This window comes from Streptomyces sp. TLI_55 (assembly GCF_900206255.1).
In the GTDB taxonomy this organism is placed as follows: Bacteria; Actinomycetota; Actinomycetes; order Streptomycetales; family Streptomycetaceae; genus Streptomyces; species Streptomyces aquilus.
Genome location: NZ_OAOJ01000001.1, coordinates 5,815,554 through 5,927,453, shown reverse-complemented (window position 1 = coordinate 5,927,453; position 111,900 = coordinate 5,815,554). Strand labels below are relative to the sequence as shown.

General features: G+C 70.5%; 107 protein-coding genes and 1 pseudogene (2 of these 108 running past the window's edge). 49 read left to right on the top strand and 59 right to left on the bottom strand.

The window, feature by feature from the left end; genetic code table 11:
• The 7 genes from CRP56_RS27440 to CRP56_RS27410 form a co-directional block, all read right to left on the bottom strand.
• A protein-coding gene (locus CRP56_RS27440; protein WP_097268360.1) for a hypothetical protein crosses the window boundary here: on the bottom strand, positions 1–83 show its 5' end (the start). 1,090 nt of this gene lie to the left of the window's left edge; the window shows 83 of its 1,173 coding nt (coding positions 1–83); the start codon lies at positions 81–83; its stop codon lies off the left edge, out of view.
• The gene (locus CRP56_RS27435) at positions 80–877 is read right to left on the bottom strand and encodes a PP2C family serine/threonine-protein phosphatase (RefSeq protein WP_097268358.1); all 798 of its coding nucleotides are present in this window, start codon (positions 875–877) and stop codon (positions 80–82) included. Before CRP56_RS27435 ends, CRP56_RS27440 begins: the two co-directional genes overlap by 4 nt.
• Before the next feature lie 3 nt (positions 878–880).
• Entirely contained in the window at positions 881–1,642 is a 762-nt protein-coding gene (locus CRP56_RS27430) for a vWA domain-containing protein (RefSeq protein WP_097268355.1), read from the bottom strand.
• Between the two features lie 32 nt (positions 1,643–1,674).
• The gene (locus CRP56_RS27425) at positions 1,675–2,583 is read right to left on the bottom strand and encodes a hypothetical protein (RefSeq protein ID WP_143664946.1); all 909 of its coding nucleotides are present in this window, start codon (positions 2,581–2,583) and stop codon (positions 1,675–1,677) included.
• Positions 2,584–2,674: 91 nt separating this feature from the next.
• Positions 2,675–3,031, bottom strand: coding sequence for a hypothetical protein (locus CRP56_RS27420; RefSeq protein WP_257041089.1), 357 nt, complete (start codon positions 3,029–3,031; stop codon positions 2,675–2,677).
• Positions 3,032–3,116: 85 nt separating this feature from the next.
• Positions 3,117–4,073 (bottom strand): serine/threonine-protein kinase, encoded by a 957-nt coding sequence (locus CRP56_RS27415; protein WP_257041088.1) that lies wholly within the window; start codon positions 4,071–4,073, stop codon positions 3,117–3,119.
• Between the two features lie 283 nt (positions 4,074–4,356).
• Positions 4,357–6,180, bottom strand: coding sequence for a phosphoenolpyruvate carboxykinase (GTP) (locus tag CRP56_RS27410; protein ID WP_097268346.1), 1,824 nt, complete (start codon positions 6,178–6,180; stop codon positions 4,357–4,359).
• Between the two features lie 339 nt (positions 6,181–6,519).
• Here CRP56_RS27410 and trhA point away from each other — a divergent pair, with 339 nt between their 5' ends.
• From trhA to CRP56_RS27390, 4 genes are all read left to right on the top strand, one after another.
• Positions 6,520–7,233 carry a PAQR family membrane homeostasis protein TrhA gene (trhA, locus tag CRP56_RS27405; protein ID WP_097268343.1) on the top strand — a complete coding sequence of 238 codons (714 nt, stop codon included), beginning with the start codon at positions 6,520–6,522 and terminating at the stop codon, positions 7,231–7,233.
• Positions 7,234–7,369: 136 nt separating this feature from the next.
• Complete coding sequence (locus CRP56_RS27400; protein ID WP_097268341.1) at positions 7,370–8,908, top strand: DHA2 family efflux MFS transporter permease subunit; 1,539 nt, start codon at positions 7,370–7,372, stop codon at positions 8,906–8,908.
• A gap of 11 nt (positions 8,909–8,919) precedes the next feature.
• Positions 8,920–9,549, top strand: coding sequence for a TetR/AcrR family transcriptional regulator (locus tag CRP56_RS27395; protein ID WP_097274517.1), 630 nt, complete (start codon positions 8,920–8,922; stop codon positions 9,547–9,549).
• Between the two features lie 33 nt (positions 9,550–9,582).
• Positions 9,583–10,308: a Mut7-C RNAse domain-containing protein gene (locus CRP56_RS27390; RefSeq protein ID WP_097268339.1), complete on the top strand. Its 726-nt coding sequence runs from the start codon at positions 9,583–9,585 to the stop codon at positions 10,306–10,308.
• Positions 10,309–10,330: 22 nt separating this feature from the next.
• On the opposite strand, the gene CRP56_RS27385 is transcribed toward CRP56_RS27390, so the two are convergent.
• The 5 genes from CRP56_RS27385 to CRP56_RS27365 form a co-directional block, all read right to left on the bottom strand.
• On the bottom strand, positions 10,331–12,730 hold the full coding sequence (locus tag CRP56_RS27385) for a galactose oxidase-like domain-containing protein (protein ID WP_097268336.1): 2,400 nt from the start codon (positions 12,728–12,730) through the stop codon (positions 10,331–10,333).
• On the bottom strand, positions 12,727–13,899 hold the full coding sequence (locus CRP56_RS27380) for a glycosyltransferase (RefSeq protein WP_097268334.1): 1,173 nt from the start codon (positions 13,897–13,899) through the stop codon (positions 12,727–12,729). The genes CRP56_RS27385 and CRP56_RS27380 overlap by 4 nt, the downstream gene beginning before the upstream one ends.
• The gene (locus tag CRP56_RS27375) at positions 13,896–15,506 is read right to left on the bottom strand and encodes an ArnT family glycosyltransferase (protein WP_097268332.1); all 1,611 of its coding nucleotides are present in this window, start codon (positions 15,504–15,506) and stop codon (positions 13,896–13,898) included. The genes CRP56_RS27380 and CRP56_RS27375 overlap by 4 nt, the downstream gene beginning before the upstream one ends.
• A complete protein-coding gene (locus CRP56_RS27370) occupies positions 15,503–16,771 on the bottom strand; it encodes a glycosyltransferase (protein ID WP_097268330.1) in 1,269 nt (422 codons plus the stop codon). The genes CRP56_RS27375 and CRP56_RS27370 overlap by 4 nt, the downstream gene beginning before the upstream one ends.
• Positions 16,772–16,912: 141 nt before the next feature.
• Positions 16,913–18,946, bottom strand: coding sequence for a thioredoxin domain-containing protein (locus CRP56_RS27365; RefSeq protein WP_097268328.1), 2,034 nt, complete (start codon positions 18,944–18,946; stop codon positions 16,913–16,915).
• Between the two features lie 161 nt (positions 18,947–19,107).
• Between CRP56_RS27365 and CRP56_RS27360 the strand changes: the two genes are divergently transcribed.
• Positions 19,108–22,311 (top strand): tetratricopeptide repeat protein, encoded by a 3,204-nt coding sequence (locus tag CRP56_RS27360; RefSeq protein ID WP_097268326.1) that lies wholly within the window; start codon positions 19,108–19,110, stop codon positions 22,309–22,311.
• Positions 22,312–22,345: 34 nt separating this feature from the next.
• On the opposite strand, the gene CRP56_RS27355 is transcribed toward CRP56_RS27360, so the two are convergent.
• Both CRP56_RS27355 and mca read right to left on the bottom strand, forming a co-directional pair.
• Positions 22,346–22,600, bottom strand: coding sequence for a hypothetical protein (locus CRP56_RS27355; RefSeq protein WP_179851125.1), 255 nt, complete (start codon positions 22,598–22,600; stop codon positions 22,346–22,348).
• Positions 22,593–23,474, bottom strand: coding sequence for a mycothiol conjugate amidase Mca (mca, locus tag CRP56_RS27350; protein WP_097268321.1), 882 nt, complete (start codon positions 23,472–23,474; stop codon positions 22,593–22,595). Before mca ends, CRP56_RS27355 begins: the two co-directional genes overlap by 8 nt.
• 140 nt (positions 23,475–23,614) lie before the next feature.
• Here mca and CRP56_RS27345 point away from each other — a divergent pair, with 140 nt between their 5' ends.
• Both CRP56_RS27345 and greA read left to right on the top strand, forming a co-directional pair.
• Positions 23,615–24,013, top strand: coding sequence for a DUF4307 domain-containing protein (locus tag CRP56_RS27345; protein ID WP_097268319.1), 399 nt, complete (start codon positions 23,615–23,617; stop codon positions 24,011–24,013).
• A 168-nt stretch (positions 24,014–24,181) separates the two neighbouring features.
• On the top strand, positions 24,182–24,682 hold the full coding sequence (gene greA, locus CRP56_RS27340; protein ID WP_097268317.1) for a transcription elongation factor GreA: 501 nt from the start codon (positions 24,182–24,184) through the stop codon (positions 24,680–24,682).
• A gap of 59 nt (positions 24,683–24,741) precedes the next feature.
• Here greA and CRP56_RS27335 read toward each other — a convergent pair whose 3' ends face one another.
• The 3 genes from CRP56_RS27335 to ilvA all read right to left on the bottom strand — a co-directional run bounded on the left by CRP56_RS27335 (position 24,742) and on the right by ilvA (position 27,994).
• Positions 24,742–25,605, bottom strand: a complete 864-nt coding sequence (locus tag CRP56_RS27335; RefSeq protein WP_097268315.1) for an ABC transporter permease — start codon at positions 25,603–25,605, stop codon at positions 24,742–24,744.
• Complete coding sequence (locus CRP56_RS27330; RefSeq protein WP_097268313.1) at positions 25,602–26,579, bottom strand: ATP-binding cassette domain-containing protein; 978 nt, start codon at positions 26,577–26,579, stop codon at positions 25,602–25,604. The genes CRP56_RS27335 and CRP56_RS27330 overlap by 4 nt, the downstream gene beginning before the upstream one ends.
• A 176-nt stretch (positions 26,580–26,755) precedes the next feature.
• The gene (ilvA, locus tag CRP56_RS27325; RefSeq protein WP_097268311.1) at positions 26,756–27,994 is read right to left on the bottom strand and encodes a threonine ammonia-lyase; all 1,239 of its coding nucleotides are present in this window, start codon (positions 27,992–27,994) and stop codon (positions 26,756–26,758) included.
• A gap of 163 nt (positions 27,995–28,157) precedes the next feature.
• Here ilvA and CRP56_RS27320 point away from each other — a divergent pair, with 163 nt between their 5' ends.
• The 3 genes from CRP56_RS27320 (at position 28,158) to CRP56_RS27310 (ending at position 29,678) form a co-directional block, all read left to right on the top strand.
• Complete coding sequence (locus CRP56_RS27320; protein ID WP_179143498.1) at positions 28,158–28,664, top strand: MarR family winged helix-turn-helix transcriptional regulator; 507 nt, start codon at positions 28,158–28,160, stop codon at positions 28,662–28,664.
• A 185-nt stretch (positions 28,665–28,849) separates the two neighbouring features.
• Positions 28,850–29,353: a sigma factor-like helix-turn-helix DNA-binding protein gene (locus CRP56_RS27315; protein ID WP_097274515.1), complete on the top strand. Its 504-nt coding sequence runs from the start codon at positions 28,850–28,852 to the stop codon at positions 29,351–29,353.
• Positions 29,354–29,429: 76 nt separating this feature from the next.
• Positions 29,430–29,678 carry a hypothetical protein gene (locus tag CRP56_RS27310; protein WP_097268309.1) on the top strand — a complete coding sequence of 83 codons (249 nt, stop codon included), beginning with the start codon at positions 29,430–29,432 and terminating at the stop codon, positions 29,676–29,678.
• Positions 29,679–29,688: 10 nt separating this feature from the next.
• Here the strand turns inward: CRP56_RS27310 and CRP56_RS27305 are convergent, their stop codons facing one another.
• Positions 29,689–30,846 carry a cystathionine gamma-synthase gene (locus CRP56_RS27305; protein ID WP_097268307.1) on the bottom strand — a complete coding sequence of 386 codons (1,158 nt, stop codon included), beginning with the start codon at positions 30,844–30,846 and terminating at the stop codon, positions 29,689–29,691.
• A gap of 121 nt (positions 30,847–30,967) precedes the next feature.
• Between CRP56_RS27305 and CRP56_RS27300 the strand changes: the two genes are divergently transcribed.
• The 5 genes from CRP56_RS27300 (at position 30,968) to CRP56_RS27280 (ending at position 35,421) form a co-directional block, all read left to right on the top strand.
• Complete coding sequence (locus CRP56_RS27300) at positions 30,968–32,086, top strand: hypothetical protein (RefSeq protein ID WP_097268305.1); 1,119 nt, start codon at positions 30,968–30,970, stop codon at positions 32,084–32,086.
• Positions 32,087–32,181: 95 nt separating this feature from the next.
• Positions 32,182–32,844, top strand: coding sequence for a peptide-methionine (S)-S-oxide reductase MsrA (gene msrA, locus CRP56_RS27295; protein ID WP_097268303.1), 663 nt, complete (start codon positions 32,182–32,184; stop codon positions 32,842–32,844).
• A gap of 24 nt (positions 32,845–32,868) precedes the next feature.
• On the top strand, positions 32,869–34,074 hold the full coding sequence (locus CRP56_RS27290; RefSeq protein ID WP_257041085.1) for a Shedu anti-phage system protein SduA domain-containing protein: 1,206 nt from the start codon (positions 32,869–32,871) through the stop codon (positions 34,072–34,074).
• A gap of 49 nt (positions 34,075–34,123) precedes the next feature.
• Positions 34,124–34,723 (top strand): hypothetical protein, encoded by a 600-nt coding sequence (locus tag CRP56_RS27285; RefSeq protein ID WP_257041084.1) that lies wholly within the window; start codon positions 34,124–34,126, stop codon positions 34,721–34,723.
• Between the two features lie 74 nt (positions 34,724–34,797).
• Positions 34,798–35,421 carry a DUF4291 domain-containing protein gene (locus tag CRP56_RS27280; RefSeq protein ID WP_097268299.1) on the top strand — a complete coding sequence of 208 codons (624 nt, stop codon included), beginning with the start codon at positions 34,798–34,800 and terminating at the stop codon, positions 35,419–35,421.
• Here CRP56_RS27280 and CRP56_RS27275 read toward each other — a convergent pair.
• From CRP56_RS27275 to CRP56_RS27255, 5 genes are all read right to left on the bottom strand, one after another.
• On the bottom strand, positions 35,383–36,642 hold the full coding sequence (locus CRP56_RS27275; RefSeq protein ID WP_257041083.1) for an MFS transporter: 1,260 nt from the start codon (positions 36,640–36,642) through the stop codon (positions 35,383–35,385). The two genes, CRP56_RS27280 and CRP56_RS27275, sit on opposite strands and share 39 nt — an antisense overlap.
• Complete coding sequence (locus CRP56_RS27270) at positions 36,639–37,376, bottom strand: GntR family transcriptional regulator (RefSeq protein ID WP_097268295.1); 738 nt, start codon at positions 37,374–37,376, stop codon at positions 36,639–36,641. The genes CRP56_RS27275 and CRP56_RS27270 overlap by 4 nt, the downstream gene beginning before the upstream one ends.
• A gap of 93 nt (positions 37,377–37,469) precedes the next feature.
• On the bottom strand, positions 37,470–38,234 hold the full coding sequence (locus CRP56_RS27265; RefSeq protein ID WP_097268293.1) for an SDR family oxidoreductase: 765 nt from the start codon (positions 38,232–38,234) through the stop codon (positions 37,470–37,472).
• Positions 38,235–38,370: 136 nt separating this feature from the next.
• Positions 38,371–38,754: a VOC family protein gene (locus tag CRP56_RS27260; RefSeq protein ID WP_097268290.1), complete on the bottom strand. Its 384-nt coding sequence runs from the start codon at positions 38,752–38,754 to the stop codon at positions 38,371–38,373.
• Between the two features lie 102 nt (positions 38,755–38,856).
• Complete coding sequence (locus CRP56_RS27255) at positions 38,857–39,900, bottom strand: NAD(P)-dependent alcohol dehydrogenase (protein ID WP_097274511.1); 1,044 nt, start codon at positions 39,898–39,900, stop codon at positions 38,857–38,859.
• A 171-nt stretch (positions 39,901–40,071) separates the two neighbouring features.
• Here CRP56_RS27255 and CRP56_RS27250 point away from each other — a divergent pair, with 171 nt between their 5' ends.
• On the top strand, positions 40,072–41,001 hold the full coding sequence (locus CRP56_RS27250) for a helix-turn-helix domain-containing protein (protein WP_097268288.1): 930 nt from the start codon (positions 40,072–40,074) through the stop codon (positions 40,999–41,001).
• A gap of 16 nt (positions 41,002–41,017) precedes the next feature.
• Here CRP56_RS27250 and CRP56_RS27245 read toward each other — a convergent pair whose 3' ends face one another.
• Positions 41,018–41,788, bottom strand: coding sequence for a group II truncated hemoglobin (locus tag CRP56_RS27245; protein ID WP_097268285.1), 771 nt, complete (start codon positions 41,786–41,788; stop codon positions 41,018–41,020).
• Between the two features lie 149 nt (positions 41,789–41,937).
• Between CRP56_RS27245 and CRP56_RS27240 the strand changes: the two genes are divergently transcribed.
• The 3 genes from CRP56_RS27240 (at position 41,938) to CRP56_RS27230 (ending at position 47,675) form a co-directional block, all read left to right on the top strand.
• Entirely contained in the window at positions 41,938–43,392 is a 1,455-nt protein-coding gene (locus tag CRP56_RS27240; protein ID WP_097268283.1) for an ABC transporter permease, read from the top strand.
• 105 nt (positions 43,393–43,497) lie between these two features.
• Complete coding sequence (locus tag CRP56_RS27235; protein ID WP_097268281.1) at positions 43,498–44,181, top strand: ABC transporter ATP-binding protein; 684 nt, start codon at positions 43,498–43,500, stop codon at positions 44,179–44,181.
• A 239-nt stretch (positions 44,182–44,420) separates the two neighbouring features.
• Positions 44,421–47,675, top strand: coding sequence for a S8 family peptidase (locus CRP56_RS27230; protein ID WP_097274509.1), 3,255 nt, complete (start codon positions 44,421–44,423; stop codon positions 47,673–47,675).
• A 353-nt stretch (positions 47,676–48,028) separates the two neighbouring features.
• Here the strand turns inward: CRP56_RS27230 and CRP56_RS27225 are convergent, their stop codons facing one another.
• Together CRP56_RS27225 and CRP56_RS27220 are read right to left on the bottom strand one after the other, a co-directional pair.
• Complete coding sequence (locus CRP56_RS27225) at positions 48,029–49,297, bottom strand: L,D-transpeptidase (protein WP_097268278.1); 1,269 nt, start codon at positions 49,295–49,297, stop codon at positions 48,029–48,031.
• A 318-nt stretch (positions 49,298–49,615) separates the two neighbouring features.
• Positions 49,616–49,960 carry a hypothetical protein gene (locus CRP56_RS27220; RefSeq protein ID WP_097268275.1) on the bottom strand — a complete coding sequence of 115 codons (345 nt, stop codon included), beginning with the start codon at positions 49,958–49,960 and terminating at the stop codon, positions 49,616–49,618.
• A 110-nt stretch (positions 49,961–50,070) separates the two neighbouring features.
• Here CRP56_RS27220 and CRP56_RS27215 point away from each other — a divergent pair, with 110 nt between their 5' ends.
• Together CRP56_RS27215 and CRP56_RS27210 are read left to right on the top strand one after the other, a co-directional pair.
• Positions 50,071–50,361, top strand: a complete 291-nt coding sequence (locus CRP56_RS27215; RefSeq protein WP_097268273.1) for a hypothetical protein — start codon at positions 50,071–50,073, stop codon at positions 50,359–50,361.
• A gap of 84 nt (positions 50,362–50,445) precedes the next feature.
• Positions 50,446–51,192 (top strand): hypothetical protein, encoded by a 747-nt coding sequence (locus CRP56_RS27210; RefSeq protein ID WP_306459454.1) that lies wholly within the window; start codon positions 50,446–50,448, stop codon positions 51,190–51,192.
• A 104-nt stretch (positions 51,193–51,296) separates the two neighbouring features.
• Here the strand turns inward: CRP56_RS27210 and hutH are convergent, their stop codons facing one another.
• The 3 genes from hutH to CRP56_RS27195 form a co-directional block, all read right to left on the bottom strand.
• Positions 51,297–52,835 (bottom strand): histidine ammonia-lyase, encoded by a 1,539-nt coding sequence (hutH, locus tag CRP56_RS27205; protein ID WP_097268268.1) that lies wholly within the window; start codon positions 52,833–52,835, stop codon positions 51,297–51,299.
• Between the two features lie 79 nt (positions 52,836–52,914).
• Entirely contained in the window at positions 52,915–54,069 is a 1,155-nt protein-coding gene (locus CRP56_RS27200) for a GGDEF domain-containing protein (protein ID WP_097268266.1), read from the bottom strand.
• A gap of 134 nt (positions 54,070–54,203) precedes the next feature.
• Complete coding sequence (locus CRP56_RS27195) at positions 54,204–54,998, bottom strand: enoyl-CoA hydratase/isomerase family protein (protein ID WP_097268264.1); 795 nt, start codon at positions 54,996–54,998, stop codon at positions 54,204–54,206.
• 229 nt (positions 54,999–55,227) lie between these two features.
• Here CRP56_RS27195 and CRP56_RS27190 point away from each other — a divergent pair, with 229 nt between their 5' ends.
• Positions 55,228–55,851 (top strand): hypothetical protein, encoded by a 624-nt coding sequence (locus CRP56_RS27190; RefSeq protein WP_257041077.1) that lies wholly within the window; start codon positions 55,228–55,230, stop codon positions 55,849–55,851.
• 79 nt (positions 55,852–55,930) lie between these two features.
• On the opposite strand, the gene CRP56_RS27185 is transcribed toward CRP56_RS27190, so the two are convergent.
• On the bottom strand, positions 55,931–57,046 hold the full coding sequence (locus CRP56_RS27185) for an adenylate/guanylate cyclase domain-containing protein (RefSeq protein WP_097268262.1): 1,116 nt from the start codon (positions 57,044–57,046) through the stop codon (positions 55,931–55,933).
• A 176-nt stretch (positions 57,047–57,222) separates the two neighbouring features.
• Positions 57,223–58,083: a biotin--[acetyl-CoA-carboxylase] ligase gene (locus CRP56_RS27180; protein WP_097268260.1), complete on the bottom strand. Its 861-nt coding sequence runs from the start codon at positions 58,081–58,083 to the stop codon at positions 57,223–57,225.
• A 110-nt stretch (positions 58,084–58,193) separates the two neighbouring features.
• On the opposite strand from CRP56_RS27180, the gene CRP56_RS27175 reads away from it, so the two are divergent.
• Together CRP56_RS27175 and CRP56_RS27170 are read left to right on the top strand one after the other, a co-directional pair.
• Positions 58,194–59,789, top strand: a complete 1,596-nt coding sequence (locus CRP56_RS27175) for an acyl-CoA carboxylase subunit beta (RefSeq protein ID WP_097268258.1) — start codon at positions 58,194–58,196, stop codon at positions 59,787–59,789.
• A gap of 8 nt (positions 59,790–59,797) precedes the next feature.
• Entirely contained in the window at positions 59,798–60,007 is a 210-nt protein-coding gene (locus tag CRP56_RS27170) for an acyl-CoA carboxylase subunit epsilon (RefSeq protein WP_097268256.1), read from the top strand.
• 51 nt (positions 60,008–60,058) lie between these two features.
• Here CRP56_RS27170 and CRP56_RS27165 read toward each other — a convergent pair whose 3' ends face one another.
• On the bottom strand, positions 60,059–61,141 hold the full coding sequence (locus CRP56_RS27165) for an SGNH/GDSL hydrolase family protein (protein WP_097268253.1): 1,083 nt from the start codon (positions 61,139–61,141) through the stop codon (positions 60,059–60,061).
• Positions 61,142–61,272: 131 nt separating this feature from the next.
• Here CRP56_RS27165 and mmpB point away from each other — a divergent pair, with 131 nt between their 5' ends.
• Both mmpB and CRP56_RS27155 read left to right on the top strand, forming a co-directional pair.
• A complete protein-coding gene (gene mmpB / locus CRP56_RS48500; protein ID WP_097268251.1) occupies positions 61,273–61,401 on the top strand; it encodes a morphogenic membrane protein MmpB in 129 nt (42 codons plus the stop codon).
• Between the two features lie 22 nt (positions 61,402–61,423).
• Positions 61,424–62,044: a Maf family protein gene (locus tag CRP56_RS27155; RefSeq protein ID WP_097268249.1), complete on the top strand. Its 621-nt coding sequence runs from the start codon at positions 61,424–61,426 to the stop codon at positions 62,042–62,044.
• On the opposite strand, the gene CRP56_RS27150 is transcribed toward CRP56_RS27155, so the two are convergent.
• Entirely contained in the window at positions 62,013–62,516 is a 504-nt protein-coding gene (locus CRP56_RS27150) for a hypothetical protein (protein ID WP_097268247.1), read from the bottom strand. The two genes, CRP56_RS27155 and CRP56_RS27150, sit on opposite strands and share 32 nt — an antisense overlap.
• A gap of 363 nt (positions 62,517–62,879) precedes the next feature.
• On the opposite strand from CRP56_RS27150, the gene CRP56_RS27145 reads away from it, so the two are divergent.
• Positions 62,880–64,652 carry an acetyl/propionyl/methylcrotonyl-CoA carboxylase subunit alpha gene (locus CRP56_RS27145; RefSeq protein WP_097268245.1) on the top strand — a complete coding sequence of 591 codons (1,773 nt, stop codon included), beginning with the start codon at positions 62,880–62,882 and terminating at the stop codon, positions 64,650–64,652.
• 86 nt (positions 64,653–64,738) lie between these two features.
• On the opposite strand, the gene CRP56_RS27140 is transcribed toward CRP56_RS27145, so the two are convergent.
• Positions 64,739–65,437 (bottom strand): hypothetical protein, encoded by a 699-nt coding sequence (locus CRP56_RS27140; RefSeq protein ID WP_097268243.1) that lies wholly within the window; start codon positions 65,435–65,437, stop codon positions 64,739–64,741.
• Between the two features lie 104 nt (positions 65,438–65,541).
• Positions 65,542–66,531, bottom strand: coding sequence for a helix-turn-helix transcriptional regulator (locus CRP56_RS27135; protein WP_097268241.1), 990 nt, complete (start codon positions 66,529–66,531; stop codon positions 65,542–65,544).
• Positions 66,532–66,781: 250 nt separating this feature from the next.
• Between CRP56_RS27135 and CRP56_RS27130 the strand changes: the two genes are divergently transcribed.
• A complete protein-coding gene (locus CRP56_RS27130; RefSeq protein ID WP_097274505.1) occupies positions 66,782–67,330 on the top strand; it encodes a TetR/AcrR family transcriptional regulator in 549 nt (182 codons plus the stop codon).
• Positions 67,331–67,411: 81 nt separating this feature from the next.
• Here CRP56_RS27130 and CRP56_RS27125 read toward each other — a convergent pair whose 3' ends face one another.
• Both CRP56_RS27125 and CRP56_RS27120 read right to left on the bottom strand, forming a co-directional pair.
• Positions 67,412–68,353 carry a DeoR/GlpR family DNA-binding transcription regulator gene (locus CRP56_RS27125; RefSeq protein WP_373559768.1) on the bottom strand — a complete coding sequence of 314 codons (942 nt, stop codon included), beginning with the start codon at positions 68,351–68,353 and terminating at the stop codon, positions 67,412–67,414.
• Between the two features lie 202 nt (positions 68,354–68,555).
• Entirely contained in the window at positions 68,556–70,004 is a 1,449-nt protein-coding gene (locus CRP56_RS27120) for an NAD(P)H-quinone dehydrogenase (protein ID WP_097268237.1), read from the bottom strand.
• 96 nt (positions 70,005–70,100) lie between these two features.
• Between CRP56_RS27120 and CRP56_RS27115 the strand changes: the two genes are divergently transcribed.
• From CRP56_RS27115 to CRP56_RS27100, 4 genes are all read left to right on the top strand, one after another.
• Positions 70,101–70,538: a gamma-glutamylcyclotransferase gene (locus CRP56_RS27115; RefSeq protein WP_097268235.1), complete on the top strand. Its 438-nt coding sequence runs from the start codon at positions 70,101–70,103 to the stop codon at positions 70,536–70,538.
• A gap of 112 nt (positions 70,539–70,650) precedes the next feature.
• Positions 70,651–71,475 (top strand): purine-nucleoside phosphorylase, encoded by an 825-nt coding sequence (locus tag CRP56_RS27110; RefSeq protein ID WP_059192697.1) that lies wholly within the window; start codon positions 70,651–70,653, stop codon positions 71,473–71,475.
• A gap of 108 nt (positions 71,476–71,583) precedes the next feature.
• Entirely contained in the window at positions 71,584–73,218 is a 1,635-nt protein-coding gene (locus CRP56_RS27105) for a phospho-sugar mutase (protein WP_097274503.1), read from the top strand.
• Positions 73,219–73,352: 134 nt separating this feature from the next.
• A complete protein-coding gene (locus tag CRP56_RS27100) occupies positions 73,353–74,522 on the top strand; it encodes a hypothetical protein (protein WP_179851124.1) in 1,170 nt (389 codons plus the stop codon).
• 9 nt (positions 74,523–74,531) lie between these two features.
• On the opposite strand, the gene CRP56_RS27095 is transcribed toward CRP56_RS27100, so the two are convergent.
• Together CRP56_RS27095 and CRP56_RS27090 are read right to left on the bottom strand one after the other, a co-directional pair.
• Positions 74,532–76,154: a hypothetical protein gene (locus CRP56_RS27095; RefSeq protein WP_097268230.1), complete on the bottom strand. Its 1,623-nt coding sequence runs from the start codon at positions 76,152–76,154 to the stop codon at positions 74,532–74,534.
• A 67-nt stretch (positions 76,155–76,221) separates the two neighbouring features.
• Positions 76,222–76,872: a PH domain-containing protein gene (locus CRP56_RS27090; RefSeq protein WP_097268228.1), complete on the bottom strand. Its 651-nt coding sequence runs from the start codon at positions 76,870–76,872 to the stop codon at positions 76,222–76,224.
• 106 nt (positions 76,873–76,978) lie between these two features.
• Here CRP56_RS27090 and deoC point away from each other — a divergent pair, with 106 nt between their 5' ends.
• The 3 genes from deoC to CRP56_RS27075 are packed head-to-tail and all read left to right on the top strand — an operon-like array spanning position 76,979 to position 80,263.
• Entirely contained in the window at positions 76,979–77,944 is a 966-nt protein-coding gene (gene deoC / locus CRP56_RS27085) for a deoxyribose-phosphate aldolase (protein WP_373559687.1), read from the top strand.
• A 5-nt stretch (positions 77,945–77,949) separates the two neighbouring features.
• The gene (locus tag CRP56_RS27080; protein ID WP_059192702.1) at positions 77,950–79,386 is read left to right on the top strand and encodes an aldehyde dehydrogenase family protein; all 1,437 of its coding nucleotides are present in this window, start codon (positions 77,950–77,952) and stop codon (positions 79,384–79,386) included.
• The gene (locus CRP56_RS27075) at positions 79,379–80,263 is read left to right on the top strand and encodes an aldehyde dehydrogenase family protein (RefSeq protein WP_097268224.1); all 885 of its coding nucleotides are present in this window, start codon (positions 79,379–79,381) and stop codon (positions 80,261–80,263) included. The genes CRP56_RS27080 and CRP56_RS27075 overlap by 8 nt, the downstream gene beginning before the upstream one ends.
• 79 nt (positions 80,264–80,342) lie before the next feature.
• On the opposite strand, the gene CRP56_RS27070 is transcribed toward CRP56_RS27075, so the two are convergent.
• Entirely contained in the window at positions 80,343–80,753 is a 411-nt protein-coding gene (locus CRP56_RS27070) for a hypothetical protein (protein WP_097268222.1), read from the bottom strand.
• A 60-nt stretch (positions 80,754–80,813) separates the two neighbouring features.
• On the opposite strand from CRP56_RS27070, the gene CRP56_RS27065 reads away from it, so the two are divergent.
• Together CRP56_RS27065 and CRP56_RS27060 are read left to right on the top strand one after the other, a co-directional pair.
• Entirely contained in the window at positions 80,814–81,521 is a 708-nt protein-coding gene (locus CRP56_RS27065; protein ID WP_097268220.1) for a uridine kinase family protein, read from the top strand.
• Positions 81,522–81,552: 31 nt separating this feature from the next.
• The gene (locus CRP56_RS27060) at positions 81,553–81,885 is read left to right on the top strand and encodes a DUF6281 family protein (protein ID WP_097268218.1); all 333 of its coding nucleotides are present in this window, start codon (positions 81,553–81,555) and stop codon (positions 81,883–81,885) included.
• 179 nt (positions 81,886–82,064) lie between these two features.
• On the opposite strand, the gene CRP56_RS27055 is transcribed toward CRP56_RS27060, so the two are convergent.
• Entirely contained in the window at positions 82,065–82,808 is a 744-nt protein-coding gene (locus tag CRP56_RS27055) for a SigE family RNA polymerase sigma factor (protein WP_059192707.1), read from the bottom strand.
• A 244-nt stretch (positions 82,809–83,052) separates the two neighbouring features.
• Here CRP56_RS27055 and afsQ1 point away from each other — a divergent pair, with 244 nt between their 5' ends.
• From afsQ1 to CRP56_RS27030, 5 genes are all read left to right on the top strand, one after another.
• On the top strand, positions 83,053–83,730 hold the full coding sequence (afsQ1, locus tag CRP56_RS27050) for a two-component system response regulator AfsQ1 (protein WP_013001223.1): 678 nt from the start codon (positions 83,053–83,055) through the stop codon (positions 83,728–83,730).
• Positions 83,727–85,277, top strand: a complete 1,551-nt coding sequence (locus CRP56_RS27045) for a sensor histidine kinase (RefSeq protein ID WP_097268216.1) — start codon at positions 83,727–83,729, stop codon at positions 85,275–85,277. The genes afsQ1 and CRP56_RS27045 overlap by 4 nt, the downstream gene beginning before the upstream one ends.
• Positions 85,274–85,876 carry a hypothetical protein gene (locus CRP56_RS27040; RefSeq protein WP_097268214.1) on the top strand — a complete coding sequence of 201 codons (603 nt, stop codon included), beginning with the start codon at positions 85,274–85,276 and terminating at the stop codon, positions 85,874–85,876. The genes CRP56_RS27045 and CRP56_RS27040 overlap by 4 nt, the downstream gene beginning before the upstream one ends.
• Before the next feature lie 103 nt (positions 85,877–85,979).
• A complete protein-coding gene (locus CRP56_RS27035; protein WP_097268212.1) occupies positions 85,980–86,519 on the top strand; it encodes a VanZ family protein in 540 nt (179 codons plus the stop codon).
• Positions 86,520–86,620: 101 nt separating this feature from the next.
• Positions 86,621–86,830: a PspC domain-containing protein gene (locus tag CRP56_RS27030; protein ID WP_059193179.1), complete on the top strand. Its 210-nt coding sequence runs from the start codon at positions 86,621–86,623 to the stop codon at positions 86,828–86,830.
• 76 nt (positions 86,831–86,906) lie between these two features.
• Here CRP56_RS27030 and CRP56_RS27025 read toward each other — a convergent pair whose 3' ends face one another.
• Positions 86,907–87,266, bottom strand: a complete 360-nt coding sequence (locus tag CRP56_RS27025) for an ATP-binding protein (RefSeq protein ID WP_097268210.1) — start codon at positions 87,264–87,266, stop codon at positions 86,907–86,909.
• A 141-nt stretch (positions 87,267–87,407) separates the two neighbouring features.
• Complete coding sequence (locus CRP56_RS27020) at positions 87,408–88,571, bottom strand: adenosine deaminase (RefSeq protein WP_097268207.1); 1,164 nt, start codon at positions 88,569–88,571, stop codon at positions 87,408–87,410.
• A gap of 113 nt (positions 88,572–88,684) precedes the next feature.
• Between CRP56_RS27020 and CRP56_RS27015 the strand changes: the two genes are divergently transcribed.
• On the top strand, positions 88,685–89,446 hold the full coding sequence (locus CRP56_RS27015; RefSeq protein WP_097268205.1) for an alpha/beta hydrolase: 762 nt from the start codon (positions 88,685–88,687) through the stop codon (positions 89,444–89,446).
• 69 nt (positions 89,447–89,515) lie between these two features.
• Here the strand turns inward: CRP56_RS27015 and CRP56_RS27010 are convergent, their stop codons facing one another.
• Positions 89,516–90,475 carry a LysR family transcriptional regulator gene (locus tag CRP56_RS27010; RefSeq protein WP_097268201.1) on the bottom strand — a complete coding sequence of 320 codons (960 nt, stop codon included), beginning with the start codon at positions 90,473–90,475 and terminating at the stop codon, positions 89,516–89,518.
• 63 nt (positions 90,476–90,538) lie between these two features.
• Here CRP56_RS27010 and CRP56_RS27005 point away from each other — a divergent pair, with 63 nt between their 5' ends.
• Both CRP56_RS27005 and CRP56_RS27000 read left to right on the top strand, forming a co-directional pair.
• The gene (locus tag CRP56_RS27005) at positions 90,539–91,807 is read left to right on the top strand and encodes an MFS transporter (RefSeq protein WP_097268199.1); all 1,269 of its coding nucleotides are present in this window, start codon (positions 90,539–90,541) and stop codon (positions 91,805–91,807) included.
• A 296-nt stretch (positions 91,808–92,103) separates the two neighbouring features.
• The gene (locus tag CRP56_RS27000; protein ID WP_097268197.1) at positions 92,104–93,126 is read left to right on the top strand and encodes a sigma-70 family RNA polymerase sigma factor; all 1,023 of its coding nucleotides are present in this window, start codon (positions 92,104–92,106) and stop codon (positions 93,124–93,126) included.
• A gap of 30 nt (positions 93,127–93,156) precedes the next feature.
• Here CRP56_RS27000 and CRP56_RS48495 read toward each other — a convergent pair.
• Positions 93,157–93,354 (bottom strand): annotated as a pseudogene (locus CRP56_RS48495) (STAS domain-containing protein); the annotation flags it as partial.
• Between the two features lie 200 nt (positions 93,355–93,554).
• On the opposite strand from CRP56_RS48495, the gene CRP56_RS26990 reads away from it, so the two are divergent.
• Positions 93,555–94,475 (top strand): AEC family transporter, encoded by a 921-nt coding sequence (locus tag CRP56_RS26990; RefSeq protein WP_097268193.1) that lies wholly within the window; start codon positions 93,555–93,557, stop codon positions 94,473–94,475.
• A gap of 1 nt (position 94,476) precedes the next feature.
• Here the strand turns inward: CRP56_RS26990 and CRP56_RS26985 are convergent, their stop codons facing one another.
• The 9 genes from CRP56_RS26985 to CRP56_RS26945 form a co-directional block, all read right to left on the bottom strand.
• Positions 94,477–94,713, bottom strand: a complete 237-nt coding sequence (locus tag CRP56_RS26985; RefSeq protein WP_143664945.1) for a hypothetical protein — start codon at positions 94,711–94,713, stop codon at positions 94,477–94,479.
• Between the two features lie 74 nt (positions 94,714–94,787).
• Positions 94,788–96,071 (bottom strand): thymidine phosphorylase, encoded by a 1,284-nt coding sequence (locus CRP56_RS26980; protein WP_097268188.1) that lies wholly within the window; start codon positions 96,069–96,071, stop codon positions 94,788–94,790.
• Positions 96,072–96,146: 75 nt separating this feature from the next.
• Positions 96,147–96,539: a cytidine deaminase gene (locus CRP56_RS26975; RefSeq protein ID WP_097268186.1), complete on the bottom strand. Its 393-nt coding sequence runs from the start codon at positions 96,537–96,539 to the stop codon at positions 96,147–96,149.
• Positions 96,536–97,798: an ABC transporter permease gene (locus CRP56_RS26970; RefSeq protein WP_097268184.1), complete on the bottom strand. Its 1,263-nt coding sequence runs from the start codon at positions 97,796–97,798 to the stop codon at positions 96,536–96,538. The genes CRP56_RS26975 and CRP56_RS26970 overlap by 4 nt, the downstream gene beginning before the upstream one ends.
• A complete protein-coding gene (locus tag CRP56_RS26965; protein WP_097268182.1) occupies positions 97,798–98,919 on the bottom strand; it encodes an ABC transporter permease in 1,122 nt (373 codons plus the stop codon). The genes CRP56_RS26970 and CRP56_RS26965 overlap by 1 nt, the downstream gene beginning before the upstream one ends.
• Positions 98,916–100,586, bottom strand: coding sequence for an ABC transporter ATP-binding protein (locus tag CRP56_RS26960; RefSeq protein WP_097268180.1), 1,671 nt, complete (start codon positions 100,584–100,586; stop codon positions 98,916–98,918). Before CRP56_RS26960 ends, CRP56_RS26965 begins: the two co-directional genes overlap by 4 nt.
• Before the next feature lie 214 nt (positions 100,587–100,800).
• Positions 100,801–101,847 carry a BMP family lipoprotein gene (locus tag CRP56_RS26955; RefSeq protein WP_097268178.1) on the bottom strand — a complete coding sequence of 349 codons (1,047 nt, stop codon included), beginning with the start codon at positions 101,845–101,847 and terminating at the stop codon, positions 100,801–100,803.
• A 222-nt stretch (positions 101,848–102,069) separates the two neighbouring features.
• A complete protein-coding gene (locus CRP56_RS26950; protein WP_257041986.1) occupies positions 102,070–103,110 on the bottom strand; it encodes a BMP family lipoprotein in 1,041 nt (346 codons plus the stop codon).
• Positions 103,111–103,398: 288 nt separating this feature from the next.
• Positions 103,399–104,619, bottom strand: coding sequence for an amidohydrolase (locus tag CRP56_RS26945; protein WP_097268176.1), 1,221 nt, complete (start codon positions 104,617–104,619; stop codon positions 103,399–103,401).
• Between the two features lie 443 nt (positions 104,620–105,062).
• Between CRP56_RS26945 and CRP56_RS26940 the strand changes: the two genes are divergently transcribed.
• Positions 105,063–105,377 carry a hypothetical protein gene (locus tag CRP56_RS26940; RefSeq protein ID WP_097268173.1) on the top strand — a complete coding sequence of 105 codons (315 nt, stop codon included), beginning with the start codon at positions 105,063–105,065 and terminating at the stop codon, positions 105,375–105,377.
• On the opposite strand, the gene CRP56_RS26935 is transcribed toward CRP56_RS26940, so the two are convergent.
• On the bottom strand, positions 105,346–105,666 hold the full coding sequence (locus CRP56_RS26935) for a hypothetical protein (RefSeq protein WP_097268171.1): 321 nt from the start codon (positions 105,664–105,666) through the stop codon (positions 105,346–105,348). The genes CRP56_RS26940 and CRP56_RS26935 overlap by 32 nt on opposite strands.
• A 90-nt stretch (positions 105,667–105,756) precedes the next feature.
• On the opposite strand from CRP56_RS26935, the gene CRP56_RS26930 reads away from it, so the two are divergent.
• Entirely contained in the window at positions 105,757–106,416 is a 660-nt protein-coding gene (locus CRP56_RS26930; protein WP_097268169.1) for a class I SAM-dependent methyltransferase, read from the top strand.
• 10 nt (positions 106,417–106,426) lie between these two features.
• Here CRP56_RS26930 and CRP56_RS26925 read toward each other — a convergent pair whose 3' ends face one another.
• The 4 genes from CRP56_RS26925 to CRP56_RS26910 are packed head-to-tail and all read right to left on the bottom strand — an operon-like array spanning position 106,427 to position 111,121.
• Positions 106,427–107,509 (bottom strand): hypothetical protein, encoded by a 1,083-nt coding sequence (locus CRP56_RS26925; protein ID WP_097268167.1) that lies wholly within the window; start codon positions 107,507–107,509, stop codon positions 106,427–106,429.
• Positions 107,510–107,564: 55 nt separating this feature from the next.
• A complete protein-coding gene (locus CRP56_RS26920) occupies positions 107,565–108,506 on the bottom strand; it encodes an N-acetylneuraminate synthase family protein (RefSeq protein WP_097268165.1) in 942 nt (313 codons plus the stop codon).
• Positions 108,507–108,521: 15 nt separating this feature from the next.
• A complete protein-coding gene (locus tag CRP56_RS26915) occupies positions 108,522–109,742 on the bottom strand; it encodes an N-acylneuraminate cytidylyltransferase (RefSeq protein WP_097268163.1) in 1,221 nt (406 codons plus the stop codon).
• Positions 109,743–109,792: 50 nt separating this feature from the next.
• On the bottom strand, positions 109,793–111,121 hold the full coding sequence (locus CRP56_RS26910) for a DUF6716 putative glycosyltransferase (RefSeq protein WP_097274499.1): 1,329 nt from the start codon (positions 111,119–111,121) through the stop codon (positions 109,793–109,795).
• Positions 111,122–111,319: 198 nt separating this feature from the next.
• Here CRP56_RS26910 and CRP56_RS26905 point away from each other — a divergent pair, with 198 nt between their 5' ends.
• On the top strand, positions 111,320–111,900 hold the 5' portion of the coding sequence (locus CRP56_RS26905) for a glycosyltransferase family 2 protein (protein ID WP_097268161.1). The gene runs 406 nt beyond the window's last position; the window shows 581 of its 987 coding nt (coding positions 1–581); it begins with the start codon at positions 111,320–111,322; the stop codon falls past the right edge of the window.

Below are 111,900 nucleotides of genomic sequence, written 5' to 3'. Positions count from 1 at the left end.
ACGGCCGCCTGGCCGCCGCCCTTGAGGGGGGCCTCGGCGAGCACGACCGGTTTCCCGTCCAGGTGGACGACGCGGCCGCTCATCGCCGCGTCCTGCGCACGGCCCGCAGCAGGGTCTTGTCGTCGGCGTTGAGCGCGGTCAGCCGGTCCGACCTGAGGAGGGCGGCCAGGTTGTCGTGGGCGGCGTCGGAGACCGGTCCGGGTGTGTCGAGGGAGCGGAAGACGGCGTCGACGAAGGAGGCGTTCGGGGTGGTCGTGCCGCCGCCGGTGCGGGAGAGCGCGGCCTGGGCGAGACCGTCGGTGGACAGCAGGACGCCGTCGACGCCCGGGTCGGCGACACAGTCGGTGTGCACCCAGCGGGCGGCGTCCGGGGAGGTGAGGAAGACGGTCTCGTTGCTGTACTCGCCGGCCGCCGCGGGCTGCGGGAGCAGATGGAACTGCCGTTCACCGTCCTCGCTGCCGGCCCGCAGGACGACGAAGCCGTCGCCGACGCTGAGGTGACCGAGCCAGTCCGGGGCCAGCACGACCACGGTGAGGGTGGTCGCGAAGTCCGCGGCCGACGCGCCCGTGGTCTCCAGGAACACCTTGGTGACCTCGCGGAAGGCGTCCACGAGCAGCGCGTGCACGGCCTCGCCGGGCGGGCTCGTGGCCTGCGCGGCGGCCCGTCGTACGAAGTGCTCGGCGGCCAGCTCCACGGCGAGCCGCGAGCCCTCGTCGGAGCGCGGCCGGCTGCCGGCGCCGTCCGCGACGGCGAGCACGGCGACCGGGCCCGCGTCGGTGTGCGCGCAGGCGTCCTGGCAGGGGAGCCCGTCCCGGCGGTGCCGGTAGCCCTCGACGCTCATGCCGTGGATGCGCCAGCCGGCCCGGTCCGCGGCCATCGCCTAGCTCTCCCAGGCCGGGCGCTGGGTCTTGAACTGGCTGAAGATCTTCTCGAAGACCTCGTCGCCCGCGCCCTTCTGCTCGGCATTGGCACTCGCGGACATCATCTGGAGGAGCTCGCGGAACGGGAAGCCCTGGATGGTGGCGTTGAACTTCGGGGCGAACGCCCGCAGGACCTGCTCGCCGAAGTCGGTGATGCCGCCGACGCCGATCGCGTACAGCCGGAAGCGGCGGGCGTTCTGCTCCTCGGCGAGGACGGGGACCAGCCGGTGCCAGGAGTCGGTGCGGTGGCCGGTGGCGTCGGTGGGGATGCCGTCGGTGACCAGGCAGATCTGCGGGCGGTAGTACTGGAGGCCGGAGGCGCGCAGCTCGGCCTTGCGGGCGGCGACGATGTGCATCGACAGCTCCAGCGCCTCCGTCATGAGCGTCACGCCGGCCGCGGTGAGCTGCGGCGGCCGGAACATGTGCGCGGGCACGAACGGGCTCACCGGCGCCCCGGGCACGAGCGGCTGCGGCCCCCGCCAGGCGGCGACGCCCTGCCCGCCGAAGGTGACGACCGCGACCTCGACGCTGTAGCTGAGCGAGACGTCGTCGTGCAGCTCCCGGGTCCACTCCACGAGGGCGTTGTTGAGCGTCTGGATCGGCGGCCCCGCCATGGAGCTGGAGGTGTCGAGACACAGCACGAGGGGCAGCCGCTGGGCGTTGTTCTCGAACTCGATGTCGGCGTACTCCGCCGGCAGGGTGGGCGGATATTCGCTGGACATGGGCTTCTCCTGGTGGCGCGGCGGTACCTGGGTCAACGGGCGTGGGCGTGCCGCCCGGCGGCGGGCGGAAAGGCGTACAGGACGCCGGGGTCCGGACCGTCGGCGACATCGACCCGGGAGCCGGGCGGGGGCGCCGTCTGCGCGGGCTCGGCCCACACCGCCCGGTACAGGACGCGGTCGAGCTCGACGTATCCCTGCGGGTGCAGGTCGGTGCGGACCACGGCGGGGTGGGTGGGGCCGGTGCGGGTCACGGACCGGGCGCGGGTGGTGCGGAGGGCGCGGGTGGGTTCGTCGGGCGTACGGGCGGCGGGTGCGGGTCCGGCCGCGACGGCGGGGGTGGCGCGGGTGCGGCGCACCAGGAGGAAGAGGGCGGCGAGGAGGAGGGCGAGGACGGCGGCGGTGCCGGGGACGAGCCACTTCGCGAAGCCGTTGCCGTCAGGGTCGGCGGAGGAGCTGGTGAAGTATGTCTTGGTGGCCTGGCTCGCCTGGGTCAACGTGGTGCCGGAGACCTGGCCGTGCCCGTCCAGGAGTCCGCACAGCGTCCGCCGGTCCGCCGTGCAGACGGCGTCGAGTTCGCCGAGGGTGTCCCGCGACAACTGGTCGATCCGGGCGTCCGGTTCGACGAACCGGTGTTGCTCGTCGGCGAGCAGGAGCAGCACGGTGCCGCCCTCACCGGTGGAGACTCCGCCCGGCACCTCGACCACCAGCTTGTCGCTGTGCTTCCTGAGGGTCTCGATGATCTGCTTGCGCGCCTGTTCGGTGCCGTCGAACGGCACCGCGCCGTCGATGGTGAGCGTGACGGTCCTGCCGCCCGCCTTGCGGGTCCAGCATTCCAGCCGCTGGGAGAAGTCGCCCCCGCACCGGGCCGCCGCCGCGGGCACCGCCGGCAGCAGGGCGAACACCATTCCGAGAAGAACGACGACACGCAGCACTCGCCCCATGGGCACCCCCGTGACCCGATCCGGTCCTCGCTCATATTGGAGCCAACCGACCCGTTCCCGAAAGGGTTTTACTATTTCCCTCGGTTCCCTTCTACAACTGGAACACCTGATGACAACGGGTGAACATCTGCCGCGCCCGTTCCACCCAATCGCTGGCCAAAGCATCGAAGTCCGCTTGGGCGATACGGCAGGTCAGCGGCAGATCGCACACCCCCGCGAGACAGGGACGGGGACCCCGGACATCCCACACGGACAACATGGGATTCAGTTGTTCGGTGTTCCACGCGTTCGACGCCGCCGCCGCGACGGCCAGTTGATCGTGGCGCAGGAAATTCCCGTCGGTGACAAAGGCGACCAGCAGCCGTTTGGTGGTCATGAATCTGACCGTCAGCAGGCGGCCCGTTTCCTCCATATCGCATTGCAGGGACACGGAATCGGTGTCCGTCACGATGTGCAGATTCCGGCCCGCCGCCCAGTTCCGCACCAACTGCCGCCAGTACGTACCGATCTCATGGGCCGGCCCCGTCGAGTGCTCAGGCGGTACCACGGCCCACCGCCCCGGCGACCATCGCGTCGGTGAGCCCGGCGTCCAGCAGGGCCTGGGCGTGCAGCATCAGACAGGACGGCACCGAGACACTCGTGCCGGACGCACGGCGGGCGTCCAACTCGCTCACCCGGACCTCGATGGTCCGCCGCACCTTCGGAGGCGGCCAGGACGGTGACTGCGGGGCCTCGTCGAGGAGTTCGGCCAGCAGCTCCGCCAGCCGGGGCCGGTCCGCGGGCCGCTTGGCGAGGCAGTGCGCGATCAGCGGCCGCATCGACTGCGGTACGCCGTCGAGGTCGGGCTCGCCGAAGACGACCTGGTAGCGGACGGCCTCCCCCATGCCGTGCGGCGGATGCCCGGAGAGCGCGTACACCAGCACCCCGCCGAGGGAGAACACATCGCTCTCCGGCCCGGCCTGCGCACCCTTCATCTGCTCCGGCGACATGAACGGCGGTGTGCCCACGACGAGTCCGACCCTGGTCAGGCCGGGTGCCCCGGCGACCCGGGAGATGCCGAAGTCGATGACGCGGGGGCCGTCGGAGGCCAGCAGCACGTTGGCCGGCTTGAGGTCCCGGTGCACGACCCCGGCCGCGTGCACGGCCTGCAACGCCTCGACGAGGAACGCGCCGAGCCGGCGCCCCTGGTTCTCGGGGAGCGGGCCGTCCGTGCGGACGGCTTCCGCGAGGGAGGGGCCGGGCACGTACATCGTGGCCAGCCAGGGCAGTTCGGCCTCGGTGTCGGCGTCGATGACCGCCGCGGTGTAGGCGCCGCTGACGACGCGGGCGGCCGCGACCTCGCGCGCGAAGCGTTCCCGGAACTCGGACTCGGCCGCCAGCTCGGGGCGCACCACCTTCACCGCCACCTCGCGCCCGGCGGGCGAGCGCCCGAGATACACCCAGCCCATGCCGCCGGAGCCGAGCCGCCCGACGATACGGTACGGCCCCACCTTCAAAGGGTCGCTGACCGGTGTGCGCACCCCGCTCACCTCATTTCGGGGTTCGTTGCAGGATGTCCCGAGTGTCCCGCGAAATCCCCGCCCGCACAGAGGTGATGACGAAAAAGACGAAGGCCTGTCGCTGTGTCCCCCGTCGGGGCGGACGGGGTCACAGCGACAGGCCCATGGCTCCGCACGCCGTTGTACGGAACCTCGTCGGTTCACACCGCGGCCGGCCGTGACGATCGCTGGTCAGGGCACATCCAAACCGGCCGCGGAGTCTTCGTGGCGTGGGCTAGCCCAGGCGCTCCACCAGCGCCCGGTACTCGTCCCACAGCTCCTTCGGGGTGTGCTCGCCGAAGGTGTTGAGGTGCTCGGGGACCAATGCGGCCTCCTCCCGCCAGACCTCCTTGTCGACGGTGAGCAGGAAGTCGAGGTCCTTGTCGTCGAGTTCGAGGCCCTTGGTGTCGAGGGCGTCCTTCGTCGGCAGGATGCCGATCGGGGTCTCGACGCCCTCGGCCTTGCCGTCGAGGCGCTCGACGATCCACTTCAGGACGCGGCTGTTCTCGCCGAAGCCGGGCCAGACGAACTTGCCCTCGTCGTTCTTGCGGAACCAGTTGACGTAGTAGATCTTCGGGAGCTTCGCGGCGTCCTTGTCCTTGGCCACGTCGACCCAGTGACCCATGTAGTCGCCCATGTTGTAGCCGCAGAACGGCAGCATGGCGAAGGGGTCGCGGCGCAGCTCGCCGACCTTGCCCTCGGCGGCGGCGGTCTTCTCGGAGGCCACGTTGGCGCCGAGGAAGACGCCGTGGTTCCAGTCGAAGGACTCCGTCACCAGCGGCACGGCCGAGGCGCGGCGGCCGCCGAAGAGGATCGCCGAGATCGGCACGCCCTTCGGGTCCTCCCACTCGGGCGCGATGATCGGGCACTGCGAGGCGGGCACGGTGAAGCGGGCGTTGGGGTGGGCGGCCGGGCTCTCGGACGCCGGCGTCCAGTCGTTGCCCTTCCAGTCCGTCAGGTGGGCCGGAGTCTCCTCCGTCATGCCCTCCCACCAGATGTCGTTGTCGTCGGTGAGCGCCACGTTGGTGAAGACGGAGTTGCCCCACAGGGTCTTCATCGCGTTGGCGTTGGTGTGCTCACCGGTGCCGGGGGCGACGCCGAAGAAGCCGGCCTCGGGGTTGATGGCGTAGAGGCGGCCGTCCTCACCGAAGCGCATCCAGGCGATGTCGTCGCCGATCGTCTCGACGGTCCAGCCGGAGATCGTGGGCTCCAGCATGGCGAGGTTGGTCTTGCCGCAGGCCGAAGGGAAGGCCGCGGCCACGTACTTGGACTCGCCCTGCGGCGGGGTGAGCTTGAGGATCAGCATGTGCTCGGCGAGCCAGCCCTCGTCGCGGGCCATGACGGAGGCGATGCGCAGGGCGTAGCACTTCTTGCCGAGCAGGGCGTTGCCGCCGTAGCCGGAGCCGTAGGACCAGATCTCGCGGCTCTCGGGGAAGTGCGAGATGTACTTGGTGGAGTTGCACGGCCAGGGGACGTCCGCCTCGCCCTCCGCGAGGGGGGCGCCGAGGGTGTGGACGGCCTTGACGAAGAATCCGTCGGAGCCGAGCTCGTCGAGGACCGGCTGCCCCATGCGGGTCATGGTGCGCATGGAGACGGCGACGTACGCCGAGTCGGTGATCTCGACGCCGATCGCGGAGAGGTCCGAGCCGAGGGGGCCCATGCAGAACGGGACGACGTACATCGTCCGGCCCTTCATGGAGCCGCGGAAGACGCCCTTCTCACCCTGGAAGATCTCCCGCATCTCCGCGGGGGCCTTCCAGTGGTTGGTCGGGCCCGCGTCCTCCTCCTTCTCGGAGCAGATGAAGGTGCGGTCCTCGACGCGCGCGACGTCGGTCGGGTCGGAGGCCGCGTAGTAGGAGTTGGGGCGCTTGATCGGGTCGAGCTTCTTGAAGGTGCCCTTCGCGACGAGCTCCTCGCACAGGCGCTCGTACTCGGCCTCGGATCCGTCACACCAGACCACGTTGTCCGGCTGGGTCAGTTCGGCGATCTCGTTCACCCACGAGATCAGTTCCTGGTGCTTGGTGGGGATGACGGGGGGAGCCGCGATGTCGCGCGCCACGATTGCTCCTAAATGAGGGATTTTTTGTTGGAGGCCCCGTGGGGGCTGCGACCCGGATGCGTCCAGCGCCTCTCGGTGGTGACCTTGGCGCTCATCCGGTGCCGACCGCACTCATCTGATCATCCGTCCAGAGTGCCCATCTGTCCAGAAGGCATCACAGGTGAGCGGAGTGAGCATTGCCACGTGTCGGAGTGTTGCCATGCGTGCACTTTGAGTTCGCTTGACGGTCCCTTGACCGCGCCTCCGAGTGGTCAACTCCCGTGAGACGATGGCCACTCTCGGCCGATTCCGGGTCCCTGCTCATCCGCGACTTACGGGTCCGTAGGTACGATGCGGTGCATGACTGCGTCCGCCTCCGACGCGCCCTTGGACCCCTCGGCCGCCGGCCGTGGCCCCGTGGCGCTCTCCCTCCCGCACCCGGTCAAGCCCAAGCTCCGCGGCTGGCTGCATCTCGGGATGTTCCCGGCCGTACTCATCGGGGGCCTGGTGCTCACCGCCCTCGCCGACTCGACCCGGGGCCGGATCGCCTGCGGCATCTTCGCCCTGACGGCCTGCCTGCTGTTCGGCGTGAGCGCCCTCTACCACCGCGGCAACTGGAGCCCGCGCATGGACGGTGTCCTGCGCAGACTCGATCACGCCAACATCTTCCTGATCATCGCGGGCACCTACACCCCGCTGACGATGCTGCTCCTGCCCGGCGCGAAGGGGCAGTGGCTGCTGTGGGGCATCTGGGGCGCGGCCCTGGCCGGCATCGCCTTCCGGGTGTTCTGGGTCGGCGCCCCGCGCTGGCTCTACACCCCCTGCTACATCGCGATGGGCTGGGCGGCGGTCTTCTTCCTGCCGGACTTCATGCGCACCGGCGGCATCGCCGTCCTGGTGCTGGTGATCGTCGGCGGCGTGCTCTACAGCGCCGGCGGCGTCATCTACGGCATCAAGCGCCCGAATCCGTCACCGCGCTGGTTCGGCTTCCACGAGGTCTTCCACTCGCTCACGCTGGCGGCGTTCGTCGTCCACTACGTGGGGATCTCCCTGGTGGCGTACCAGCACGGATAGCAGTACGGACAGCGACACCCACCCGCACCTCCCGAAGGGCCACGGCTTGCGAGCCGTGGCCCTTTTTGACATGCCCAACCGTATGCCATCAGGTTCCTATTGACAGACACCATGTTTTGAGAGCTACTCTCATTTCATGGACACCTTCACTCCAGATCCTCGCCGCTGGTGGGCCCTCGGCGCCCTGGTCGCGAGCATGCTGACCCTCGGTTTCGACATGACGATCCTCAACGTGGCACTGCCGACCATGGCCGCCGACCTCGGCGCGACCACCGGCGAACAGCAGTGGATGGCCGACGCGTACGTCGTCGTCTTCGCCGCGCTGATGCTCCCCGCAGGCCTCCTCGGCGACCGGTTCGGCCGGCGCCGGATGCTCGTCGTGGGCCTCGGCATCTTCCTCGCCGCGTCCCTGCTGGGCGCCCTCGCCGACGACGTGAACTGGGTCGTCGCCGCCCGGGCCCTGATGGGCGTCGGCGGTGCCCTGGTCACCCCGCTCGCGCTCTCCGTACTGCCCTCGCTGTTCGGCGCCGACGAGCGCGCCAAGGCCGTCGGCATCATCTCCGCCGGCAGCGCGCTCGGCCTGCCGCTCGGCCCGATCATGGGCGGCTGGCTGCTCAACCACTTCTGGTGGGGCTCGGTCTTCCTCATCAACGTCCCGATGGCCGCGATCGGCATCCTCGCCTGCGTGCTGCTGCTCCCCGAGACCCGCGACCCCTCCTCCCCCAAGGTCGACACCGTCTCCACCGCGCTCACCGCGACCGGCCTCGGCGCCCTGATCTACGCGATCATCGAGGCCCCCTCCCGCGGCTGGACCGACGCCCTGGTCCTCGGCATGCTCGCGGCCTCGGTCGTCCTCCTGACCGCCCTGGTCCTGCGGGAACGCCGGCAGTCCCGGCCCATGCTCGACATGTCCCTGCTCGGCCACCGCGGCTTCCTGTTCAACACCCTCGCCGCGACCCTGGTGATGTTCATCCTGTCCGGCCTGCTGTTCGTCCTGCCGCCCTACCTCCAGGCCGTCCTCGGCAACGACGCCCTGGGCACCGGCGTGCGGCTGCTGCCGATGATGGGCGGTCTGCTCGTCGCCACCCGCCTCGCCCCGCTGGTCGTCACCCGCTTCGGCGCCCGGGCCACGGTCAGCACCGGCCTGGTGGTCCTCGCGTTCGCCGCCTTCCTCGGCAGCCGCACCACCACCGACTCCGGCTACGGCTTCACCGCGACCTGGCTCTCGATCACCGGCCTCGGCTTCGGCCTCTCCCTCATCCCCGCCATGAACGGCGCCCTCGGCACCCTGCCCCGCGACCGCGCCGGCAGCGGCTCCGGCCTCCTGACCACCCTGCGCCAGGTCGGCGGCGCGATCGGCATCGCCCTCCTCGGCAGCCTGCTCGCGAGCGTCTTCCGGGACCGCCTCGACGTCACCGGGCTGCCCGCCCAGGCCGCCGACACCGCCGGTGACTCCGTGATCGCGGCCCACCTCGTGGCCCAGAAGACCGGCTCGGCCGACCTGCTGGCCTCCGCGAACAGCGCCTACGTCCACGGCATGGGCGTCATCCTGCTGGTCTGCGGCGCCGCCGCCCTCGTAGCGGCACTCCTGGCGGCGGTCTTCCTGCCCGCGACCCCGAAGACCGAAGCGACCGCGACCACCCCGGACATGGCCCCCGAGCCGGCGGATGCCTGACAATGGCATCCATGACACCCGCACGTACCTCTCCGCCCACGGACGTCCCCCAGCTGGGACTCCGTGAGCGGAAGAAGATCAAGACCCGGACGGCGATCCGCGACGCGACGTACGCCCTCATCGAGGAACAGGGCTACGACGCCACCACGATCGAGCAGATCGCCGACCGCGCCGAGGTGTCGCCGTCCACGGTCTTCCGCTACTTCCCCACCAAGGAGGACATCGTCCTCACGGACGAGCACGACGCGCTCATCCTGGAGGAGCTGAGGGCCCGGCCCAAGGACGAGCCGTGGACGGAGTCCGTGCGGGCCATCATGCAGAAGGCCGTCCGCCTCGGCCACGACCGGGAACCGGAGATCACCCGGATCCGCGCGCACCTGATGGTCCAGGTCCCGACGGTGCGCGCCCGGATGATGGAGAGCATGTCGGTCGCCTCCCACATGCTCGCCGAGGGCATCGCGGAACGCACCGGGCGCGACGTGGACAGCCTGGAGGTACGCGTCTACACGATGTCCGTGGTCGCCGGACTCGCGGAGATCTCCCGGTACTGGGCGGAGAACGACTTCCAGGACGATCTCTCCGAACTCCTCGACCGCGCCCTGGACGTCCTCGCCAACGGCCTCACCACGAAAAACACCTGAGGCCATGGGCGTCGGCCGTGTCATCCTGGCCGGGTGAACGGACCGGAGATCCACCTCGAAGTCGCCCCCGGACTGGCCCTGTTCGTCCCGCACGGACGCCGGTCCGGAGCCACCCCCGTCACCACCGACGGCGTCTCCACCCTCGGCCATGTCGTCGAGTCCCTCGGCGTCCCGCTGACCGAGGCGGGGACGCTGCTGGTCGACGGCCGCGAGGTGCCCACGTCGTACGTCCCCGTGGCGGGCGACCACGTGGAGGTCCGGCCCGTCACCCGGCCCCAGCGGGTCCCCGGCGCCCCGCTCCGCTTCCTCCTCGACGTCCACCTCGGCACCCTGGCCCGCCGGCTGCGGCTGCTCGGCGTGGACGCGGCGTACGAGTCCACGGACCTCGGCGACCCGGCCCTCGCCGCGCTCTCCGCCGCCGAACGGCGCGTCCTGCTCAGCCGGGACCGGGGGCTGCTGCGGCGCCGCGAACTGTGGGCCGGCGCGTACGTCTACAGCACCCACCCCGAGGAGCAGCTCCGCGACGTCCTCGACCGCTTCCGCCCCGAACTGCGCCCCTGGACCCGCTGCACCGCCTGCAACGGCCTGCTCAAGGAGGCCACGAAGGAGGAGGTCGCGGACCAGCTGGCGGGCGGCACGCACCGGGCGTACGACGTCTTCGCCCAGTGCACGGACTGCGGGCGGGCGTACTGGAAGGGCGCGCACCACGAACAGCTGGAAGCGATCGTGGCACGCGCCCTCGAAGAGTTCGCCGGCTAGGGGCTGCCCAGCCGGTTGGGGACTACCCCTTCCTGATGTCCGCCTTCCCGCAGGCGATCCCGTCCTTGTTGCGGTCCAGGCCCAGCGGGTCGTCCTTGCCGTTGACCTTCAGGCGGCCGTAGTCGTTCTTCTTCAGCCAACTGCAGCGGGCGGCCGTCGTCGCCTTCACCTCCTTCGGGAACGCCGTCGGCACGCAGACGTTGATCGAGCCGTAGTGGCGGTCGCAGCCGGAGACGGTCGGGCTGACCTTCTGCGAGGTGCGCTTCTTGCCGGGCCCGGTGACCTTGCCGGAGAGGTCGTCGGCGAAGGAGTGGACGTGGGCCGAGGCGTCCGTCGCGCTCAGCGCGGCCGGGCCTTGCAGGTGCACCCACTTGGCCACCGAGGGCACCCCGTTGGCGTCCACCGCGAAGAGCATGTACCAGCCGGGCGGCGCCAGGTTGGGGTTGCTCGTCACGTTCAGGTCGACGTTGTTGCCGTTCACCGACAGCGGCAGGTCCACGAACCGCTGGTTGGGGTCGGAGGAGTGCGTCACCGCGGCCGGTCGGATCAACTCGGCCTTGGCGATGGGCCGGTCGACGGTGATGCGCTGGGTGTCGCCGTAGTTCCACTCGGTGTCGATGACCGAAGTGATCGACGGCCGCGTGCCCTTGAGGAGATACGGCGGCGTGTAGATCGACACGTTGTGGTTCCAGGTGCCGTTGCCCGGGTTGTCACCGGTCGCCATGACCCGGCCGTCGGGCAGCAGGAACGCGGACGAGTGGTAGCCGCGGGCCTCGGGGTCGGCGGCGACGGGATCGAAGGTGTTGCTGTCAGGGTCGTAGAGCGACGCCTCGAAGACCGGGTTGGCCCGGTTGTGCAGACCGCCGCCGGTCTCCAGCACCTTGCCGTCGGGCAGCAGTACGGCGGAGACGTACATCTTGCCCTGGTTGCCGGTCTCGGGGATCTTGCCGTTGCCGAGGTCGACCGTGCCCTGCGGGATCGGCGGACCGGCGACGTAGGCAGGGTTGGCCTGCTTGAGGTCGATGACGTCGGTGAGGCGGTTGCCCTCCGGGTTGGAGTCGATGTTGCCGCCGCCGAGGGTGAGGACCTTCTGGTTCTGCGCCGGGGGCAGCAGCACGCTCGCGGACTGGTCGCGCTGGTCCTTGTTCTGCAGGCCCGGGATCTGCGTGACCGTGTTGGCGTTGTAGTCGTAGATCGCCGATCCGGTGCCCGGGATGTTGTTGCCGAAGACATGGCTGCCGGAGTAGAAGAGGCGGCCGTCCTGCATCAGGATCATCGACGGGTACAGACCCCAGTACGACCAGGTCTGGTTGACCTGCCACAGCGCCAGCCACTTCTGCTGGGCGTCCGACCAGTACTCGGCGGTCACCGACCCGGTCGAGTCCTCGCGCAGGCCGCCGAAGGAGATGACGTCACCGTTGCCGAGCTCGGTCGCCGACGGGTACCAGTGGCCGTCGTTGAGGTCGTTGGTCTTGCTGTAGGTCTCGGTCTTCGGATCGAAGATGTACGAGTCCTTGTAGCCCTCGTAGCCGTGCCCGCCCGGGACCGGGAACGCCTTGTTGCCGCTCATCACCAGGACCCGGCCGTCCTGGAGCTGGATGTGCCCGGCGCAGAACATGTCCTTCGGGGTCGGGATGATCTTGTAGGAGCCGTCGGCCGGGTTGTAGACGGCGGACGTGAAGGTGCCCGCGTTGAAGTTCTCCTCGCTGTTGCCGGAGCCCGCGATCAGCAGCACCTTGCCGTTGTTGAGGACGACGGAGTGCATGGAGCGGACCGGGTTCTGCGTGGGCAGCACGTCCCAGCGGCCGTTGGCGCACTGATCGGCCGTGCCGGTGCACTGCGCCGGCGGCAGCGGGTCGGCGACCTGCTCCATCGTGTAGTCGTCGGTGGTCGCGGAGCCGGTGCCGTAGACCGAGACGCCCCACGTGATGCGGTCGGTGCCGGTGGGGACCTCGGGGGTGCGGACGCTCGCCTGCGTCCAGCTGCCCGCCATGTCCAGGGTCTTCAGATCGGTCCAGTACTGCCAGCCGGCGGTGGTGTCGTGCCGGAAGAGGGTGATGGCGGCGTCCGGGGTCGTCGTCTTGTACCAGAGGCTCAGGTCGTACTGCTTGCCCACCGTCACTCCGGGCGCGCACTCGGCCGACTCGGTGATGAGCGCCTTGCGGTCGCCGCTCACCCGGCGGGTGAGCTCGACCTTCATGGCTTTGGAACCGGAGTGGGCGCCTGAGGTGGTGGTGAACGTGAAGTCGTTGTCGCCCCAGCCGGACTTCTCCCAGCAGTACGGCATGTCGCCGCTGCCGGCGGTCTCGAAGCCGGGGTTCTTGATGAGGTTGGCGGCGGAGGCGGGTTGCGGTGCGGCGAGGAGGAGACCGGCCGTGAGGGCGGTCACCCCCAGCAGAGCGCGTCTGCGGCGGTTCTTCATGCGGTGCGGCTCCTGTTGTGGCGGGTTCTACGCGGGAGATAGACCAGCGCTTCGGTCCCGACGAAGCGCAGGACGAACGTGATGACCAGGGCCAGCGCGGTGGCGGGCAGCGCCGACAGGCCGAAGTGCGTGACCAGCAGCGCGATCAGCGGGATGCGCAGCACCAGGTCCGCGTTGGCGAGCAGCGCGAACCGGACCGTGCGGTCGGCCCAGTGCCGGTGGCGGCGCCGGTCGCGGAAGAGCACCTTCTCGATGAGGTAGAAGTTCCAGGCCACGCCGAACTGGTTGGCGACGATCTCGGCGGCCAGGTAGTGCAGTCCCAGGTGCGTGAGCGCCCACAGGCCGACCAGGTTGGGCACGAAGCCGGTGAGCCCGATCAGCCCGAACACGATCATGCGGGCCAGCGGGGTCGCCGTGCGCAGTCCGGCGAGGTGGCGCAGGAAGCGGCGTCCCTCCTCGGCCGTGGACTTGGACTCGCCCGCGAACCGCTCCTGGAACACGAACGGCACCTCGGTGACCGCGCGCGGCCGGCTCCGCACCGCCAGTTCCAGCAGGATCTTGTAGCCGAGCGGCTGGAGGACCTCCGCCGTGATGTCGCTGCGCCGGATCGCGAAGAAGCCGCTCATCGGGTCGCTGATGCCGTGCAGCCGGCGTGGGAAGAGGGACTTGGTCAGCCAGGTCGCCCCACGGGAGACGACCACGCGGTAGCTGCCCGCGAGCCCGGCGCGGCTGCCGCCCTTGATGTAACGGGAGGCGACGACGAGCCCGGCGTTCGCCCGCTGCCCGGTCGCCACCAACTCCGGTACCAGGGACGGCGGATGCTGGCAGTCGCCGTCCATGACGACGATCCAGTCCGACCCCGCCGCCTTCATGCCCTCCACGACCGCCCCGCCGAGTCCGCCGACCGGCTCGTCCCGGTGCAGAACCGTCACCGGGAAGGGGCAGTCCTTCGCGGCCTCGCGGATCACCTGCGGGGTGTCGTCGGTGGAGTCGTCCACGAAGACGACCTCGCAGGGCAGCCGGCCGGGCACCGACTCGGTGATCTGGTGCAGGAGTTCACGGACGTTCGCGGACTCGTTGTACGTCGGGACGACGATGGTGACGGCGGCCGGTTCGGGAACCTCGGAGGCCGTCAGATCCGGTACGGGTGCGGTGTATTCCTGGCTCATCGGACGCCTCCGGTGGCGTTCTGGATCTGTCGGATCTCGATCCGGTCCGCGCCGGTGCCGAAGACGGCGACCGGCTTCGAGTGCTGGATGGCGGCCTTGACGTTGGGCAGGTCCACCGCGTCGCGGCGCACGGTCGGCGAGGCCACGACGTAGTCGAGGTCCTTCCAGCCGTGCGGCATCGTCTTCGTGACCGCCGGGTCGAGGTCGGCCTTGTAGAACCAGATGACGCCGAGCCCCGGCTTGTACCCGGAGTGCACCAGGTCCAGCCAGAGCGCGTCGTCGACGAGCACCCGCGTCTTCCCGGGCTGCGCCACCTCGCTCGCCATCCAGTGCGCGGCGGCCCGGTAGGGGGCGTTGGCGTCGGCGGTGACGGCGGTGCGGTCACCGTCGTACCAGCGCGGTACGACGTACACGCAGGCGGCGACGGCGAGGACCGCCGCGATGCCGTAACGCCCCACCCAGCGCATCCGGTTGAGGACGGCGTGGGCGACCGACGCGGTGCCGCCGGCGAGGACGAGGGCGAGGAACGGCAGCGCCTGGATGATGTACATCGCGGGCAGATAACCGCTGGGCCGCATCGCGACCAGGGCCAGGATGCCCACGGCCAGCGCGGGTCCGGCGAGTGCGCGGGCGGTGACGGACCAGCGCCAGGTGGCCAGGAGCAGCAGGGCGCCGGCGAGTCCGCCGAGGGGCAGGACACGGTCGTAGTAGAGCCACGAGGTGAGCACCCCGTGCGAGCCGGACCCGTCGTCGAGGATGAAGCCCGAACCGGGCCTGGTCATCTGGTACTTGATGCCGTCCCACAGCGAGACGTGCCCGCCGCCGGGGAGCAACTCGCCCTTCAGCAGGGCGAAGAGGGGGTACGCCAGGCCGATCAGGGCGCAGGCGGTGACCGCGCCGGTCAGGGCGAACTTGCGGGTCTCGCGGTGGCTGTGCCGCCACATGGTGACGAAGACGGCGGGGAGGACGAAGATCATCGTCTCCTTGGTCAGCACGGCCGCCGCCGCCGCGATGCCCGCGCCGAAGTGATGCCACAGGTGACGGCTCGGGGAGGCGGCGAGAGCGAACGCCACCAGGGTCCACATCACCGCGAGGTTGTCGAGGAAGATCTCCCGCTGGAGGACGACGGAGAGCGGGGAGAGCCCGAACAGGGCCATGCCCAGCCCGGCGGCCCAGCGGGGCAGGGACAGCCGCCGTCCGATCACATAGACGAGGACCGCGCTGATGGCGCTGATCAGCAGCATCACCACGCGCATCGAGCCGACGGTCATCGAGTCGGGGCTCAGCAGCTTCGGTATCCAGGTGAGCACGGCGATCTGGATCCAGCCGAGCGGCGGGTGGTCGTACCAGTAGGTGTAGTGGGCTAGGCCTTTGTGCTCCTGGACGGCCCAGGCCTGGGCGAGGTAGGTGCCCTCGTCGTCGCTGAGGGTGGGGTAGTCGGCGATGTTCCAGCCCTGTACGACGAGGATCGCGACGAGGAGGGCACCGCAGAGGAGGAGATCGGGGCGCCTGGACGGGCTTGTTCGACCGGCCGAACGCGTTTCAGGCACAGGCTGTCGCTGCGCGGGGACCTTCGGAGCGGTCACCGCGGGAAGGGTGGAGGTCACGCAGGGACGTCCTCTCGGAGAACCGCCGTGTTGTGGAGGTGGGCGCCCACGTGGCTGGTCAACTCCCAGTCGGTGCGCCCGCGTTGCTCACGCCATACGGCGCGCAACGCGGCCCCGGCGAGGAGGAGCTGGTAGAAGGGGCCGCCCACGATCAGCTTGAGGTAGTGCACGAAGCGCACCCGCAGGCCGTACTGCTTGCCGAAGTCGTGCAGTCCGACGATCTCGAAGACGAAGGTCACCAGTGCCGTGACGGCCGGCAGGAAGGTGATGAAGGCGATGCCGACGGGCACGTCGAGGAAGAGCGCGATCGCCACGTTGAGCGGGATGATCACGCCGGTGAAGGCCTGGAGGAACGGGGTCATGAGGGTGTACCGGGCGAGCAACCGCTGCCCGAAGCTGGGCAGTTGCTTCCAGTCCTTCTTGCGGTAGACCTGAAGGAAGCCCTGGTTCCAGCGGGTGCGCTGCTTGAGCAGGGACATCAGGCTGCCGGGGGTCTCCTCGCGGGTGACCATGTCGGAGTCGTAGGCGACGACGACCTTCTTGCCGATGGACGACAGCCGCACCCCGAGGTCGCAGTCCTCGGCGAGGCACTCGGAGTCCCAGCCGTCGGCGGCCCTCAGGACGTCCGTGCGGACGAAGACGGTGTTGCCGCCGAGCGGGATGAACCCCTTCTGCGCGTGCAGATGGAGCCGTGAGCGGAACCAGAAGAAGTACTCCAGGCAGTTGCGCAGGGAGTACCAGCTGGAGTGGAAGTTGATGAGCTGGACGCCGCCCTGGACGACGTCCGCCCCGGTGGTCCGGAAGGCGTGGTCGACGTGGGCGAGGAGCTCCGGGTGGACCTGGTCCTCGGCGTCGAAGACCCCGACCACGTCGCCCCGGCAGTGCGGCAGCGCCGTGTTCATCGCCTTCGGCTTGTTCTTCTTCTCGTGGGTGTCGACGACGACCCGGACGCGCGGATCGCGCTCGGCGGCCGCTTCGGCCACCGCCGCGGTCTCGGGATCGTCGTGCCCGACGATGACGATGATCTCGAAGTCGGTGTGGCTGGATTCCAGCAGGCGCTTGATGGTGTGGTCGAGGACGGCCTGCTCGTGCCGCGCGGGCAGCAGGAGCGAGAACGCGACCTGTTCTCCCCCGTCCGGTCTGCTGAACCGGGTGGAGGCCAGCACCTCGGGCGTACGCCACGCGTGCATCTGCCACCACAGGGTGAACGCGGCCATCCAGAACAGGGCCAGAGAAACGGCAACGATGAAGACAGACGTCAGCAAAAAGATCCCCCCAGATCCTGAAAACCCCCTGTCGCGGCAGGCCAGTCACTCCTGCCGCGTCACTGTGGAGAGGTTATGGGTGATCTGTGAAGTGCGAGGGATCTTCCGATAAATACTATGTTTCGTAGTGGTGTGGTGACTTCACCCGTTCAAGGATGATCGAAGCCGTTCGACCTCGGTCGTCGGTGCGTCACACGTGAAGTTACGGCAGACGTACGCGGCCGGTTCACCGCTGACGAGCGGCCGGTCGGCGAGCAGCGGAAGTTCGTCGCTCCCCACGGCCCCCGCGGCGACGACGGCACCGGGAGCGGTCCCCAGAAGTGCCGTACGGTGCAAGGCCTTTGTAGCCGGATCGTCGAGGGCGGGGCCCACGACGGCGACCTCCCGCGGCCCGTCCAGCAGCGCCTCGGCGACCGCTAGCCCCCACCCGATGAACCGCGGCACCCGCGGCCCGAGCGCCTTCACCACGCCCAACGCCCGCTCGGCGGCGGTGCGATGAGGCTCGGCACCGGTCTGCGCGGCATAACTGAGCAGCGCCCCCGCGGCGGCGGTCCACCCGGACGGCACGGCGTTGTCGGTCGGGTCCTGGGGCCGCCGGATGAGCCGCTCGGCGTCGGAGGCGGTGTCGTACAGCGCGCCCGACTCCTCGTCCACGAACCGCACGAGCACATGGTCGAGCAGGAACCCGGCGAACTCCAGCCACACCCCCTCCCCCGTCACGGCCGTGAGCGCGAGGAACCCCTCCGCGACATCCGCGTAGTCCTCCAACACCCCCGCATTGGCGCCGACATGCCCGTCCTTGCTGGTCCGGGCGAGCCGCACCTGCTCGTCGAGATGCAGCCGTACGAGGAGATCGGCGGCGGCGACGGCGGCCTCGACCAGGTCGGGGCGGTCGAAGTAGGCGCCGGTCTCGGCCAGCGCGGCGATCGCGAGCCCGTTCCAGGCGGCGACGACCTTGTCGTCCCGGCCGGGAGCGGGCCGGGCGTCGCGGGCGGCAAGCAGCCGCTGCTTGATCGACTCGACCTTCTCGGCGTCGAACACGCCCTCGTGCTGCGGCAGTTGCAGCACGGAGGCCCTTTCCTCGAAGGTCCCTTCGTCCGTCACCCCGAAGTACTGCGCGGCGAGTTCGGCATCCTCTTCACCCAGCACCTCGACGAGCTGCGCGGGCGTCCACACGTAGTACGCCCCCTCGACGTGCTTCCCGCTCCCGTCGTCGCTGTCGGCGTCCAGCGCGGAGGCGAACCCCCCCTCGTTCGTACGCAGTTCACGCACCATGAAGTCGGCGGTCTCCAGGGCGACGCGGCGGGCGAGCTCGGAGCCGGTGGACCGCCACAGATGGGCGTACACCCGGCACAGCAGCGCGTTGTCGTAGAGCATCTTCTCGAAGTGGGGCACGACCCACTCCCGATCGACGGAGTACCGAGCGAACCCACCTCCCAGCTGGTCGTAGATCCCGCCCCGAGCCATCCGCTCACAGGTGTCCCGCGCCATCTGCAAGGCCCCCTCGGACCCGGTCCGCGCATGATGCCGCAGCAGAAACTCCACCACCATGGACGGCGGAAACTTCGGCGCCCCGCCGAATCCACCACGCTGCGCGTCGTACTCCCGCGTCAGCCCGAGCAGCGCCTGAGCGAGCTCCTCCTCGCCGGGCGCCTGCGAGTCGCCGTAGGAGATCTCCCGCCCGGCGAGGTCCCGCACGATCTTCTCCGCCACCTCGGTGACCTCGTCCCGCCGGTCGGCCCACGCACTGCGCACCCCCTCCAGCACCTGCCGGAAGGACGGCATCCCGTGCCGGGGCGCGGGCGGGAAGTAGGTACCGAAGTAGAAGGGCTCGGCGTCCGGCGTCAGAAACACGGTCATCGGCCACCCACCCTGCCCGGTGGCGGCCTGCACGGCCTCCATGTAGACGGCGTCGACGTCGGGACGCTCCTCGCGGTCGACCTTGATGTTGACGAAGTGGGCGTTGAGGTAGTCGGCGGTCTCCTGGTCCTCGAAGGACTCGTGCGCCATCACATGGCACCAGTGGCAACTGGAGTACCCGACGCTGAGCAGCACCGGTTTCCCGCTCTTGCGCGCCTCCTCGAAGGCCTCACCGGACCACGGCCACCAGTCGACGGGGTTGTCCGCGTGCTGGAGGAGGTAGGGGGACGTCTCTTGGGCCAGTCGGTTCGGCATGGGGTCCATCCTGCCGCAGTACCCCGGCCGCCACGCGACAGGCAGGTCGCCCGCCACGCGGCAGGCGGCTCGCAGAAGGTGATCCTCCGGCCCTCTCCCCACAGCGACCCGTCCGCCGCACACTTGACCAAGGAACCGTTGTCGTCGGAGGGGGACGGGACATGCGGGACAGCCATCGGGGGGACGCCGAGCGGCTGGTGGTCCGGGCCGTGGAGGAGGAGGTGCGGCGGTCGGGCGGGCGGATCGACGGGGGTGTGCTGCTGTCGCGGGCCCGCGGCGCGCTGGACGCCATGGCCGAGACGGCCGCCGAGGAGTACGAGGCCTACACGCGCGCGCTGGACGAGGCGGCGGCCGGGCAGCTGACGTTCGGGCAGCGGTACGCCCAGCAGGGCGGCGGAACTCCCTTACTGGTGGCCGGAGTCGCGGCCGCGGCGGCCGTCGTCGCCGACCTGGCGCTGGGGACCGGCGCGGGGACGGCCCTCGGTGCCGGGGTGACCGTGGGGGTCGTAGGGGCCGCGGCGACCGTGGTGAAGGTCGCCGGGTCTCATCTGCCGGCCGCGCATCACCGGGCGGGCGCGGCGAGTCAGCCGGGCGGGCCCGAGCAGCTGCGGCTGTCGTGGCTGACCGCGCTCGACGTGCGGGGCATCCGGCCGTTCCTCGATCAGCAGCGGGTGCTGAGCGCGTCGACCGGGCCGAAACAGAAGACGGGGCCGCGGCTGAAGGGCGCCGACAAGAGCGCGGCGGCTCGCGGGCGGAACGTGCTGGAGCAGTCGTTCGGCCAACTCCCGGATCCGGTCGCGGAGTTCGCCGGGCGTCGGCAGGAGCTGGGGCGGATCAGACAGTGGGTGCAGTCGGCGCGGGCCAGCACGGAGACCCGGCCGACGGTGGTCGTGCTGCACGGTCCGTCCGGCAGCGGCCGTTCCGCGCTCGCGCTGCAGGCCGCGCACGATCTGCGGGACTACTTCCGGGGCGCGTGCGTGGTGGACCTGCGCGGCGACAGCCCGGAGGAGCCGCCGCTGTCCACCCGTGACGCCCTGCTGCATCTGCTGAACCGGCTCGGCGCGCCCCGCGAGCAGCTGCTGTTCCGGGAGCGTTCCTCCCCCGACCAGCAGGTCAAGCGGCTGAGCGAGCTGTACCACCAGCATCTGACGGGCCTGCCGGTGACGGTCCTCCTGGACGACGCCTCGGACCCCGAGCAGGTCCGCACCCTCGTCCCCGAGCGTTCGGACAGCCTGGTCCTGGTCACGAGCCGCACCGCCTTGCGGCTGCCCGCCGATCTGCCGGCCTGGGTGCACCATCTGCCGGTCGAGGCCCTGGACCCGGCGGGCGCGGAAGAGCTGCTGGCCGCGACCGCGCAGGACAAGCCGGAGCCGTACGACGCCGAATCCGCCGACCGGATCAGACAGTTGTGCGGTGGTCTGCCGCTCGCGCTGCGCATCGCGGGCTCGGCTCTCGGCCCGCGTTCACCGCGTCAACTGGCCGCGGACCTGGGCGCGTACGGCCCGGTCGAGCCGATCGAGCGAGTGCTGTGGCTGCGGTACACCGACCAGTCGGACACGGCCCGCCGCCTGCTGCGCCGGCTGGCGCTGGCGGGCCGGGCGTCGCTCGGCGCGGCCGCGGCGGCGGCGCTGCTCGCCACCGACCAGTCGGAGGCGCGGCGGCAGCTCGTCGCGCTCTCCCGCGCGGGCCTGCTCGACCATGTCCGCGGGGACCGCTACCGCCTGCACGACCTGGTCCGCGCCTTCGCCCAGGCCCGTCTCCTCGACGAGGAGGAAGCGGCGGAGCGCACCTCGGCGCAGGAACGTCTCATCGTGAACTACGCGGAGCTGGCGGATTCCGTCCTGCGCCTGGTCGACGGCAACATGTCGACCCGCTCGGACCGCTTCAGCCCGCACGGCTTCACCTCGCTGGACGAGGCACTGCGCTGGCTGGACGACGAGTCGAGCTTCATCACCTCGACCCTGCGGCACGCGGAGGGGGTCAACCAGGCGGCGGTGCTGAGCCTGCTGGGCGCCCTGTGCGACTACTGCCTGCTGCGCGGCGACCTCTACCGCCTCGGCGAGATCAGTGAGCTGGCCCAGGCCGTCGACCAGGGCCTGCTGGTGCGCTCGGTCCAGTGGCGCACCGGCATCGCGGCCCGTCAGCTCGGCGAGCTGGACAAGGCGCGCACGACGTTGACCTCGGTGGTCGACCTGTACATGGAGGCCCACCACGACGCGGGCGCGGCCAGGGCCCTGTGCTCCCTCGGCATCACGCTGCACCACCAGGGCAATCTGACGGAGGCGGCGGCCAAGCTGCACGAGGCGCTGGACCTCCAGGCGGCCCCCGAGCTGGCGACGGACCGCGCCTGGACGATGCACGCGCTGGCGGCGGTGGAACGCGACCGCGCGCACCTGTCCGAGGCCATGGACCTGCTCGGCCAGTCCCTGGTCCTGCACCGCGCGGGCGAGTCCGTGCACGGCGAGGCCTGGGCCCACTTCCAGCTCGGCCAGCTGGGCCTGCGCATGGGCGACGTCCCCAGAGCCGAGCAGGAGCTGCGCACGGCCCTGGATCTCTACGGCCGCACGCGCGACGCCCGCGGCGAGGCCTGGGCCCTGACCCAGCTGGCCCGCGCCCGCCTCGTCGCCGGCGATCCCTCTCCGGCGGTGGACGGTCTGCGTCAGGCGGCGTCCCGGCACCGCGAGAACGAGGACGCGCGGGGCGAGGCCTGGTCGGTGTACTACCTGGGCCAGGCGCTGGAGGAGACGGGCAACCTGGATCTGGCGGTCCGCGAGCTGGAACGCTCCCGGCAGATGTTCTCCCGCATCCGCGACGTCTACGGTCTGGCCTGCGCCCGGCACCACTCGGCGCGCGTGACCCGCGACCAGCGGGCGGCCCAGACGGGTTCCCTGCGCAACTCGGGTTTCGCGCGGCAATTGCTGGTCGACGCCCGCGCCGACTTCCAGCGCATCGGCGTCGCGCACGGCGAGGCGTGGACGTGCCTGGAGCTGGCGGTGGTGGACGCGGGCAACGCCCGTACCCCGCAGGCGCTCGCCCTGTGCGACGAGGCGATCGGCCTGTTCACCTCGTACGGCGACCGCCGCGGCGAGGACTGGGCCCGCTTCCTGCGCTGCACCCTGCTGCCCTACGCGGCTCCGGGCGGCGTGGAGATCGGTACGGCGGTGGCGCAGGAGGAGCTGTCCCAGCTGGCCCGCGCCGGCCATCCGTCCCGGGACGAGAAGCTGGACGACTACGTGGAGGCGTATCTGCTGCTTCTGGAGCGGGGCATCAGCCTGGAGTCCGGCTGGCAGGCCTGGCGACTGGGGATGGTCCCGAACCGGCATGCGCGGGAGGTCATGGGGGTGGTGGTGGCGGCCAGGAGCTGACCGCCACCCGCCATGACCGGGGTCAGGGCCTGCCCTAGCTCTGGCCGGCGCCGGGCTTGGCCGAGGCCGTCTCGGAGGCGGTCGCGGCCTCCGGGTCGGGGGTCTCCTCGAAGTCGACCCTCCTCAGCTGCCGGCTCATGCTCTTCATCAGGCCCCACACCGCCAGCGCCATCACCGCGAAGACGATGAAGCCGAGGACGCCGGGGGTGACCTTGTTCTCGTCCACCTCCTTGGCGAGGGGGACGAGGTGCGTCATTGCCAGGCTCACGCTTGCGCTCATGTCAGGCATTGTCGCGGATGCCCGCGAAGAGGTCGTCCTCGGGGAGGGAGGTATCGACGAGGGACTTGGCGAGCTCGTACTCCTCCGTCGGCCAGACCTCCTTCTGGACCTCCATCGGGACCTTGAACCAGCCGCCGTCGGGGTCGATCTGCGTGGCGTGCGCGATCAGGGCCTTGTCGCGGATCTCGAAGAACTCGGCGCACGGGATGTGCGTGGTCAGGGTGCGCTCGGTGCGCTCGATCTCGTTCCAGCGCTTGAGCCAGTCCCCGTACGGCGACTCCAGGCCGCGGTCCAGCATCGCCTGGTGCAGCGCCTCGGTGCGGGGGCGGTTGAAGCCCTGGTTGTAGTAGAGCTTCTGCGCCTGGTAGGCGGGGCCGAATTCCGCCTCCGGGTACTTCTCGGTGTCCGCCGCGCCCTCGAACGCCACCATCGAGATCTTGTGGGTCATGATGTGGTCGGGGTGCGGGTAGCCGCCGTTCTCGTCGTACGTCGTGATGACCTGGGGGCGGAACGCGCGGATCTTGCGGACCAGCTCGCCGGCCGCCCGGTCGACGTCCTCCAGGGCGAAGCAGCCCTCCGGGAGCGGGGGCAGCGGGTCGCCCTCGGGCAGGCCGGAGTCGACGAAGCCGAGCCACTCCTGCTTCACGCCGAGGATCTCGCGGGCCTCGTCCATCTCCTTCTTGCGTACCTCGTGGATGTGCTCCTCGATGTACTTGTCGCCCTGCAGCTTCGGATTGAGGATGGAGCCGCGCTCCCCACCCGTGCAGGTCACGACCAGCACGTCCACCCCCTCGGACACGTACTTCGCCATGGTGGCCGCGCCCTTGCTCGACTCGTCGTCGGGGTGCGCGTGAACGGCCATCAGTCGCAGCTGGTCAGTCAAGACTCAAATCCTCAGTAAGTCGGCGCCCCGGTGTCTTCGGGTGCGATCGGCGGCTTCTATAGTGACCGAATCGGGGGGCGAATAATTCCGGGGTCCGGCTGGGGCCCGGTTTCCGTCCGGTTTCTGCCGAGAGGACGATCATGAGCGCGTCGACCACGCGACTGCCCGAGGGCCGTTACGGCCGCTCCTCGGACGAGCGCGCCGACCACAAGCTCAAGATCGCCGGTGCCGTGCTCGGGGCGCTGCTGCTCGCGATGATCGGCTATTTCGCCTGGCACTACGTCGCCAAGAACGAGATCAGCGCCGAAGTGATCACCTTCGAGCCGGGCAAGACCTCGGTGCAGGTGCATCTGGAGGTCCGCAAGGACGCCGGCGCCGGCGGCTACTGCACGATCCGCTCCCAGGCCGAGAACGGCGCCGAGGTGGGCCGGGCCGATTTCCGCTTCTCCGGCAACGCCACCCGCATCGACAAGGTCGTCACGCTGCGTACGACGTCCCCGGGCACCACCGCCGAGCTGCTGGGCTGCCACGCCGACTGAGTTCAGCCGCATTGCGTAGTGGCTGACCTGCGTTGACGTGATTCTGATGGCTTATGTCCTCCCCCTTCGGCCGCTGAATTGTTAGGCTCGTGGTTTCGCCCATCCGTGAAGGAACATTCTTCTGGGTAGGGCGATGCTTTGTATTCCCAGTACCTACGAGGAGCACCTGTGACCCAGACCAGCGAAGACGTCACCTGGCTTACGCAGGAGGCGTACACCAAGCTCAAGGAAGAGCTGGCGTACCTGTCTGGTCCCGCGCGCGAGGAAGTGACCGCGAAGATCGCGGCCGCGCGCGAGGAGGGGGACCTGCGCGAGAACGGCGGGTACCACGCGGCCAAGGAAGAGCAGGGCAAGCAGGAGCTCCGCATCCGCCAGCTGACCCAGCTCCTGGAGAAGGCCAAGGTCGGCGAGGCCCCGGCGTCCGCCGACGGCGCGGTTGCCCCCGGCATGGTCGTGACGATCGCCTTCGACGGCGACGAGGACGACACGATGACCTTCCTGCTCGCCTCCCGCGAGTACGCGAGCTCCGACATCGAGACCTACTCGCCGCAGTCCCCGCTGGGCTCCGGCGTGATCGGCCACAAGGTCGGCGAGGACGCGGAGTACGAGCTGCCCAACGGCAAGAAGGCGTCCGTGACGATCCTCAAGGCGGAGCCCTACAACGGCTGAGCCGGCTGCACCCCGGCTGTGACGGCCCCCGGAGTCCCCTTGGGACACCGGGGGCTTTGTCATGCCGTCGCCGAGCGGTACTTCCTGACCGACAGGGTTCTGAAGACGACGATGATCAGGAGCGAGTAGATCAGCGAGGCCCACACCGGATGCTGCATCGGCCAGGCCTCGGAGGGCGAGACGCCCGGGTTGCCGAAGAGCTTGCGGCAGGCCTGGACGGTGGCGCTGAACGGGTTCCAGTCGGCGATGTGGCGCAGCCACGGGGTCATGTGGCTGGTGTCCACGAACGCGTTCGAGATGAAGGTGACCGGGAAGAGCCAGATCAGGCCGCTGGACGTGGCCGCCTCCGGGGTGCGGACGGACATGCCGATCAGGGCGCCGATCCAGGTGAAGGCGTAACCGAGCAGGAGCAGCAGCCCGAAGGCGCCCAGCACCTTGCCCGCGTTGGTGGGCGCGTCCGATCCGACGCGCCAGCCGACCAGCAGGGCGACCACCGCGAGGACGACCAGGGTGAGCGCGGTCTGGACGAGGTCGGCGAAGGTGCGCCCGGTGAGGACCGCGCCTCTGGCCATGGGCAGGGAGCGGAAGCGGTCGATGAGGCCCTTGTGCATGTCGTCGGCGATGCCCGCGCCGGAACTGGCGGTGGCGAACGTGACGGTCTGCGCGAAGATGCCGGCCATCAGGAAGTTCTTGTAGTCGGTGGCGCTGGTGCTGCCGCCGATCTGCATGGAGCCGCCGAAGACGTACGTGAACAGCACCACGAACATGATGGGCTGGATGAGCCCGTAGATGATCATCTCGGGGATGCGGGACATCCGGATGAGGTTGCGCTGGGCGACGACCATGGAGTCCCGGACGGACTGGCTGACCGGGTTGCCGGCCGGTGCGACGCGCGCGGTGTCGGTGTCGGTGACGGCGCTCATTTCTTGACGGCCTCCTCGTTGCTCGTGATGGCCTCCTCGGCCCCATGGCCGGTCAGGGAGAGGAAGACGTCGTCGAGGGTGGGGCGGCGCAGTCCGATGTCGTCTATCTCGATGCCCCGGGTGTCGAGCTCGCGGATGACCTCGGCGAGCAGCTTGGCGCCGCCGGTGACGGGGACGGTGAGCTTGCGGGTGTGCTCCTCGACCGTGGTGTCCCCCTTGCCGAAGCCGCGCAGGACCTCGGAGGCGGTCGAAATGTCCTCGCGCTCATGGACGACGACCTCGACGCGCTCACCGCCGGTGCGGGCCTTGAGCTGGTCGGAGGTGCCCTGGGCGATGAGCCGGCCGTGGTCGACGACGGCGATGTCATGGGCGAGGTGGTCGGCCTCTTCGAGGTACTGCGTGGTCAGCAGCAGGGTCGTACCGCCGGAGACCAGGCGCTTGATGACGTCCCACAGCAGCTGGCGGTTGCGGGGGTCCAGGCCGGTGGTCGGTTCGTCCATGAACATCACGGGCGGGGAGACGACCAGGGCGGCCGCGAGGTCGAGACGGCGGCGCATGCCGCCGGAGTAGGTCTTGGTGGGGCGGTCGGCGGCGTCGGCGAGGTCGAACTGCTCCAGCAGCTCGGCCGCCCGGGCCTTCGCGGCCTTCGCCCTCATCTGGTAGAGCCGGCCGACCATCTGGAGGTTCTCGCGGCCGGTCAGATACTCGTCGACCGCCGCGAACTGGCCGGACAGTCCGATGGATCGGCGCACGGCGTCGGGGTGCTTGAGGACGTCGATGCCCGCGACGACCGCCGAGCCGCTGTCGGGTCGCAGGAGGGTGGTCAGGCATCGGACGGCCGTCGTCTTGCCCGCGCCGTTCGGCCCGAGCAGGCCCAGGACGGTGCCTTCCGGCACGTCCAGGTCGACGCCGTCCAGAGCCCTTACGTCACCGAAGGTCTTCACCAGGCCTTCGGCATAGATGGCGCCTGGCATATGAGTCTCCACGTCGTCGGGGATTCTTCGAAAAGCCTAGGTTTGCGCTGGTGGTGTCGCCCGTCGTTTTCTCTCGACTTCTTGCAACGTCTCGCGACGTCTCTCGACGCACCATAACGCGATGTATCGCGAGTCTCAATGGAATTTCCCGAAAGGGTGAATCCAAGCCGCTGACCTCAGTCGATGACCGTGTAACCCGCGTTCCGCAGGGCCTGGCCGACCTCGGCGCAGTGCTCGGGACCCTTCGTCTCCAGGTGCAGCTCGACCTCCGCCTCCGTGAACCCGAGCCGGGGGTCGGTCCGTACATGGCTCACGTCGAGGACGTTAGCGTCGACCACTGACAACACCCCGAGGAGCGTGGCGAGGGCGCCGGGCCGGTCGGTCAGGCGCAGGCGTACGGCCAGGTAGCGGCCCTGCGCGGCCATGCCGTGCCGCAGGACGCGCTGCAGCAGCACCGGGTCGACGTTGCCGCCGGACAGCACCGCGACGACCGGTCCCTCGAAGGCGCCGGGGTCGCTCAGCAGCGCCGCGACGGGGCTCGCGCCGGCCGGCTCGACGACCAGCTTGGCCCGCTCCAGGCTCAGCAGCAGCGCCGCGGACAGCTCGTCCTCGGTGACCGTACGCACCTCGTCGACGAGGTCGCCCACGATCTCGAACGGCACATCGCCGGGCCGCCCGACCTTCATGCCGTCGGCCATCGTCGCCGGGTTCTCGATCGACATCGGGCGCCCGGCCGCCAGCGAGGGCGGGTACGCCGCCGCGCCCGCCGCCTGGACGCCCACGATCCGCACGTCGGGCCGCAGGGACTTCACCGCGACCGCGACCCCGGCCGCGAGACCGCCGCCCCCGATCCCGAGGACGATCGTGCGCACCTCGGGGCACTGCTCCAGGATCTCCAGACCGACCGTGCCCTGGCCCGCGATGACGTCCGGGTGGTCGAAGGGGTGGATGAACACCGCCCCCGTCCGCTCCGCGTACTCCTGCGCGGCGGCCAGCGTCTCGTCGACCACCTGTCCGTGCAGCCTCACCTCGGCGCCGTACTCCCGGGTCGCGCTGATCTTGGGCAGTGGGGCGCCCTTCGGCATGAACACCGTCGACCGCACACCCAGCAGCGACGACGCCAGCGCGACGCCCTGCGCGTGGTTGCCCGCGCTCGCGGCGACGACGCCGGCCGCGCGCTCCTCGGGCAGCAGGCCGGCGATCCTGACGTAGGCGCCACGCAGCTTGAACGACCCCGTGCGCTGGAGGTTCTCGCACTTGAAGTGCACCGGCGCACCCACCAGCTGGGAGAGATGCCGGCTGCCCTCCATCGCGGTCACCCGCGCCACGCCCGTGAGCATCTTCTGGGCGCCGCGCACGTCGTCGAGGGTGACGGGCCGCAGGGAGCGCAAGGAGTCAGCCGTGCCATAGCTCATGACACCAGCATCGCAGTTCACAGGCGGGAACGGCCGCTGTGACCAACCTCCGAGACCGGTTTGCGCAGCGCCGGTACGGCCCGCCTTCCGGCCGCGTACCCTGTCCCCCAACCCAGCACCCTTTACCTGAAGCGAGCCCCCGGCCATGCCCACAACACCTGAAATGTCGATGGACATGACGACCGTCGGTGACACCGGTCTCCTCGACACGCTCCAGCACGAGGTGGCGGTCTTCGCCCGACGTGCCGAACAGACCCGGCTCGGCGGGGTGGGGCAGGTGCGCAACTCCATGGACCGCGCCGCATACCTGCTGCTCAACCGCCTCGACAAGGAAGGCCCGATGGGCGTCAAGGCGCTCGCCGCGAGCATGGGCATCGACTCGTCGACGGTCACCCGGCAGGTGGCGCCGCTCGTGGACACCGGGCTCGTCAAGCGCACCTCGCACCCGGAGGACGGGCGCGCGGTGGTGCTCCAGCTGTCCCCGCGCGGACTGTCTCGCCTGGAGGAAGTGCGCTCCTCCCGGCGTCAGTTGATGGCCGAGCTGACACACGACTGGGCGCCGGAGGAGCGCGAGGCGTTCTGCACGCTCCTCACGCGCTTCAACACCGCGCTCTCCTCCCGGATGGCGGCACAGGGGCTGCCGGGGGCGGACGCGCCGACGGCTTCCTGAGGGAGCCGGAGGACTTCCGGGTTGCCGTGCCCACCGCCCGCCGGGGCGGAACGGCGCGCGGCTCTTGACCGAAAGGCCACCCCTGGCCTCATATGAGACCGGGTCCCGATTCGCACACGGTTCCGTATCCCGTACGCGACCAGGGTCCCGTTCCCTCGTACGGTCGGCCTGAGGCGGGAGGCGTGGTGCGACAACGGCATGCGTCTCAGGACGCCCGCCGGGCCCGGGAGTTCAAGGCGTTCGTCGCGGGAGCTGCCGGGCGGCTGTTGCATGCCGCGACGCTCCTCACCGCGGAGGCCCCGGACGACAACCCACGCGCGCGGCGCCTGCTCACGCTGTCGCTGGCGCACACGTACGCGTGCTGGGACGGACTGCACGGCGAGGACCCGTACGACCGCACCCGCCAGTACCTGGCCACGCGCTTCGCCCGGGCCGCGTGGCACCAGTACGGCGGCCTGTTCGGCGCCCGCCCCCATCCCGCCGCCCCGCTGGCGGGCCTGGCCCCGCAGGAGCGGCTCGTCCTCGTCCTGAGGCTCTACGAAGGGGTCGCCGAGGAACAGACGGCGGCCCTCCTCGGCCTGCCGACGGACCGCGTCCACACCATCTGCGACCGGGCAACGGCAACACTGCTCCACCCCCCACGGGGCCCGGCCCCGACGGTGGGCGGGGCGAAGGTGGCGGCGTCATGAGGGGGCCGGGGCGGTTCGGTGGCCCGGCCGGAAGGAGGCCCGGGCGGATCGGTGACCCGGCAGTAAGGGGGCCGTGGTGAATCGGCCCGAGCGGGAGGCAGCCGTACGGCGCGTCATGGAGCAGGCGCATCCGCCGGTGCCGCCGGAGCTGCACGACGAGGTGGTGCGCCGGGGTGCCCGGATGCTGCGGCGCAGGCGGGCGGCCCGCCGCGTGCTGTGGTTCCTGCTGTTCGCGGCGAGCGTGGCGTTCGTGGTGTGGGCGGTGATGGCCCGCCCCTGGGTGGAGCCGCCGTCGACGACGACTCCACCGCTGACCGGCTGGTGAGCCGGACGGGTTAGCGGCCCAGCGCCTGCTGGAGGTCCTCCAGCAGGTCGTCGACGTTCTCGATGCCCACGGACAGGCGCACCAGGTCGGCCGGCACCTCCAGGGCGCTGCCCGCCACGGACGCGTGCGTCATACGGCCGGGGTGCTCGATCAGGGACTCGACGCCGCCCAGGGACTCGCCCAGCGTGAAGACCTTGGCGCGGTTGCAGACCTCGACGGCCGCCTCCTCGCCGCCCTCGACCCGGAAGGAGACCATGCCGCCGAACGCGCGCATCTGCTTGGCGGCGACCTCGTGCCCGGGGTGGTCCTCCAGGCCCGGGTAGAGGACCTTGGTCACGCGCGGGTGCCGGGTCAGCATGTCGGCGACCTTGGTGGCGTTCTCGCTGTGCCGGTCCATGCGCACCGACAGCGTCTTGGCGCCGCGCAGCACCAGCCAGGAGTCGAAGGGCCCGGCGACCGCGCCCATGGCGTTCTGGTGGTACGCCAGTTCCTCGCCGAGCGCCTCGTCACCGACGACGAGCGCACCGCCGACGACGTCGGAGTGGCCGCCCATGTACTTGGTCAGGGAGTGCACGACGACGTCGGCGCCGAGCGCCAGCGGCTGCTGGAGGTAGGGCGTGGCGAAGGTGTTGTCGACGACGAGCCGCGCGCCCGCGTCCCGCGCGATCTGCGCGACGGCGGCGATGTCGGTGATGCCGAGCAGCGGGTTGGAGGGGGTCTCCACCCACACGGCCTTGGTCTTCGGGGTGATGGCGGCCCGTACGGCGGCGGGGTCGCTGGTGTCGGCGACCGACCACTCCACGCCCCAGCGGGCGACGACCTTGGCGAAGAGGCGGAAGGTGCCGCCGTACGCGTCGTTGGGGATGACCACGTGGTCGCCGGGGCTGAGCAGCGTGCGCAACAGGCAGTCCTCGGCCGCCAGTCCGGACGCGAACGCGAGACCCCGGCGGCCGCCTTCGAGGGCGGCGAGGTTCTCCTCCAGGGCGGTGCGGGTGGGGTTGGCGCTGCGGCTGTACTCGTAGCCGCCGCGGAGCCCGCCGACGCCGTCCTGCTTGTAGGTGGAGACCTGGTAGATCGGCGGGACGACCGCGCCGGTCAGGGGATCGGCGGTGTTGCCCGCGTGGATCGCGAGGGTCTCGAAGTGCTGACTGATGTGCCTGTCGCTCATGGGCCCCGAGCGTAGTCCGCATTCCGGACCGATGTCGGCTGTGAGGTGTACATGCCATGGGTTGTTCACAGGCCGGGGGCCTGGTTGGCCAATTGTCGGCGGCGTCTGGAACGCTTGTGGCATGGAGATTCTCTGGGTCCTGATGGCCGTGGTCATGCTGGGCTTCGTGGTGCTGCCCGTCCTGAGGCGTCGACGGGGCATGATCGAGCAGGTCCCGCCGGGCCACCCCGACGCCGCGGACCCGGCGGACTACGGCTTCGTACGGCAGGAGGAGCTGGACGTCCGGATGCCCGGCCCCGACCAGGACCTGCTGGACGTCCTGGACCTCGTGCAGCGCACCCAGGACTACCGCGCGGCCTCCCAGCTCCTCGCCGGCACCGAGGCGGCGGGCGAGCTGCGCTGGCAGCGGGTGCAGGCCTTCGCGGGGGCGGCCTCCCTGGAGCTGGCGCGGCGGCCGGGCGGGGTGAGCGAGACGCCGGGCGGGCAGTGGCTGCGGGTGTGGCGGGCCGAGGCGCCGAAGGACGCGGGCGGCGCGGCGGTGCACGCGGAGTTCCTGGTGCAGCAGGCGTGGCGGACGGCGACGCCGGGCACGGACGACTTCCGGATCATCATGGAGGAGGCGAAGGCGGCGTGCGGCGAGGCGGCGCTGCTGGCTCCGGGCGACCCGATCCCGTACATCGTCGAGCTGTCGGTGGCGCGCGGACTCGCGTACTCCCGTGAGGAGTTCGAGCAGCTCTGGCTGAAGATCCTGGACCGCGCGCCGGCGCACATGGGCGCGCATCTGGCGGCGCTGCACTACTGGTGCGAGAAGTGGCACGGTTCGCGCGAGCAGGCGATGTCCTTCGCGGAGGCGGCCGCGGCCCGCGCGCCCCAGGGCTCCCTCCTCTCGGCGATGCCGCTGTTCGCGGTCTTCGAGCACCTGCCCGAGGTCAACCTGGTCGCCGGCTTCTACCAGAGCGAGGTCGTGACGAAGGCGATACACGGCGCCCTGCACGCCGTGCACTCGGCCCGCGCGGACGACCCGATGCTGGCGCACGTCCGGCACATGCTGGTGTTCTTCCTGGTCCGCGGCGAGCGCTGGGCTGAGGCCATGAACCAGCTCCTCCACATCGACGGCCATGTGGGCGCCCTGCCGTGGACCCTGTCCCCCGACCCGGCGGCGGAGTTCGCGGTCTACCGGGCGCTGGCGGTGGCGGGTTACGAGGCGAACGGCGGCAGCCCGGCGACGCTCCCGCACTGAGAGCCCGTGTCTCTGAGGCGCGGCGCCGGAATGCGGGGGCGGCGGGCCGCTGTTGACGGCTGTGCCGCCCTCCCCCGACGAAGGAGCACGCCACCATGCTGTTCGGCCGTACACCGGTCCTCCCCACGCCCGAACAGGCGCTGAAGGGCCGCCCCGAGCCGCTGTACCGCCTCCCCGACCACCACACCGTGCTCGGCACCCCGCTCGTGGGCCCCTACCCCGAGGGCCTGGAGATCGCCGACTTCGGCCTGGGCTGCTTCTGGGGGGCCGAGCGCAAGTTCTGGCAGCTCCCGGCCGGTGTGTACACGACCCTGGTCGGCTACCAGGGCGGCCACACCGAGAACCCCACCTACGAGGAGGTGTGTTCGGGCCTCACGGGCCACACGGAGGTGGTCCGCGTGGTCTTCGACCCGGCCGTCCTCTCGTACGGCCGCCTCCTGAGGACCTTCTGGGAATCCCACGACCCCACCCAGGGCTTCCGCCAGGGCAACGACGTGGGCACCCAGTACCGCTCGGCGATCCACACCCACACCCCGGCCCAGGCCGAGACGGCACTGTCCTCCCGCGACACCTACCAGAAGGCCCTGACAGCCTCGGGCCACCACCGCACGATCACCACGGAAATCCTCCCGGCGGAGAGCCGCCCGTTCTACGCGGCGGAGGCATATCACCAGCAGTACCTCGACAAGAACCCGGCAGGGTACTGCGGTATCGGTGGGACCGGGGTGTCGTGTCCCGTCGGGATCGCGTCGGAGTAGGAGCGCCCGCGGATAATCGCGTCCGTGGATGTGAGATCTGACTTCGCGCTGAAGCTGCAGCTGGATCATGTGGCCGAGCAAGCCGACGACCCCAAGGTCAAGGGCGCCCTGGAAGCCGTCGTCCGGCACATGAACAGCGGCAGGAGCCCCTACCGGGGTGGCCGCGCCCTCGTCACCTTGTTGAAGGAAGTGCGTTCCACCGCGGCGGCGTTGGACGAATGGCAGGTCGTCCGGCTCGTGCAGGACTCCCTGGATTACGCCGAAGGACGCATCCTCCGACCGGACTTCGAAGAGCGCTACCGGCTCTTCCAACGGTCGACGGAACCCCTCGGCTCGCATCAGGACTACCTGGCCCGAACCCTCTCGGCGACGCTCGCCTTCTTCATGCAGCTCGGCGGCGAGTACCTGGCCGAGCACCCCGACGCGGGCGCGAGCGAAGTGCTCACCCATGTGAAGGGCGTTGCCCAGGACGCGCGTTACATGCAGCAGTCGCAGGAACGGACGGGGCGTTATCGCATCCTGCGGGGCAGTGCCGAGGTGGCGGCGTGGCTGGAGCAGGTCTTCCAGGAGCGGGTGGACGTGGAGGACCCGGAAGCCACCGCTCGCCGCATCGTGATGTCGCCGGAGTCTCTCGCGGTTCTGGCGGCGGACCGTGACGGACAACTTCTGCTGCGCGCCGCGGAGGTCCAGCGGCGTCGGCGGGGCCTCAAGACGCTGCGCACGGTGGTGGAGGACCCGGGAGCGAGCGAGCGAGATCTGCAGCGTGCGCTGGACGGCCAACACTGGATCTTCGGCGGGCAGTTCGTGAGCCAGGCGGTCCAGCGGCGGCTGGTGCCTGGCGATGAGGTCGACATCCCTCTGATACGTGGGGACGGCGCGCTGCACATCGTAGAACTGAAGCGCTCCATGAGCCTCAAGGGCTCGCTGGTCAAGCGGCACCGAGGGTGTTGGGTGCCGACGGCCGAGGTCCACGACGCGGTGAGCCAAGCGGTGAACTACCTCGTCGGCCTGGACGAACACCGGCAGCGCATCAGGGACGAACTCGGCATCGAGACGCGCCGGGCGAGCGCGCTGGTACTGATCGGGCACCCGTCCGTACAACCGGACGTGGCCGAGGAACACATCAACGAGGCCCTGCGCACCCTCAACACGCACATGAGCCGCGTCGAGGCCGTGACGTACAAGGAGCTGGTGGACAACGCGGAACGGGCGCTGGGAGGTTGGCGGTGAGTCGAGTCAACCCGTCAATGCTCCCCGGCGGTTGATGGATCATGACGGTGTGGACACACTCACCCCCTATCAACAGGCCCTCCGCGACCGGCTTCTCGCCGCCCCCGTGCTGCCCGCACCCGCCCCGTGGCAACCCGTCTTCCCCCCGGGTCACGCCTCCTGCGCACCGGTCGGCGGGCTCCTCGGCATCGGGTTCGCGACGCACCCCGAGAGCGGGAACGACCTGGTCATGGTCGTCTCGCACGACGGGCACGGGCTCTTCGACGCCGTCAGTGGCGAGAAGATCGCGCGGGAACGGGATCCCGACGACGAGGACTGCACCCCGGACGGGACCGACGACCTGACCTGCCCGGGGCTCGGGCCGGTCGCGGGTACCAGGGTGCACATCGCCGGGCTCTACGGCGGGGGGCTGCACATGACGGCCGTCGGCGGGTGGGGACTTGAGGTCGTCCAGCCCGCCTGGCCCCACGACCGGGTCCTGCTCACCCACGGCAGCGGCATGCCGCATCGCGAACCGCACGGCGACGGATGGTGGCACGTCTTCCACTCCCACTACAGCGAGCTGCGGGCCGTCGGCTTCTCCCCCTCCGGCCGCACCCTCGCCGTCGCCACCAGCAGCGACCTGACTCTCTGGACCCGCACCATCTGACACCACCGAGGCGGGGAAGGAAGCAAGAAGAAAATCATTGGCCTTCCCTCACCCGTCGACCCACGCTGTACGGCATGGAAGTACCCCAGCAAACCCAGCAAACCCAGCAACCCCAGCAACCCCGGCAAACCCAGCAACCCCAGCACCAGATCCGCGCCGTCCACACCCCCTCCACCATCACCGTCTACCAGGCCTACTCCCCCACGATCGGCCTCCCCGCCGCCCGCGACGGGCGCTTCCCCGCCGCCTGGAAGCGCGACCGTATGACCTGGATCAAGCCCAGCTTCCTGTGGATGATGTACCGCTGCGGATGGGGCACCAAGGAAGGCCAGGAGACCGTCCTGGCCGTCGAGATCAGCCGCGACGGCTTCGAGTGGGCGCTGCGGAACTCGTGCCTGTCGAGCTATGTCCACGGCGTGCACCCCGACCAGGCCACCTGGCAACGGCAGTTGAAGCGCTCCCCGGCCCGCGTCCAGTGGGACCCCGAGCGGGACCTGCGGCTGCGGCCCCTGCCGTACCGCTCCCTGCAACTCGGCCTGTCCGGCCAGGCGGCCCGGCGCTACGCCGACGAGTGGACGGTGTCCATCCGGGACGTGACACCGCTCGCCCATGAGATCCACGCGCTGGTCGGCGCCGGCGACCTCGACTCGGCGGCGCGGCTACTGCCGCCCGAGCGCCCTTTTCCCACCCCGGAGTGACCACAGGCAGACGGGAAGCGCGCTCAGCGTCATCCCCGTCGCCCCGATCCACAGGGTGGCCGCCGGCCCGACGGTCGAGCCCGCCGCCCCGCCCAGCAGCCCGCCCAGCGGAATGCCGCCCCAGGACACGAACCGGGCCGTCGCGCTCATCCGGCCCAGCAAGTGGTCCGGCGTCAGGGCCTGTTGGAGGCTCGACTGCGCCACGACACGGACGACCCCGCCCAGGGAGAGCGCCGCGAGGCCCACGGCCGCCACGTACACGCTCCAACCCGGTCGCGCCAGCGGCATGAGAGCCGTCAGGGGGCAGGTCACCAAGGGGGCCAGCCAGATGACCCGTCCCTGCCCCACGCGCGCCGCGACCCTCCCGGCCGACAGCGCGCCCAGCAGCGCACCGCACCCCATCCCGGACAGGACCAGGCCGACGCCGAAGGAGGCGAGGCCCACCTCCCGTGCGAGGTGGACCATCAGCATGGTCTGGTACATGACCAGGGAGAGGTTGAAGACGGCGTCCCCGAGGACGGTCGCGCGCAGGGCGGGATGGTCGAGGACGAATCTCACGCCCTCCCTGATCTCCCGTCCCAGCCGCGGGTGTTCATGGGACTCCGGCCTCGGTTCGCGGGTGCGGATGCCCGTCGCCAGTAGTCCCGACACGGCCATGCCCGCCGCGCTCACCCACAGCGTCGCGGGCGCGCCCACCGCGCCGACGAGCGGTCCCGCCAGCGCCGGACCGCCGATGCTGGTCACCGAGCGGATCGCGGAGAGACGCGCGTTCCCCTCGACGAGCCGCTCGCGCCCCACCAGCTGCGGCAGCCAACTGACGTACGCGACATCGAAGAAAACCGTCAGCACACCGTGCGCGAGAGCCACCGCGTAGAGCCACCAGACGGTCAGCACACCCGTCCACCACGCCACCGGGATCGTCGACAGGGCCAGCGCCCTGGCCAGATCGGCGCCGATCATCACCGGTCGTTTCCGCACCCGGTCCACCCACGCCCCCGCGGGCAGCCCCACCAGCAACGAGCCCAGCGTGGTCATGGCGGTCAGCAGCCCGACCTGGAACTCGTCCGCCCGCAAGGCGACGATCGCGACCAGCGGCAGCGCCAGGAAGAGGACGCGATCGCCGAGCTGTCCCAGCGCGGTGGCGGCGAACAGACGCCGGAAGCCGGGATCACGGAGCAGTCCGGAGGCAGCCGGGGTGGGCCATGCCGTCGTACGACTCACCCGGCATCGGCCTTGAACTCGTACACCACTTCCCGGCATCCGTCCGGGATGACCATGTCGGCGGTCTCCACCGGGCGTCCGCCGGTGTCGTAGAGGGTCCGCTCGATCAGCAGCACCAGGTCCCCGGCCCCGATCCCCAGCAGATGCGCCTGCGCCGGGGTCGCGCGAGCGGGCCGCGGCAGTTCTACGACGGTCTCGACCTGTACGCCGATGGAGCGCATCCGGGCCACCACGCCCCGGCCGGCCAGTGGACCCCGCTCGGGCAGCGTGACCGGCGTTCCGCCCGTGAGGGCCAACGGCTCCCAGGACTGGGAGAGTTGGACGGGGCGGCCGTCGGCGAGGAACTCGTAGTGCGTGGTGACGCAGAGGTCGCCGCGGGCGATGGCCAGCCGCTCGGCGATCGTCTCGGGCGCGGGGACGTCCGTCTCGCTGTGCGCGTCCCAGGAGTTGGCCCTGCCCCGCTCCTGCGGAACGGCTCGCCCGCGGTGCCGGGAGCGCACCATCCGCAGGCGTTCGCGCGGGGTGCGGACGTATGTGCCGGAGCCCGCGCGGCCTTCCAGGAGCCCCTCGGCGATGAGCCGGTCGACGGCCCGCTGGGTGACGTTGCGCCCGACGCCGTACTCCTCGGCGAGCCGGGCCCGCGACGGGAGCCGCCCGCCGACCACCCACTCCCCCGCGAGGATCCGCGCACGCAGTGCGTCGGCCACGGCGAGATAAGGCGCTGGTCGGGGCATGTGCGACGCTCCAGGTGCGGCTCTCCAGGACGTCGGAAAACTACTGCACGCCGCGCAAGCTACTGGAGCAGAAGCACCCCGGCCGCTCGGCCCTCACACCCGCTCCGCCAGGAACTCCTCCCATGTGCGCTTGCCCTTCTCCGCCCCTTCCAGCGTGAGGTTCGCGCCCGCCCGATACGCCTTCCCGGCCTTCCCCGGAATCCGGACCGGCAGCCTCAACCGGCCCCGCCCGCCCCGGAGTTCGCGATACGGACGGACCAGCTCGGCGATGTCGTAGACCTCCGGGCCCGCCATGTCCGGGACCAGCCCCGCCGGCTCTCCCAGCGTCAACTCCACCAGCCTCGCCGCCACTTCCGCCGAGTCGACCGGCTGGAGGCGCAGTCCGCCCGGTACCGGCAGGACGGGGAGCTTCGTCATCTTCTCGATCATCGTCAGGGTCAGGTCGTGGAACTGGGCCGCCCGCAGGGTCGTCCAGGGGATGCCCGAGTCGGCGATCGCCCGCTCCGCGTCCAGCTTGGTGCGCAGCCAGGCCAGCGGGACGCGGTCCGCGCCGATGACCGAGATGTAGACGAGGTGCCGTACGCCGGCCGCGCGCGCCGCCCGTACGAGGGTGCGGGTCGCCTCGTCGTCGCCCTTGGGGCCGCCCGCGAGGTGCAGGACCGTCTCCACACCCGCCAGGGCCGCGTCGATGCCCTCGCCGGTCATCAGGTCGCCGGTGACGTACTCGATACCGTCCGCGCCCTCGCGCTCGCGGCGGGTGAGGACCCGCACCGGGCGGCCGGCCGCCCGCAGCAGCGGTACCGCGTGGCCGCCCAGGGTGCCCGTGCCGCCGGTGACCAGGATGGGGGTCGTCGTCATGACTGCTCCAGTTTTGTTCGCCGTAGAAGCCGTGGAGGCCGTACAACTGCCTTCGCGGACATGACGCGCGGGACTGGAGCGATGTGACAGCCGGGGCGGATTCCGCTGCGAAATCCGCCCCGGCGTTCTTCAGATGTCAGCCGCCACTGCCGTAGGGCCTGGTCAGGATCTCCAGGTTGTGGCCGTTCGGGTCGTCGAAGTACGTACCGCGGCCGCCGTCGTTGTGGTTGATCTCGCCCCGCTGTCGGTGGAACGGGTCCGCCCAGTACGTCAGACCCCGTTTCTCGATACGGCCGAAGATCGTGTCGAAGTCGTCCTCCGACACCAGGAACGCGTAGTGCTGCGGCGTGATGTCCCCAGACGTCTCCATGAAGTCCAGGGTCACTCCGTTGGGTATCTCGACGGGGATGAAGGGACCGTACTGCCGGCCCACTCGCAGTCCCAGGATGTCGGCGAGGAACCGGGCCGACGCCTGCTTGTCGTGAGTGGCGACGATGGTGTGGTTCAGCTGAACAGTCATCGTTCTGGCCTCCTCGGTCCGACCCTACTCTCGCCGGTGGCCGTACCCGCCGGCGCTGGTGGGCCGGGACACCCCGGCCCACACCGTCCGTCGCCCGAGGTGTCAGATCGTCGACGTGTCGATCACGAACCGGTACCGGACGTCGCTCGCCAGTACCCGCTCGTACGCCTCGTTGATCTCCGAGGCGCTGATCAGCTCGATCTCGGCGCCGAAGCCGTGCCCCGCGCAGAAGTCCAGCATCTCCTGGGTCTCCTGGATGCCGCCGATACCGGAACCGGCGAGGGTCTTGCGGCCGCTGATCACCGAGAAGAGGTTGAGCTTGACGGGCTCCTCGGGGGCGCCGACGTTCACGAAGGCGCCGTCCGTCTTCAGCAGGGACAGGTACGCGTCGAGGTCCAGCGGGGCCGAGACCGTCGACAGGATCAGGTCGAAGGTGCCCGCCAGTTCCTTGAAGGTGGCCTCGTCGCTGGTGGCGTAGTAGTGGTCGGCGCCCAGCTTCAGGCCGTCGTCCTTCTTGCGCAGGGACTGGGAGAGGACGGTCACCTCGGCGCCCAGCGCGTGCGCGATCTTGACGCCCATGTGGCCGAGGCCGCCCATGCCGAGGATCGCGACCTTCTTGCCGGGGCCGGCGTTCCAGTGCTTGAGCGGGGAGTACGTGGTGATCCCGGCGCACAGCAGCGGGGCGGCCTCGTCGAGGGAGAGGCCGTCGGGGATGCGGACGACGTACTTCTCGTCCACGACGATCTTCTCCGAGTAGCCGCCGTAGGTGGGCCGGCCGTCCTTGCCGACGGCGTTGTACGTACCGACCATGCCGCCACCGGTGCAGTACTGCTCCAGGCCGGCCTTGCAGTTGTCGCACTCACGGCAGGAGTCGACCATGCAGCCGACGCCCACCCGGTCGCCGACGGTGTACTTGGTGACGCCGGGGCCGACCTCGGAGACGACTCCCGCGATCTCGTGGCCGGGGACCATCGGGAAGATCGCCTCGCCCCAGCCCTCGCGGGCCTGGTGGATGTCGGAGTGGCAGATGCCGGCGAACTTGATGTCGATCAGGACGTCGAACTCGCCGACCGGGCGTCGCTCGATGGTGGTCCGCTCCAGCGGAGCCTTCGCGGCGGGGGCGGCGTACGCGGCAACGGTGGTCATGCGGGGGTTCTCCTCAAGAGGGGGGTCGCACCCGGCTGCCTTCCGGCCGGGCACGATGTCCAGCGTGCCCGAGCGATCGACGTTCACCCAGGTCACAGCTTTGCGTACGTTCGCTGGTCCTACTACTGACGGGGACAGGATGGTGGACGTACGACCGTGAATACTTGACGTATGGACGAGACAGCCGAGAGGGCAGGGGAACAGGGCGGAGCCGGTGGCACGCTGGACCGGCGGGCCGAGCTCAGTGAGTTCCTGCGCACCCGGCGGGCCCGGCTGAAGCCGGAGGACGTGGGGCTGCCGGACTTCGGGCGGCACCGGCGGGTGCCGGGGCTGCGGCGCGAGGAGCTGGCGCAGCTGGCGGGCGTCTCGGTGGCGTACTACACCCGCCTGGAGCAGGGCAACGGGCGGAACGTGTCGGCGGAGGTCCTCGACGCCATCGCCCGCGCGCTGCGGCTGAGCGACGCCGAGCACGCGCACCTCACCCATCTCGCGAAGCCGAAGCAGCAGAAGAGGAAGCAGACGGCGCGCACGGAGCAGGTGCGCGGGGCGCTGGGTCAGCTGCTGGACGCGATGGACGGCGTCCCGGCGTACATCACCGGCCGGCGCTCCGACATCCTCGTCTGGAACCGGATGGCCGCCGCCGTCTTCGGCGACTGGTCGGAGCTGCCGCCGCAGGAGCGGAACTGGGCGCGGCTGGTGTTCCTGCGGCCCGAGTACCGCGAGCTGTTCATGGAGTGGGACCAGAAGGCGTACGACATGGTCAGCTTCCTGCGCATGGACGCGGGCTGCCACCCCGACGACCCGCGCCTCGCCGCCCTCGTCGGTGAACTCTCCGTCAAGAGCGAGGACTTCAGGCGGCTGTGGGCCACCCACGACGTCAAGGAGAAGAGCTACGGCGTCAAGCACCTGATGCACCCGCTCGTCGGCGAACTCACCCTGAACTTCGAGTCGTTCCGCCTGGCGGACGGCACGGACCAGGCCCTGATCACCTACTCCGCCGAGCCGGGCTCCCCGTCCGCCGAGGCCCTGCGCCTGCTGGCGAGCTGGGGCACGGACGCGACGCGGGTGGGCCAGGACTCGGCGGCACCGAAGAAGGGCTGACGAGCTCGCCCCTCAGTCATCCCCGGTACGGCGGCGCCACCCCCCACCCCCACGCGGGCACCGGCTGCTCCGCCGGCGGCTTGGCGTCCGGGCCGGAGAAGTACACGGCGAGCCGCGTGCCCCACTCGACGTACGCCAGGAACGCCGAGCGGAACTCGGCGTCCGTGGGCAGGCCCGCCTCGTCGGCCGCGTCCTGGATCAGGTTCACCCAGCGGCGCCGCTGCTGCTCGGTGATGCCGCGCCCCATGTGCTTGGCGACCATGTGACCGTGGCCGCCCTGGGTCTCGGAGTACGTCGCCGGGCCGCCGAAGACCTCCGCGAGCCACATCGCCACGTGCGCGGCGTGCTCGGGCGCGAGCCCCTCGAACACCGGGGCGAGCAGGTCGTCCCTGAGTACCTTCTCGTAGAACACGGACGTCAGCCGCGCGAAGGCCTCCTCGCCGCCCGCCCACGCGTACAGGGTGGGCACGGCCGCGCCTGTCCCCCGTACCGCCGTCGGCTTGTAGTGCCGCATCTCCTCGATGTCACCGACGTAGGCACGGATCTCGGCGAGGAAGTCGGCGAACAGCTCGGACTTGCGGAAGCCCTCGGTGTGGTCGTGCGTGGACGTCCAGGTGATGCGCAGGACGTAGTGCTCGAAGTCCTCCTCGCAGCGGGCGAGTTCGTAGTCGACGCACTGCGGGGCCGCCGCCAGTTGGGCCGCGGCGCGGGTGTAGGCGGACAGGAACTCGGCCGAACGGTCTTCCGGGATGCGGTAACGGATGTACTCGACGGTCTCTGCGGTCATGACCCCACACAAACACGCCACGCAGTCCGGACGCTGCCGCTCCGCCTGACAGGTGTGTACGGGTCCTCTCCTGGCCCACGGACAGCCTTCTCATCCATCTCTTATGTCAGCCTTATCCAGCCATCACGCGCCGTACCTACGTTGCGGCCATGTTCTTCACCTACCTGAGGCGCGAACTGCGCCGCCGCAGAAAGGCGGCCCTCGTCGTCGCCTCCGGGCTCGCGCTCGGCATCGCGCTGGTCATCGTGGTCAACTCCGTGTCCTCGGGGATGGGCAAGGCCCAGGACAAGGTCCTCCAGTCGCTGTACGGCCTCGGCACCGACATGACGGTCACCAAGGCCGCCGTCGCGCCCTCCGCCAACAGCTCCGAGCGCCCGCGCTTCAACTTCGACGCGCAGGACAGCGACTCCGACGAGGAGCAGAGCAGCGACCGCGTGCTGGTGCAGGGCTTCCAGACCCTCGCCACCTCGACGGTCACCAAGGTCGGCGACCAGAAGGGCGTCGCGGACGCCGTGGGCGGTCTGAGCCTTCAAGTCCTCAAGGTCAGCGGCCAGTTCACCCGCGGCCAGTTCCAGCAGAACGGCGACGGCGGCGGCCGGCAGGGCGGCCCCGGCGGTGGCGGCACCGGCCAGCCCCAGGGTGAAGTGCGGGGCGGCGGCGCGAACTTCGACGTCAACAACTACTCCGTCTTCGGCACCGACGTCACCGAGCCGGCCCTCGGCCCGCTGACCTCCTCGAAGATCACCAGCGGCCGCACCTTCAAGACCTCCGAGACGAACGCCAAGGTCGTGGTCGTCGACTCCGCGTACGCCAAGGAGAAGAAGTACAAGGTCGGCTCGACGATCACGATCAAGGGCACCAAGTACAAGACGATCGGCGTCGCCACCGCCAGCAGCGGTGACGCGGCGGCCAACCTCTACATCCCGCTGAAGCAGGCGCAGACCCTCAGCGACTCGAAGAACAAGGTCACCACGATCTACGTCCAGGCGACCGACTCCCAGCAGATCGACACCGTCAAGTCGACCATCCAGAAGAACATCTCCGGTACGACGGTGACGACCTCCGCCGACCTCGCCGACACCGTCTCCGGCTCCCTCTCCACGGCGTCCTCCCTGGCGACGAACGTCGGCAAGTGGCTGTCGATCGCGGTCCTGGTGGCCGCGTTCCTGGTCGCCGGCCTGCTGACGTCCTCGGCGGTCTCCCGCCGGGTGCGCGAGTTCGGCACGCTCAAGGCCCTCGGCTGGCGCTCGGGCCGGGTCACCCGGCAGGTGGTCGGCGAGGCGATGGTCAACGGCCTCCTCGGCGGCGCCCTCGGCATCGCCCTGGGCCTGGCGGGCGCGTACGTCGTCACGGCCATCAGCCCGACGCTGCAAGCCCAGTTGGGCGGCGGGGGCGGCGGTGCGGGTGGCCCCGGCGGCTTCGGCGGCCCCGGCCGCCAGGCAGCGGCCAGGACCCTGGACGTCGCCCTGACGGCACCGGTGAGCGCGACGACGGTGGCGATCGCGGTGGGCCTGGCGGTGGCGGGCGGCTTGATCGCGGGGGCGTTCGGCGGCTGGCGGGCGTCGCGGCTGAGGCCGGCGGACGCGCTGAGGCGCGTCGAGTAGCGATCACTTGTGGGCGGACGGGAGCTGAGGCTCTCAAGGGGCGCGGGGAACTGCGCGACCAGCCACAACGAACCCGCAGCCGAACAACACTCAGGAGCTCCCCAAATGTACGAACTCAAAAGCGTCACCAAGCGCTACACCCGAGGCAAAGAAACCGTGGACGCCCTCGCCGGCGTCGACCTCACCATCGCCGACGGCGACCGCCTGGTCATCCAGGGCCCCACCGGTGGCGGAAAATCCACCCTCCTCCAAATGCTCGGCGGCCTGGACAAGCCCACCGCCGGTGAAGTCGTCCTGGACGGAACCGACTTGGCAAGGCTGTCCGAAGCCAAGCTCACAAAGGTCCGCAGCGAGAACATCGGCTTCGTCTTCCAGAGCTTCAACCTCATCCCCACCCTCACCGCCCAGGAAAACGTGGAGACGGCCCTCGTCCCGCTCGGCGTCAAGGTCAAGGACCGCAGGGAACGAGCCGCTGAGGCCCTCAGGTCGGTCGGCCTGGGCGAGCGCCTCGCGCATCTCCCCTCCGAGATGTCCGGAGGCCAGCAGCAGCGCGTCGCCATCGCCCGCGCCCTCGTCAAGCAGCCGAAGGTGCTGCTCGCCGACGAGCCGACCGGCAACCTCGACGAGTCGATGCGCGACGAGATCATGGACGTACTCGAACGCATGTGGAAGGAGCTCGGGCTGACGTTCATCATGGTCACGCACGACTCCGCGATCGCGAAGAAGGCCCCGCGGCTGGCCACCATTCGCAAGGGAAAGATCACAGTGAAGGAGAATGCGAACTCCTGATTATGAGCATCGCGTAACAGTCCGAGCCTGTGCGTCACCTGTCCCTTGAGGTGCCTGATCACCCCCCGGCATACTGCGTAATCCGGGGGGTGCACGCTTGTCTGTGCGGGACCGCCCCCGGCCGGGTGAACGGGGAAACTCACCCGGAACTTCAGCAAGGGGGAATCTTGCGCAGACAAGTGAAAAGAGTTTGTGCTGCCACCGTGGCCACGGGGGCGGCGGTCGCTCTCGCCGCGGGCATGACCAGCCCGGCGGCGGCGAAGCCGGAGGCACAGGCACAGGCGGCGGGCTGGTCGAGCCAGCCGTTCTCCGCTCATCACCGCATCACCCTGATCACGGGTGACCGGGTCGCCGTCGATGCCAAGGGCCGGGTCGTCGGCGTGGAGCGGGCGAAGGGGCGGGAGCACATACCCTTCCAGGTCCGCAAGGCCGACGGGCACACCCTGGTGATACCGGGTGACGCGGCCCGTCTGGTCGCCGCCGGCAAGCTGGACCAGCGACTGTTCGACGTCACCGAGCTCAACAAGTCCGACACCCGCAAGTCGCAGGCCAAGGGCCTGAAGGTGATCGTCGGCTACAAGGGCACCGCCACCGGCGCGAAGGACGACGTCCGCGACGCGGGCACCCTGCGCCGCACCCTGAAGACGCTCAACGCGGACGCGGTGCAGACGTCGACGAAGCAGACGCCGGAGCTGTGGGACGCCGTCACCAACGGCGACAAGACGGCCTCCGGCATCGCGCATGTCTGGCTGGACGGGGTCCGCACCGCGAGCCTCGACAAGTCCGTCCCGCAGATCGGCGCCCCCAAGGCGTGGGCCGCGGGTTATGACGGCAAGGGCGTCAAGATCGCCGTCCTGGACACGGGTGTCGACGCGACCCACCCGGACCTCAAGGACCAGGTGATCGAGGCCAAGAACTTCTCCACGGCCGCCGACGCCACCGACCACTTCGGCCACGGCACGCACGTCGCGTCCATCGCGGCGGGCACCGGCGCCAAGTCCAACGGCAAGTACAAGGGCGTGGCGCCCGGCGCCAAGATCCTGAACGGCAAGGTCCTCGACGACACCGGCTCCGGTGACGACTCCGGCATCCTCGCCGGCATGGAGTGGGCGGCCGCTGAGGGCGCCGACGTCGTCAACCTCAGCCTCGGCGGCCAGGACACCCCGGAGATCGACCCGCTGGAGGCGGAGGTCAACAAGCTCTCCGCCGAGAAGGGCATCCTCTTCGCGATCGCGGCGGGCAACTCCGGTCCGGAGTCGATCGGTTCGCCGGGCAGCGCGGACGCCGCGCTCACCGTCGGCGCCGTCGACGACCAGGACAAGCTGGCCTTCTTCTCCTCCACCGGCCCGCGCGTCGGCGACGGTGCGATCAAGCCGGACGTGACCGCGCCGGGCGTGGACATCACGGCCGCCGCCGCCAAGGGCAGCGTCATCGACCAGGAGGTCGGTGAGAACCCGGCGGGCTACCTGACGATCTCCGGTACGTCGATGGCGACGCCGCATGTGGCGGGCGCGGCGGCGATCCTGAAGCAGGAGCACCCGGACTGGACGTACACCGAACTCAAGGGCGCCCTCACGGGCTCCGCGAAGGGCGGCAAGTACACCCCGTTCGAGCAGGGTGCGGGCCGCATCGCGGTCGACAAGGCCATCAAGCAGACCGTGATCGCCGACCCGGTGTCGGTGAGCTTCGGCACGCAGCAGTGGCCGCACACCGACGACAAGCCGGTCACCAAGAAGCTGACGTACCGCAACCTCGGTACGGCGGACGTCACGCTGAAGCTGTCCTCGACGGCCACCAACCCCAAGGGCGCGGCGGCTCCGGCGGGCTTCTTCAAGCTCGGCGCCACCTCGGTGAAGGTCCCGGCGGGCGGCACGGCCTCGGTGGACTTCACCGTCAACACCAAGCTGGGCGGCACGGTCGACGGCGCGTACTCCGCGTACGTGACGGCGACGGGCGGCGGCCAGACGGTGCGTACGGGTGCGGCGGTGCAGCGTGAGGTGGAGTCGTACGACCTCACCGTCAAGCACATCGACAAGGACGGCAAGCCGACCGCGGACTACAACACCGTCGCGTTCGGCTACACGGGCCTGGCCAAGGACCGCGCGTACCAGGTGACGATCGACGAGTCCGGCACCACCAAGATGCGCCTGCCCAAGGGCACCTATGTGCTGGACGCCTGGATCGCCAAGGACTGGGTCACCTTCAAGGGCGGCCTCGACTGGGTGATGCAGCCGAAGCTGAGCCTGACCAAGAACCTCTCGGTGACGATCGACGCCCGCAAGACCAAGGCGGCCGACATCACGGTGCCGGACGCCTCGGCGACGCCGCTGTCCGCGATGATCAACTACTTCTACGAGCCCGCGTCGCTGCCGGTCGGCGTCAACATGGACTCCTTCGCGAACATCCGCATCGCGGCCCTCGGTGCCGATGTCTCCGGCGGCCTGACCCAGACCTGGTACGGGCAGTGGGCCAAGGGCCCGAACGCCGAGTACAACGTGGCGACCCAGGCCAAGGTCAAGCACCTGACGGGTGACAAGTCCCGGCACTACAAGGCGAGCGAGTTCGCCACGGTCAAGGCCACCATGGGTGGCTCGGCGAGCAACAAGACCGGTGGGATCAACCCGTGGGCCGAGCTGCCCGACGACGGTGCCTTCGGCGCGTTCGTCGAGCAGAAGCTGCCCAGCACCCGCACCCTGCTGGTGTCGACGGGTGACCAGGTCAAGTGGGGCCTGGACTTCACGCAGTTCGGGGAGGCCAAGGACGAGCAGGGCAACCCGATCGGGGAGGCCGGCTACACGCTGGGGACCTCGCAGGCATTCAAGGCGGGTCTCACGTACAAGAAGACCTTCAACACCGCGGTCTTCGGCCCCCACCTCTCCAAGTACGACGGCGTCTTCCGCGAGGGCAACTACCTCTACGGCTCGATGTCGCTGTTCGCGGACGGGGCGCAGCACGCGGGCGGTTCGGAGCTCACCTCGGTGAAGACCGAGCTGTACCGCAACGGCACGAAGATCGGCTCCAACCAGGACCCGCTCTACGGTGAGCCGTTCATGGTTCCCGCCGGGAACGCCGAGTACAAGCTGACGTCGTCCGCGAAGCGGAGCGTCAAGCTGGCGGCGGCCTCGACGCGGATCGACGTGAGCTTCACGTTCCACTCGAAGAAGCCGGCCAACGAGGACGACGTGGTCACGCTGCCGGCCTCCACGGTCCGCTTCAACGCCAAGACGGGCGCCGACAGCCGCGTCAAGGCGGGCGAGACGGTGAAGATCCCGGTCACCGTCGAGGGCGCGGCCAAGGGCTCCAACCTCAAGTCCCTGTCGGTGTACGTGTCGTACGACTACGGCCAGACCTGGAAGAAGGTCACGGTCACGAACGGCAAGATCACCGTGAAGAACCCGGACAAGGGCAAGGCCATCTCGTTCCACGCCAAGATCACCGACAAGAAGAACAACAAGTCGACGGTCTCGATCTACAACGCGTACTACGGCAAGTAGTCCGCGCGGCACCGGCTCGAACTGAACACCGGCGGCGCCTTCCGGTTGCGGGGGGCGCCGTCGGTGTACTTTTTCCTGGTAGCAAGAAGCCCCCGCCACGGCCGGAATCCGTGACAGGGGCCTCAGCTCAGCCAGGAGCTACTGGGAGGTCCCTACTGGGTATAGGGATCTCCCGCTACACCGGGTGAGCCGACACACGAGAGTCGGTTTCGGTCTGGCGTGACGTCCCATAGGTGCGCCTCCCTTTCCATAGGGAGGCGGCCTTTTTCGTTGCCCGGAACCGCCTCAACCGATCGAGGGCGGCCACCTGTTCAGGTGACCGCCCTCGATCGGTTTACGTCAGGCGTTCGGCGTCAGACCGCCGACCCCGCCTTCCAGTCCGCCCAGCTCAGGTTCCAGCCGTTGAGGCCGTTGTCCGGGGCCACCGTCTTGTCGCCGGTGTTCTGGACGATCACGACGTCGCCGATGATCGAGTTGTTGTAGAACCAGTAGCCGGCCGTGCCCTTGTCGTTGGCGCCCTTGGTGTCGGAGAGGCCCACGCAGCCGTGGCTGGTGTTGACGCTGCCGAAGATGGACTTCGCGCCCCAGTAGTTGCCGTGCACGAAGGTGCCGGAGTTGGTGAGGCGGATGGCGTGCGGCACGTCCTTGATGTCGTACTCGCCCTTGCCGTCGTTGTCGGTGAAGCCCACGGTCGCGCCGTTCATGCGCGTCTCCTTGAACTTCTCCGACATCACCATGATGCCCTCGTACGTCTTGTTCTCGGGGGAGCCCGCGGAGATCGGGATCGTCTTGATCGTCTTGCCGTCCTGCGTGACCTTCATCTGCTTGGTCTTCGCGTCGACGTAACTGATCTGGTTGCGGCCGATCTTGAAGGTGACCGTCTTCTGCTGGACGCCGTACACGCCGTTCGCGCCCTCGACACCGTCGAGCGCGAGCTTCAGCGTGACGGTGGAGTTCTCGGTCCAGTAGTCCTCGGGGCGGAAGTCGAGGCGGTTGGCGTTGAACCAGTGCCCGACGACCTCCTGGCCGCTGGAGGAGGAGACGGTGATGCCCTTCTGGACGGCCGCCTTGTTGGTGATCGCCTTGTCGAAGTTGATCGACACCGGCATGCCGACGCCGACCGTGGAGCCGTCGTCCGGCGTGAAGTAGCCGAGGAAGCTGTTGGACGGGGAGACGGTCGTGAAGGACGCGTTCTCGTGGGCGACGCGGCCCTCGGAGTCCTTCGCCTCGGCGTTGACCTTGTAGGTGGTCGACCGCTCCAGCTGGGCGCTGGGCTTCCAGCTGGTCTTGTCCGCGGATATCTCACCGCTGACCGCGGCGCCGTCGGCGGTGGTCATCTTGACGTCGGTGAGCGTGCCCTTGCTCACGGTGACGGCCGCGGAGTTGTTGATGGAGGCGTTCTCGGAGCCGTCCTTGGGCGTGATCTCGATGTCGGCCTCGGACGTCTTCTTGGCCGCGGCCTCGTCGGCCTTGGCCTGTGAGGTGTCCTTGCTGCCGCTGCCGGAGGCGTTGTCGTCGTCGCCACCGGAACAGGCCGAGAGCACCAGCACTCCGCCGAGCAGTGCGGACGCGACCGCCAGGCCCCTGCGCCGCTTACTGACCGTCATCACACGCTTCTCCATCGTTGCCGATTCCCCAAAGAGCCGGGAGTCTCCGTCGAACCCGAAAGTCGAACCCGAGTACCGAACCCGGGCGTCGAACCCGGGCGTCGAACCCGAGCGTCCAGCCCGTGAGCCGCTACCCGGAAGTCGAACCCGAGATTCCCGTCAATGAAACCTAAACGCTACGACCGGTTCGTCCCGTTCCACATTCTCGGAACGTGTGGGGCACACCACGTCCGCCGTGGCGGGTGGTGCGCAGCTCGGTCCGTGCGCCCCCCATGAGACGACGAAACCCCGGACGGCGGTTGCCACCCGGGGCCACAAGTTCCCCAAGAGCGCTCAGCCGACCGCCTCTTCGTCGTCGTCCGCTTCCTCATCATCCTCGTCGAGGTCCCACTCCGGCGAATCCGGGTCGTAGTCGATCCGCTCGCTGGACCAGGAGGCCTGCGCGAGCTCGACCCCGGGCACCTCGCTGACCAGGTCGAACGGGTCGACGAGATACGCGAGGGCCTCCGCGGTGTCTTCCGTCACAGCGCCCTCGGCGTGCGCCTGCTCGTCGGCCGGCATCTCGGGATCGTCCGCGATCCGCTCCAACGCGGCCTTGGTGACGGCGTCCTCGTTGCCGATCTCCACCACCAATTCCACCCGAAGCCGCACAAACCGTGAAGTCTCTTCAGTGCTCATGCACCGGAGAGTACGGCCCTTTTCTCCCGTGACTTTCCCGTGACCCGCGCCTTTCACTAACATCGGCCCACACGGCCAATTCGCCAGCGCCACAAGGGGATCGATATTCCGTGTCATCCGCTCGCCGTCCGTTGCTGACCGCCACCGCCGCAGGCACGCTCCTGTGCGCCCTGTGGTTCGTCCCGTCCGCGGGTGCGACCCAGGAGGAACCGGCGAGATCGCAGGTCACGCAGCAGGCCAGGGTGACCACCGTCACCACCCAGGACACCGTCGACGGCACCCGTCTCGCCGACACCGGAAGCTTCGACACGACCCCGTACGTGGTCGGCGGCACGGCGTTCCTCGCGCTCGGTGCCGGGTTCGTGACGTACTCGGTACGTCGGGAACGTCACGGTTTTTGAATCGACTTGACGGACGTTTGACCAAAACCTCATAGTCCGCTCATGAAGAGATCATCGGGGGCCCGTATAGGCGCCACGCTCGCAGTGAGCGCGCTGTCGCTCGCCCTCATCACCGGCTGCTCCGACAGCGGCTCGGACGACACCAAGGGCACCGACGCCAAGGAGTCGGCCGCCGCCTCGTCGGCTCCGGCCGCGAAGGCGCTGACCTCCGCCGAGCTGGAGAAGCTGCTGCTCGCCAAGGGCGACGTCAAGGACTTCGAGGCCCAGTCGGGGGACGACACCCTCCCCAAGTCCAAGAGCGAAGTGAAGACCGACAAGGCGGCCTGCGACCCGCTGGCCTGGGCCACGGCCGGGCTGGCGCCGGGCGACACGGACGCGAACGCCAGCAACACCCTCACCGCGAAGCCCGCGGCGTCCTCCAAGGACCCGTCGAAGCTGACCGACGCCGACATCGAGAACGCCTTCGACGTCAGCATCACGTTCGTCGGCCTGTCCTCCTACGACGGCGACGGCGCCGAGAAGGCCCTCAAGGCCGTCTCCGACGGTGTGACGGCCTGCTCCGGCGGCTACGGCCTCAAGGCCGAGGACGAGACCTCCAAGGTCACCAAGGTCAGCACGACGAAGAGCTCCGGCGCCGGTGACGAGTCGGTGGCGTTCGCCGAGGACGTCGACATGGACGGCGAGGGCACGGCCACGTTCCTCACCGAGGTGGTCCGCAAGGGCAACACCGTCGCCACGTTCTACTCGGTCAACCTGGCCGCGGTGAGCAAGGGCGGCAAGACCGAGATCCCGGCCGAGCTGGTCACGGCCCAGGTCGCGAAGCTGAAGTAAGCAGCACAGCAGTTAAGCAGCACAGCAGTTAAGCAGCACGGCAGTTAAGCGGCACAGCAGTGGGGCCCCGTCGGACGACGGGGCCCCTTCTCGCACCCGTACGGCTACTGCAGCGGTCCCGTCACCGACTCCGCCGCCGCCACCAGCTGCCCACTGCGCACGAACGCGTCCGCCGCGGCCAGGTCCGGCGCCAGGAACCGGTCCGGGCCCGGGCCCTGCACGCCGGCCTTCCGGACGGCCTCGATGACGGCCCGCGAGGCCGGCGCCGGGGTCAGCCCCTCGCGCAGCTCGACGGCGCGCGTGGCGGCGTACAGCTCGACGGCGACGACCCGGGTGAGGTTGTCGACGGCGGTGCGCAGCTTGCGCGCGGCCGACCAGCCCATCGAGACGTGGTCCTCCTGCATGGCGGAGGACGGGATGGAGTCCGCGGACGCCGGTACGGCCAGCCGCTTCATCTCGCTCACCAGCGCGGCCTGCGTGTACTGGGCGATCATCAGCCCGGAGTCGACACCGGCGTCGTCGGCGAGGAACGGCGGCAGCCCGTGCGACCGGTTCTTGTCGAGGAGCCGGTCGGTACGCCGCTCCGCGATGGAGGCGAGGTCGGCGGCGGCGATGGCGAGGAAGTCGAGGACGTAAGCGACGGGCGCGCCATGGAAGTTGCCGTTGGACTCGACCCGTCCGTCGGGCAGGACGACGGGGTTGTCGACGGCGGCGGCCAGCTCGCGCTCGGCGACGAGCCGCGCGTGCGCCATGGTGTCGCGTCCGGCACCGGCGACCTGCGGGGCGCAGCGCACCGAGTAGGCGTCCTGGACGCGCGGGGCGTCGTCCTGGTGGTGCCCGGTGAGCTGGGAGTCCTTCAGTACGGCGAGCATGTTGGCGGCGCTGGCGGCCTGCCCCGGGTGCGGGCGGATGGCGTGCAGCTCGGGCGCGAGGACCTTGTCCGTCCCGAGGAGGCCCTCCATGGACAGCGCGGCGGTGATGTCGGCGGACTTGTAGAGCGTGTCGAGGTCGGCGAGGGCCATGATCAGCATGCCGAGCATGCCGTCGGTGCCGTTGAGGAGCGCGAGGCCCTCCTTCTCGCGCAGTTCGACGGCCTCGATGCCGTGCTCGGCGAGCAGCTCACCGGCCGGCCGCACGACCCCGTCCGGACCCTCGGCGTCGCCCTCGCCCATCAGCGTCAGGGCGCAGTGGGAGAGCGGCGCGAGGTCGCCGGAGCAGCCGAGGGAGCCGTACTCGTGCACGACCGGGGTGATCCCGGCGTTCAGCACATCGGCCATGGTCTGCGCGACCTCGGGCCGCACACCGGTGTGTCCCGAGCAGACGGTCTTCAGCCGCAGGAACATCAGGGCCCGTACGACCTCCCGCTCGACGCGCGGGCCCATGCCGGCGGCGTGCGAGCGGACGATGTTGCGCTGCAACTGGGCCCGGAGCTCGGTGCTGATGTGCCGGGTCGCCAGGGCGCCGAAGCCGGTGCTGACGCCGTAGACCGGGTCGGGCTTGGCGGCCAGCGCGTCCACGATCTCGCGGGCGGCGGCGAGGGCCGCGACCGCCTCCGCGGAGAGCTCGACCCGGGCGCCGTCGCGCGCCACGGCGAGAACGTCGGACGCGGTCACCCCGGACGTCCCCACCACCACAGTGTGCATATCCATATTCAGGAGCGTACGCAGTGAAGACGGAGATGTCACGAGTGGGGGCGGGGTTCGCCCCTTACTTGTGCGTACGTCACAGTCGGCGCCCCCGGAACCGTCGGCGCTCCCCGTGCGCCTCCCGCTCCCCCGAGGGCGCGTCCGCGAGCCGTACGACGGGATCGTCCGGCCCTTCCCGCCCCGCGACGACGGGCTGGGCGGCCCGCTCGGCCTTGGCGCGGTACTGGGCCGCGTCGGCCAGCCGGAACAGCCGCCGGGCCGAGTGCACCGGCCCGATCGGATCCTCGGTGGAGGCGACCCCGCAGGCCACCCCCTCCCCCAGCTCCAACTCGGCGGCCCTCCGGCAGAGTTCGTCGGCCGCCTTGACGACCTCGTCGGCGGCCGGCCCAACCGCGAGCAGACAGAACTCGTCGCCCCCGAGCCGCGCGGCCAGCGCCCCCGGCAGCATCGCCCCGCACAACGACAGCACGGAGCCGAACCGTTCCAGCAGCCGGTCGCCGACGGCATGCCCGAGGGTGTCGTTGACCCGCTTGAGCCCGTTGAGGTCGCACACGACGAGGCTGACGACCACACCCTCCCGCTTGTGCCGCTCGACGGCCTCGTCGAGCCGTACGTCGACGGCACGGCGGTTGGCGAGCCCGGTGAGGGCGTCGGTGAACGCCAGCCGCCGCGCCTCCTCCAGCCGCTCGGCCTGCGCGATCCCGGCCGCGACGACGGCGGCCAGCACGGTGGCGAAGTCGGCGTCGGCCCGGTCGAAGAGGGGGTCACCGGCCGCGCGGGCCACGTACAGTTCACCCCAGGCCCGGCCGTTGAGCACGATCGGCGCGACGACACAGCAGCCGCGGCCTCTCCTGCGGAGGGCGGCGACGCGCTGATGCACGTACCCGGGGCGGCGTCCCGCGGCGGGCCCCTCGGCGGTCTCCACCCAGGCGTTGGGCTCCCCGCCCCCCGCCCAGCGCTCGTGCAGGAACTCGGTGATCTCCGGGAACTGGTGCACGGGGTAGGCCTCGGCGTCGGGGAACTCGTCCTCGTCGGGCGCGCGGTCCCCGACGTTGACCAGGACCCGGAGCCGCCCCAGCTCCCGCTCCCACACCGACAGGGCGGCGAAGCTGCCGCTCAGGGCGCGGCAGGCGCCGGTCGCTGCCGCGCGCCAGGCTTCGCGTGAGCCGTGGGCTGCGGCCATGCCTTGCGCCAGCGCGACGACTGCCGTGAGCCGCGTGTCCTCCGCCATTGCTCCAGGTTAGGGAGGTTTTGGGTGATTGGCGGTGTTGGAGTAAGCCGGGCAGGTAGGGGGTGGCTGGGCGACTCGGCGGTGTGCGGGTGCGTGGGGGCTTGGCGCGCAGTTCCCCGCGCCCCTAGGCGTCTCTACTCACCCGGCCATTCGGGGCTCCGCTTCTCGTTGAAGGCGGCCACGCCCTCCGCCCGGTCCCCCGAGAAGGCCACCGAGCGCCAGGCCGCGTCCTCCACTTCCAGGCCCGCCCTCAGGTCGAGGCCGTGACCGAGCCGCAGGGCCCTCTTCGCCGCCCTCAAGCCCACGGGCGAGTTGGCCGCGATCCTGGTGCCCAGCGCGAGGGCCTCCTCCCGGTCCTTCCCCTCCTCCACCAGTACGTCCACCAGGCCCAAGCCCCTTGCCTCCGCGGCCTCCACTCGCCTCGCCGTGAAGATCAGCTCGGCGGCGCGGGCGGCGCCCACGCGGCGGGGCAGGAGCTGCGTTCCCCCGCCGCCCGGGATCACGCCCACCGACACCTCGGGAAGGCCCACGACGGCCGTCGCGTCGGCCACGATCAGGTCGCAGGACAGGGCCAGCTCGAAGCCGCCGCCCAGCGCGAAGCCGTGGACGGCGGCGATGGTCGGGACGGGCAGTTCCAGTACGCCGGTGTAGGCGCCGCGCGCGACGGGCCGCTGCCGGAGCAGGTCGGCGTCCGTGAAGGAGTTCCGTTCCTTCAGGTCGGCGCCGACGCAGAACGCGCGCTCGTGGGTCGAGGTCACCACTACGGCCCGTACGTCCTTGTCGTCGCCCAGCGCGGTGCAGGCGGCGGCGACCGAGCGGGCCATCTCCGTCGACACGGCGTTCATGGCCTTCGGCCGGTCCAGGGCGAGTTCCGCGACGTGCCCGTGCCGCCGCACCAGCACGAACTCCCCGTACCGTTCCCCGCTCATGGCACCCTCCAGTTAACGTGGGTTAACAGACTTCACCGGGCCCGATCATCGCAGCCCGACCCCGGGGACGAAAGGGCGGGCGGGCGCGGGGCACCGGTTCCCTTGTCGGTGCCCGACACCCCGTTCGAGTGACATCCCGCCCAACTCGGCCCCCATCGCCCACAGGAGCGCATAGCGTGCGCTCCGCCACGGCGCACAGGGGGCGCGAGCGCATCGGGGAGGGGTCGCCATGACGATGTTGACGGACACGCAGGCCACGGCCGCCGAGGCGGCGATGCCCGACGCCGTGGACGCCGTACCGCAGCGCCTCTTCGGCTCACGCGGCCGGCACCGTCGCCCGCGGCCCCGCAAGGTCCTCCTCGCCGTCGGCGGACTGGCCGTGGCGGCCGGCGCGCTGAGCCTCGTCCGCATGGCTCCCGAGGGCGGCCTGGGCGGCGCCCTCGGGACCGCGGAGGCCGAACCCCGCCTCGACGACCCCCGCGCCGGTTCCGGCACGGACCGCGCGACCAACGCCGCCGCCACGGTGGTGGCGATCCCGAAGGTGAGCCCGTCGGCGACGGCACCGATGGGCGGGGCGAGCGCGACACCGACGTCGGCGGTGACCTTCGTACCGGTGCCGTCGTCGACACCGGCGGGGGCGGGTGCGGTGGACGTGCCCGGTCCCACGACGATCCCGGACGCCCCGAACCCGACGAGTGCGACCCCACAGCCGACGCAGACTCCGTCACCGGCCCCGAGCCAGAGCACGTACACGCCGCCACCGCCGGCGACACCGACTCCGCAGCCGACTCAGCCCGGTGGCGGTGTGTGCGTCCCGGTGATCGGCCTGTGCGTAGGTCCGCTGGGCAGGTAAACGTCGCCAGGGGCGCGGGGAACTGCGCGACCAGCCCCCACACACCCGCACCCGCCCGACAAGCCCACCCGGCACAACCTCAGGCGCTCGCCTCACTCCGCCGAGTCAGCAACCAAGGCTCCACAACCCCAAGCCCTCGCACCGGCCGCTGCCACATCGGCTGAAGCGCGAAGCGATACGTCGGCGGCTCCTCGCCCTCCTTCTCCGCCGCGGCCGCGGCCTCGGCGGCCGCCGCTTCGGAGGCCGGCGCCTCGGCGGTGCGGATCAGTTCCTGGGCGAAGTCGCTGTCGACGAGGACGGCGTCACGAGGAGCTATGGACGTGAGCCGGGAGGCCAGATTGACGGTCGTGCCGAAGACATCGCCCATACGAGTGGTGACCGTGCCGAAGGCGATGCCGACCCGCAGCTCGGGCATCGTCTCGTCGTTCGCCATGGTCTCGATGAGGCGCAGCGCGATCTCCGCGGCGACGCCGGCGTCGTCGGCGGCGTAGAGCACCTCGTCGCCGAGGGTCTTGATGAGGCGCCCGCCGTGCGCGGCGACCAGGTCGGCGGCGGTGGTCTCGAAGGCCTCGACGAGCTCGCCGAGCTCCTCCTCCTCCATGCGCCGGGTCAGCCGCGTGAACCCGACGAGGTCGGCGAAGCCGACCGCGAGGCGCCGGTCGACCATCTCCTCGTCGTCGGCGGCCTGCACGACCCGCCCCGCGGACGCGGCGAGCTGGCGGCGCCAGACGTAGACGAGGAACTCCTCCAGCTCGGGCAGGAGCAGCTCGATGATCGGGTACGTCACCTCGGTACGGGTCATACCGGGCTCGGGCGGCTCGGTCAGCCCCTCCAGGAACGAGTCGATCTGCCACTCGGCGAGGCGGGCGGTGGTCTGTCCGGTGGACCGGGCGACCTGCACGGCCATGGCCTCGCTGAGCAGCCCTGCCTCGACGAGACCGGCGAGGCGCCGCAGGGCGAGGACGTCCGCCTCGGTGAAGGCCTTGGCCTGGCCGACGTCGGCGAAGCCCATGGCCCGCCAGAAGCGGGTGGCCAGCTCCATGGAGACACCGGCGGTACGGGCCGCCTGAAAGGGCGTGTAGCGCCGCTCGGCACCGAGGATCAGCGCTTCGAGACGCACGGCGAGCGGGTGCGGGGCCCCTCCGGGGTCGGCGCCGTTCGAGTCCGCGCCGGAACCCGTGTCGTCGACGGTCACGCGTGCTGCCCTTCCGATCTGTCACGGTCAGGTATCGACCGGCCTTCACTTTACGGCAGGTGTGCGGTAGCTCACTCCCGTGGAGCCGAAGGTGGGGGTGCCTGGGGATGCATTGCTGGCTGCGGGCGCGTTGTGGCTGGTCGCGCAGTTCCCCGCGCCCCCAAGAAACCTTCAGCTCACGCCGGTCGCAAGTGGACGATGTCTCCCGCTCCCACTGGTGCCTGCACCCCCTCCTCCGTGGCGATCACCAGCCGCCCGTCCCCGTCCACCGCCACCGCCTCGCCGGTGATCGACCGATCCCCCGGCAACTCCGCCCGCACCGTCCGCCCCAACGTCGCGCACCCCGCCGCATACGTCTCCTGCAGCCCGCTGACCGCCGGATCGCCCCCGGCCCGCTGCCAGCGCCCGTACCACTCCTCCAGCGACCGCAGCACGGCCCGCAGCAGCGGGTCCCGGTCCGTCGTGACCGCCCCCGCCAGCGCCAGCGAACCGGCCGTCGGCACCGGCAGCTCGTCCTCGCGCAGGGTGACGTTGATGCCGACCCCGACGACGACCCCGTCCTCCCCGGCCCGCTCGGCGAGGATCCCGCCGGTCTTGCGTTCCTCGCCGGCCACGGTCACCAGCAGGTCGTTGGGCCACTTGAGTGCCGTGTCCACGCCCGCGGCCCGGGAAAGGCCCGTGGCCACCGCCACGCCCGTCAGCAGCGGCAGCCAGCCCCAGCGGGCCACCGGCACCCCGGCCGGCTTCAGCAGGACGGAGAAGAACAGCCCGGAGCGGGCCGGTGCCGTCCACTGCCGGTCGAGGCGTCCCCGTCCGGCGGTCTGCTCCTCGGCGACGAGGACCGAGCCCTCCGCCGCGGAGCCCTTTCCGGCCAGGGCCACGAGGTCATTGTTGGTGGAGCCGGTGCGCTGCACCACCTCCACCTCGCGCCACAGCCCGCCCTCCCGTACCAGCCCGCGCCGCAGTGCGGCGACGTTGAGCGGTGGCCGGTCCAGGTTCGACCAGCGGTTGTCGTCTGAAGCATCTCGCGGCGTCATGCAAGCCACCCTAGGTGTGTCCTACGCCGCACTGCTGATTGGTAGGCCCGCCACTACTCTACGGATGAGTAACCGTCCCCCCTTTTGAGCAGGCAGGGAGCCGCGACCCGATGTCCGAGCCGGAAGAGATCGACATCCACACCACCGCGGGCAAGCTCGCGGACCTCCAGCGCCGCATCGACGAGGCGACGCACGCCGGCTCCGCACGTGCTGTGGAGAAGCAGCACGCCAAGGGCAAGTTGACGGCCCGTGAGCGGATCGAGCTGCTGCTCGACGAGGGGTCGTTCGTCGAGCTGGACGAGTTCGCCCGGCACCGGTCCACCAATTTCGGGCTGGAGAACAACCGCCCGTACGGGGACGGGGTCGTCACCGGGTACGGCACCGTCGACGGCCGCCCGGTCGCCGTGTTCTCGCAGGACTTCACCGTCTTCGGCGGCGCCCTCGGCGAGGTCTACGGCCAGAAGATCGTCAAGGTCATGGACTTCGCGCTGAAGACCGGCTGTCCGGTCATCGGCATCAACGACTCCGGCGGCGCCCGCATCCAGGAGGGTGTCGCCTCCCTCGGCGCCTACGGCGAGATCTTCCGCCGCAACACCCACGCGAGCGGTGTCATCCCGCAGATCTCGCTGGTCGTGGGCCCCTGTGCGGGCGGCGCGGTGTACTCCCCGGCGATCACCGACTTCACCGTCATGGTCGACCAGACCTCGCACATGTTCATCACCGGCCCGGACGTCATCAAGACCGTCACCGGTGAGGACGTCGGCTTCGAGGAACTGGGCGGCGCCCGCACCCACAACTCCGTCTCCGGCGTGGCCCACCACATGGCCGGCGACGAGAAGGACGCCGTCGAGTACGTCAAGCAGCTGCTGTCGTACCTGCCGTCCAACAACCTCTCCGAGCCGCCGGTCTACCCGGAGGAGGCGGACCTCACCGTCACCGCCGAGGACCTGGAGCTGGACACGCTCGTCCCGGACAGCGCGAACCAGCCGTACGACATGCACACGGTGATCGAACACATCCTGGACGACGCCGAGTTCTTCGAGACGCAGCCGCTGTTCGCCCCGAACATCCTCACCGGCTACGGGCGGGTGGAGGGTCACCCGGTCGGCATCGTCGCCAACCAGCCGATGCAGTTCGCCGGTTGCCTCGACATCCAGGCCAGCGAGAAGGCCGCGCGCTTCGTGCGCACCTGCGACGCCTTCAACATCCCCGTCATCACCTTCGTCGACGTCCCCGGCTTCCTGCCCGGCGTCGACCAGGAGCACGACGGCATCATCCGCCGCGGCGCCAAGCTGATCTACGCGTACGCCGAGGCGACGGTCCCGCTCATCACCGTCATCACCCGCAAGGCGTTCGGCGGCGCCTACGACGTCATGGGCTCCAAGCACCTCGGCGCCGACCTCAACCTCGCCTGGCCGACCGCCCAGATCGCCGTCATGGGCGCCCAGGGCGCGGTCAACATCCTGCACCGCCGCACCCTCGCCGAGGCCGAGGCCAACGGGGAGGACCTGGAGGCGGTGCGCGCCCGGCTGATCCGGGAGTACGAGGACACCCTCCTCAACCCCTACGTCGCGGCCGAGCGCGGCTACATCGACTCCGTCGTGATGCCGTCGGACACCCGCCGCCACATCGTCCGCGGCCTGCGCCAGCTGCGCACCAAGCGGGAGTCCCTGCCCCCGAAGAAGCACGGCAACATCCCCCTCTAGGAGTCGCCATGACGATCAAGGTCGTACGGGGCAACCCCACCCCCGAGGAGCTCGCCGCCGCCCTGGCGGTGGTCCGAGCCCGCGCCGCGGCGGCAGCGGAAACCCCGCCCGGCGCCCCCCAGCAGCGGGACGGGTGGTCGGACCCGTCCCGCATCGCCACACGCCGCTTGCCGCAGCCGGGCCCAACGACTTGGGCACGTACTTACTGGCCTGGCTAGAGGCTCCTAGGGGCGCGGGGAACTGCGCGACAAGCCCCCACCGGCCCGCAGCTACAAACAACCCAACACGGCTTCGGCCATCACCGCGTACCCCTCGTCATTGGGGTGCAGGTGATCGCCGAAGTCGTACGCGGGGTGCAGCCGGTCCGGGTCCCCCGGATCGGCCATGACCCGGTGCAGATCGACCACCGCGTCGAACTCACCCGCACCCCTGATCCACTCGTTCACCTCATGGCTCACCTTGGCCGCATGCTCCCCCCAGTGATCCGAGCCCCCGAACGGCAGCAGCGTGCAGCCCACGACCTTGAGGCTGCCCGCCTGCCGTATCAACTCCCGATACCCGGCGATGAGTTCCTCCGCCTCCACCACCGGCGCCGGCTTGTACGTGGGCTGCTCGTCCGTCTCGCTGAACCCGATGTCGTTCAGCCCCAGCAGCACGACGACCGTGTCCACCCCGCCCTGACCGAGCACGTCCCGCCGAAACCGCCGCACACCCCTCTCCCCGTACCACGCGGAGTCGTTGAGCAGCAGGTTCCCGCCGATCCCGGCGTTGAGCACGGGCCGCCCCGTCAGCCGGGCCAGCGTGTCCGACCACCGCCGGTCCGCGCCGACCGTGGACCCGAAGCCGTCGGTGAGGGAGTCGCCGAAGAGCACCACCCCGTCCCCGCGCCCGGCATCCACCTCCACCGCGCTCAGGAAGTACCAGGACTCCGACACCGCGTCGAAGCCCTCGGCGGAACCCAGCAGGTCCCCCTCCCCCCGCAGGCTCGGCGCGAAAGCCTGCGCATGGAACGTCGCCGGGCCGGTCGCCGCCTCGAAGTACAGCGTGACCGCGACCGACTCCCCCGCCGCCACGGCGAGTTGGGCGGGGTCGCTGACGATCTCCCCGCGCGCCGGGATCTCCGCCTCGCGCCCGCCCCCGAAGCTCAGCCGCCGCCCTTCCACGGCCGCTCCGGCGATCCGCACGGGCGAGGTGCCGTACGCGTTCGACAGCCGTATCCGCACCCGCTCCCCGCCCCCGCTCAGCGGGACGACCTGCCGCAGTGACTGGCGCCAGAAGCCCTCCCTCGACCAGTTGGGGGTGAAGCCCTCGCTCGGCGGCTGGGGCGAGGCGGCCCAGACAGTGGTGAACATGGCGGCACGACCTTTCAAACGGGACTGGAGTTCCTTTAACAGAAGACACATTAACGGAACCACAGGCCCTTTTGGTGAAGTTGAGTACGCGTACTCAGGCGCCGTCCCGCCCGCCGCCGCACGCTGGACTCATGCTCTGGTCCGACCCCGAGAACGAACCGCCCAAGGAACTGCGCGACATGCAGGAGATGTTGCGCAGACTGGGCCTGTTCCTGGCGTTGGCCATGGTGCTGGCGATGATCGTGCTCGGCATGAAGTGACGGGCGCCGATACCCTGACCGCATGACTGATCAGCCGCGCCGCCGACTCGTCCTCGCCTCCCAGTCCCCCGCCCGGCTGAATCTGCTGCGGCAGGCAGGACTGGCCCCCGAGGTGATCGTGAGCGGCGTCGACGAGGACGCCGTCACCGCCCCCACCCCCGCCGATCTGGCGCTCGCGCTCGCCGAGGCGAAGGCCTCCGTGGTGTCGGCGAAACCCGAGGTCAAGGGCGCTCTCGTGATCGGCTGCGACTCCGTGCTCGACCTCGACGGCCAGGCGCTCGGCAAGCCCGCGGACGCCGAGGAGGCCACCGCCCGCTGGAAGGCCATGCGCGGACGCGCGGGCACGCTCCAGACCGGCCACTGCGTCTACGACACCGCCTCCGGCCGGTACGCCTCGGCCGTCGCCTCGACCGTCGTCCGCTTCGGCGAGCCGTCCGACGAGGAGGTCGCCGCGTACGTCGCCTCCGGCGAACCCCTCTACGTCGCCGGGGCGTTCACCCTCGACGGCCGCAGCGCGCCGTTCATCGACGGCATCGACGGCGACCACGGCAACGTGATCGGCATCAGCCTGCCCCTCGTACGGAAGCTGCTGGCCGAACTGGGCGTCGGGATCACGGAGTTGTGGGCGCCGGCGGCGAAGTGACCGGGCCGGTGCCGTTGCCCTCCTTGGCCGGGCCGCCGTCGCCCCCGGTGTCGCCGGGGGCGGCGTCGGCGGCGGGCGGCTGAGGGCGGTCGTACGTCATCAGGAGCAGCACGATCAGCGCCAGCACGACCACCATGAACACGAACTCGGCCGGGCCCAGCAGGCCCCACGCGAACGCGCCCAGCAGCGCGTGCACCACGGCCGCGCTGATCAGCAGGATGCGGCCGAAGCCGGCCGGGGCGCGGTCGCGCAGGGCGACCAGCAGCGCCACCAGGCCGCAGAAGGCGAAGTAGAGCCCGAAGACGATGCCGCCGATCTTCGAAGACGTCGACATCATGTCGGGGTCGAGGCCGGCCAGGGACATGTCCTGACGGTCGACGACCACCCCGAGGAACCAGTTGACCGCCGCGATCCCGAACGCCTCCAAGAAGAGGACGATCGCCACGATCCACGCCACCGGCCTGCGCACCACCGGTCCCCACCCACTCTCAAGCCGAGCCCTGGTTACCCCAAGTACGTTCGATACACGCGAACGCTACTAACGGGTAAACCCAGGGACAAGGGTTCTGCGGACGGCAAAGAATCATTGGGCCATTCGTAGGGACTCCACAAAGAAACCGAGTGGCCCGCAGCACGTGGTGACAGAGACCTTGACCACAAGGGAGGGCTAGGGTTTTCCGGAGGAGTGCTGCGTACCGAAGCGTGACAAGGGATTTCGCGGGTCGAGCGATCCTCGAATCACGCTCCGTGTGGGCAAGCTCACCATTGGGGACGGGTCGAACTGCCGTGTCGGCAGTCCCTAAACTCGGCTTGTTTCAAGGAGGGAGCCTCAATCGTGCGCAAGGTGCTCATCGCCAACCGTGGCGAAATCGCTGTCCGCGTGGCCCGGGCCTGCCGGGATGCCGGTATCGCGAGCGTGGCCGTGTACGCCGACCCGGACCGGGACGCTCTGCATGTCCGCGCCGCGGATGAGGCGTTCGCCCTGGGCGGTGACACCCCGGCCACCAGCTACCTGGTCATCGACAAGATCCTGAACGCGGCCCGGGAGTCGGGGGCCGACGCCGTCCACCCCGGCTACGGCTTCCTGTCCGAGAACGCCGAGTTCGCGCAGGCGGTCCTGGACGCGGGCCTGATCTGGATCGGCCCGCCGCCGCAGGCCATCCGCGACCTCGGTGACAAGGTCGCCGCCCGGCACATCGCCCAGCGCGCCGGCGCCCCGCTGGTCGCCGGTACGCCGGACCCGGTCTCCGGGGCCGACGAGGTCGTGGCGTTCGCCGAGGAGCACGGCCTGCCGATCGCCATCAAGGCCGCCTTCGGTGGCGGTGGCCGTGGTCTGAAGGTCGCCCGGACCCTGGAAGAGGTCCCGGAGCTGTACGAGTCCGCGGTCCGTGAGGCCGTGGCCGCGTTCGGCCGGGGCGAGTGCTTCGTCGAGCGCTACCTGGACAAGCCGCGGCACGTGGAGACCCAGTGCCTGGCCGACACCCACGGCAACGTGGTCGTCGTGTCCACCCGTGACTGCTCGCTGCAGCGCCGCCACCAGAAGCTGGTCGAGGAGGCCCCCGCGCCGTTCCTCTCCGACGCCCAGGTCGCCGAGCTGTACTCGTCGTCGAAGGCCATCCTCAAGGAGGCCGGCTACGTCGGCGCCGGCACCGTCGAGTTCCTGGTCGGCCTCGACGGCACGATCTCCTTCCTGGAGGTCAACACCCGTCTCCAGGTGGAGCACCCGGTCACCGAGGAGGTCGCCGGCATCGACCTGGTGCGCGAGATGTTCCGCATCGCCGACGGCGAGGAGCTCGGCTACGGCGACCCGGAGCTGCGCGGCCACTCCTTCGAGTTCCGCATCAACGGCGAGGACCCGGGCCGCAACTTCCTCCCGGCCCCCGGCACGGTCACCAAGTTCGAGGCGCCCTCCGGCCCGGGCGTCCGTCTGGACGCGGGTGTCGAGTCCGGCAGCGTCATCGGCCCGGCCTGGGACTCCCTGCTGGCCAAGCTGGTCGTCACCGGCGCCACCCGTGAGCAGGCGCTCCAGCGGGCCGCCCGCGCCCTGGAGGAGTTCCAGGTCGAGGGCATGGCGACGGCCATCCCGTTCCACCGCGCGGTCGTCAAGGACCCGGCGTTCGCCCCCGAACTCACCGGCTCCGCCGACCCGTTCACGGTCCACACCCGCTGGATCGAGACCGAGTTCGTCAACGAGATCAAGCCCTTCGCCGCCCCCGCCGACGCGGAGACGGACGAGGAGCCGGGCCGTGAGACGGTCGTCGTCGAGGTCGGCGGCAAGCGCCTGGAGGTCTCCCTCCCGGTCTCGCTCGGCATGTCGCTGGCCCGCACGGGCCTCGCGGCGGGCGCCAAGCCCAAGCGCCGCGCGGCCAAGAAGTCCGGCCCCGTCGCCTCCGGCGACACCCTCGCCTCCCCGATGCAGGGCACGATCGTCAAGATCGCGGTCGAGGAGGGCCAGGAGGTCAAGGAGGGCGACCTGGTCGTCGTCCTGGAGGCCATGAAGATGGAGCAGCCGCTCAACGCGCACAAGTCCGGCACCATCAAGGGCCTGTCCGCGGACGTCGGCGCGTCGATCACGTCCGGCGCCGCCATCTGCGAGATCAAGGACTGAGCAGGTCCCGTACGACATACCGGGGCGCCCGGCGGACTGGAGCAGTCAGTCCGCCGGGCGCTCCGTGTTTCCCCCGAGGTGATGGTCTACGAGGTGCCGCGGACCCATCCCGTGCCGTGCCGGACGAAGAAGAGGGCCGCGTAGCCGAAGGGCACGGCGAGCATCACGAACGACAGGACGGTCACCGGTTCGATGGCGCCCGCATAGCCGACGACGTTGAACGGCATGGACAGGATGAGCACCCAGGCGGCCCAGGCCGGCACGGTCCGGCCGCGCAGCAGCGCGACGCCCAGCAGGATCGCCCCGATGACGTGGGCGGCGACGAAGTAGAGGATGGGCACGCCCACCGCGAGCTGGTCGTTGGTGCCCTTGACGACCTTCGCCATGGTGTCGACGTCGACTCCCTTGTCGTACGCACCGAGGGCGACGACGTCCAGCAACGGGGTCGAGGTGATCGCGAGCAGCCCGGTGCCGAAGAGGACCGAGCCCCACAGACCGAGCTTGGCGGACCGCGCGGTGGCCAGCAGTCCCACGGCGATCAGACCCGGGGCGAGGACGACGGTCCCGATCGTCCAGAGCCACACGGACACTTCCGTGACGCCCTGATGGGCGGCGATGACCCGGGCGATCTCGTCGGCGTCGGCGTTGGTGTCGTACGGGCTGATCAGGAACGCCGCCGCGAGCAGCAGCGGCCCCAGTACGGCCGCGAGCCCCGCGAGCCACCGCGCGGTCCCGGCAGGCTTCGCCTCGGTGGTGGTGGGCGGATGTGACGACGTAGTGGCCATGCGAGTCCCCCTGAGGTCGCGTCTTTCGCAGCGCCTCACGCCAGTGAACCGAGCAGGCCCGGCTGATGACCACCCGTCAATCTTGAGGGTTGCGAGGTCCGGACTCAGTCGGTCAGCAGCCCGAGTTCCCTTCCCCGCCGCAGCAGCGCCGCGGTGTGGCCGGCTTCGAGCTTCCGGTGCAGGGAGGCGATGTAGCCGCGCACGGTGGTCGGCGACAGCCCCATCCGCCGGGCCGCCTCCGTCGCCGTACGGCCCTCGTGGAGGTGGCGCAGCGTCCGGTACTCCTGCTCGGTCACGCCGAACACCCGGGCGAGGGTCCGCCCCCGGGCGAGGTCGCGGAGCAGCAGCAGGACGGGCAGTCCGGCGGCGGTCGACGGCACGGGCCGCACCTCGACGTCCCGGACGGTGAACGGCTGCTCCCGGCCCAGCCGGGGATCGTCCCGTACGACGGCCAGGAGCTCGGCGGCGAGGGCGTTCAGCGGCTCCGCCCGGCCGTCCTCGCCGCGCACGGCCACCCCCCACCCATGGCTCGCGGCGAGGCCCAGGGCGGCCGCGGAGAGCGCGACCAGCCGCTGCCGCTCGCCCAACCGCTGTTCCACCTCGGCGAGTTGGAGCTGGGCGAAGCCGAACAGATCGCGCTCCCGTTCACTGAAGTCGGCGCCGGACCGCACCAGCGCGTACCCCTCGACGGCGCTCCCGCTCGCCCCTGCCGTCGCCACCAGGTGCCGGCGCAGCCCGAAGGGCCGGAAGTCCAGGTTGTAGCAGTGGGTGCGCCGCCACTGCCGGTCCCCGGCGACATCGCTGACCCGCCAGGCCTGCGCAGTGGGCGTCTCCAGCATGACGTCGGTGAGCGGGTGGTCCAGGGGATGGTCGTAGATCACCATCGGATCGGCGTGGAAGGAGTCCTCGGGCGCGGACAGCGCGAAGACCCCGCTCCCATCAAGGGAGAGCCGGTACGCCTGCCCCGCGTCGGCCGGGATCAACTCCATCAGCGCCCCCAGGGCCCGCTCCCGCAACTCCCACTCCGACCCGGCGTCCGCCAACTCGCTCGCGATCCCGAGCACCCGCCGCGCGTCCGCACCGGCGATCTCCATACGCTCTCTCCCGGCGCTGCTCTCGCCATGAGAAGTCCTGAGATGTCCGGGGAAACCCTGAGAAGGACACCCCTGAGAAGACGGTACGGCCTGAGGGCGTCCCGGCAAGCCCGGTCGGCGGTTTGTCGATGGCATCCTGGAGGCACAACGGGGGCGTGCGAGAGAGCAGGTGGGAGCCATGGTGAGCGCGATCTCACGAGAGACCGCGGGGAACGGCGAGACCCCGGCACCCCTCACACCGGCCCGCCCCATGCGCGCCGACGCCCGCCGCAACTACGAACGACTCCTCACCGAGGCCCGCACGGCCTTCGCCACCCATGGCGCAGAGGCGTCCCTGGAGGACGTGGCGCGCCGCGCGGGCGTGGGCATCGGCACCCTGTACCGCCACTTCCCCAACCGCAACGCCCTGCTGAGCGCGGTCTTCGAGGACGCGGTGGCGGACCTGCTGGCCCGCTCCCGCGAACTACTGGCCGACCCGAACCCTTGCACGGCCCTGGTGACATGGCTGCGCGAGATCGTCACGCATGCGGGCGAATACCGGGGGCTGGCAAGACAGTTGATGTCGGTGACGTCCGACGACACGTCAGCACTGGCACGTTGCAGCGACCCGATCAGGGAGGCGGGCGGCGTGCTGCTGCGACGAGCACAGGAGGCGGGGGTGGTGCGGGAGGACGTGGCGATCGCAGACCTGCTGCAACTGACGCACGCCATCGCATTGGCGGCGGAGGAGAGCCCGGGTGATGAGGCCCTGGCGGACAGGTTGTTGATGTTGACACTTAGGGGGCTGCAGCCTGCCTAGGGGCGCGGGGAACTGCGCGACCAGCCACGACGTACCCGCACCCGCACAACAACACGAACCCCTACGGCGATGAGGCGCCCCTCAACGCCGCCGCATGTCAGCAACCCGCGCCCGCTGCTGCTGCTCCGGACCGGCGTCAGACGTCAACGTCCTCAACGCGGCCCCCGGCACCTGCCCCCGCCGCGGCCCCGGCAGGGCCACGTCACGGCGCCCTTGGCGCGGGGGGACGGAATCACCCCCCGATCCCCCCGAGGCCCCTGAGACCCCGGAGTTTCCCGACGCCCCCGCGACAGCGATCTGCACGCCCTGATCGGCCAGCGCCTGCAACTCCGCCCCGGCACGATCGTCATGCGCCGGCGGCTCATCGGTCACCAGCCGCGTGATCACATCGGTCGGCACGGTCTGGAACATGGTGTCCGTACCGAGCTTGGTGTGATCGGCGAGCACGACGACCTCCGCCGCGGCCTGCACCAACGCCCGGTCGACGGACGCCGACAGCATGTTGGACGTGGACAGCCCGCGCTCGGCGGTGAGCCCACTGCCGGACAGGAAGGCCCGGGAGACCCGCAGCCCCTGGAGGGACTGCTCGGCACCGGAGCCCACCAGCGCGTAGTTGGAGCCGCGCAGGGTGCCGCCGGTCATCACGACCTCCACCCGGTTGGCATGGGCCAACGCCTGTGCCACCAGCAGGGAGTTGGTGACGACGGTCAGCCCGGGTACGCGAGCGAGCCGGCGGGCCAGCTCCTGTGTCGTCGTACCCGCCCCGACCACGATGGCTTCGCCTTCTTCGACGAAGTTCGCGGCGAGGTCGGCGATGGCCGTCTTCTCGGCGGTCGCGAGATGTGACTTCTGCGGAAAGCCGGACTCCCGCGTGAACCCGCCCGGCAATACCGCACCGCCATGTCGGCGGTCGAGGAGTCCTTCTGCCTCCAGTGCGCGCACGTCCCGCCGTACGGTCACTTCGGAGGTCTGGACGACGCGGGCGAGCTCACGGAGCGACACGGCCCCGTTCGCTCGCACCATTTCGAGGATCAATTGGCGACGTTCTGCAGCGAACACGAAACTGACAGTAACGCGGACGACCGTCTGCTTTCAGCAGTATGCGCCGAATAAACGAAGTTGTTCGCACGGCAGAGCCCGAAGTGGTATAGGGCCTAATCGCCCCGACTATGCCGTACGAATGGTCGACAACTCCCTGTGACCAGCGGGGAGTCGGTTTCGGCCGTCAGGCGCCGCCGGTTTCCTTCCGGGTGTGGAGCTGCCGGGCCACCTCCGCGATCGACCCCGAAAGGGAGGGATACACGGTGAACGCGTTCGCGATCTGTTCGACGGTCAGGTTGTTGTCGACGGCGATCGAGATCGGATGGATCAGTTCCGAGGCGCGCGGCGCCACGACCACACCGCCAACGACGATGCCGGTGCCCGGGCGGCAGAAGATCTTGACGAAGCCGTCGCGGATGCCCTGCATCTTGGCGCGCGGGTTGCGCAGCAGGGGCAGCTTGACGACCCGGGCGTCGATCCTGCCCGCGTCGACGTCGGCCTGCGTGTAGCCGACGGTCGCGATCTCCGGGTCGGTGAAGACGTTGGAGGAGACGGTCTTGAGGTTCAGCGGGGCCACCGCGTCGCCCAGGAAGTGGTACATGGCGATGCGGCCCTGCATGGCGGCGACGGACGCGAGGGCGAAGACGCCGGTCACGTCACCGGCGGCGTACACGCCGGGGGCGGTCGTCCGCGACACCTTGTCGGTCCAGATGTGCCCGGAGTCGCGCACCTTGACGCCGGCCTCCTCCAGGCCCAGGCCCGCGCTGTTGGGGATGGCGCCGACGGCCATGAGGCAGTGGGTGCCGGTGATGACGCGGCCGTCGGAGAGGGTGACCTCGACGCGGTCGCCGACCCGCTTGGCGGCGGCGGCGCGGGAGCGGGCCATGACGTTCATGCCGCGGCGGCGGAAGACGTCCTCGAGGACGGCGGCGGCGTCCGGGTCCTCACCCGGCAGCACGCGGTCGCGCGACGAGACGAGCGTGACCTTGGAGCCGAGCGCCTGATAGGCACCGGCGAACTCGGCACCGGTGACACCGGAACCGACCACGATGAGCTCTTCCGGCAGCTCGGTGAGGTCGTAGACCTGCGTCCAGTTGAAGATGCGCTCGCCGTCGGGCAGCGCGTCGGGCACCTCGCGGGGGTGGCCGCCGGTCGCGATGAGGACGGCGTCGGCGACGAGGGTCTCCTCGCTGCCGTCGGCGGTGCTCACGACCACCTTGCGGGAGCCGTCGAGCGCCTGCATGCCCTCCAGGCGGCCACGGCCGCGCATGACCCGGGCGCCGGCCCGCGTCACGGAGGCCGTGATGTCGTGCGACTGGGCGAGCGCGAGGCGCTTCACACGCCGGTTGACCTTGCCGAGGTCCACGCCCACGACCCGGGCGGCCTGCTCCAGGGGTGGTGTGTCGTCGGCCACGATGATGCCGAGCTCTTCGTACGACGAGTCGAAGGTGGTCATCACCTCGGCCGTAGCGATAAGGGTCTTCGACGGCACGCAGTCGGTCAGCACCGACGCTCCGCCCAGACCGTCGCAGTCGACGACGGTCACCTCCGCGCCGAGCTGCGCCGCTACCAGCGCCGCTTCGTATCCGCCGGGTCCGCCACCGATGATCACGATCCGAGTCACGTACCCCATTGTCCCGCACGCTTCAAGGTGCTACTGCCCGGGCCCCCGCCCGAGACGCCACTGTTACGGGAGTGACGCCGGATCCACCTGCCGTACCCTCTCCCCATGTCGCTCTACGCCGCCTACGCCGGCAATCTCGACGCCCGGCTGATGACGCGCCGCGCACCGCACTCGCCGCTGCGCGCCACGGGCTGGCTCAACGGCTGGCGGCTCACCTTCGGCGGCGAGCAGATGGGCTGGGAGGGCGCCCTCGCGACGATCGTCGAGGACCCCCTCGCCCAGGTGTTCGTCGCGCTGTACGACATCGCCCCGCCGGACGAGGAGTCCCTGGACCGCTGGGAGGGCGTCGGGCTCGGCATCTACCGCCGGATGCGGGTACGGGTGCACACCCTCGACACCGAGGAGGCGGCCTGGGTGTACGTCCTCGACGCCTACGAGGGCGGCCTGCCCTCGGCCCGGTACCTCGGCGAGATCGCGGACGCGGCGGAGTCGGCGGGCGCGCCGCACGACTATGTGATGGAACTGCGCAAGCGTCCCTGCTGACCCGTGCGGCAACCGGAGTCACGCCCTTCGTTGGAAACGACAAGACAACGATCGCCATCCCGTTCGCTCTGTCATCTACGCGCGTAGGCCGGAACCGGCTACGCTCATCCGCGTGAACGCATCTCTTCTTCCGGACGACATCCAGGGCGACCCGCACGCCGCCGCCGACGCCGCCGCCGCGCGCCTGCGCGAACTGACCGGCGCCGAGACCCACGACGTCGCCCTCGTGATGGGCTCCGGCTGGGCGCCGGCCGTGGACGCCCTCGGCGCTCCCGACGCCGAGTTCCAGGTCACCGAGCTGCCCGGCTTCCCGCCGCCGGCGGTCGAGGGCCACGGCGGCAAGATCCGCTCGTACCAGATCGGTGAGAAGCGCGCTCTGGTCTTCCTGGGCCGCACGCACTACTACGAGGGCCGCGGCGTGGCGGCGGTCGCGCACGGCGTCCGTACGGCGGTGGCGGCGGGCTGCAAGACGATCGTCCTCACCAACGGCTGCGGCGGTCTGCGCGAGGGCATGCGCCCCGGCCAGCCGGTCCTGATCAGCGACCACATCAACCTCACGGCGACGTCCCCGATCGTCGGCGCGAACTTCGTCGACCTGACGGACCTGTACTCGCCGCGGCTGCGCGCCCTGTGCAAGGAGATCGACCCGACCCTCGAAGAGGGCGTGTACGCGCAGTTCCCCGGCCCGCACTACGAGACCCCGGCGGAGATCCGCATGGCCCGGGTCATCGGCGCGGACCTGGTCGGCATGTCGACGGTCCTGGAGGCGATCGCGGCGCGCGAGGCCGGCGCGGAGGTGCTCGGCATCTCCCTGGTGACGAACCTCGCGGCGGGCATGACGGGCGAGCCCCTCAACCACGAAGAGGTCCTCCAGGCGGGCCGCGACAGCGCGACGCAGATGGGCGCGCTCCTGGCCCAGGTGCTGGGCCGCATCTGACCGCCCCGTCTCGGTCGGCTGGAAGGTGAACCATTCAGTCGGCCGAGACGCGTGGGCGGGATTACCCTCACGCACCCGCACCGCACACACGACGAGAGGCTGACCCCGGTGCACGACGACGACCTCATCACCACCGCCAAGACCTGGCTCGCCGAGGACCCCGACCCCGAGACCCGTGACGAACTCGGCAAGCTCATCGAGGCCGGGGACGTCACCGAGCTCACCGCCCGCTTCAGCGGCACCCTCCAGTTCGGCACCGCGGGCCTGCGAGGCGAACTCGGCGCAGGCCCCATGCGCATGAACCGCACCGTGGTCATCCGCGCCGCGGCCGGCCTCGCGGCGTACCTCAAGAAGCAGGGCAACACCGACGGCCTCGTCGTCATCGGCTACGACGCCCGCCACAAGTCCGCGGACTTCGCCCGCGACACGGCCGCGGTGATGACAGGCGCGGGACTCCGCGCCGCCGTCCTCCCCCGCCCCCTCCCGACCCCCGTCCTCGCGTACGCCATAAGGCACCTCGGCGCGGTCGCCGGCGTGGAGGTCACCGCCAGCCACAACCCGCCCCGCGACAACGGCTACAAGGTCTACCTCGGCGACGGCTCCCAGATCGTGCCGCCCGCCGACGCGGAGATCGCGGCGGAGATCGACGCGATCGCGAGCCTGAACGACGTCCCCCGCCCGGACGCCGGCTGGCAGACCCTCGACGACGCCGTCCTGGACGCCTACCTGGCCCGCACGGACGCCGTACTGGCCGCGGACTCCCCCCGCACCGCCCGCACCGTCTACACGGCGATGCACGGCGTCGGCAAGGACGTCCTCCTCGCGGCGTTCGCCCGGGCCGGCTTCCCCGCCCCGGAACTCGTCGCCGAGCAGGCCGAACCCGACCCGGACTTCCCGACCGTCGCCTTCCCCAACCCGGAGGAGCCCGGCGCGATGGACCTCGCCTTCGCGAAGGCCCGTGCGACGGACCCGGACCTGATCATCGCCAACGACCCGGACGCCGACCGCTGCGCCGTCGCCGTCAAGGAGCACGGCGACTGGCGGATGCTGCGCGGCGACGAGGTCGGCGCGCTGCTCGCCGCCCACCTCGTGCGGCGCGGCGCCCGGGGCACGTTCGCCGAGTCGATCGTCTCCTCCTCCCTCCTCGGCCGGATCGCCGAGAAGGCGGGGCTGCCGTACGAGGAGACCCTCACCGGCTTCAAGTGGATCGCCCGCGTGGACGGTCTGCGGTACGGCTACGAGGAGGCCCTCGGCTACTGCGTCGACCCGGACGGCGTACGCGACAAGGACGGCATCACCGCCGCCCTGCTGATCACGGAACTGGCCTCGCAGCTCAAGGAGGAGGGCCGCACGCTCCTCGACCTGCTGGACGACCTCGCCGTCGAGCACGGTCTGCACGCCACCGACCAGCTCTCGGTACGCGTCGAGGATCTGTCGGTCATCGCCTCCGCCATGCGCCGGCTGCGCGAGCAGCCGCCCACCGAGCTCGCCGGACTCGCCGTCACCAAGGCCGAGGACCTCACCCAGGGCACGGACAAGCTGCCGCCCACGGACGGCCTGCGCTACACCCTCGACGGCGCCCGGGTCATCGTCCGCCCCAGCGGCACCGAGCCGAAGCTGAAGTGCTACCTGGAGGTCGTCGTCCCGGTCGCCACGCACTCCGACCTCCCGGCGGCCCACGCCAAGGCGACGGACGTACTGGAGACGATCAGGCGGGACCTGTCGGCGGCGGCCGGCATCTGACCGGCACGGCACTCAGGGGCGCCCCGGACCACGAGGGGCGCCCCAACGGGTGATTTCGCGCCCGCATCCCACACCCGCTGCCCCGCCCGGGAAACGGTGGACGGACAACCGTCCCCGAGCCCCGGAGCCGCCCCGTGTCCTCGACCGCCCCCAGCGTCCCGGGCAGCCGGCGACCCGACACCGCGCCCCAGGCCCGCCTCCCCGCGCCCACCCTGCGCCGGGCCGCCCCCGCTCTCCTCGCCTACCTCGCCGTACGCCTCCTCGGCCTGGTGTTCCTCGGGTTCTGGGCGCACCGGCAGGGCCACGGCGTCTGGCCGATCCTGGCGACGCAGTGGGACGCGAAGTGGTACCTGGGCATCGCCGACCACGGCTACGCGCACGCGCTGGGCACCGCGTACGACGCGAACAACCTGGCCTTCTTCCCGCTCTACCCGGTGCTGGTGAAGGCGGTCGCGGCCGTCACCCCGGGCAGCCGTGCAACCGTCGGCCCGCTGATCGCCGTCCTCGCCTCGTTCGCCGCGGCCTGGGGGATCTTCGCGGTCGGCGACCGCCTGCACGGCCCCCGCGCCGGCATCCTGCTCACCACCCTCTGGGCGGCCCTCCCGGTGGGCCTCGTGCAGTGGATGGGCTACACGGAGTCCCTGTTCACGGCCTGCGCCGCCTGGGCCCTGTACGCCCTCCTCGCCGACCGTCCGCTCACGGCCGCCTGGCTCGCGGTGCTCGCGGGCCTGACCCGCCCGACCGGCGTCGCGGTCGCCGCCGCGGTGTCGGTGACCTGCCTGCTCGCCCTGCGCCGCGGCTTCTCCGCACGCGCCCTCACGGCCGCCCTCCTGGCCCCGCTCGGCTGGTGCGGGTACGTCGGCTGGGTGGGCCTGCGGCTGGGCCGCTGGGACGGCTATTTCGCCGTACAGCGGCTGTGGCACAACGACGTGGACGGCGGCCGCGAGACCCTGCGCCGGTTCCGGGAGCTGCTGGCGTACGACTCGACGCCCGAGCTGTTCCTGATCCTGGTGACGGTGACGCTGCTGGCGTCGACGGCGTTGTTCGCGCTGTCGCTCCGGGACCGCCAGCCGCTGCCCCTGCTGCTCTTCACGGGCGTGCTGCTGACGATCGTCCTGACCAGCGGCGGCGTCTACTTCCCGCGCGCCCGCTTCCTCCTCCCGGCCTTCCCGCTCCTGCTCCCGCTCGCCGTCCGCCTCCTCCGCCTCCCCGCCCACTACCGCGCGCTGGCGCTGACGGGGGCGGTGCTGGGGTCGGCGTACTGGGGGGCGTACATGGTGCTGGTGTGGCCGAGCGCGCCGTGACATCCCTGCTCAGGGGATGAAGTACAGGGTCGCCGTCCAGGCGAGGAGAAGGGCCAGCGTCACCGGCCAGAGGCGGCGGTCCCGCTCCCGCGCGTCGATCCCGCCCGTCGGCCGGACCTCCGGGTCCTTCCACATCGCGGTGATCTCCGCGGCGGCCCGCTCATACGGGTGGACGATGCCGAGCTTGCGCTCCAGCCAGCGCCAGCGCAGCGTGAACGCCGACCACTCCGCGAAGGTGGCACGGCGGCTGTCGATCTTCAGCTCGTTGCCCTTGCAGCGGACGATCCGGATGTGGTCCCACGCGATGTGCTGGGTGCGCCTGACCCCGTTGAACCACAGCCCGGAGCTGTCCGCGGTGATGCGCCAGCCGACCCAGTACGTCAGCAGCCAGGCCCCGCAGAGCGCGAGGACGGCGCCCAGGATCCACCGCCACACCCCGGTCTCGCTCCACGCCCACTGGCCGGCCCAGAGCACGACGGCCGTGGCACTGAGCCAGTCGGGCCACCCGGCCCGCCAGCGCCGTACGGCACCCGCCTTCGGCACCGGGTGTGCCACGACGGGGCGCCTCTCCTTGCGGAGGGCACGGCGTGCGGCGCCCTCGGACACGGGGCGTACGGGGCCGGTCGAGTACGCGACGAAGGGCGGCCCGTCCGGGTCCTCGTCGGCGGCGAGGAGCACGATCTCGGCGCCGTCGTAGGGAGTGCCGTAGAGGACGGCCTCCCGCAGCGGCCCGGGAGCGTCGTCGTCGAGCCGGTCGAGGAGGGCGCGCAGCTCCTCCTCGTCAGCCTCCTCGTCAGCCTCTTCGTCCTCGTCGCCCTCGTCGTCGTCCTCGTCGTCGAGCTCCTGCGTCGGCACGATGAACAGCGGCCGCAGCGCGCCCACGTCGTCGGCGGCGAAGACCTCCGTGTCGACGTCCGCGTTCTCGCGTACCAGCACCCGCAGCACCGGCACCGGCTCCCGGCGCAGCGCGACGGCCCGGCGGCGGCCCAGCACGGCGGAGAGCAGGACGGTCAGGCCCAGCCCAGCCAGGTAGAGGCCGCAGGTCCCGATCCCCTCGCGGTCGACGACGTCGTCCCAGAGCCCGGAGGTGGCGCTCGCCGCGGCCCCGGCCACCGTCACGACGGAACCGAACCAGGCGAGGCCCCTCCCGCGCGGCACCGGCCGCTCGGCGTACGGCACCGGCGCGGTGACGCCCCCGGCCGCCCCGAGAGCCGCCTCGCGCTGCCGCTTCCGGGCGGCGAGCCGCATCTCGGCGGCCCGCGCGCAGAGCCCGGCGAGGGCGGCACAGGCCAGTACGAGCGGCCAGGAGGGTGCCGGCGCCGCCGCGATGAGGACCGCGGCCGGCGCGGCGAAGCGCACGGCCTCGGGCCGGGCCACCAGCAGGACCGGCTGGAGCCCGAAGAGCGCCGCGACCAGGTACGGCACGTCCTCCAGGACGGCGACCGGCAGCAGCGCGGCCCCCATCCCCAGCACCACCACCGCCATCACGGTGTCGGTCTTGCCCGGCACCGGAACCCAGCGCGGGGGCAGCGCGTCGGTCCAGCGCCGGGCCTGCTCCCCGTCCCAGGACGGACAGCCGTCCGGTATCGCGGACGCGGGCAGCGGCGAGGGCCGCGCGGGATTCGTACTCATCGTCTTCCAGACACTCGGGCCACGCCGGTGGTTGCGGTCCCTGAGGCCCGGCGGTGAAGGGCGTGGATCAGCCGGTCGCGATCAGGATCGCCAGCAGGACCGCGCCCGCCACGATCGGGCCCAGCACCTCGTACGACCAGCGCACCGACACCTCGCCCTGCGCGCTCTCCGCCTTCTCCCGCGCCTCCCACAGCTCGCGCAGCTCGTCCATGACCTTGTCGGTCTCGGCGCGCAGCGGACCGTCGGCGGCGTCGGCGGCGGCAGCGGTGGAGCCGACGCCCGGGAAGCCGAGGCCGCCCAGCCCCCGGGTCCGTCCGGCGCCGCGCCCGCCGGCCTCGGCCCGCGCGGTCCGCCGCGCCGCCTTCTTGCGGGCGCGCAGGGACACCGGGACGGCCCAGAGCTGGTACTTGGTGCCGGAGGCGGCGACGACCTCGTTGGAGTAGCTGGAGCGGAACGCGGCGACCTGGCTCCAGGGCAGCACGATCACCCGGAACGGGTTGCGCACGCGCAGCCGGTCCTGACCGGCGAAGACGGCCGGGCGCAGGGTGAAGGCGACGACCAGCGGGATCACCAGGATCATCGCGGCGAGCGCCAGCCAGGGGACCCGGCCCGAGCCCTGGACCAGGGCGTCGATGCCGAGCCAGGCCGTGATGGCGAGCAGCAGCACGCCTGCGGCGATGGCCGCGGGTGAGCGGTAGATCCGGTCCTTGGTCGTCATGGGGCCGATTCTGCCCGACGGTCCGGCGGCGCTCGTACGCGGTGGCCTCCGACGGGATGAGCATCCGGGGGTGTACAGCCGCTACGCGCGTAGATATGCTCGTGTGGTGACCATGCCCACCACTGCATCTCCCGCACACGCTCTTACGGACGTGACCGCGTCCGACAGCACGCTGCGTCGCTTCCTCCACGGGCTGCCCGGCGTCGACGCGGTCGGCCTGGAGGCGCGCGCCGCCTCCCTCGGCACCCGTTCCATCAAGACCACCGCGAAGGCGTACGCCATCGACCTCGCCATCTCGATGGTCGACCTGACGACGCTGGAAGGCGCGGACACCCCGGGCAAGGTCCGGGCGCTCGGCGCCAAGGCGGTCCACCCCGACCCGACCGACCGGACGACTCCCGCGACCGCGGCCGTCTGCGTCTATCCCGACATGGTGGCCGCGGCCAAGGAGGCCGTCGCGGGCTCGACCGTGAAGGTCGCCTCGGTCGCCACCGCCTTCCCGGCGGGCCGCGCCGCCCTCTCCGTGAAGCTGGCCGACGTGCGCGACGCCGTCGCGGCCGGTGCGGACGAGATCGACATGGTCATCGACCGCGGGGCGTTCCTCGCGGGCGACTACCTGAAGGTGTACGACGAGATCGTCGCCGTGAAGGAGGCCTGCGGGACGTCGTCCCGGCTGAAGGTCATCTTCGAGACCGGCGAGCTGTCGACGTACGACAACATCCGGCGGGCCAGCTGGCTCGGCATGCTGGCGGGCGCGGACTTCATCAAGACGTCCACCGGCAAGGTCGCCGTCAACGCCACCCCCGCCAACACCCTGTTGATGCTGGAGGCCGTGCGGGACTTCCGTGCCGCCACCGGCGTCCAGATCGGCGTGAAGCCGGCCGGCGGCATCAGGACGACGAAGGACGCGATCAAGTTCCTGGTCCTGGTCAACGAGACGGTGGGCGAGGACTGGCTGGACAACCACTGGTTCCGCTTCGGCGCCTCCTCGCTCCTGAACGACCTGCTGATGCAGCGTCAGAAGCTGGCCACCGGCCGCTACTCCGGCCCCGACTACGTGACGGTGGACTGATCCACATGGCATCTGCATTCGAGTACGCCCCGGCGCCCGAGTCCCGCTCCGTCGTCGACATCGCGCCCTCCTACGGCCTGTTCATCGACGGCGAGTTCACCGAAGCCGCCGACGGCAAGGTCTTCAAGACGGTCTCGCCGTCCACCGAGGAGGTGCTGTCCGAGATCGCCCAGGCGGGCGAGGCGGACGTCGACCGCGCGGTGGCGGCCGCCCGCAAGGCCTTCGAGAAGTGGTCGGCGCTGCCCGGCTCCGAGCGCGCCAAGTACCTGTTCCGCATCGCCCGGATCATCCAGGAGCGCAGCCGCGAACTGGCCGTCCTGGAGACCCTGGACAACGGCAAGCCCATCAAGGAGACCCGCGACGCCGACCTCCCCCTGGTCGCCGCGCACTTCTTCTACTACGCGGGCTGGGCCGACAAGCTCGACCACGCCGGCTTCGGCGCGAACCCGCGTCCGCTGGGCGTGGCGGGCCAGGTCATCCCGTGGAACTTCCCCCTCCTCATGCTGGCGTGGAAGATCGCCCCGGCACTGGCGACGGGCAACACGGTCGTCCTCAAGCCCGCCGAGACCACCCCCCTGTCGGCCCTGTTCTTCGCGGACATCTGCCGCCAGGCCGGTCTCCCCAAGGGCGTCGTCAACATCCTTCCGGGATACGGCGACACGGGCGCCGCGCTGGTGGCCCACCCGGACGTCAACAAGGTCGCCTTCACCGGCTCCACGGCCGTCGGCAAGCAGATCGCCCGCACGGTCGCGGGCACGTCGAAGAAGCTGACCCTCGAACTGGGCGGCAAGGGCGCCAACATCGTCTTCGACGACGCCCCGATCGACCAGGCCGTCGAGGGCATCGTCAGCGGCATCTTCTTCAACCAGGGCCAGGTGTGCTGCGCGGGCAGCCGCCTCCTCGTCCAGGAGTCGATCCAGGACGAGCTGCTGGACTCCCTCAAGCGCCGCCTGTCCACCCTGCGCCTCGGCGACCCGCTGGACAAGAACACGGACATCGGCGCGATCAACTCCGAGGAGCAGCTCGCCCGGATCACCTCCCTCGTCGAGCAGGGCGAGGCGGAGGGCGCCGAGCGCTGGTCGCCGGCGTGTGAACTTCCCTCCTCCGGCTACTGGTTCGCCCCGACGCTCTTCACGAACGTCACCCAGGCGCACACCATCGCGCGGGACGAGATCTTCGGCCCGGTGCTGTCCGTGCTGACCTTCCGTACGCCGGACGAGGCCGTCGCCAAGGCCAACAACAGCCAGTACGGCCTGTCGGCGGGCATCTGGACGGAGAAGGGCTCGCGGATCCTCGCCGTGGCCAACAAGCTCCGCGCGGGCGTCATCTGGTCCAACACGTTCAACAAGTTCGACCCGACCTCGCCGTTCGGCGGTTACAAGGAGTCGGGCTTCGGCCGCGAGGGCGGCCGCCACGGCCTGGAGGCGTACCTCGATGTCTGAGCGACTTTCTGTCTTCAAGACCTACAAGCTGTACGTCGGCGGGAAGTTCCCGCGTTCCGAGAGCGGCCGGGTGTACGAGGTGACGGACTCGAAGGGCAACTGGCTGGCGAACGCACCGCTTTCGTCCCGCAAGGACGCCCGTGACGCGGTCGTCGCCGCCCGCAAGGCCTTCGGCGGCTGGGCGGGGGCCACGGCCTACAACCGCGGCCAGATCCTCTACCGCGTCGCGGAGATGCTGGAAGGCCGCAAGGCGCAGTTCGTGCGCGAAGTGGCCGACGCGGAGGGCCTGTCCAAGTCCAAGGCGGCCGACCAGGTCGACGCGGCGATCGACCGCTGGGTCTGGTACGCGGGCTGGACCGACAAGATCGCCCAGGTGATCGGCGGCGCGAACCCGGTGGCGGGCCCGTACTTCAACCTGTCGTCGCCCGAACCGACGGGTGTCGTCGTGGTCCTGGCCCCGCAGGAGTCGTCGTTCCTCGGTCTGGTCTCGGTCGTCGCCCCGGTCATCGCGACCGGCAACACGGCGATCGTCATCGCGTCCGAGAAGTCCCCGCTCCCCGCCCTGTCCCTGGGCGAGGTGCTGGCCACCTCGGACCTCCCCGGCGGTGTCGTCAACGTCCTGTCCGGCCGTACGGCGGAGATCGCGACGCCGCTCGCCGCGCACCAGGACGTCAACGCGATCGATCTCGCCGGCGCCGACGACGTACTGGCGAAGGAGCTGGAGATCGCCGCGGCGGACAACCTGAAGCGCGTCCTGCGTCCACAGCCTGTGGATTACGCGGCCGTTCCCGGGATCGACCGCATGACGGCGTTCCTGGAGACGAAGACGGTCTGGCACCCGACGGGTTCGCTGGGCGCGTCCGGCTCGTCGTACTGACGCGGGCCGCAGAGACCGGAGAGCCGCGCCTCCCCTCCGTCCGGGGGAGACGCGGCTCTCCGCTGCGCCCAGGGTGGTCTCAGCCGTTGCCGAGCAGGCCCGTGACCTGTCCGACCACCGGCATGCTCCCGATGGACTGGGCCTGCGCCACGGGCGCCGTGAGCATCTGCGTGGCGACCGGCTGGAAGTCGGCCACCTGGGTGCCGAGGCCGTTGTCGAGCGGGTCGACGCCCGTGCCCGCGAGGGGGTTGGGCTTGAGGCCGGCGACCGGGCCGGTGACGTAGCCGAGCGTGCCGGCGATGCCCTGGAGGCCGGCCTGCGGGTCGATCTGGCCCAGGGAGGTGGGGCGGGTGCGGACCAGCTCGTCGACGACCGGCTGGGTGTCCGCGGCGGCCGAGGCGGCGCCTGCGCCCAGGGCCACGCCCGCGGTCGCGAGGGCGGCCAGCGCGCGCTGGGCGGTGGGGGTGGAGGAGGACGCTTGTCGGGCCATTTCTGCTGCCACCTTCGACTTGCACAGGGTAATCAGGTCGACACGAAGGGTAGTTGACGTGTGACGCGCGCTTCAAAGCCGACCCGCGGGGTCGTTGAACAGCAGGTGAATGCCTCACACTGGTGTCCCGTGAGTTCCCCTTCGTCCATACCGACGCGCGTCGTGCTGCTCTGCGGCCCCTCCGGCTCCGGCAAGTCCCTTCTCGCGGCCCGCTCCGGCCTCCCGGTGCTGCGCCTCGACGACTTCTACAAGGAAGGCGACGACCCGACGCTGCCGCTGGTGGCGGGGAGTTCCGACATCGACTGGGACCACCCCGACTCGTGGGACGCGGACGCGGCGGTCGCCGCGCTCACCGAGCTGTGCCGCACGGGCCGTACGGACGTCCCGCAGTACGACATCTCGCTCAGCGCCATCACCGGCAAGGAGACCGTCGACATCGGGCGCACCCCGCTGTTCATCGCGGAGGGCATCTTCGCCGCCGAGATCGTCACGCGCTGCCGGGAGACCGGCGTCCTCGCCGACGCGCTGTGTCTGAGCCGCGGTCCCGTGCAGACGTTCCGCCGGCGCTTCCTGCGCGACCTCAAGGAGGGCCGCAAGTCGGTGCCGTTCCTGCTGCGCCGCGGCTGGCGGCTGATGCGCCTGGAGCGCACGATCATCGCCCGCCAGACGGCACTGGGCGCCCACGCCTGCGACAAGGACGAGGCGCTGGGCCGGCTGGCGGCGGCAGCGGCGGGACGCCGTCCGGCGGCTTCGGCGCAGGCGGGCTGAACGTCTTCGGCGCCTCCGCCGTCGTAGGACCATGACGACGATCAGATGGGGAGCGCTGCTGGTGACGGCCGCGGTGCTGGCCCTGGCCGGATGCACGGAGTCGGACGGCGGCGCGGCCTCCTGTGCGGGGCTCGTGACCTACGACAGCCGTGGCTATCTGCCCACCGAGAAGTCCGCCTTCACGGTCGGGGAGCGGCTGGGCACCGCCACGATCGAGGAGTGCGACGACACCCCGAACGACTCGGGGGACGGCATCCCCGAGAGCACGACCGGCGCCTACCGCATCGAGGGAATCGATCCCGCCCAGGGCATCGCGGTCGGGGACAGTCCCACCGACGCGGCTCCCATGGCGGTCCACCGCTGACCGCGCACACACAAAAACGGGGCTGGACGGACCCCCCGGCCCTCCAGCCCCGCTTCCCCCGTGTTCCCCCGTGGCGGTTCCCCCGTGAACCCCCCGGTTACCGCTCCCCCGTACTACCGCACCACCGTTACCGCTCCCCCGTGATGGTGCATCCCCCGTGGTGGTGCTCCCCCCAACCCTCAGGCGACAAGCTCCCCGAAGGCGTTCTCCTCGTCACGGCCGTGGCTGAGGACCTCGTCCTCGCGCAGCCGGCGGAGCGACCGCCAGATGCTCGACTTGACCGTGCCGACACTGATGTCGAGGATCTCCGCGATCTCCGGGTCGGTGCGGCCCTCGTAGTAACGCAGGACCAGCATCGTCCGCTGGAGTTCGGGCAGCCGGGCCAGCGCCTGCCACAGGACCGCGCGCAGTTCGGTGCCGCGCATCGCGTCCGTGTCGCCGGGCGTCTCCGGCAGCTCCTCGGTCGGGTACTCGTTCAGCTTGCGGCGGCGCCACGCGCTGATGTGCAGGTTCGTCATGGTGCGGCGGAGGTAGCCCCCGACCGCGGCCTTGTCACTGATCCGGTCCCAGGCCTTGTACGTCGAGAACAGCGCGCTCTGCAGCAGGTCCTCGGCCTCGAAGCGGTCCCCGGTGAGGTGGTAGGCGGTTGCGTACAGGGAGGCGCGGCGCTCCTGGACGTAGGCGGTGAACTCCGCCTCCGACAGCGACCGACGCTCCCCCGAGCCCTCCCCGTACGCCGCACCCCCGTGCGATTCCCCCGTGAAACCGTCAACCACCGTCATGTACGCGGTGTGCTGACGCCCGGTGCCGCGAGCGCACCCCCGCCCGCTCACGGCACCGGACTTCTCGGAACCCCGGCCCCCGTTCACATCGTGCAGGCGCGTGATCACTGCGCTGGTGCTGTTGCTGTGCAGCGTGTTCATCTCGCGCCCCCCGTCGTGGACTTCCGGTGTTCGGCTTGCTCAGGCGGTGGAGTTCGTTGCCGCTTCCTTGCCTGTGCCGAAAAGCTTGCCCTCGCACCTTCATGGCCGTGTCCGCCGACTGTCACAGACCTGTCACAGGGGCTTGTCCCAGGAATCGCACAGGCCGATCACGGAGTGCAGCGGTATGTGCACGTACCCGTACAGGTGTCGAAACCCCACCCCACCATGGGCCAGAATGAGCCCCGTGCCTTCCCTGTTGCTGATCGAGGACGACGACGCCATCCGTACGGCCCTGGAGCTGTCTCTGACGCGCCAGGGTCACCGGGTTGCCACCGCTGCCACCGGTGAGGACGGCCTGAAGCTGCTGCGTGAGCAGCGGCCGGACCTGATCGTGCTGGATGTCATGCTGCCCGGCATCGACGGGTTCGAGGTGTGCCGGCGCATCCGGCGCACGGACCAGTTGCCGATCATTCTGCTGACCGCGCGCAGTGACGACATCGATGTGGTGGTCGGCCTGGAGTCCGGTGCCGACGACTACGTCGTCAAACCCGTGCAGGGGCGGGTGCTCGACGCCCGTATCCGTGCCGTGCTGCGGCGCGGCGAGCGGGAGGCGAACGACGCGGCGACCTTCGGCAGTCTGGTCATCGACCGGGCCGCCATGACCGTCACCAAGAACGGCGAGGACCTGCAGCTGACGCCTACGGAACTGCGGCTCCTCCTGGAGCTGAGCCGGCGGCCCGGGCAGGCGCTGTCCCGGCAGCAACTCCTGCGCCTGGTCTGGGAACACGACTACCTCGGTGACTCGCGGCTCGTCGACGCCTGTGTGCAGCGGCTGCGCGCCAAGGTCGAGGACGTGCCGTCCTCCCCGACGCTGATCCGTACGGTCCGTGGTGTCGGCTACCGGCTGGACACGCCTCAGTGACCCAAGCGCAAGGGGGGGTCCGCGGCTGGGCCGCGGACCGCAAGGGACATCTGTCGCGGCTGCGTTTCACCAGTCTGCGGCTGCGGCTCGTCGTCGTCTTCGCTCTCGTCGCGCTGACCGCCGCCGTGTCGGCGTCCGGGATCGCGTACTGGCTGAATCGCGAGGCCGTGCTCACCCGCACCCAGGACGCGGTGCTGCGGGACTTCCAGCAGGAGATGCAGAACCGCGCGGGCCTGCTGCGCGCCCACCCCGAACAGTACGAACTCCAGCGCACCGCCCGGGAGATGGCGACCAGCAGCCAGCGCTTCAGCGTGCTGCTCGTCGCACAGGACTCCGGCGGCACCGACATCTCCGCCAACTCCGGTGCCCTGAACGGCTTCTCGCTCCAGGACGTGCCCAAGTCGCTGCGCACGGCGGTGAACGAGGAACAGAAGGTCGACTCCCACAACAAGTACGCGTACCACCTGTACTGGCAGCGCGTGGTGGAGGACGGCACCCCGTATCTGGTGGCCGGTACGAAGGTCATCAACGGCGGCACCACCGGGTACATGCTCAAGTCCCTGGAGCCGGAGGCGAAGGACCTCAACTCGCTTGCCTGGTCGCTGGGTATCGCCACCGGTCTCGCGCTGATCGGCTCGGCGCTGCTCGCGCAGGCCGCCGCGACGACCGTACTGAAGCCGGTGCACCGGCTCGGGGTCGCCGCGCGCCGCCTCGGCGAGGGCAAGCTGGACACCCGGCTCAGGGTGTCCGGGACCGATGAACTCGCCGATCTGTCACGGACGTTCAACGACGCGGCCGAGGCGCTGGAGAAACGGGTCGACGACATGGCCGCGCGGGACGACGCGTCCCGGCGGTTCGTGGCGGACATGAGCCATGAGCTGCGGACTCCGCTCACCGCGATCACCGCCGTGACGGAGATCCTGGAGGAGGAGCTGGAGGCGGAGTCGGGTTCGATGGACCCGATGATCGAGCCCGCGGTGCGGCTGGTCGTCAGCGAGACACGGCGCCTCAACGACCTGGTCGAGAACCTCATGGAGGTCACCCGCTTCGACGCGGGCACCGCCCGCCTGGTCCTCGACGACGTCGACGTGGCCGACCAGATCACCGCCTGCATCGACGCGCGGGCCTGGCTGGACGCGGTCGACCTGGACGCCGAGCGCGGTATCCACGTGCGTCTCGACCCGCGCCGGCTCGACGTCATCCTCGCCAACCTCATCGGCAACGCGCTCAAGCACGGCGGCTCGCCGGTGAAGGTGTCGGTGCGGATGGCGGACCACGAGGTCGTCATCGAGGTGCGCGACCACGGGCCCGGCATCCCCGAGGACGTCCTGCCGCACGTCTTCGACCGCTTCTACAAGGCGAGCGCCTCCCGCCCCCGCTCCGAGGGCAGCGGGCTCGGCCTCTCCATCGCCCTGGAGAACGCCCACATCCACGGCGGCGAGATCACCGCCGCCAACTCCCCCGAGGGCGGCGCGGTGTTCACTCTCCGGCTGCCCAGGGACGCGTCGGAACTGGCGCAGGAGGGCGAGGAGAAGAAGAGCTCATGAGCGTACGACGCCTTCTCGTGCTGCCGGTGCTGGCCGCGGTGCTCACCGGATGCGGCATCCGGGCCACCGAGGTGCCGACCGACTTCGGTCCCGCGCCCTCCCGGGTGGCCTGCTCCGCCTCCTCTCCGGACATCTCGACGCAGTCCTCGCGCGGGCTGCCGGTGCAGGTGTTCCTGCTGTGCGGTGCGTCGCTGGTGGCCGTCGACCGCTCGGTGAGCGTCGAGGACGGTACGACGGACTCGCGGCGTCGGGTCCAGGTCGCGCAGGAACTGCTCAACCAGCTCGCGGCGCCCCCCTCGTCCGGCGAGCAGGAGGCCGGGTACGCCACCACGGTCCGCGACGGCATGACGGTGAGCGGGCCGCGCCCCGGTGACCCCGACGACACCCTGAGGCTCAGCTTCCCGCCGGACGCCCTCACCGACTCCGCGCTCGCCCAGATCGTGTGCACGTTCTCCGACTCGGCGGCGGCCGAGGGCGACGGCTCGGTCATCCTCGGCGGCCCGGACAAGGCCCCGCTGCGCAGCTACGAGTGCACGGACGACGTCCGCGCCGCCCCGAACACCGAGAAGGCGCCGTCCTCGGAGGTCACGGGCGGCTGACGGGCCCGGCCGGGCGGTCGGCGTACCCCTGTGGCGCACGCCTCACCCAGGCGCATCGGGGTATTCCGGAACCGATCGCGCCGGGCCCGGCGTCTAGGGGGGCGTGCAGCGTGAAGGCTTCATCGGCGGCAACGCCGCGATCCGTGTCCGTGCGGCGGGGGGTGTCCTCCTCGTCGCACACCTCGCGTTCGTCGCCTGGTTCACGCTGCGTCCCCTGGACGTGCCCTGGGTGATGCCGCCGAATCTGACGCCGTTCGCCGGCATCCGGGCCGATCTGGCCCTGGGATGGCCCGAGGCGGCCCGGCGGATCGCCGAGGGCCTGGCCCTGCTGGCCCCGCTCGGCGTCCTGCTCCCGACGGCCCACGGCAGGCTGTGGACCTCGACCCTGGGGTCCCTGATCCGTACGGCCCTCGCGGGCGCTCTGGTCTCCCTCGGCATCCTGCTGCTCCAGACCGGCGTGCCCGGCCGGGTCCCGGACGTGGACTCCCTGCTTCTGAACACGGCCGGCGTGGTCCTCGCCCATGTCGCCGTCGTGCCCGTGTCCCGCTCCTGGCTGCGCCGCCACGCGCGGACGGCCGTTCCCCAGGAGGAAGCGGCTCAGGGTCGAACCCCGACGTTTCCCAGGGTCGGGATCGCACCGTAGAGCGACGCTTTGCCCCCTTCGTCTCCGTAGCGTAGAGGACAGATGAGGCGACCGGACAAGCCGGTGAAGAAGCCTCCGCGACGCTCACGAAGGAGCAGATGATGAACCGCCTTGCCCGCCCCACCCACGGCCGGATGATCGGCGGAGTGTGCGCCGCGCTGGCTCGGCGCTTCGGCACCTCCGCGACCACGATGCGGGTGATCTTCCTGCTCTCGTGCCTCCTGCCCGGCCCGCAGTTCCTGCTCTACATCGCCCTGTGGATCCTGTTCCCGTCCGAGGGCAAGGCCGACCGGACGCAGGCCGCCTGGTAACTCCCGCTCGCAGACACGCCGATGGGGCGCACCCGGATCAACGGGTGCGCCCCATCGGGGCGTTCGAGGGCGCCGCTCAGCCCAGCGGGAGCCCGTTGACCGGCAGGCCGTGCGTGGGCAGACCGGTCTGGCCCACCGGCAGACCACCGAGGAGGCCGGCGACCGGGGCGGTCGGGCCGTCGGCGAGCACCTTCTGGGCGGCAGGCTGCACGGCGGACAGGCCCGCGGCGACCGCCGGCTGCGCCTGCGACAGGGCCTCACCGGCACCCGGGAGCGCCTGGGAGACGGTCTCCGCCGGGAGCGTCTTGGTGACGGTGTCCAGCGCCTGGGAGGCGTCCGGAACGGCCGGGGCGGCGTTCGCGGCGCCCGCGCCGACGGCGGCGAAGGCGGCACCGAGGGCGGCGACACCGAGGGTCTTGGCAGCAGACTGCTTCATGAAATTGCGTCCTCGACATGAGATGGCGATGGGTGTGAGCGGTCCACGACCGTAAACATGCCAGGCCACCCGCCGCAAACATCGAAATGCGGACGGTTGGTGAATGCCCGTCCGCATTTCGGTCCGCGCTTTATCGCTCGCTCAGCCCTCATCCCCCACAGAACCGCTGGTGGAAGCGGTCTGCTGGAACAGCCATTCGGACTTCAGCTCGGCATATCCGGGCTTGACGACGTCATTGATCATCGCCAGTCGTTCATCGAAAGGAATGAACGCTGATTTCATCGCATTGACGGAGAACCACTGCATGTCGTCGAGCGTGTAGCCGAATGCTCCGACCAGATGCTCGAATTCCCGGCTCATGCTGGTGCCGGACATCAGCCGGTTGTCGGTGTTCACCGTGGCCCGGAAGTGCAGCCGCCGCAGCAGCCCGATCGGGTGCTCGGCGTAGGAGGCGGCGGCCCCGGTCTGGAGGTTGGAGCTGGGGCACAGCTCCAGCGGGATGCGCTTGTCGCGGACGTACGAGGCGAGCCGGCCGAGCTTGACGCTCCCGTCGCCCTGCACCTCGATGTCGTCGATGATCCGCACCCCGTGCCCGAGCCGGTCGGCGCCGCACCACTGGAGCGCCTGCCAGATCGACGGCAGCCCGAAGGCCTCCCCGGCGTGGATGGTGAAGTGGTTGTTCTCCCGCTTGAGGTACTCGAAGGCGTCGAGGTGCCGGGTGGGCGGGAAGCCCGCCTCGGCACCGGCGATGTCGAAGCCGACGACGCCCAGGTCGCGGTAGCGGTTGGCGAGTTCGGCGATCTCCAGGGCGCGGGCGGCATGCCGCATGGCGGTGAGGAGGGCGCCGACGCGGATGCGGTACCCGTCCTCGCGGGCCCGGCGCTCGCCTTCCCGGAAGCCCTCGTTGACGGCCTCGACGACCTCTTCGAGGGTCAGCCCCTTCTCCAGGTGCTGTTCGGGCGCGTACCGCACCTCGGCGTAGACGACCCCGTCCGCGGCGAGGTCCTCGGCGCACTCGGCGGCCACCCGCACCAGCGCGTCCCGGGTCTGCATCACGCCGACCGTGTGCGAGAAGGTCTCCAAGTACCGTTCCAGCGAACCGGAGTCGGCGGCCTCGCGGAACCAGATGCCGAGCTTGTCGGCGTCGTGCTCGGGGAGTTGGGTGTACCCGGTCTCCCGGGCGAGCTCGACGATCGTGCCGGGACGCAGCCCGCCGTCGAGGTGATCGTGCAGCAGAACCTTGGGTGCCCGGCGGATCTGGTCCGAGCTCGGGGTGTTCCCCATCCGGTCAGTCTGGCTCGTCATTTCCGCACTCTAACTCCTACGCGCGTAGATCGCGCGATGTACAACACCGCCGATATGTAACGGTGACCGCCCCGACGGGTGGCGTACACCGTTGCTTCTGACACTGTTCTGTCATGGCACAGCAATCGACGCCGGTTCGCACGGCCCGGCTGGGGCGGGCACCGGGCCCGGAACCGACGGCGGTGAGCGGCGTGGTGCTGCTGCTCCCCGGCGGCGAGGAGGTCTCCGAACGCCGGCCGTCGCCCATGATGGCCAACGCCGCCGTCCGCGCCCTCGGCCGCCGACTGGCCCGCGCGGGCCGCGAGGACGGGCTGGCCGCACACGTCGTCCACTATCGCTATCGCGGCTGGAACGGCTCGGAGGCCCATCTCGCGCGTGACGCCGCGTGGGCCGCGGACGAGGTCGTACGACGCTACGGCGACGTCTCCGTGTGCCTCGCCGGAGTCGGGATGGGCGGACGGGCGGCGCTCCACGCGGGCGGACACGAGGCCGTCAACTCCGTGGTGGCGCTGTCTCCTTGGCTGCCGGAGGAGGATGTGGCGGCGCCCCCCGAACCGGTGAAGCAGCTCGCGGGGCGGCGGGTGCTGGTCGTGCACGGCACGCATGACGAACGGACCGACCCGGAGCTGTCGTTCCGCCTCGCGGCGCGGGCGAAGAAGGCGAACCGGGATGTGTGCCGGTTCGAAGTGCACGCCGATGGGCACGGGTTGCGGCAGTACCGGGAGGAAGTGCTGGCGTTGGCCGAGGACTTCGTGATGGGGGCGTTGTTCGGGAGGCCGTTGTCGCGGCCGGTGGAGGATGCGCTGGCTGCTCCGCCGCCGTTGGGGTTGCGGATGCCGTTGGCTTCTGGGTTTGGGCGGAGTTTGCGGCGGTAGAGCTCGGGAGGCTGGGTTGTCTTCGGGGTGCGGGTTGTTCGTGGTTGATCGCGCAGTTCCCCGCGCCCCTTAGGTGAGCAAACTTCCCCTCTTTGACAACAAGAACTTCTTGAAGGCGGCCACTGGGGGCGTGTCCGGGTGGCCGTCGAGCCATGCCACGCCGATTTCCCTCGCCGCTCTCGGAGCCGTGACCGTCAGTTCGGCAACTCCTGGGCGGGCCACCGCCGGAGGCGGGAGCAGGGCCACCCCCAGCCCCGCCGCCACCAAGCCCCTCAGCGTCTCCGCCTCCTCCCCCTCGAAGGCCACTCTCGGGCGGAAGCCCGCCTCCTTGCAGAGGTCGTCCGTGATGCGGCGGAGGCCGTAGCCGGGTTCCAGGGTGACGAAGGTTTCGTCGGCGGCCTCGGCCAGGCGGACCCGCTTGCGCGAGGCCAGGGGGTGGTCGGCGGGGACGACCAGGCGGAGTTTCTGTTCGTCGAGGCGGCGGGCGACGAGGTCCGGGGCGTCGGGTACGGGCGAGGTCAGGCACAGGTCCAGCTCACCCGCGCGCAGGCGTTCGATCATCGCCTCGCCGTAGTTCTGGACGAGGCTGAAGCGGACGCGGGGGTGGTCGGCGCGGAAGGCGCGGATCAGACCGGGGACGGTCTCGGAGCCCATGGTGTGGAGGAAGCCGAAGGCGACCTTGCCGGTGGCCGGGTCGGCGTCGGCGCGTACCTCCTCGGCGGCGCGTTCGATCTCGGCGAGGGCGCGTTCGACGTGCGTGAGGAAGGCGCGGCCGGACGGGGTGAGGGAGACCGTGCGGCCGATGCGGGCGAACAGGTCGACGCCCAGGTCCTGTTCGAGGCGGACCATGGCGCGGGAGAGCGTGGACTGGGGGACGTTCATCTCCAGGGCGGCCCGGGTGACGTGTTCGGTACGGGCGACGCCGGCGAAGTAGGCGAGCCGCGGGGCCAGCAGCATCGACATCTCCGACGTGTCTTCTGTGTCACTGGACGGTGACAGACGGGGCTGTGAGCTGGGTTGATGCACCATGGGAACGATTATGGCGAGTTCATGCATTGGACGCATCAACGCAGGTGGTCGTAGCTTCGAGGCATGCCTGCCAGTACCGAGGCGTCCACCACCCGCGTGGGCGCCGACCCCGTCGTTCCTGTCGTCGACTCCCGTATGTCCCCGGGCGGCCCCGGTTACCGCCGGATGAGCTTCGCCCTCTTCCTCGCCGGTGTCGCGACCTTCGCCCTCCTCTATTCCACGCAGGCCCTTCTGCCGCTGATCTCCGACGAGTTCGGGGTCGCGGCGAGCGACGCGAGCTGGACGGTGGCGGCGGCGACCGGCGGGCTGGCCCTGTTCGTGCTGCCCATGAGCGCCCTGTCCGAGCGGTTCGGACGGCGTACGGTCATGACGGCCTCGCTGGCCGTGGCGGTGACGGTCGGGCTCCTCGTCCCGCTCGCGCCCTCGCTGCCGGCGCTGGTCGTGCTGCGGGCGGTGCAGGGTGCGGCGCTGGCCGGGCTGCCGGCCTCCGCGACCGCGTATCTGGCGGAGGAGGTCCGCCCCAAGGCGCTGATCACCGCCATCGGTCTCTTCGTCGCGGGCAACAGCGTCGGCGGGATGAGCGGCCGGGTCATCACCGGGTGGGTGGCCCAGGAGTGGGGCTGGCGAGTCGCCCTCGGGGTCATCGGTGTGATCGCGGTCGGCTGCGCGGTGGCGTTCCGGCTGCTGCTTCCGGCGCCGCGGCACTTCGCCGCCGGGTCGCTGCGGCCTCGGGTGCTGGTGGGGACGGTCCGGGACCACCTGGCCAACCCGCTGCTGCGTCGGCTGTACGCGATCGGCGCGCTGTTCATGACCGTCTTCGGCGGCGTGTACACGGTGATCGGATACCGGCTGACGGAGGCGCCGTTCGGGCTTCCGCAGGGCGTCATCGGGTCGATCTTCCTGGTCTACCTGGTGGGCACGGTGTCGGCGTCGACGGCCGGCCGGCTGGTGGGGCGGCTCGGGCGCCGGGGCGCGCTGTACGCGGCGGGCGCGACGACGGCGACGGGGCTGGTCCTGTCCCTGGCCGACTCCCTCGTGCTGGTCCTGCTGGGCCTGGTCCTGATCACGGGCGGCTTCTTCGCGGGCCACGCGGTGGCGTCCTCGGCGGTGAGCAAGACGGCGACGGAGGGGCGTGCGCAGGCTTCGGCGCTGTATCAGTCGGCGTACTACATCGGGTCGAGCACCGGTTCCACGGTCGGCGCGCTCGCGTTCCACGCGGGGGGCTGGGCCGGGACGGTGGCGGTGGGTCTGCTGGCGGTGCTGGGTGTCGTGACGATCACCCTCCTCGGTACGCGTGCGGCTCGGGTCCAGCAGCGGCTCCTGACGGCCTGAGCCGCACGTCCCGCCCCCGTCTTCCCCCTGGTCGAGGTCGGTCGGCCAGGGGGATGGCTTTTCTCGCCCCCGCCGCCCCTACCCGTCCCATCCTCCAGGGGCTGCCGCCCCTTCGACCCCGCTCCCAGGGGGCGCTGCCCCCAGGGATGGGACAGGTAGGGGCGGAGGGGGCGAGAGAAGGCTTTGACCTGCACCTTTACTCACTCCGCACGCCATTGTCAGTGCCCTGCGATAGCTTCGAACGTGCTGGGCGCGAAGGCGCGACACAGAACGGCCACAGGGGTGGGTGGACGACGATGACGGACACGACTACGGCAGACCTCGACATCAGGCTGGAGAAACACCGGGTCGAGCTGACCGGGTACTGCTATCGCATGCTCGGTTCCTCCTTCGAGGCCGAGGACGCGGTGCAGGACACGATGGTCCGGGCCTGGCGGAGCTACGAGAAGTTCGAGGGCCGGTCGAGTCTGCGCTCGTGGCTGTACCGCATCGCGACGAACGTCTGCCTGGACATGTTGTCCGCGGGCAACAAACGCGCCCGGCCCATGGATCTCACCGAGTCCACCCCCCTCGCCCAGGCCGCCCTCTCCCCCCGCCCGGACCACACCTGGCTGGAGCCGATGCCGGACGCCCGCATCCTGCCCACCGTCGAGGACCCGGCGGAGGCAGCCGTGGCCAAGGAATCCGTGCGGCTCGCCTTCATGGCCGCCCTGCAGCAACTCCCGCCGAAGCAGCGGGCGGTGCTGATCCTGCGCGAGGTGCTGGCGTGGAAGGCCAGCGAGGTCGCCGAGCTGCTCGGCACCACGGTCGCGTCGGTGAACAGCGCCCTCCAGCGGGCCCGCGCGACCCTCGCCGAGAGCGACGGCAAGCAGGGCGCGGAAGCCGCCGTCTCCGACCCGCTGGACCCGGAGCAGCAGAAGCTCCTGGACCGCTATGTGGCGGCCTTCGAGGGGTACGACATGACGGCCCTGACGGCGTTGCTGCACGAGGACGCCATCATGACGATGCCGCCGTTCGACCTGTGGCTGACGGGCCACGACGACATCACCGGCTTCATGACGACGCTCGGCTCGGCCTGCGAGGGCTCGCGGCTGGTGCCGGTGCAGGTCAACGGTCTGCCGGGGTTCGCGCAGTACAAGCCCGACCCCGAGGAGGGCGGCTGGACCCCCTGGGCGGTGCAGGTGCTGGAGATCTCAGACGGCCGGCTCACCGGGTTCCACTTCTTCCTCGACACGCAGCGGTGGTTCCCGCTGTTCGGCCTCCCCCTCCATCTCGACGCTCTCGAAGCGGAGTCCGACCAGGTCGAGGAGGGCGTGTAGGGCCGGGTCGGGATCGCGCAGTCTGATCCGTCCCCCGGCCCGCCGGGCGGTGAGCTGGAGCCGCGCGAGCAGGTCCACGACACCGAGCCCCGGCGGCCCCAGACCGCCGACGTCACAGATCACGACCCCCGCCCCGGTGGCCTCCAGCAGCGCCCGCACGTCGTCGCACAGCCCCGCCACCTCGTCCCGGGTGACGGGGCGGGCGAGCACGAGTACGGCGGGTGTCATGGCAGCGTCCACGAGCGGTAGACCGGGCGGAAGGGCGGAACTCATCGCAGCCCCGGTGCGAGGACCTGTCGTGGGCGGGCTGTCCGCCGACCGGGATCACATTGACCTGCGACCCTTCTGCCCCAGAGGGTTAGGTGCATGCCCCACATATCGGCACCGCCCCTGATCTCGCACGCCCTTCTCACCGGTGAGGAGGCTCCGTGCAGGGAGTGCTGACGGGCTTCGCCGTGATCGCGGTCGTGATCGGCGTCGGCTATGTCATCGGCCTGCGCGGCTACCTGGGCGACCAGGGGCGTGAGGTGCTGACCAAGCTCGCCTTCCATGTCGCCTCCCCCGCCCTGCTGTTCACCACCCTGGCGAAGGCCGACCTGTCGGTGGTCTTCTCCAGCCGCCTGCTGGTGACGGCGCTCAGCACGGCAGCGGCGGCGGGCGCCTTCGTCGCGGTGGGTGTCGTACGGCACTGGGGCGTGGGCCGGACGACGATCGGCGCGCTGTGCTCCAGTTACGTCAACTCCGGGAACCTGGGCATCCCGATCGCGGTGTACGTCCTCGGGGATGCCTCGCTGGTGGCGCCGGTGCTGCTGTTCCAGCTGGTCCTCGTCGCGCCGATCGCGGTGACGGTCCTGGATCTGTCCGGCGACGGCGACAAGGGGCCGCTCGGGCGCCGGCTGCTGACGCCGCTGCGCAATCCGATCGCCGTGGGGTCGCTCGCGGGCGTGCTGGCGGCGGCGACCGGTGTGCATGTGCCGAGCCCGGTGATGGACCCGCTGACCCTCATCGGCGGCATGTCCGTCCCGGCGGTCCTGCTCGCCTTCGGCATCTCCCTGTGCGGCAGCACGATGCCGGGCAAGGGCCCCGACCGCGCCCCGGTCCTGCTGTCGGTCGCCCTGAAGTCGTTCGGCCAGCCCGCGCTCGCCTGGGCACTGGCGGCGGGCGTCTTCGGCCTGCGCGGCCACCTACTCCTGGACGTGGTGGTCACGTCGGCACTCCCGGCCGCGCAGAACCTCTACACGTACGCGTCCCAGTACGGGGTCGGAGAGCGCCTGGCGCGGGACTCGATCCTGGTGTCGACGGTGTTGTCGGTGCCGGTGTTGGTGGTGGTGGCGGCGTTGCTCGGTTGACTCAGGGGTCGGCAGGTTCCCTGGTGCCCAGGGTGATGTCGAAGGGCGGTGGCGGAGCAATGGTCCCGCCGAACCTGCCCGCGCTCAGGAGCCGGTAGGCATCACCCTTGGGTTCGCCGTACAGCTCCGGGATCACGCTGTCGAGGAGCCGCTGCACCGGCTCGATCGTGCCGTGGTGAGTCTGGGCGGAGTCCCACTCGCTGTCCGTCAGGATGTAGTCGCCTTCGAACGCCCTCATGGCCACATCCAACACGCCGAACGGGACCGGTGGTGGTCCACCGATCCCGTTCACCCGAATGAGGAAACCGCAGGTCAGGCGATACGCTCCAGCACCACCGGCGACGCCGTGAAGTCCGTGCCCGCGGCGGCGATGTCGTAGGAACCCTCGACCGCCTCCAGCGCGTACTCGAAGCGTTCCGGGGTGTCCGTGTGGAGGGTCAGGAGGGGCTGGCCCTCGGTCACCGTGTCGCCGGGCTTGGCGTGCATCTCGATGCCCGCGCCCGCCTGCACCGGGTCCTCCTTGCGGGCGCGGCCCGCGCCGAGGCGCCAGGCGGCGACGCCGATGTCGTAGGCGTCGAGGCGGGTCAGCACGCCGGAGGCACCCGCCTTGATCACGTGCTGCTCCTTCGCCACCGGCAGCTCCGCGTCCGGGTCGCCGCCCTGGGCCGCGATCATCCGGCGCCAGACGTCCATCGCGGAGCCGTCGGCCAGCGCCTTGGCCGGGTCGGCGTCACGGACGCCGGCCGCGTCGAGCATTTCGCGGGCCAGGGCGATCGTCAGCTCGACCACGTCCGCCGGGCCGCCGCCCGCCAGGACCTCCACCGACTCGCGGACCTCGAGGGCGTTGCCCGCGGTCAGGCCCAGCGGGGTCGACATGTCCGTCAGGAGCGCGACCGTCTTCACGCCGTGGTCGGTGCCCAGGCCCACCATCGTGGAGGCGAGTTCCCGCGCGTCCTCGATGGTCTTCATGAAGGCGCCGGAGCCGACCTTCACATCCAGGACCAGGGAGCCGGTGCCCTCGGCGATCTTCTTCGACATGATGGACGAGGCGATCAGGGGGATCGCCTCGACGGTGCCGGTGACGTCCCGGAGCGCGTACAGCTTCTTGTCGGCCGGGGCCAGGCCGTCGCCCGCCGCGCAGATCACCGCGCCGGTGGTGTCCAGGACGTGCAGCATCTCCTCGTTGGACAGGAGCGCGCGCCAGCCCGGGATCGACTCCAGCTTGTCCAGCGTCCCGCCCGTGTGGCCGAGGCCGCGGCCCGACAGCTGGGGTACGGCCGCGCCGCACGCCGCCACCAAGGGGGCCAGCGGCAGCGTGATCTTGTCGCCGACGCCGCCCGTGGAGTGCTTGTCCGCCGTCGGCAGGGAGAGGGACGAGAAGTTCATGCGCTCGCCGGACGCGATCATCGCGGCGGTCCAGCGGGAGATCTCGCGGCGGTTCATGCCATTGAGGAGGATGGCCATGTTCAGCGCGGCCATCTGGTAGTCGGCGACCTCGCCGCGGGTGTACGCGTCGATGACCCAGTCGATCTGCTCGTCGCTGAGCTCACCGCGGTCCCGCTTGGTGCGGATGACGGAGATGGCGTCCATGGCCATGGATTTCCTTCCGGACGTACAGAGAAATCGCGCGGCCCCCCTGACCGATTCCGATCCAGAGGGGCCGCACGGGAGTTACTTGGTGAGATGCCCCGGCCCGAAGGCCTGCGGCAGCATCTCCGACAGCGGCAGGATTCCCGCCGGTGTCTCCAGCAGCAGGTCGGGGCCGCCGAACTCGTACAGCAGCTGCCGGCAGCGGCCGCAGGGGACGAGGACCTCGCCCCGGCCGTCGACGCAGGTGAAGTGCGTCAGACGGCCGCCCCCGGTGCGCTGCAGCTCCGAGACCAGCCCGCACTCGGCGCACAGGCCGAGGCCGTAGCTGGCGTTCTCGACGTTGCAGCCGGAGACCGTGCGGCCGTCGTCGACGAGGGCCGCGACGCCGACCGGGTAGCCCGAGTAGGGGGCGTACGCGTGGCTCATCGCCTCGCGCGCCAGCTCCCTCAGGGACTCCCAGTCGACGGTCGTCACTTGCCCTGTCCCTTCCGGTACGGCAAGCCGTCCGCCTTCGGCATCCTCAGGCGCTGCGCGGACAGCGACAGGACGAGGAGGGTGATGACGTACGGGCTGGCGGTCACGACCTGGTTCGGGACGTCGTCGGTGGTGGCGTACCAGACGAACATCAGGGCCGAGATCGCGGCGGTGATGGCGGCGGGGACGTACTTCTTCTTCCAGACGAGGTACGCGACGCCGAACACCAGAAGGATCGCGAGCAGCAGGATCAGCGCGTGGACGTTGGTGGTGCCGCCGCGCAGCTTGAGGCTGTCGGTGTAGCCGAACAGGCCCGCGCCGAGGGCGAGTCCGCCCGGCATCCAGTTGCCGAAGATCATCGCGGCGAGACCGATGTAGCCGCGGCCGGCCGTCTGGCCGTCGAGGTACACGTTGGACGACACGATCGACAGGAAGGCACCGCCGAGGCCGGCGAAGCCGCCGGAGATGATCACGGCGATGTACTTGTACTTGTAGACGTTGACGCCGAGGGACTCGGCCGCGATCGGGTTCTCGCCGCAGGAGCGCAGCCGCAGACCGAACGAGGTGCGCCACAGCACGTACCAGGTGGCGGGTACGAGGGCGACGGCGACGACGGTGAGCGGCGACAGGTCGGTGATCAGTCCGCCGACGAGGCCGGCGATGTCGGAGATCAGGAACCAGTGCTTCTGGTTGAGGGTGTCCAGCCAGCTGGACAGGCCGGGGATGTCGAAGGTGCCGAGCGAGTCGATCGGCGGGGACTGCTTGGAGGAGCCCTGCGGGGCGTCCTCGAAGGTGAACTTCGACAGATAGCGGGTGGTGCCGAGGGCCAGGATGTTCAGGGCCACACCGGAGACGATGTGGTTGACGTTGAAGGTGACCGTGGCGATGGCGTGCAGGACGGCGCCGAGCGCGCCGCCGATGATGCCGACGACGACGCCGGTCCACGGGCCCCACTGGTAGCCGGCCCAGGCGCCGAACCAGGTGCCGAGGATCATCATGCCCTCGAGGCCGATGTTGACGACGCCCGCCCGCTCGGCCCACAGACCGCCGAGGCCGGCGAGGCCGATGGGGACGGCCGAGCGCAGGGCGGTGGACATCTGGCCGGTGGAGGTGATGCCGTCCGCGCCGGTGATGAGGCGGACGATCGACGTCAGGATCAGGACGCCCGAGATGATCAGGAGGAGGACGGGCAGCGACATGCGGCGGCCGCCCTTGCCGGGCTGCTTCGCCGGCGCCTTGGCGATGGTCGCGGTGCTCATCAGACCGCCACCTCCTTCTTGGTGTTCTGGGCGGCGGCCGCGGCGAGTTCCTCGCCGACGCGCTTCTGCTGCCGGCGCAGGCCCCAGGTGCGGACGACCTCGTAGGAGATGACGACCGCGAACACGATCAGGCCCTGCATGATCGTGGCGATCTCCTTCTCGTACGGCTCGGGAGTCGCGTAGTCGAGGGCGGGGGACGCCTTGTCGAGGAAGGCCCACAGCAGGGCGGCGAGCGCGATGCCGCCGGGGTTGTTGCGGCCCAGCAGGGCGATGCCGATGGCGGTGAAGCCGAGGCCGGCCGGGAAGCTGAGGCTGTACGTGTGGGCGTCGCCGAGCAGCAGCGGCAGGCCGGAGATGCCGGCGACGGCGCCGGAGATCAGCATCGCGGTGAGGACCATGCGCTTGGCGTTGACGCCGGAGGCCGCGGCGGCGGTCTCGGAGGCGCCGGTGGCGCGCAGGTCGAAGCCGAAGCGGGTGCGGTTGAGGACGAACCAGTAGCCGATGCCCATGGCGACGGCGAGGAAGACCAGGCCGTAGATCTCACCCACGTCGGAGCCGAGGTCGATGCCGGGGACCCAGCCGGACTCCTTCATCACACCGGTGGTGACGTTGTCGCCGAGCGGGACGCCCCAGTTGTCGGTGAGGGTGAGGTAGCCGATGAGGCTGGTGGCGATCGAGTTCAGCATGATCGTCGCGACGACCTCGCTGACACCCCGGGTCACCTTCAGGACGCCCGCGATACCGGCCCACATGGCGCCGGTGAGCGCGCCGACCAGGAGCAGCAGGGGCACCTGGAGGGCGGCCGGCAGGGCGACGTGGGCGCCGACGACGGCGGTCATCATGGCGCCGAGGCGGTACTGGCCGTCGACGCCGATGTTGAAGAGGTTCATGCGGAAGCCGAGGGCGACCGCGAGGGCGGCGATGTAGTACAGCGACGCCTGGTTGATGATCAGGACCTGGACGTCGGAGTAGCCGGCCTGCTCGATCATCAGCCGGTAGGGCTCGATCGGGCTCTTGCCGGAGGCGATCAGCACGACCGAGGTCAGCAGGATCGCCGCGACGAGCGCCAGGGCCGGACCGGCCACGGCGAGGAGCAGGCGCTCCTTGTCGAACTTCTTCATCGGGCCTCGTCCTCCGGGGCGGATTCGGCGGCTGCTTCCGCGCCGTTCTCTACATGCTCAAGGTGTCCGGACGCGGCACCGGTCATCGCGGAGCCGAGCTCCTCGGGGGTGATCGTCGCGGGGTTGGCGTCGGCGACCAGCCTGCCGTCGTAGATCACCCGCAGGGTGTCCGACAGGCCGATGAGCTCGTCCAGGTCGGCGGAGATCAGCAGCACCGCCAGGCCCTCGCGGCGGGCGTCGCGGATGCGGTCCCAGATCTGGGCCTGCGCGCCGACGTCCACACCGCGGGTGGGGTGGGCGGCGATCAGGAACTTCGGGTCGTGGCTCATCTCGCGGCCGACGATCAGCTTCTGCTGGTTGCCGCCGGACAGGGAGGCGGCGGTGACGTCGATGCCGGGGGTGCGGACGTCGTACTCCTCGACGATCCGGCGGGTGTCGGCCTGGGCGCCCTTGGGGTTGAGCCAGACGCCCTTGGCGTTGGGGGCCTCGGTGACATGGCCGAGGATGCGGTTCTCCCAGAGCGGGGCCTCCAGGAGCAGGCCCTGGCGGTGGCGGTCCTCGGGGATGTAGCCGACGCCGGACTCGCGGCGCTTGCGGGTGGGCCAGGGGGTGATGTCCTCGCCGAGGAAGGCGATGGTGCCGGAGTCGGCGTTCTTGGTGCCGATCAGCGCGTCGATGAGCTCGGTCTGGCCGTTGCCCTCGACACCGGCGATGCCCATGACCTCGCCGGCGTGGATGGTGAAGGTGACGTCGTCGAGGACCTTCTTGATCTCGCCGCCCTCGGCGGCCAGGCCGACGCCGCCGGACGGCTCGGCGTCGACGCCCAGGGAGGCGCCGCCGCTGGCGTAGACGGTGAGGCCCTCGACCTCGATGACGGCCTTGTCGGTGACGGTCGACTCGGCGGTCTCGGGGGTGGGCAGTTCGCTGCCGACCATCATCTCGGCGAGCTGGCGCGGGGTGGTCTCGGCGGGGACGGCCGTGCCGACGGTCGTACCGCGCCGGATGACGGTGATCTCGTCGGCGACGGACAGCACCTCGCCCAGCTTGTGGGAGATGAAGATGACCGACAGGCCCTCGGACTTGAGCTCGCGCAGGTTGGCGAAGAGCGCGTCGACCTCCTGCGGCACCAGGACGGCGGTGGGCTCGTCGAGGATGAGGGTGCTGGCGCCGCGGTAGAGGACCTTGAGGATCTCGACGCGCTGGCGCTCGGCGACACCGAGGTCCTCGACGAGGACGTCGGGGCGCACGTTGAGCCCGTAGCGGTCGGAGATCTCCTTGATCTTCTTACGGGCGCCGCCGCCGATGCCGTACAGCTTCTCGCTGCCGAGGACCACGTTCTCCAGGACGGTGAGGTTGTCGGCGAGCATGAAGTGCTGGTGGACCATGCCGATGCCGCGGGCGATGGCGTCGGCGGGGCTGCCGAAGGTCACCTGTGCGCCGGCGACCGCGATGGTGCCCTCGTCCGGCTTCTGCATGCCGTAGAGGATCTTCATCAGGGTCGACTTGCCGGCGCCGTTCTCGCCGACGAGGGCGTGGACGGTGCCCTTTCGTACCGTCAGGTGGATGTCGTGGTTGGCGACGACACCCGGGAACCGCTTGGTGATCCCCGCCAGCTCGACTGCGATCGTCGACTGATCGGTGAGCGGAGGGCTGCTGGTCGCGTCGATGGCGCACTCTCCTTGTGGAAGGGGCCACTCTACGCGCGTAGCGCCCCTGCTTTAAATAGTGCCCGGACCTGATCGTCCATTTTCGGCCAACGATCCGTTCCGAGCATTCTGCCGCGCGAACGGGGCGCGAAGAGCATCGTCTCCGCACCCCGTTCCGCGGCCGTAACGCTGCCATTACAGCGCTTATTTGGCCAAGGCCTGTGACCGGGTGGGGTCAGGAGGTCTTCACCTTGATGGAGCCGTCCTTGATGCCCGTGACGGCCTTCTCGATCGCGGCCTGGGTGTCCTTGTTGTCCGCGAAGACCGGGTTGGAGTTGGACAGGCTCACGCCGCCGTTGGAGAGGCTGCCGCGGATGACGCCGGTCTCCGGCTTGCCGTCCTTGACCGACTTGGCCAGGTCGTAGACCGCGCCCTCGACGTTCTTCATGGCGGAGGTCAGGATCGAGGCCTTGTACGCCTTGAGCGCGTCCTGCTTGTACTGGTCGGAGTCGACGCCGATCGCCCAGACCTTGTGGGCGTTGGCGGCCTTGATGACGCCCTGGCCGGACAGACCGGCGGCGGCGTAGACGACGTCCGCCTTGTCGTCGATCTGGCCCTCGGCGGCGGCCTCACCCTTGTCCGGGCTGGAGAAGCCACCCTCGGCGGCGGTCTCGGTCAGGTACTGCGACTTGACCGTGACGCCCTTCTTGGTGTCGGCGACGCCCTGCTTGAAGCCGGCCTCGAACTTGTGGATCAGCGGCACGTCCACACCGCCGATGAAGCCGACCACGTTGGACTTGGTGGTCTTGGCGGCGGCGACGCCGGCCAGGTAGGAGGCCTGCTCCTCGGAGAAGACGAGGTCGGCGACGTTGTCGGCCTTGATGGTCTCGTCGTCGACGACACCGAAGGTGGTCTTCGGGAACTTCTGCGCGGCCTCCTTGACGGCGGGCGCGTAGGCGAAGCCGACACCGATGACCGGGTTGTAGCCCTGCTTGGCCAGGGTCTCCAGGCGCTGCACCTTGTCCGCCTCGGACTCGCCGTCCTGCGGCTCGACGGCGGTGGACTTGTAACCGAACTCCTTGTCGGCCTTCTCCATGCCGGCGGTCGCGGCGTCGTTGAAGGACTGGTCGCCCTTGCCGCCGACGTCGTACGCCAGGGCGAGGCCCAGGTTCTTGCTGTCGCTGTTCGACGACTCGCTGGACGAGCTGCCGCACGCGGACGCGGTGAGGGCAAGGGCTGCGGTTGCAACGCCTGCAACCGTGATACGGGACACCCGGCGCATGGAACGAGACTCCTTTGTGCAAGCGCCCAAACCAGGCGCTGGTTCCGCCGCAGCGTAACGCGCGTAGACCAGACGGAAAACCCCTTCTGTCCGGTCCGTTATCGAGCTGTGGCCACAGATGCAACACAGATTACGGACAGCAGTACGCCCCTTGCGGGAGGCAAGGGGCGTATGAGCTGCAATGGGGCCCGGGCGGGCGTATCCGGGGGGTCCCGGTGGGGTCTAGTCGGTGGTCTTGACCGTGACCTTGCCGCTGATGATGTCCTGCTTGGCCTTCTCGACGGCCGCGACGACGTCCGTCATGGCCTTGTACTTCGGGTTGGAGTCGGCGAAGCCGACGCCGCCGGACTTCAGGTCGCCGCGCTGGACGCCGGTGAGGGGCTTGCCCTCGTAGACGGACTTGGCGAGGTTGTAGACGGCGCCGCCGACGTTCTTCAGGGCCGAGCCGAGGATGTAGTCCTTGTAGCTCTTCAGCGCGCTCTGGTTGTACTGGTCGGAGTCCACACCGATGGCCCACACCTTCTTGGTGGCGGCCTCGGAGATCACGCCCTGACCGGAGAGGCCGGCGGCGTGGTAGATGACGTCGGCGCCCTTCTCGATCTGGCCGTCGGCCGCCGCCTTGCCCTTGTCGGGGCTGGAGAAGCCGCCCTCGGCCGGGGTCTCGGTCAGGTACTGCGACTCGATCTTGATCTTCGGGTCGACGGACTGGACGCCCTGCTTGAAGCCCGCGCCGAACTTGTGGATCAGCGGGATGTCCACACCGCCGATGAAGCCGACGTGCTTGGCCTTGGTGGTCTTGGCGGCGGCGACGCCCGCGAGGTAGGAGGCCTGCTCCTCGGAGAAGACCATGTCGGCGACGTTGGATGCCTTGACGGTCTCGTCGTCGATGATGCCGAAGGTCGTGTTCGGGTACTTCTTGGCGACCTCGCCGACGGCGCTCGCGTAGATGAAGCCGACGCCGATCACCGGGTTGTAGCCGGCCTTGGCGAGCTGCTCCAGGCGCTGCACCTTGTCGGCCGCGGACTCGCCGTCCTGCGGCTCGATGTCCCTGCCGCCGATCTTGAATTCCTTCTCGGCCTGCTGGAAGCCGGCGTAGGCGGCGTCGTTGAAGGACTGGTCGCCCTTGCCGCCGATGTCGTACGCGAGCCCGATGCCCTTGCCCGAGTACTTGCCGTCCGCCGAGGTGGACGCCTTGTCACTGTCGGCCTTGGTGCTGGACTCACCGCACCCGACGGCCGTGAGGGCGATGACCGACACGGCCACCACTGCTTGAGAGAACCTGGTCCTCCGAGATATCCGACGCACAGCAAGCACCCCTTCATCCCCACGGCACCGTCGTTCGGCCCCGCATCCCCAATCCGCCGCCAACGGTGGCGATTTCGGCGCACAGTAACGCGCGTAGAAGGGGAGGGGAACGGGGTTTCTCGTGGCCGTTATCGAACCGTGCCGACAGCGGGTTACGTTCGCGAGAACCCGGTTACGCGCGGGTGACACAAGGGGACGAAGGGGCACCAAGGTGGCGCCCCTTCGTACGGTCTCCCCGGCCCGGCCTCAGGAGGCGCCGTCGAGCAGCGCGGCCGCGGTGAACATCTCCACGCCCACGGTGATGGCCGACTCGTCGGCGTCGAAGTCGCCCTGGTGGAGGTCCCGGACGGTCCGCTCGCCGGGGGTGCGGACGCCGAGGCGGGCCATGGCGCCCGGCACATGCTCCAGGTACCAGGAGAAGTCCTCGCCGCCGAGGCTCTGCTCGGTGCCCTCGACGGACTGCGCCCCGCGCCGCGCGGTCATGGCGTCCCGCAGCAGCTCGGTGACCTCGGGGTCGTTGACGACGGGCGGGACGCCCCGGACGTAGTTGATCTCGGACTTGGCGCGGTGCAGATTGGCGATCTCGTCGATCGCGGCGACGACGATGTCGGGCGCCTGCCGCCAGGCGTCCAGGTCCAGGCAGCGCACGGTTCCGGACAGCTCGGCGTGCTGCGGGATGACGTTGGGCGCGTGGCCGGATTCGATGCGTCCCCAGGTCAGGGCGAGTCCGCTACGACTGTCCACGCGCCGGGCGACCACGGCCGGCACGTCGACGACGACGCGGGCGGCGGCGGTGACGAGGTCGGTGGTGAGGTGCGGCCGGGCGGTGTGGCCGCCGGGGCCGTCCAGGGAGACCTCCAGCCGGTCGCAGGCGGAGGTGATGGCGCCGGTGCGCAGGCCGACCCGCCCGGCGTCGACCCGTGGGTCGCAGTGCACGGCGATGATCTTCCCGACCCCGTCCAGCACGCCGCACTCGATGGCGTCGGCGGCGCCACCGGGGAGGACCTCCTCGGCGGGCTGGAAGAGGAGCCGTACGGGGCGGGGCAGCCGGCCCTGCCGGTGCAGGTCGGCGAGGACGAGGCCGGCGCCGAGCACCACGGTCGTGTGCACGTCGTGCCCGCAGGCGTGCGCCCGGTCGGGCACGGTGGAGCGGTACGCACACTCACTCTTCGTGTCCGGAATGGGCAGGGCGTCGATGTCGGCACGGAGCGCGAGCATGGGCTTGCCGCCGTCCCACTCACCGATGTCACAGATGAGCCCGGTGCCTACGGGGAGGACGCGGGGGTGCAGCCCGGCCTTCTCGAGCCGCGCCTTGATGGCCGCGGTCGTGCGGAACTCCTGGTTGCCGAGTTCGGGGTGCATGTGCAAGTCGCGTCGGAACGCGACGAGTTCGGCACGCAGGTGCTCAGGCAGCATGCCGGGAAGCACGGCTTCCCCGACTGGTTCGGCCTCGGACTCTTGGGACATCAATTGCTTCACCCTCTGAAGGGTAGGACGCCCGAGTGGCCAACTGACCCTCGATCAACAAAAGTTCAACCCGTTAGGGGAAGAAAATCTGGCCGCTGGGCGCATACGTATCGGCTTGGACGGGTAAACTCGCCCGGCTTTCCGGCCGGATGGATCTTGCACTGCACGTCGATCCACGGAGAGTGACCCTCGGCTGAGCGCCGGCTGACCTGCGACTGCCTTGTTCGAAGGCCTCCGGCCACATCCGTCACTCACCCACTCCTCCTGGGATACCACGTCGCGACGCCGTCCCGTCGGCCTTGTTCACCTGTCGGGACCGCGCCACGCCGGGAATCCACCCTGCCTCCACCGAGACGCTTGTTCCGGTCCCGGAATCATCACCGCCGCGCGACGTTTCCGCCACGCGGGGTGACGGCGGTGAGGGTGCGGGGCAGATTCCCGGCATGACGATCACGACGGCCCCGACGACCCCCCTGGCAGACGGCTGGCAGGCCTGCGGCTGCGGCGAGGACAAGATCCCCGGCCTGCTGGCGAGGGTCGGCTTCTACGGCACGCTGGGCCTGGGCCTGGCGACGCTGATCCTGATGATCGCGGCGGGCTGGCTGCTGGGGACGGCGGTGTGGCTGCTACGACGAAGGCGGAACCGCTCGCTTCCGCCCGAGGAGAGCGCCCGGGTCGGCCTGGCGGGGTTCACCTGGACGGCGGACGAGGAGCGCCCCGCCTCGTTCACAGCTCCACCCACTCCCCCAGGTCGGTGAACGCCCCCGTCCGGACGAAGCTCCGCACGACGTCCCACGCGCGGTCGACGCCCAGGACGAAGTACCCCGTGAAGATCGCGAGTTCCGCCATGACCGGGACCTCGACCGTCTCGTCCCACGGCACGCTGCCGTCCCCGGCCAGCAGGGACACGGTCTCCTCGTCGGTGAAAAGGTGTACGACCGCGTGCTCGGCGCGAAAGCTCAAGGTCAGACAGGGGTACGTGGCGCCCGGCAGGCCCACTTCCAGATGCCCCTCACCGCGGGAGCGCAGCTCGCTGAAGTCGTCCATCCGCGCCGTCTCTCTCCGCCCACAGGATCTTTCTCGAACAAGCCCCGTCATCTTCACCCCGCTGTCGTGGCCCCTCGCTAGGGTGCCCCCATGACCGCCGAGATCCCCGATTTCATACGGGCCACCAGTACCGCGTACGACACGATCGCCGACGACTACGCCGAGCAGTGCGCGGACTGGGCCGGGATCCATACCTTTGACCGGGCCCTGATCAGTGGGTTCGCGGAGTTGGTGAAGGAGCGGGGGCGGGAGCCGGTCGCTGATGTGGGGAGTGGGCCGGGGGTGGTGACCGCGCGGCTGCACGCGCTCGGGGTGCCGGTGTTCGGGGTCGATGTCTCGCCGCGGATGGTGGCGAAGGCCCGGCAGACCTATCCCGAACTCCGGTTTCATCTGGGGTCCATGACCGCCCTCGACCTGCCGGACGGCACGCTCGGCGGGATCGCCGCGCTGTACTCGACCATTCATGTGCCGGACGATCGACTCCCCGGCGTGTTCCAGGAGTTCCGGCGCGTCCTCGCGCCCGGCGGGTATCTGCTGCTCGCCTTCCAGTACGACGAGGAGAGTGACCACCTGCATCTCGACGAGCGGTTCGGGCACGCCATCTCGCTCGACTACTACTGGCGCAGGCCGGAGGACGTCGTCGAGCTGCTCACCGCCGCCGGGCTGCAGCTGCACAGCCGTACCGTGCGCGAGCCCCAGGGGCAGGAGAAGTACCGGAAGGCGTACGTCCTCGCCCGCAAGGACGGGTGACCCGGGGGCCCTACACCGCCGCCACCGCCGACAGTCTCGTCACGTCCCTCGCCGTTCCCGTCACCCCGGACAGGAAGCCCTGCGCCCGCGGTGACGCGCTCTCCGTCAGCCACGCCGGGTCGATGTCGCAGACCGCGACCTTGACCTCCGTGCCGGCGAGTGCGAGCGGCAGGGTGTGGACCACGGTGGACGGGAAGCTGAGGATCGTACGGCCGATCGGGCCCCTCCGGGCGATCAGCTCCAGCGGGAGGTCGGGGCGGACCACCTCAAGGCCCGTCTCCACCGCCAGCCGGTGCAGCTTCTCGGCGCTCTCGCGGCGGTGGGCGAAGTAGCGGGTGGTGCCATGCGTCTTGGACAGCAGCTTCACCGCCTCCAGATACGCCTCACCGTCCACCACGCCCGTCTCCACCAGCGACGTACCGACCATGTCGGCGCCCTTGGTGATACGGGGCGGGCCGAAGCGGGAGCGGGTCCAGGCGAAGGTGTTGGCGACCACGGTCACGCCCTCCGGCGTCTCCGCCATCGGCATCGAGGAGAAGATCTCGACCCGGCGGGCGTCGGACGGCGTCAGGCGTCTGCGGGCCACCGACGACACCGGCGCGAAGACCAGGTCGCGGGGGCCCGGGCGGCCGCCCTTGCGGTGCCAGCGCACCAGGCGTTCGCCGCGGGCCAGTTGGGCCACGAACTCCATCGTGGCCGTGCCGTCGTCGACCACCACCAGCTCGCCGGCCCGGGTGATCGTCAGCAGCAGTTGTACGTAGCGCGAGAAGGGGTCGCCGAGCACGACCCGGCCGGCCTTGCGGAGCATGCCCGCGAGGCCGCCGATCGTCTGGAAGGGGGCCGCGGGACCGCCCCGGGCCTCCTCCCAGCGGACCTCGTGCCCCTCCTCGCGGGCCAGCTCCGCCATGCGGCGCAGCTGGCCCCGGGTCATCGGGTCGGTCGGGGACAGGACGACGAGGGTGAGCCCCGCGCCCAGGGCATCGCCCGAGGCAAGCTCGTGCGCATGCGCCCACTCCAGCACGTTCAGCAGCTGTACCGGGCTCTCGACGAACGCGAGAGTGTGGGGGCCGGCTGACCCGGCGCGGCGGCTCATCTACGTACGACCGTCCCGTCGTAAGGGAATCAGGGGGATCAAGGAGTCAGGTGCTTCAGACGCCGACCGGCTCGCCCGCCGCCGCGGCGATCTCCGCCTCGGCCACGACACCGGTGACGCGGCGCAGCTTCTTCATCGGGCCGAGCTCGGAGTCGTAGACCTTCTTGACGCCGTCGCCGAGGGAGGCCTCGATGGTGCGGATGTCGCGGACGAGGCGCGTGAGGCCCTGCGGCTCGACGGAGGCGGCCTGGTCGGAGCCCCACATCGCGCGGTCGAGGGTGATGTGGCGCTCGACGAAGGTGGCGCCGAGGGCGACCGCGGCCAGCGTGGTCTGCAGGCCCGTCTCGTGGCCGGAGTAGCCGATCGGGACGTTCGGGTACTCGGCCTGGAGGGTGTTGATCACCCGCAGGTTGAGCTCCTCGGCCTTCGCCGGGTAGGTCGACGTGGCGTGGCAGAGCAGGATGTTGTCCGAGCCGAGGACCTCGACCGCGTGGCGGATCTGCTTCGGGGTCGACATGCCGGTGGAGAGGATGATCGTGCGGCCCGTGGCGCGCAGGGCGCGCAGCAGCTCGTCGTCCGTGAGGGAGGCGGAGGCCACCTTGTGGGCGGGGACGTCGAACTTCTCCAGGAAGGCGACGGCCTCGGTGTCCCACGGGGAGGCGAACCAGGCGATGCCCTTCTCCTTGCAGTACTCGTCGATCTGGCGGTACTCGTCCTCACCGAACTCCACGCGGTGGCGGTAGTCGATGTAGGTCATACGGCCCCAGGGGGTGTCGCGCTCGATGTCCCACTGGTCGCGCGGGGTGCAGATCTCGGGGGTGCGCTTCTGGAACTTCACGGCGTCACAGCCGGCCTCGGCGGCCACGTCGATGAGCTTGAAGGCGTTCTCCAGCTCGCCGTTGTGGTTGATGCCGATCTCGCCGCAGATGTAGACGGGCTGGCCGGGTCCTGCGATGCGCTCGGTACCGAAGGTGCGGAGACGGGAGTTGGCAGACATGGCTACAGACGTTCCTTACTTGTCGAGGGAGTCGAGAGAGGGGCCGAGGATCCAGCTGGCGATCTCTCGGATCGCGCCGTCGCCACCGGGGACGGTGGTGACCGCACGGGCGGCGCCGCGTACCACGTCGTGGGCGCTCGCGACCGCCACGGGCCAGCCCACGAGGGCGAAGCACGGGAGGTCGTTGACGTCGTTGCCGACGTAGAGCACGCGCTCGGGCGCGATGCCCTGCTCCTCGCACCACTGCTTGAGGGCGAGGTCCTTCCGGTCGATGCCGTGCAGCACGGGGATCTTGAGTTTCCGTGCGCGGGCGGCGACGACCGGGTTCTGCTCCGTGGAGAGGATCAGCATCTTCAGGCCCGACCTGCGCAGGGCCGCGATGCCGAGTCCGTCGCCGCGGTGCACGGAGACGAACTCCTTTCCATCGGCGTCGATCAGCACCCGGTCGTCTGTCTGGGTGCCGTCGAAGTCCAGTACGACCGCGTCGACGTCCGCGAAGGACGGCAGGGCGCCGGGGCGGTCGGCGTCGAACAGGGGCGCGAGCGCCCGTGCCCGGGCGAGGTCGTGCGGGTCGTCGATCTCCAACACCCGTGCGGGGTCGGTCCGTACGAGCTCGGTGCGACCGAAGAAGCGGTGCTGGTGCTTGCGGAAGCCGGCCGCGTCCATCGCGTAGGCGGCGCCGGTCTCCAGCAGGTCCTGGGGGCGGTCCTGGCGGCGCGGGCGATACGACTTGTCGTGGTTGACGCCGTACCCCCCGGGCTCCTGCGTGGAGTCGACCTCGTCGCGCCAGATGAAGCCGTGGAAGGGGGCGACGGTCACCGCGGTGTCGGCCCCGCCCTCGACGACCGCCGCCGCGACCGCCTCGACGTCCTCGCGGACGATGAAGGGGCTGGTGCACTGCACGAGCATCACCACGTCGACGGCCGCGCCGTGCAGCGCCTCGTGGGTGTCCATGGCGTGCAGCACGGCCGCCTCGGAGGTCGCCGTGTCCCCGGCGATGGCGGCGGGCCGCAGCACGACCTCGGCGCCGGCCTCCCGGGCCGCGGCGGCGATGGCCTGGTCGTCGGTGGAGACGACGACGTCCGTCACGAGCCGGGTCGCCCGGCACTCCCGCACGGCCCGCGCCACGAGCGGCACGCCGCCGACGGGGGCGAGGTTCTTGGCAGGCACACCCTTGGAGCCCCCGCGGGCAGGAATAACGGCGAGCACACGACGCACCACCGGCGAGTCGGACATGGGTTCTACTCCTTGGAGAGGGCCTGGGAAAAGGGGGTCCGGGAAGGTGGTCACAGCTCCCCCATCCGCCGGATGACGGGCGCGACTCGCTGTACCCCGTGCCGGTACGCCCCGCGGGCGGCCCTGCGCACGATCTGCCGGACCGGGCCGGGCTCCTTGTCCGCGGCGGGAGCGCCGGGCAACGGACTGCCGTCGGGGCCGAGGTGATGACGGGCCAGAATCCCGGGCAGGTATCCGGGCGCGGTCGCCGGCGTGTAGTACGGCGTCAGCGGCGGCAGGGAGCCGGCCAGCAGCTTGGCGATCCGCTCGCGTGCCGCGTCGAAGGCGGTGGCGTACGAGCCGTCCGCCACGACCCCCTGCCGGGCCACCCACTCCGGGTCCGGCGACGGCCGGTGACCCTCGTCGAGCTGGTCCCAGGAGGCGAGGCACCCCGAGCCGACGAAGTGGTGGTTGCCGAGGACCTCGCGCACGCCCAGGTCGGTCAGGACGACCGTCGGGATACGCCGGTGCAGCGACTCCAGCGCGGCCGTCGAACTGATGGTGACCAGCAGATCGGTCCGGTCCAGAACCTCGCCCATGTTCCCGTACACCAGCCGGAAGTTGGGCGGCGGAGCCAGCCGCTGGACCAGCTTCTGGTACGGCTGCTCCTCGATGTGCGTGGTGTGCTCCCCCGGCTTGGAGCGCAGCTTCAGCAGCACCTCGCGCTCGGGGTGCAACCGGGCGTGCTTGATCAGCCGGTTGAGCAGATACGTACGGTCCTTGCGGCTGTCCGGCACGGACGGCTGGACGGCGAACACCACGGTGTACGGGTCGTGTTCGCCTTCGTAGGCCGCGCCGCCCAGGAACGGCAGCGCCACCTCCGTCACCGCCGAGGCGTCGGCGCCGACCCCCTCGTACACGGACCGGAAACGCTCCGCGTCCTGACGGGAGTTGGCCAGCACCAGGTCCGCGCCGTGCCGCAGCAGCAGTCCGTCCGCGAGCTTCTCGTAGACGACGCCGACATAGCCGGTGACGACGACGGGGCGATCGGCCCGCCCCTCCCACACCCGCTTCAGGCCGTGCAGCATCGCCTGCACGCCGCCGCCCACGAGGGCGAGCACGACGATGTCGTACGGCTCCTCGGCCATCGCCCGCAGGAACTCCACCGACGTCACCTCGCGCAGCGACTCGGCCTCGACCCCGACCTCCGCGAGCTGGCGCGGGGTGGGGGTGGCGCGGCCGCGCAGCAGGAAGCCGCTCAGGCTGAGGGCCTCTTGCGCGTCGTCACGCGGTGCGATGCGATGGGCGGTCAGCGCACCCCATTTCCAGCGGGTGTCGGAGTCCGCGAGGACCGCGATTCGCAGCGGCGTCGTTGAAGTTGCTGGCGTACTTGCTGGCACGTCCAAGACGCTAGGAAGCAATTCCTAGGTATGGCCCAACCACGAATCAACGAAAAGTTAACAACAGCCCACCGAGAGCCGAACTGGCCCGTGAAAGCCCCGGAAGTACAGGGGATGCACCATTCCGACACATCGAGTTCACCCTCTGTACCATCGGCGTCAAGTTGCCCAGCCGGACGGCCTTCTAGCGTTTCTCGGGTGCCAAAGCTCTCCGTGATCGTGCCGTTCTACAACGTGCAGCAATACGCCCCGGAAACCCTCAGAAGTCTGCGGCTCAACGCCCGGAGCGACTTCGAGTTCATCCTCGTCGACGACAAATCGAAGGATGAAACGCCCGCCATTCTCGAACGGGCGGCCGAGTCGCTTTCGGATGTCGCGCAGGTGAGATATATCCGCCATGAGACGAACGGGGGTCTCGCCACCGCCCGCAACACCGGCCTCGACGCGGCGACCGGCGAGTACCTGACCTTCCTGGACGGCGACGACTGGCTCGCGCCGGGCTACTTCGCCGAGCTGGTGGCCGCCATCGAGGGGCTGGGCTGCGACTTCGTACGGACCGACCATGTGCAGGCGACCGCCCGCGCCCGGTCCGTGCACCGCGCCCCGGTCGGGCTGCGCGGCGAGGTGCTCAACCCGCGCGACGCGATCCTGCCCGCCGACCGGACGACGTCCGTGGACTACGCGTACGCATGGGCGGGGGCGTACCACCGGCGGCTTCTCGACAAGGGTCTGCTGCACTTCACGGACGGGCTGCGGACCGCCGAGGACCGGCCCTGGAT

Bases quoted from the DNA above. Each gene is read 5' to 3' on its own strand.
- CRP56_RS27355 (WP_179851125.1), bottom strand. From the start codon at position 22,600: ATGCCTGACATGAGCGCAAGCGTGAGCCTGGCAATGACGCACCTCGTC.
- CRP56_RS27220 (WP_097268275.1), bottom strand. From the start codon at position 49,960: ATGAGCACTGAAGAGACTTCACGGTTTGTGCGGCTTCGGGTGGAATTG.
- CRP56_RS27320 (WP_179143498.1), top strand. From the start codon at position 28,158: ATGTCGATGGACATGACGACCGTCGGTGACACCGGTCTCCTCGACACG.
- CRP56_RS26965 (WP_097268182.1), bottom strand. From the start codon at position 98,919: ATGAAGAAGTTCGACAAGGAGCGCCTGCTCCTCGCCGTGGCCGGTCCG.
- ilvA (WP_097268311.1), bottom strand. From the start codon at position 27,994: ATGAGCTATGGCACGGCTGACTCCTTGCGCTCCCTGCGGCCCGTCACC.
- CRP56_RS27255 (WP_097274511.1), bottom strand. From the start codon at position 39,900: ATGACCACCGTTGCCGCGTACGCCGCCCCCGCCGCGAAGGCTCCGCTG.
- CRP56_RS27245 (WP_097268285.1), bottom strand. From the start codon at position 41,788: ATGACCGCAGAGACCGTCGAGTACATCCGTTACCGCATCCCGGAAGAC.
- CRP56_RS27025 (WP_097268210.1), bottom strand. From the start codon at position 87,266: ATGAAGCAGTCTGCTGCCAAGACCCTCGGTGTCGCCGCCCTCGGTGCC.
- CRP56_RS27135 (WP_097268241.1), bottom strand. From the start codon at position 66,531: ATGGAGATCGCCGGTGCGGACGCGCGGCGGGTGCTCGGGATCGCGAGC.
- CRP56_RS27200 (WP_097268266.1), bottom strand. From the start codon at position 54,069: ATGGCGGAGGACACGCGGCTCACGGCAGTCGTCGCGCTGGCGCAAGGC.
- CRP56_RS27395 (WP_097274517.1), top strand. From the start codon at position 8,920: ATGACACCCGCACGTACCTCTCCGCCCACGGACGTCCCCCAGCTGGGA.
- CRP56_RS26945 (WP_097268176.1), bottom strand. From the start codon at position 104,619: ATGTCCCAAGAGTCCGAGGCCGAACCAGTCGGGGAAGCCGTGCTTCCC.
- CRP56_RS27090 (WP_097268228.1), bottom strand. From the start codon at position 76,872: ATGACGACCAAGGACCGGATCTACCGCTCACCCGCGGCCATCGCCGCA.
- trhA (WP_097268343.1), top strand. From the start codon at position 6,520: ATGACTGCGTCCGCCTCCGACGCGCCCTTGGACCCCTCGGCCGCCGGC.
- CRP56_RS27330 (WP_097268313.1), bottom strand. From the start codon at position 26,579: ATGCCAGGCGCCATCTATGCCGAAGGCCTGGTGAAGACCTTCGGTGAC.
- CRP56_RS27170 (WP_097268256.1), top strand. From the start codon at position 59,798: ATGACGATCAAGGTCGTACGGGGCAACCCCACCCCCGAGGAGCTCGCC.
- CRP56_RS27060 (WP_097268218.1), top strand. From the start codon at position 81,553: ATGACGACGATCAGATGGGGAGCGCTGCTGGTGACGGCCGCGGTGCTG.
- CRP56_RS27335 (WP_097268315.1), bottom strand. From the start codon at position 25,605: ATGAGCGCCGTCACCGACACCGACACCGCGCGCGTCGCACCGGCCGGC.
- CRP56_RS27260 (WP_097268290.1), bottom strand. From the start codon at position 38,754: ATGACTGTTCAGCTGAACCACACCATCGTCGCCACTCACGACAAGCAG.
- mmpB (WP_097268251.1), top strand. From the start codon at position 61,273: ATGCTCTGGTCCGACCCCGAGAACGAACCGCCCAAGGAACTGCGCGAC.
- CRP56_RS27280 (WP_097268299.1), top strand. From the start codon at position 34,798: ATGGAAGTACCCCAGCAAACCCAGCAAACCCAGCAACCCCAGCAACCC.
- CRP56_RS26940 (WP_097268173.1), top strand. From the start codon at position 105,063: ATGACGATCACGACGGCCCCGACGACCCCCCTGGCAGACGGCTGGCAG.
- CRP56_RS27115 (WP_097268235.1), top strand. From the start codon at position 70,101: ATGTCGCTCTACGCCGCCTACGCCGGCAATCTCGACGCCCGGCTGATG.
- CRP56_RS27010 (WP_097268201.1), bottom strand. From the start codon at position 90,475: ATGGTGCATCAACCCAGCTCACAGCCCCGTCTGTCACCGTCCAGTGAC.
- CRP56_RS27250 (WP_097268288.1), top strand. From the start codon at position 40,072: ATGGACGAGACAGCCGAGAGGGCAGGGGAACAGGGCGGAGCCGGTGGC.
- CRP56_RS27120 (WP_097268237.1), bottom strand. From the start codon at position 70,004: ATGGGGTACGTGACTCGGATCGTGATCATCGGTGGCGGACCCGGCGGA.
- CRP56_RS27345 (WP_097268319.1), top strand. From the start codon at position 23,615: ATGAGCGCGTCGACCACGCGACTGCCCGAGGGCCGTTACGGCCGCTCC.
- CRP56_RS27165 (WP_097268253.1), bottom strand. From the start codon at position 61,141: ATGTTCACCACTGTCTGGGCCGCCTCGCCCCAGCCGCCGAGCGAGGGC.
- CRP56_RS27365 (WP_097268328.1), bottom strand. From the start codon at position 18,946: ATGCCGAACCGACTGGCCCAAGAGACGTCCCCCTACCTCCTCCAGCAC.
- CRP56_RS26930 (WP_097268169.1), top strand. From the start codon at position 105,757: ATGACCGCCGAGATCCCCGATTTCATACGGGCCACCAGTACCGCGTAC.
- CRP56_RS26970 (WP_097268184.1), bottom strand. From the start codon at position 97,798: ATGAGCACCGCGACCATCGCCAAGGCGCCGGCGAAGCAGCCCGGCAAG.
- CRP56_RS27155 (WP_097268249.1), top strand. From the start codon at position 61,424: ATGACTGATCAGCCGCGCCGCCGACTCGTCCTCGCCTCCCAGTCCCCC.
- CRP56_RS27435 (WP_097268358.1), bottom strand. From the start codon at position 877: ATGGCCGCGGACCGGGCCGGCTGGCGCATCCACGGCATGAGCGTCGAG.
- CRP56_RS27140 (WP_097268243.1), bottom strand. From the start codon at position 65,437: ATGGCCACTACGTCGTCACATCCGCCCACCACCACCGAGGCGAAGCCT.
- CRP56_RS27040 (WP_097268214.1), top strand. From the start codon at position 85,274: ATGAGCGTACGACGCCTTCTCGTGCTGCCGGTGCTGGCCGCGGTGCTC.
- CRP56_RS27020 (WP_097268207.1), bottom strand. From the start codon at position 88,571: ATGACGAGCCAGACTGACCGGATGGGGAACACCCCGAGCTCGGACCAG.
- CRP56_RS26980 (WP_097268188.1), bottom strand. From the start codon at position 96,071: ATGGCCATGGACGCCATCTCCGTCATCCGCACCAAGCGGGACCGCGGT.
- CRP56_RS27425 (WP_143664946.1), bottom strand. From the start codon at position 2,583: ATGGGGCGAGTGCTGCGTGTCGTCGTTCTTCTCGGAATGGTGTTCGCC.
- CRP56_RS27235 (WP_097268281.1), top strand. From the start codon at position 43,498: ATGTACGAACTCAAAAGCGTCACCAAGCGCTACACCCGAGGCAAAGAA.
- CRP56_RS27095 (WP_097268230.1), bottom strand. From the start codon at position 76,154: ATGAGTACGAATCCCGCGCGGCCCTCGCCGCTGCCCGCGTCCGCGATA.
- CRP56_RS27300 (WP_097268305.1), top strand. From the start codon at position 30,968: ATGGAGATTCTCTGGGTCCTGATGGCCGTGGTCATGCTGGGCTTCGTG.
- CRP56_RS27130 (WP_097274505.1), top strand. From the start codon at position 66,782: ATGCGCGCCGACGCCCGCCGCAACTACGAACGACTCCTCACCGAGGCC.
- CRP56_RS27080 (WP_059192702.1), top strand. From the start codon at position 77,950: ATGGCATCTGCATTCGAGTACGCCCCGGCGCCCGAGTCCCGCTCCGTC.
- CRP56_RS27400 (WP_097268341.1), top strand. From the start codon at position 7,370: ATGGACACCTTCACTCCAGATCCTCGCCGCTGGTGGGCCCTCGGCGCC.
- hutH (WP_097268268.1), bottom strand. From the start codon at position 52,835: ATGCACACTGTGGTGGTGGGGACGTCCGGGGTGACCGCGTCCGACGTT.
- CRP56_RS27360 (WP_097268326.1), top strand. From the start codon at position 19,108: ATGCGGGACAGCCATCGGGGGGACGCCGAGCGGCTGGTGGTCCGGGCC.
- CRP56_RS27190 (WP_257041077.1), top strand. From the start codon at position 55,228: ATGACGATGTTGACGGACACGCAGGCCACGGCCGCCGAGGCGGCGATG.
- CRP56_RS27265 (WP_097268293.1), bottom strand. From the start codon at position 38,234: ATGACGACGACCCCCATCCTGGTCACCGGCGGCACGGGCACCCTGGGC.
- CRP56_RS26915 (WP_097268163.1), bottom strand. From the start codon at position 109,742: ATGTCCGACTCGCCGGTGGTGCGTCGTGTGCTCGCCGTTATTCCTGCC.
- CRP56_RS27430 (WP_097268355.1), bottom strand. From the start codon at position 1,642: ATGTCCAGCGAATATCCGCCCACCCTGCCGGCGGAGTACGCCGACATC.
- CRP56_RS26920 (WP_097268165.1), bottom strand. From the start codon at position 108,506: ATGTCTGCCAACTCCCGTCTCCGCACCTTCGGTACCGAGCGCATCGCA.
- CRP56_RS26935 (WP_097268171.1), bottom strand. From the start codon at position 105,666: ATGGACGACTTCAGCGAGCTGCGCTCCCGCGGTGAGGGGCATCTGGAA.
- CRP56_RS26925 (WP_097268167.1), bottom strand. From the start codon at position 107,509: ATGAGCCGCCGCGCCGGGTCAGCCGGCCCCCACACTCTCGCGTTCGTC.
- CRP56_RS26955 (WP_097268178.1), bottom strand. From the start codon at position 101,847: ATGCGCCGGGTGTCCCGTATCACGGTTGCAGGCGTTGCAACCGCAGCC.
- CRP56_RS27125 (WP_373559768.1), bottom strand. From the start codon at position 68,353: ATGGTGCGAGCGAACGGGGCCGTGTCGCTCCGTGAGCTCGCCCGCGTC.
- CRP56_RS26985 (WP_143664945.1), bottom strand. From the start codon at position 94,713: ATGAGGGCGTTCGAAGGCGACTACATCCTGACGGACAGCGAGTGGGAC.
- CRP56_RS27180 (WP_097268260.1), bottom strand. From the start codon at position 58,083: ATGACGCCGCGAGATGCTTCAGACGACAACCGCTGGTCGAACCTGGAC.
- CRP56_RS27030 (WP_059193179.1), top strand. From the start codon at position 86,621: ATGAACCGCCTTGCCCGCCCCACCCACGGCCGGATGATCGGCGGAGTG.
- CRP56_RS27270 (WP_097268295.1), bottom strand. From the start codon at position 37,376: ATGCCCCGACCAGCGCCTTATCTCGCCGTGGCCGACGCACTGCGTGCG.
- CRP56_RS27075 (WP_097268224.1), top strand. From the start codon at position 79,379: ATGTCTGAGCGACTTTCTGTCTTCAAGACCTACAAGCTGTACGTCGGC.
- CRP56_RS27070 (WP_097268222.1), bottom strand. From the start codon at position 80,753: ATGGCCCGACAAGCGTCCTCCTCCACCCCCACCGCCCAGCGCGCGCTG.
- CRP56_RS27385 (WP_097268336.1), bottom strand. From the start codon at position 12,730: ATGAAGAACCGCCGCAGACGCGCTCTGCTGGGGGTGACCGCCCTCACG.
- CRP56_RS27175 (WP_097268258.1), top strand. From the start codon at position 58,194: ATGTCCGAGCCGGAAGAGATCGACATCCACACCACCGCGGGCAAGCTC.
- CRP56_RS27230 (WP_097274509.1), top strand. From the start codon at position 44,421: ATGACCAGCCCGGCGGCGGCGAAGCCGGAGGCACAGGCACAGGCGGCG.
- CRP56_RS27005 (WP_097268199.1), top strand. From the start codon at position 90,539: ATGCCTGCCAGTACCGAGGCGTCCACCACCCGCGTGGGCGCCGACCCC.
- CRP56_RS27055 (WP_059192707.1), bottom strand. From the start codon at position 82,808: ATGAACACGCTGCACAGCAACAGCACCAGCGCAGTGATCACGCGCCTG.
- CRP56_RS27380 (WP_097268334.1), bottom strand. From the start codon at position 13,899: ATGAGCCAGGAATACACCGCACCCGTACCGGATCTGACGGCCTCCGAG.
- CRP56_RS27305 (WP_097268307.1), bottom strand. From the start codon at position 30,846: ATGAGCGACAGGCACATCAGTCAGCACTTCGAGACCCTCGCGATCCAC.
- CRP56_RS27195 (WP_097268264.1), bottom strand. From the start codon at position 54,998: ATGAGCGGGGAACGGTACGGGGAGTTCGTGCTGGTGCGGCGGCACGGG.
- CRP56_RS27015 (WP_097268205.1), top strand. From the start codon at position 88,685: ATGGCACAGCAATCGACGCCGGTTCGCACGGCCCGGCTGGGGCGGGCA.
- CRP56_RS27240 (WP_097268283.1), top strand. From the start codon at position 41,938: ATGTTCTTCACCTACCTGAGGCGCGAACTGCGCCGCCGCAGAAAGGCG.
- CRP56_RS27000 (WP_097268197.1), top strand. From the start codon at position 92,104: ATGACGGACACGACTACGGCAGACCTCGACATCAGGCTGGAGAAACAC.
- msrA (WP_097268303.1), top strand. From the start codon at position 32,182: ATGCTGTTCGGCCGTACACCGGTCCTCCCCACGCCCGAACAGGCGCTG.
- CRP56_RS27225 (WP_097268278.1), bottom strand. From the start codon at position 49,297: ATGGAGAAGCGTGTGATGACGGTCAGTAAGCGGCGCAGGGGCCTGGCG.